The organism is Vibrio aestuarianus (genome assembly GCF_012395185.1).
In the GTDB taxonomy this organism is placed as follows: Bacteria; Pseudomonadota; Gammaproteobacteria; order Enterobacterales; family Vibrionaceae; genus Vibrio; species Vibrio aestuarianus.
The window spans coordinates 1-115343 of sequence record NZ_JAAZTU010000011.1 but is presented as its reverse complement, the minus strand read 5'-3'; the positions used below and the strand labels follow the sequence as shown (position 1 = coordinate 115343).

The 115343-nt window shown below is 42.8% G+C and carries 97 protein-coding genes and 3 tRNA genes (1 of these 100 running past the window's edge); 54 read left to right on the top strand and 46 right to left on the bottom strand.

Annotated elements, in window-relative coordinates:
• The coding region annotated (locus tag HGG78_RS07555; protein WP_172532494.1) for a T1SS-143 repeat domain-containing protein crosses the window boundary (this coding region is incomplete at its 5' end): on the top strand, window positions 1–2517 show 2517 of its 7524 nt. Its footprint begins 5007 nt before the window's first position.
• Between the two features lie 98 nt (window positions 2518–2615).
• Here HGG78_RS07555 and HGG78_RS07550 read toward each other — a convergent pair.
• Both HGG78_RS07550 and HGG78_RS07545 read right to left on the bottom strand, forming a co-directional pair.
• Window positions 2616–3944 carry an anaerobic C4-dicarboxylate transporter gene (locus tag HGG78_RS07550; RefSeq protein WP_053310466.1) on the bottom strand — a complete coding sequence of 443 codons (1329 nt, stop codon included), beginning with the start codon at window positions 3942–3944 and terminating at the stop codon, window positions 2616–2618.
• A gap of 257 nt (window positions 3945–4201) precedes the next feature.
• Window positions 4202–4648, bottom strand: a complete 447-nt coding sequence (locus HGG78_RS07545) for a GNAT family N-acetyltransferase (RefSeq protein WP_053310686.1) — start codon at window positions 4646–4648, stop codon at window positions 4202–4204.
• Between the two features lie 278 nt (window positions 4649–4926).
• Between HGG78_RS07545 and HGG78_RS07540 the strand changes: the two genes are divergently transcribed.
• The gene (locus tag HGG78_RS07540) at window positions 4927–5760 is read left to right on the top strand and encodes a DUF6279 family lipoprotein (RefSeq protein ID WP_172532493.1); all 834 of its coding nucleotides are present in this window, start codon (window positions 4927–4929) and stop codon (window positions 5758–5760) included.
• 8 nt (window positions 5761–5768) lie between these two features.
• Here the strand turns inward: HGG78_RS07540 and yjeH are convergent, their stop codons facing one another.
• On the bottom strand, window positions 5769–7031 hold the full coding sequence (gene yjeH / locus HGG78_RS07535) for an L-methionine/branched-chain amino acid transporter (protein WP_172532492.1): 1263 nt from the start codon (window positions 7029–7031) through the stop codon (window positions 5769–5771).
• A 394-nt stretch (window positions 7032–7425) separates the two neighbouring features.
• Between yjeH and HGG78_RS07530 the strand changes: the two genes are divergently transcribed.
• Window positions 7426–8040 (top strand): LysE family translocator, encoded by a 615-nt coding sequence (locus tag HGG78_RS07530; RefSeq protein WP_172532491.1) that lies wholly within the window; start codon window positions 7426–7428, stop codon window positions 8038–8040.
• 70 nt (window positions 8041–8110) lie between these two features.
• Here the strand turns inward: HGG78_RS07530 and HGG78_RS07525 are convergent, their stop codons facing one another.
• Window positions 8111–8329 (bottom strand): hypothetical protein, encoded by a 219-nt coding sequence (locus HGG78_RS07525; protein ID WP_053310470.1) that lies wholly within the window; start codon window positions 8327–8329, stop codon window positions 8111–8113.
• A gap of 158 nt (window positions 8330–8487) precedes the next feature.
• Window positions 8488–9930: a glyceraldehyde-3-phosphate dehydrogenase gene (locus HGG78_RS07520; RefSeq protein ID WP_053310471.1), complete on the bottom strand. Its 1443-nt coding sequence runs from the start codon at window positions 9928–9930 to the stop codon at window positions 8488–8490.
• A gap of 554 nt (window positions 9931–10484) precedes the next feature.
• On the opposite strand from HGG78_RS07520, the gene HGG78_RS07515 reads away from it, so the two are divergent.
• A complete protein-coding gene (locus HGG78_RS07515) occupies window positions 10485–13142 on the top strand; it encodes a hybrid sensor histidine kinase/response regulator (RefSeq protein ID WP_254068151.1) in 2658 nt (885 codons plus the stop codon).
• Here HGG78_RS07515 and HGG78_RS07510 read toward each other — a convergent pair.
• On the bottom strand, window positions 13085–14899 hold the full coding sequence (locus tag HGG78_RS07510) for a putative bifunctional diguanylate cyclase/phosphodiesterase (RefSeq protein WP_172532500.1): 1815 nt from the start codon (window positions 14897–14899) through the stop codon (window positions 13085–13087). The genes HGG78_RS07515 and HGG78_RS07510 overlap by 58 nt on opposite strands.
• Before the next feature lie 277 nt (window positions 14900–15176).
• Here HGG78_RS07510 and HGG78_RS07505 point away from each other — a divergent pair, with 277 nt between their 5' ends.
• From HGG78_RS07505 to copI, 5 genes are all read left to right on the top strand, one after another.
• Entirely contained in the window at window positions 15177–15596 is a 420-nt protein-coding gene (locus HGG78_RS07505) for a hypothetical protein (RefSeq protein ID WP_172532489.1), read from the top strand.
• A gap of 84 nt (window positions 15597–15680) precedes the next feature.
• The gene (locus HGG78_RS07500) at window positions 15681–17069 is read left to right on the top strand and encodes a TolC family protein (protein ID WP_172532488.1); all 1389 of its coding nucleotides are present in this window, start codon (window positions 15681–15683) and stop codon (window positions 17067–17069) included.
• A 9-nt stretch (window positions 17070–17078) separates the two neighbouring features.
• The gene (locus HGG78_RS07495; RefSeq protein ID WP_172532487.1) at window positions 17079–18566 is read left to right on the top strand and encodes an efflux RND transporter periplasmic adaptor subunit; all 1488 of its coding nucleotides are present in this window, start codon (window positions 17079–17081) and stop codon (window positions 18564–18566) included.
• Window positions 18563–21688, top strand: a complete 3126-nt coding sequence (locus tag HGG78_RS07490) for an efflux RND transporter permease subunit (protein ID WP_172532486.1) — start codon at window positions 18563–18565, stop codon at window positions 21686–21688. Before HGG78_RS07495 ends, HGG78_RS07490 begins: the two co-directional genes overlap by 4 nt.
• 51 nt (window positions 21689–21739) lie before the next feature.
• A complete protein-coding gene (gene copI / locus HGG78_RS07485) occupies window positions 21740–22291 on the top strand; it encodes a copper-resistant cuproprotein CopI (RefSeq protein WP_172532485.1) in 552 nt (183 codons plus the stop codon).
• Between the two features lie 52 nt (window positions 22292–22343).
• Here copI and HGG78_RS07480 read toward each other — a convergent pair whose 3' ends face one another.
• Entirely contained in the window at window positions 22344–22787 is a 444-nt protein-coding gene (locus tag HGG78_RS07480; protein ID WP_053310474.1) for a dCMP deaminase family protein, read from the bottom strand.
• 807 nt (window positions 22788–23594) lie between these two features.
• Here HGG78_RS07480 and HGG78_RS07475 point away from each other — a divergent pair.
• The 4 genes from HGG78_RS07475 to yddG all read left to right on the top strand — a co-directional run bounded on the left by HGG78_RS07475 (window position 23595) and on the right by yddG (window position 26788).
• A complete protein-coding gene (locus HGG78_RS07475) occupies window positions 23595–24575 on the top strand; it encodes a Gfo/Idh/MocA family protein (protein ID WP_053310475.1) in 981 nt (326 codons plus the stop codon).
• Window positions 24576–24767: 192 nt separating this feature from the next.
• Window positions 24768–25166, top strand: coding sequence for an OsmC family protein (locus HGG78_RS07470; RefSeq protein WP_053310476.1), 399 nt, complete (start codon window positions 24768–24770; stop codon window positions 25164–25166).
• 108 nt (window positions 25167–25274) lie between these two features.
• Window positions 25275–25844, top strand: coding sequence for a sugar O-acetyltransferase (locus tag HGG78_RS07465; protein WP_172532484.1), 570 nt, complete (start codon window positions 25275–25277; stop codon window positions 25842–25844).
• Window positions 25845–25867: 23 nt separating this feature from the next.
• Complete coding sequence (yddG, locus tag HGG78_RS07460; protein ID WP_172532483.1) at window positions 25868–26788, top strand: aromatic amino acid DMT transporter YddG; 921 nt, start codon at window positions 25868–25870, stop codon at window positions 26786–26788.
• A 69-nt stretch (window positions 26789–26857) separates the two neighbouring features.
• Here the strand turns inward: yddG and HGG78_RS07455 are convergent, their stop codons facing one another.
• Window positions 26858–27754 (bottom strand): cation diffusion facilitator family transporter, encoded by an 897-nt coding sequence (locus tag HGG78_RS07455; protein WP_053310479.1) that lies wholly within the window; start codon window positions 27752–27754, stop codon window positions 26858–26860.
• Between the two features lie 180 nt (window positions 27755–27934).
• The gene (locus tag HGG78_RS07450) at window positions 27935–28813 is read right to left on the bottom strand and encodes a LysR family transcriptional regulator (protein WP_172532482.1); all 879 of its coding nucleotides are present in this window, start codon (window positions 28811–28813) and stop codon (window positions 27935–27937) included.
• Window positions 28814–29023: 210 nt separating this feature from the next.
• On the opposite strand from HGG78_RS07450, the gene HGG78_RS07445 reads away from it, so the two are divergent.
• The 8 genes from HGG78_RS07445 (at window position 29024) to HGG78_RS07410 (ending at window position 36125) form a co-directional block, all read left to right on the top strand.
• Window positions 29024–29605 (top strand): class I SAM-dependent DNA methyltransferase, encoded by a 582-nt coding sequence (locus HGG78_RS07445; protein ID WP_053310481.1) that lies wholly within the window; start codon window positions 29024–29026, stop codon window positions 29603–29605.
• A gap of 162 nt (window positions 29606–29767) precedes the next feature.
• Window positions 29768–30382: a thermostable hemolysin gene (locus HGG78_RS07440; protein WP_172532481.1), complete on the top strand. Its 615-nt coding sequence runs from the start codon at window positions 29768–29770 to the stop codon at window positions 30380–30382.
• A 2-nt stretch (window positions 30383–30384) separates the two neighbouring features.
• A complete protein-coding gene (locus HGG78_RS07435; protein ID WP_172532480.1) occupies window positions 30385–31890 on the top strand; it encodes an AMP-binding protein in 1506 nt (501 codons plus the stop codon).
• Window positions 31891–31900: 10 nt separating this feature from the next.
• Window positions 31901–32584: an iron-containing redox enzyme family protein gene (locus tag HGG78_RS07430; RefSeq protein WP_171981046.1), complete on the top strand. Its 684-nt coding sequence runs from the start codon at window positions 31901–31903 to the stop codon at window positions 32582–32584.
• Between the two features lie 10 nt (window positions 32585–32594).
• Complete coding sequence (locus HGG78_RS07425) at window positions 32595–33401, top strand: SDR family oxidoreductase (RefSeq protein WP_172532479.1); 807 nt, start codon at window positions 32595–32597, stop codon at window positions 33399–33401.
• A 15-nt stretch (window positions 33402–33416) separates the two neighbouring features.
• Window positions 33417–34052, top strand: a complete 636-nt coding sequence (locus HGG78_RS07420) for a tetratricopeptide repeat protein (protein ID WP_171981044.1) — start codon at window positions 33417–33419, stop codon at window positions 34050–34052.
• 2 nt (window positions 34053–34054) lie between these two features.
• A complete protein-coding gene (locus HGG78_RS07415) occupies window positions 34055–34711 on the top strand; it encodes a response regulator (RefSeq protein ID WP_172532478.1) in 657 nt (218 codons plus the stop codon).
• Window positions 34701–36125 (top strand): ATP-binding protein, encoded by a 1425-nt coding sequence (locus HGG78_RS07410; protein ID WP_172532477.1) that lies wholly within the window; start codon window positions 34701–34703, stop codon window positions 36123–36125. The genes HGG78_RS07415 and HGG78_RS07410 overlap by 11 nt, the downstream gene beginning before the upstream one ends.
• Window positions 36126–36479: 354 nt before the next feature.
• Here the strand turns inward: HGG78_RS07410 and HGG78_RS07405 are convergent, their stop codons facing one another.
• Both HGG78_RS07405 and HGG78_RS07400 read right to left on the bottom strand, forming a co-directional pair.
• Complete coding sequence (locus HGG78_RS07405) at window positions 36480–37394, bottom strand: LysR substrate-binding domain-containing protein (RefSeq protein ID WP_172532476.1); 915 nt, start codon at window positions 37392–37394, stop codon at window positions 36480–36482.
• 192 nt (window positions 37395–37586) lie between these two features.
• Window positions 37587–39581, bottom strand: a complete 1995-nt coding sequence (locus HGG78_RS07400) for an acetoacetate--CoA ligase (RefSeq protein ID WP_172532475.1) — start codon at window positions 39579–39581, stop codon at window positions 37587–37589.
• A 237-nt stretch (window positions 39582–39818) separates the two neighbouring features.
• Between HGG78_RS07400 and phhA the strand changes: the two genes are divergently transcribed.
• Both phhA and HGG78_RS07390 read left to right on the top strand, forming a co-directional pair.
• Entirely contained in the window at window positions 39819–40610 is a 792-nt protein-coding gene (gene phhA, locus HGG78_RS07395) for a phenylalanine 4-monooxygenase (protein WP_172532474.1), read from the top strand.
• Entirely contained in the window at window positions 40603–40935 is a 333-nt protein-coding gene (locus HGG78_RS07390; RefSeq protein ID WP_172532473.1) for a 4a-hydroxytetrahydrobiopterin dehydratase, read from the top strand. Before phhA ends, HGG78_RS07390 begins: the two co-directional genes overlap by 8 nt.
• 127 nt (window positions 40936–41062) lie before the next feature.
• On the opposite strand, the gene HGG78_RS07385 is transcribed toward HGG78_RS07390, so the two are convergent.
• Window positions 41063–42490, bottom strand: coding sequence for a methyl-accepting chemotaxis protein (locus tag HGG78_RS07385; protein WP_172532472.1), 1428 nt, complete (start codon window positions 42488–42490; stop codon window positions 41063–41065).
• A gap of 176 nt (window positions 42491–42666) precedes the next feature.
• Window positions 42667–43884, bottom strand: a complete 1218-nt coding sequence (locus HGG78_RS07380; protein WP_172532471.1) for an aromatic amino acid transport family protein — start codon at window positions 43882–43884, stop codon at window positions 42667–42669.
• 335 nt (window positions 43885–44219) lie between these two features.
• Here HGG78_RS07380 and HGG78_RS19125 point away from each other — a divergent pair, with 335 nt between their 5' ends.
• Both HGG78_RS19125 and HGG78_RS07375 read left to right on the top strand, forming a co-directional pair.
• Entirely contained in the window at window positions 44220–44342 is a 123-nt protein-coding gene (locus HGG78_RS19125) for a hypothetical protein (protein ID WP_255091333.1), read from the top strand.
• A 126-nt stretch (window positions 44343–44468) separates the two neighbouring features.
• Window positions 44469–45734, top strand: coding sequence for a DEAD/DEAH box helicase (locus HGG78_RS07375; RefSeq protein ID WP_172532470.1), 1266 nt, complete (start codon window positions 44469–44471; stop codon window positions 45732–45734).
• 11 nt (window positions 45735–45745) lie between these two features.
• Here HGG78_RS07375 and HGG78_RS07370 read toward each other — a convergent pair whose 3' ends face one another.
• The 3 genes from HGG78_RS07370 to HGG78_RS07360 form a co-directional block, all read right to left on the bottom strand.
• Window positions 45746–46456 (bottom strand): TetR/AcrR family transcriptional regulator, encoded by a 711-nt coding sequence (locus HGG78_RS07370; protein WP_172532469.1) that lies wholly within the window; start codon window positions 46454–46456, stop codon window positions 45746–45748.
• 269 nt (window positions 46457–46725) lie between these two features.
• Complete coding sequence (gene ltaE / locus HGG78_RS07365; RefSeq protein ID WP_172532468.1) at window positions 46726–47730, bottom strand: low-specificity L-threonine aldolase; 1005 nt, start codon at window positions 47728–47730, stop codon at window positions 46726–46728.
• A gap of 8 nt (window positions 47731–47738) precedes the next feature.
• A complete protein-coding gene (locus HGG78_RS07360) occupies window positions 47739–48254 on the bottom strand; it encodes an NUDIX hydrolase (protein WP_171981467.1) in 516 nt (171 codons plus the stop codon).
• Window positions 48255–48539: 285 nt separating this feature from the next.
• Between HGG78_RS07360 and HGG78_RS07355 the strand changes: the two genes are divergently transcribed.
• From HGG78_RS07355 to HGG78_RS07335, 5 genes are all read left to right on the top strand, one after another.
• Window positions 48540–50198: an ATPase RavA domain-containing protein gene (locus HGG78_RS07355; RefSeq protein WP_172532467.1), complete on the top strand. Its 1659-nt coding sequence runs from the start codon at window positions 48540–48542 to the stop codon at window positions 50196–50198.
• Between the two features lie 9 nt (window positions 50199–50207).
• Window positions 50208–51653 (top strand): ATPase RavA stimulator ViaA, encoded by a 1446-nt coding sequence (gene viaA / locus HGG78_RS07350; RefSeq protein WP_172532466.1) that lies wholly within the window; start codon window positions 50208–50210, stop codon window positions 51651–51653.
• A 177-nt stretch (window positions 51654–51830) separates the two neighbouring features.
• Window positions 51831–51906 (top strand) — tRNA-Gly (locus HGG78_RS07345).
• Window positions 51907–51962: 56 nt separating this feature from the next.
• Window positions 51963–52049: transfer RNA gene (locus HGG78_RS07340), tRNA-Leu, on the top strand.
• Between the two features lie 36 nt (window positions 52050–52085).
• Window positions 52086–52159, top strand: a tRNA-Cys gene (locus tag HGG78_RS07335).
• A gap of 109 nt (window positions 52160–52268) precedes the next feature.
• Here HGG78_RS07335 and gbpA read toward each other — a convergent pair.
• Entirely contained in the window at window positions 52269–53741 is a 1473-nt protein-coding gene (gene gbpA / locus HGG78_RS07330) for an N-acetylglucosamine-binding protein GbpA (RefSeq protein ID WP_172532465.1), read from the bottom strand.
• A gap of 454 nt (window positions 53742–54195) precedes the next feature.
• Between gbpA and HGG78_RS07325 the strand changes: the two genes are divergently transcribed.
• Window positions 54196–54774, top strand: a complete 579-nt coding sequence (locus HGG78_RS07325; RefSeq protein WP_172532499.1) for a cytochrome b — start codon at window positions 54196–54198, stop codon at window positions 54772–54774.
• A 357-nt stretch (window positions 54775–55131) separates the two neighbouring features.
• Here HGG78_RS07325 and choV read toward each other — a convergent pair whose 3' ends face one another.
• The 7 genes from choV to HGG78_RS07290 form a co-directional block, all read right to left on the bottom strand.
• Window positions 55132–56319, bottom strand: a complete 1188-nt coding sequence (choV, locus tag HGG78_RS07320; protein ID WP_172532464.1) for a choline ABC transporter ATP-binding protein — start codon at window positions 56317–56319, stop codon at window positions 55132–55134.
• Window positions 56320–56321: 2 nt separating this feature from the next.
• Window positions 56322–57170: a choline ABC transporter permease subunit gene (choW, locus tag HGG78_RS07315; RefSeq protein WP_172532463.1), complete on the bottom strand. Its 849-nt coding sequence runs from the start codon at window positions 57168–57170 to the stop codon at window positions 56322–56324.
• Between the two features lie 49 nt (window positions 57171–57219).
• A complete protein-coding gene (locus HGG78_RS07310; RefSeq protein WP_172532462.1) occupies window positions 57220–58164 on the bottom strand; it encodes a choline ABC transporter substrate-binding protein in 945 nt (314 codons plus the stop codon).
• A 36-nt stretch (window positions 58165–58200) separates the two neighbouring features.
• Window positions 58201–59901 carry a choline dehydrogenase gene (gene betA, locus HGG78_RS07305; RefSeq protein WP_172532461.1) on the bottom strand — a complete coding sequence of 567 codons (1701 nt, stop codon included), beginning with the start codon at window positions 59899–59901 and terminating at the stop codon, window positions 58201–58203.
• Between the two features lie 18 nt (window positions 59902–59919).
• Window positions 59920–61380, bottom strand: coding sequence for a betaine-aldehyde dehydrogenase (gene betB, locus HGG78_RS07300; protein ID WP_172532460.1), 1461 nt, complete (start codon window positions 61378–61380; stop codon window positions 59920–59922).
• Between the two features lie 21 nt (window positions 61381–61401).
• Entirely contained in the window at window positions 61402–61995 is a 594-nt protein-coding gene (betI, locus tag HGG78_RS07295) for a transcriptional regulator BetI (RefSeq protein ID WP_013867931.1), read from the bottom strand.
• Window positions 61996–62212: 217 nt separating this feature from the next.
• Window positions 62213–63001: a lipase family protein gene (locus HGG78_RS07290; protein ID WP_172532459.1), complete on the bottom strand. Its 789-nt coding sequence runs from the start codon at window positions 62999–63001 to the stop codon at window positions 62213–62215.
• A 327-nt stretch (window positions 63002–63328) separates the two neighbouring features.
• Between HGG78_RS07290 and nirB the strand changes: the two genes are divergently transcribed.
• The 5 genes from nirB to HGG78_RS07265 all read left to right on the top strand — a co-directional run bounded on the left by nirB (window position 63329) and on the right by HGG78_RS07265 (window position 68571).
• Complete coding sequence (nirB, locus tag HGG78_RS07285) at window positions 63329–65914, top strand: nitrite reductase large subunit NirB (protein WP_172532458.1); 2586 nt, start codon at window positions 63329–63331, stop codon at window positions 65912–65914.
• 2 nt (window positions 65915–65916) lie between these two features.
• Window positions 65917–66252, top strand: a complete 336-nt coding sequence (gene nirD / locus HGG78_RS07280) for a nitrite reductase small subunit NirD (RefSeq protein WP_172532457.1) — start codon at window positions 65917–65919, stop codon at window positions 66250–66252.
• A gap of 135 nt (window positions 66253–66387) precedes the next feature.
• Window positions 66388–67200 (top strand): formate/nitrite transporter family protein, encoded by an 813-nt coding sequence (locus HGG78_RS07275; RefSeq protein WP_053310513.1) that lies wholly within the window; start codon window positions 66388–66390, stop codon window positions 67198–67200.
• Between the two features lie 77 nt (window positions 67201–67277).
• On the top strand, window positions 67278–68030 hold the full coding sequence (gene cobA / locus HGG78_RS07270) for a uroporphyrinogen-III C-methyltransferase (protein WP_172532456.1): 753 nt from the start codon (window positions 67278–67280) through the stop codon (window positions 68028–68030).
• 67 nt (window positions 68031–68097) lie between these two features.
• Window positions 68098–68571: a LabA-like NYN domain-containing protein gene (locus HGG78_RS07265; protein ID WP_172532455.1), complete on the top strand. Its 474-nt coding sequence runs from the start codon at window positions 68098–68100 to the stop codon at window positions 68569–68571.
• On the opposite strand, the gene HGG78_RS07260 is transcribed toward HGG78_RS07265, so the two are convergent.
• Entirely contained in the window at window positions 68560–68763 is a 204-nt protein-coding gene (locus HGG78_RS07260) for a DUF2986 domain-containing protein (protein WP_172532454.1), read from the bottom strand. The genes HGG78_RS07265 and HGG78_RS07260 overlap by 12 nt on opposite strands.
• Window positions 68764–68870: 107 nt before the next feature.
• On the opposite strand from HGG78_RS07260, the gene HGG78_RS07255 reads away from it, so the two are divergent.
• Window positions 68871–69260: a nitrous oxide-stimulated promoter family protein gene (locus HGG78_RS07255; RefSeq protein WP_172532498.1), complete on the top strand. Its 390-nt coding sequence runs from the start codon at window positions 68871–68873 to the stop codon at window positions 69258–69260.
• A gap of 31 nt (window positions 69261–69291) precedes the next feature.
• Here HGG78_RS07255 and HGG78_RS07250 read toward each other — a convergent pair whose 3' ends face one another.
• Together HGG78_RS07250 and trxC are read right to left on the bottom strand one after the other, a co-directional pair.
• Window positions 69292–70503, bottom strand: coding sequence for an MFS transporter (locus HGG78_RS07250; RefSeq protein WP_422108880.1), 1212 nt, complete (start codon window positions 70501–70503; stop codon window positions 69292–69294).
• A gap of 145 nt (window positions 70504–70648) precedes the next feature.
• Window positions 70649–71083, bottom strand: coding sequence for a thioredoxin TrxC (gene trxC, locus HGG78_RS07245; protein WP_172532453.1), 435 nt, complete (start codon window positions 71081–71083; stop codon window positions 70649–70651).
• Between the two features lie 186 nt (window positions 71084–71269).
• On the opposite strand from trxC, the gene HGG78_RS07240 reads away from it, so the two are divergent.
• The gene (locus tag HGG78_RS07240) at window positions 71270–72364 is read left to right on the top strand and encodes a ketoacyl-ACP synthase III (RefSeq protein WP_172532452.1); all 1095 of its coding nucleotides are present in this window, start codon (window positions 71270–71272) and stop codon (window positions 72362–72364) included.
• Between the two features lie 60 nt (window positions 72365–72424).
• Here HGG78_RS07240 and glpC read toward each other — a convergent pair whose 3' ends face one another.
• From glpC to glpA, 3 genes are read right to left on the bottom strand one after another with little or no spacing between them, the layout of a single operon-like run.
• Complete coding sequence (gene glpC, locus HGG78_RS07235; protein WP_053310540.1) at window positions 72425–73651, bottom strand: anaerobic glycerol-3-phosphate dehydrogenase subunit GlpC; 1227 nt, start codon at window positions 73649–73651, stop codon at window positions 72425–72427.
• On the bottom strand, window positions 73648–74961 hold the full coding sequence (gene glpB / locus HGG78_RS07230) for a glycerol-3-phosphate dehydrogenase subunit GlpB (RefSeq protein ID WP_172532451.1): 1314 nt from the start codon (window positions 74959–74961) through the stop codon (window positions 73648–73650). The genes glpC and glpB overlap by 4 nt, the downstream gene beginning before the upstream one ends.
• Entirely contained in the window at window positions 74958–76607 is a 1650-nt protein-coding gene (gene glpA / locus HGG78_RS07225) for an anaerobic glycerol-3-phosphate dehydrogenase subunit A (RefSeq protein WP_172532450.1), read from the bottom strand. The genes glpB and glpA overlap by 4 nt, the downstream gene beginning before the upstream one ends.
• 528 nt (window positions 76608–77135) lie before the next feature.
• On the opposite strand from glpA, the gene HGG78_RS07220 reads away from it, so the two are divergent.
• Window positions 77136–77990 carry an MIP/aquaporin family protein gene (locus HGG78_RS07220; protein ID WP_053310543.1) on the top strand — a complete coding sequence of 285 codons (855 nt, stop codon included), beginning with the start codon at window positions 77136–77138 and terminating at the stop codon, window positions 77988–77990.
• A gap of 60 nt (window positions 77991–78050) precedes the next feature.
• Window positions 78051–79568 (top strand): glycerol kinase GlpK, encoded by a 1518-nt coding sequence (glpK, locus tag HGG78_RS07215; protein ID WP_053310544.1) that lies wholly within the window; start codon window positions 78051–78053, stop codon window positions 79566–79568.
• Window positions 79569–79689: 121 nt separating this feature from the next.
• On the opposite strand, the gene HGG78_RS07210 is transcribed toward glpK, so the two are convergent.
• Together HGG78_RS07210 and HGG78_RS07205 are read right to left on the bottom strand one after the other, a co-directional pair.
• Window positions 79690–79944, bottom strand: a complete 255-nt coding sequence (locus HGG78_RS07210) for a YgjV family protein (protein ID WP_172532449.1) — start codon at window positions 79942–79944, stop codon at window positions 79690–79692.
• 313 nt (window positions 79945–80257) lie between these two features.
• Window positions 80258–80575: a DUF496 family protein gene (locus HGG78_RS07205; RefSeq protein WP_053310546.1), complete on the bottom strand. Its 318-nt coding sequence runs from the start codon at window positions 80573–80575 to the stop codon at window positions 80258–80260.
• Between the two features lie 188 nt (window positions 80576–80763).
• Here HGG78_RS07205 and HGG78_RS07200 point away from each other — a divergent pair, with 188 nt between their 5' ends.
• From HGG78_RS07200 to luxQ, 6 genes are all read left to right on the top strand, one after another.
• Complete coding sequence (locus HGG78_RS07200) at window positions 80764–80961, top strand: hypothetical protein (protein ID WP_053310547.1); 198 nt, start codon at window positions 80764–80766, stop codon at window positions 80959–80961.
• 45 nt (window positions 80962–81006) lie between these two features.
• Window positions 81007–81660 carry a YceH family protein gene (locus HGG78_RS07195; protein WP_172532448.1) on the top strand — a complete coding sequence of 218 codons (654 nt, stop codon included), beginning with the start codon at window positions 81007–81009 and terminating at the stop codon, window positions 81658–81660.
• 3 nt (window positions 81661–81663) lie between these two features.
• Complete coding sequence (locus HGG78_RS07190) at window positions 81664–81969, top strand: GIY-YIG nuclease family protein (RefSeq protein ID WP_168524527.1); 306 nt, start codon at window positions 81664–81666, stop codon at window positions 81967–81969.
• A 93-nt stretch (window positions 81970–82062) separates the two neighbouring features.
• Window positions 82063–83214: a conjugal transfer protein TraF gene (locus tag HGG78_RS07185; RefSeq protein ID WP_172532496.1), complete on the top strand. Its 1152-nt coding sequence runs from the start codon at window positions 82063–82065 to the stop codon at window positions 83212–83214.
• Window positions 83215–83430: 216 nt separating this feature from the next.
• Complete coding sequence (locus HGG78_RS07180) at window positions 83431–84531, top strand: autoinducer 2-binding periplasmic protein LuxP (RefSeq protein WP_172532447.1); 1101 nt, start codon at window positions 83431–83433, stop codon at window positions 84529–84531.
• A gap of 14 nt (window positions 84532–84545) precedes the next feature.
• Window positions 84546–87110: a quorum-sensing autoinducer 2 sensor kinase/phosphatase LuxQ gene (luxQ, locus tag HGG78_RS07175; protein WP_172532446.1), complete on the top strand. Its 2565-nt coding sequence runs from the start codon at window positions 84546–84548 to the stop codon at window positions 87108–87110.
• Here luxQ and HGG78_RS07170 read toward each other — a convergent pair.
• The 5 genes from HGG78_RS07170 to yccS all read right to left on the bottom strand — a co-directional run bounded on the left by HGG78_RS07170 (window position 87087) and on the right by yccS (window position 93896).
• Window positions 87087–87767, bottom strand: a complete 681-nt coding sequence (locus tag HGG78_RS07170) for a PilZ domain-containing protein (RefSeq protein WP_172532445.1) — start codon at window positions 87765–87767, stop codon at window positions 87087–87089. The genes luxQ and HGG78_RS07170 overlap by 24 nt on opposite strands.
• Before the next feature lie 142 nt (window positions 87768–87909).
• A complete protein-coding gene (gene glpD / locus HGG78_RS07165; protein ID WP_422108879.1) occupies window positions 87910–89445 on the bottom strand; it encodes a glycerol-3-phosphate dehydrogenase in 1536 nt (511 codons plus the stop codon).
• Window positions 89446–89647: 202 nt separating this feature from the next.
• A complete protein-coding gene (locus tag HGG78_RS07160; protein WP_053310556.1) occupies window positions 89648–90907 on the bottom strand; it encodes a hydroxymethylglutaryl-CoA reductase in 1260 nt (419 codons plus the stop codon).
• A 119-nt stretch (window positions 90908–91026) separates the two neighbouring features.
• A complete protein-coding gene (locus HGG78_RS07155) occupies window positions 91027–91314 on the bottom strand; it encodes a hypothetical protein (RefSeq protein WP_053310557.1) in 288 nt (95 codons plus the stop codon).
• Between the two features lie 428 nt (window positions 91315–91742).
• On the bottom strand, window positions 91743–93896 hold the full coding sequence (yccS, locus tag HGG78_RS07150; RefSeq protein ID WP_172532443.1) for a YccS family putative transporter: 2154 nt from the start codon (window positions 93894–93896) through the stop codon (window positions 91743–91745).
• Between the two features lie 182 nt (window positions 93897–94078).
• Between yccS and helD the strand changes: the two genes are divergently transcribed.
• Entirely contained in the window at window positions 94079–96142 is a 2064-nt protein-coding gene (gene helD, locus HGG78_RS07145; RefSeq protein WP_172532442.1) for a DNA helicase IV, read from the top strand.
• Between the two features lie 65 nt (window positions 96143–96207).
• Here helD and HGG78_RS07140 read toward each other — a convergent pair whose 3' ends face one another.
• Together HGG78_RS07140 and torT are read right to left on the bottom strand one after the other, a co-directional pair.
• Complete coding sequence (locus HGG78_RS07140) at window positions 96208–96663, bottom strand: methylglyoxal synthase (RefSeq protein ID WP_053310561.1); 456 nt, start codon at window positions 96661–96663, stop codon at window positions 96208–96210.
• A 53-nt stretch (window positions 96664–96716) separates the two neighbouring features.
• The gene (gene torT / locus HGG78_RS07135) at window positions 96717–97709 is read right to left on the bottom strand and encodes a TMAO reductase system periplasmic protein TorT (protein WP_422108878.1); all 993 of its coding nucleotides are present in this window, start codon (window positions 97707–97709) and stop codon (window positions 96717–96719) included.
• Between the two features lie 97 nt (window positions 97710–97806).
• Between torT and torS the strand changes: the two genes are divergently transcribed.
• On the top strand, window positions 97807–100686 hold the full coding sequence (gene torS / locus HGG78_RS07130; RefSeq protein WP_172532440.1) for a TMAO reductase system sensor histidine kinase/response regulator TorS: 2880 nt from the start codon (window positions 97807–97809) through the stop codon (window positions 100684–100686).
• 7 nt (window positions 100687–100693) lie between these two features.
• Here torS and HGG78_RS07125 read toward each other — a convergent pair whose 3' ends face one another.
• Together HGG78_RS07125 and HGG78_RS07120 are read right to left on the bottom strand one after the other, a co-directional pair.
• Complete coding sequence (locus HGG78_RS07125; protein ID WP_172532439.1) at window positions 100694–101344, bottom strand: lysoplasmalogenase; 651 nt, start codon at window positions 101342–101344, stop codon at window positions 100694–100696.
• A 112-nt stretch (window positions 101345–101456) separates the two neighbouring features.
• Window positions 101457–102605 (bottom strand): iron-containing alcohol dehydrogenase, encoded by a 1149-nt coding sequence (locus tag HGG78_RS07120; protein ID WP_172532438.1) that lies wholly within the window; start codon window positions 102603–102605, stop codon window positions 101457–101459.
• 169 nt (window positions 102606–102774) lie between these two features.
• On the opposite strand from HGG78_RS07120, the gene HGG78_RS07115 reads away from it, so the two are divergent.
• Window positions 102775–103659, top strand: a complete 885-nt coding sequence (locus HGG78_RS07115) for an AraC family transcriptional regulator (RefSeq protein ID WP_172532437.1) — start codon at window positions 102775–102777, stop codon at window positions 103657–103659.
• 270 nt (window positions 103660–103929) lie between these two features.
• On the top strand, window positions 103930–105477 hold the full coding sequence (locus tag HGG78_RS07110; RefSeq protein ID WP_172532436.1) for a DUF3369 domain-containing protein: 1548 nt from the start codon (window positions 103930–103932) through the stop codon (window positions 105475–105477).
• 65 nt (window positions 105478–105542) lie between these two features.
• On the opposite strand, the gene HGG78_RS07105 is transcribed toward HGG78_RS07110, so the two are convergent.
• Complete coding sequence (locus tag HGG78_RS07105; protein ID WP_172532435.1) at window positions 105543–107498, bottom strand: PAS domain-containing sensor histidine kinase; 1956 nt, start codon at window positions 107496–107498, stop codon at window positions 105543–105545.
• A 114-nt stretch (window positions 107499–107612) separates the two neighbouring features.
• Here HGG78_RS07105 and HGG78_RS07100 point away from each other — a divergent pair, with 114 nt between their 5' ends.
• Both HGG78_RS07100 and HGG78_RS07095 read left to right on the top strand, forming a co-directional pair.
• Complete coding sequence (locus HGG78_RS07100; protein WP_172532434.1) at window positions 107613–108581, top strand: ABC transporter substrate-binding protein; 969 nt, start codon at window positions 107613–107615, stop codon at window positions 108579–108581.
• Between the two features lie 63 nt (window positions 108582–108644).
• On the top strand, window positions 108645–108989 hold the full coding sequence (locus HGG78_RS07095) for a HopJ type III effector protein (protein WP_172532433.1): 345 nt from the start codon (window positions 108645–108647) through the stop codon (window positions 108987–108989).
• A gap of 37 nt (window positions 108990–109026) precedes the next feature.
• On the opposite strand, the gene emrD is transcribed toward HGG78_RS07095, so the two are convergent.
• On the bottom strand, window positions 109027–110232 hold the full coding sequence (emrD, locus tag HGG78_RS07090) for a multidrug efflux MFS transporter EmrD (RefSeq protein ID WP_053310572.1): 1206 nt from the start codon (window positions 110230–110232) through the stop codon (window positions 109027–109029).
• 191 nt (window positions 110233–110423) lie between these two features.
• The gene (locus HGG78_RS07085; protein WP_172532432.1) at window positions 110424–110732 is read right to left on the bottom strand and encodes a cysteine-rich CWC family protein; all 309 of its coding nucleotides are present in this window, start codon (window positions 110730–110732) and stop codon (window positions 110424–110426) included.
• Between the two features lie 144 nt (window positions 110733–110876).
• Between HGG78_RS07085 and yegD the strand changes: the two genes are divergently transcribed.
• Window positions 110877–112229 (top strand): molecular chaperone, encoded by a 1353-nt coding sequence (yegD, locus tag HGG78_RS07080; RefSeq protein WP_172532431.1) that lies wholly within the window; start codon window positions 110877–110879, stop codon window positions 112227–112229.
• Here the strand turns inward: yegD and HGG78_RS07075 are convergent.
• Window positions 112220–113170: a DMT family transporter gene (locus HGG78_RS07075; RefSeq protein ID WP_172532430.1), complete on the bottom strand. Its 951-nt coding sequence runs from the start codon at window positions 113168–113170 to the stop codon at window positions 112220–112222. The genes yegD and HGG78_RS07075 overlap by 10 nt on opposite strands.
• 149 nt (window positions 113171–113319) lie before the next feature.
• Here HGG78_RS07075 and HGG78_RS07070 point away from each other — a divergent pair, with 149 nt between their 5' ends.
• On the top strand, window positions 113320–113778 hold the full coding sequence (locus tag HGG78_RS07070; RefSeq protein WP_338326114.1) for an Lrp/AsnC family transcriptional regulator: 459 nt from the start codon (window positions 113320–113322) through the stop codon (window positions 113776–113778).
• 48 nt (window positions 113779–113826) lie between these two features.
• On the opposite strand, the gene HGG78_RS07065 is transcribed toward HGG78_RS07070, so the two are convergent.
• Complete coding sequence (locus HGG78_RS07065) at window positions 113827–115074, bottom strand: SGNH/GDSL hydrolase family protein (RefSeq protein WP_172532495.1); 1248 nt, start codon at window positions 115072–115074, stop codon at window positions 113827–113829.
• Window positions 115075–115343: the final 269 nt, after the last annotated feature.

Genomic DNA, 115343 nt, shown 5'->3' with positions numbered 1-115343 from the left:
CATACTGGCAGTTTTAAATTTGATGTTGTTCCTGTCGGAGATGCCATTGACGTTGAACCTGTTGAGGACGTTGCTGGAAACGAAGGTGAAGATATTGCGATCGACATTAAAGCACAAATCATCGACAACATAGATTCTATTTCGACCGGAGCTAATTATACCGAAAACTCGCCAGAGACCTTGCGAGTGGAAATTTCGGGCGTGCCAGATGGAGCAAGCATTGCTTTAGCTGATGGTACATTAGGGACGAATTTAGGCGCTGGGGTGTGGTTGCTGAATGTTGATGCCCAAAGTTTGGATAAGCTTATTTTCAATTCTGGTGATTGGAATAACAGCGCGTGGACTGATGCACTGCATTTTAAAGTGCAATCGGTAGATACAGGGTTAGATGGTATTGAACATTTAGGACCAGTACAAGAATTTGACGTGGCGGTTGATATCACTGCAGTCAATGATCGTCCAGAGTTTTCCGGAATTACCAATACAGAAACAGCTGAAGATACACCGATAACCTTAAATGGATTTATGGTTTCTGACGCTGATAGTACGATAGATAATCCAAATGCCGAATATGCCTTGATAATTGACGTTGAGCATGGTGTGTTACAGATTGATCCAGCATTGTTGGGAAATTTAATAGTGACGGGTGATGGAACGATAAGTGTTGAGCTTAAAGGAACTATTACCGATATTAATAGCGCACTAGCGGCAGGGGTTGCGAAATTTGTTCCAGAAACGGACTTCAATGGCGCAGTGAACGTAAATGTCTCTATTGATGACCAAGGTAATAATGGCTTGGTCATTGCGACGGATGATGGCACTTTAAATAGCAATTCAGACCAGTTCACAATCAATGTGACAGAAGTGAATGACGCACCAATGACAGCATCAGTTACTCTGCCGGATATTAACGAAGATGCCGGTTCAATAACGATTGTCGCGTCTCAGTTGCTCGCTAATGCTTCCGATACTGAATCTGATACATTGACAGTGTCTAACCTGGCGTTAGTTGATCCTGCGATGGGCACATTAATTCAAACCAGTGTAGGTGAATGGACCTTTGAACCAGCATTGGATTTTTATGGACAGGTGAATTTTACCTATGACATTACTGATGATGGCACAACAAACGGTGTTAGTGATCCTCAATCTGTTTCCGGTCAAGCAGTCTTAGATGTGCTGGCGGTTAATGATGCTCCTGTTATCGATGGAGCATCGATAACCACAACCATTGATGAAAGTGCTGCTCAAAAAGTCACAGGCATTACAGTCAGTGATGTAGATTACAGCGGATCTCAAGCGAACCAAACCATGAGTGTCACCTTAAGCGTGACCGAAGGGATACTGAGTGTCGTTATTCCTGCTGGAAGTAGTGTTACTCAAACGCCAGCATTAAACGGAGACATTGTCTTACAAGGTACATTGACTGATATTAATGCACTATTGAATACTACCGATCCTATCAATGGGGTGTTCATCGATGCAACGGCCATCGCTGGTGATACTGTCGCTCTTACAGTTAAAGCGAATGATGTTGGTGTATACGCTGATAATGCTTCGGGTATGGCATTAGAAGATACTGAAACCTTTACCATTACGGTTACGCCAAAAGCAAATGCACCGACATTGACGGTCGATCCAAGTTTCAACTACATCAAACAGAGTTATGTCAATCAAAGTGTCAGCAACCAGGGTATTGCGCTAGTCGGTTTAGTTGCAACTCTGACCGATAGCCACGAAGTACTGTCACTGGAAATTCATAATCTTCCATCGGGAGCTACACTTTCAAGTGCAACGGGCAGTGTTGTCGAACAAAGCGGAGTATGGGTAGTTTCTGCTGATGCTATTAACAGTTTAGAGGTCACGGGGTTAAGCCTTGGTGCCCATACCTTATCAGTGACGGCTATTTCCACTGAAACCGACGGTAGCTTTGCATCATCTACACCACTCGATATTCAGATTGATGTGTTAGCTGATGGTACGGTTATCGATCAATCTTCTAATTCTGACGATTCACAACTACTTGCAGACGATAGCGGTTTAAGTCTGACTGGTGGTAGCGGTGATGATTATATTGAAGGTGGTGCAGGTGATGATATTTTGCACGGAGGTGCAGGTAACGACATCTTGGTCGGTGGATTAGGTGCTGATATTTTAACTGGTGATGGTGGGGCTGACATATTTAAGTGGACCTTGGACAGTGTCGATGACAAAACGGACACCATCACGGATTTTAGTACAGCAGAAGGGGATGTCATCGATTTAACCGACGTTGTTTCTGATCTGGGTAGTCAATTGCCGATGGATCAGCTACTCGCATCATTGGCTGCATCTAATCAAATTGAAGCCAAAGTGATTGCCAATACTGATGATGTTGAACTCGATATCACCACAGATAATAACGTACACCAAACCATTGTGGTTGAAGATTTAGCTAATCAATTCAGCTTTGATGGTATGACGTCTATTGATATCGTTGGAACATTGCTCGATAACAACATTATTAAGCATGATTAGAAAGAAAAAGCGCAAACAACATCTTCAGGCTTAGTTGTTTGCGCTTTGATTTTACTTTGAATAAACCCCAGAACTTCATCAGTCTGGGGTTTATTTTTTTAGCCGATAATCATTTGGCCTAAAACGTAGCCTAAGCAACAAGCACTAACAACACCAATGAGACCTACTGCCATAAACGAGTGGTTGAAGTAGTACTTCCCAATTTTAGTGGTGCCAGTATTATCAAAGTTTACCGTAGCGATATCTGAAGGGTAGTTAGGGATAAAGAAGTAGCCGTAGAGCGCAGGCATCAAACCTACCAATAACGCTGGCTCTAGACCCAAACCTAAACCGACAGGTAGCATCATAACCGCAACCGCAGCTTGTGAGTTCACCACAACAGAAACGATGAACAGAGCAAGAGCAAACGTCCAGTGATAATCGGTGACCATCTCAACAATGCCTGATTTAAATTGTGGCATGGCATATTGGAAGTATGTGTCTGACATCCATGCGATACCAAAAATAGCAATCGCAGCAACCATCCCAGATTTAAACACAACACCATTTGGTACATTGCGTGGGTCAGTTTTAGTCGCCAAAAGAATGATACCGCCAAAACAGAGCATCATCATTTGGATAACCACAGCCATACTGATGGGTTTGCTGCCTTCAACGACAGTGCGGATCTCAGGCACCATAGCGAGAACAACAATTGATAAAATAGCACCGATAAAAATCAGCACGGAATTACGCGCCGCAGACGGTAGAGATTCATTCAGCGTAGTGGCTGTCGTATTTTGAATTTTCTCTTTCCACACAGGATCTTGCAAGCGTTGTTGATACTCAGGATCATCATCCAACTCTTTGCCACGACGTAGGCTGTAGAGTGACATCAGTAAAGTACCAAATAAAGTTGCAGGTACAGTGACTAACAGAATAGAGAACAGGGTAATGTCGTGCTGAATGTCAGATAGTTGAGCTAGGTAAAACACAACAGCGGCTGATATAGGAGAAGCCGTGATCGCAATTTGCGAAGCAACCGAGGCCGCCGCCATTGGGCGTTCAGGACGAATACCGTTTTTCAGTGCTACATCACCAATGATTGGCATGATGGAATAAACGGCATGGCCAGTTCCCAACATAAAGGTCATTGCATAGGTGACAAACGGTGCAATTAACGTGACGTTTTTAGGGTTTTTACGTAGCAAGCGTTCAGCAACTTGCAGCATGTATTTTAATCCTCCCGCGGCTTCTAAAATTGAAGCACAAGTCACCACCGCAAGAATAATCAGCATGACGGTGATAGGTGGGGAAGTGGGCGGCATTTTGAATATGAAAACTTCAATAACCAAACCGATACCAGAAATAACACCAAGTCCGATGCCGCCGTAGCGCGAACCAATATAAAGCATTAACAGGAGGAACAGGAATTCCACATACAACATATAAATATTCCCTATAACAAACATTGAATAAAACGATTGTCTAATGATCACTAGGAAAAAGATCAAACCTTGTTCACACAACCTTTAGCCGCAAAAATGAAAAGATATTAATCAGAGCATGCTCACGCATTTTATGCATTAAGTAATCAATATGTGTGAATAAATGTAGTGATATTGTTGTGTCAGATTGTATTTGGTGTGAATGGTAGGCCTAGCTTTAGGTGATTACAGCCCATTAATTTGCTTTGTGCATCTATTTAATTGGTGAATGATGGCACAAATTGCATATGTACGAACACATCATCGGTTTCATAATCTATAAATCCAAACCGTTTATACAGTTCTCCAACACGGTTTCCTTGTCGGTAGCAGAGCTTACAAGGGGAGTGAGTTTGCTGAGAAACCTTGATGATGGTTTGCAGAATTTGACTACCAATTCCCATACCTTGAAATGCAGGAAGAATAAAAAAGCGTGAAAAAAATAAAGTGTCGTGTTTGCTTTCGAGTAAATAAGTCCCGATAGGTTTACCATCTAGGCAGATGATGGTTGGAAGCCCAGAGTTCCACTCTTGGCGGTGTAGCTCTTGTTGTAGCTCTTCATCCCAGCCAAAAACAGCGGTAATGGCATCCATTTCAGCCACTTTTTTCAGCTCAAAAGTAAATTGATAATCTTCGCTTGTTGCCGAGCGGTAGGTAATATTCATGATTTTCACTTTTTGCGGTATCTCTTGTCTAATTGAAGCAGCTGCGGTGTTGACTACACCCATTCACTTCAATCACATCGTTTATCTATGCTCATGGGGATGAATACACTCGCTGGTCACCTGCACTTCAAGTTATTTGGGTATGCATTTTATTTAGTTATCTAACCTTAAAAATAGCAGTCCTTAGCTGATAGTGGCATTCATTTTCGTTGGATATTGAACCTCATGCTATATTTTTACGTACAGGCTATTAGGGCGAGTGATTAAAGGGCGATTAAATGCGCACATGGATAGTAATGGGCTTAAGTTTAGCTTTGCTCGTTGGATGTGGAACTAAATTTGTCTACCATAACCTTGACTGGTTTGTGATTGATTATATTGAAGATTATGTTGATTTGACCAAGAAGCAAAAAACAATATTGAGTGAGCGTATTGTTAATATTAGTCAATGGCATAAGCAGCAAGAGATCCCCCTTTATGTCCAGCAGCTTGATAAATTATCACAAATAACCCCACGCACGATGACTGTAGAACTCTTTCATGAACAAGAGGTAGAGATGAGAGCACATTATCATCGTTTGCTGCAAAAAATTGAGCCTGATATCTATTCACTTGCACAGCAGCTTAGCGATCAGCAAGTGAAAACATTAATACTAGGTTTGGAAAAAAAACATAATAAGTATGCAGATCGTTACCAAGGATTAACGGATACTGAAATCCATGGGAAATACAAAAGTCGTATTGAAGAAAGAGTTGAAGACTGGTTAGGTGACTTGCAACCAGCCCAACAGCAATTAGTGCAGCAATGGGCGGATAGCATGCAGATTACCGCTTATGATTGGATCAACTATCAAGCTCAAATTCGAACCGAGGTAGAAGTTTTGCTCAATCAGCGTGATGAACTCAGCCTCTTTCTTCCGCGTTTAAATCGACTACTGTTTGAGCCTGAAAGTTACTACTCGCCAGTGCTTGCCAGTAAAATAGAATACAATCATGCCTTGTCAGAGCGATATTTAGTGCAAATTATTCAGCTAAGTAATGATCGCCAGATAAAACATTTTAAAAATGAGGTGGCCAATTGGAAAAATATCCTGATCGATCTTCAATCTTAATCGAATGACTAAAGCTCTGTTTTAGGCTGTTGTCGTTTCACCAACTTGCTCCAAGGCAATGACAGCAGAATAAAAATTGTCAGTGCGTAAAGCATTGACCAACCAAGGCAAATGAAAACCGCACTGCATAGAACAAGCGAGATTGTGGCTAATACTTTATGGATGCCCGTTAACAATTTATACGCGGCAAACATCGCCAACAAATATACCAGTACAAAAATGCCATTTGCGAGTTTTAGAAAGAATTCTAAGTCTAGTCCTGACAGTTCTCCGAGTAGGCATGAAGCCAATAATACCCCGCCAACGGCAAGCGTTGCGTTTGCTGGTACCCCTCGAATCGATATTCTTGCAATGGCACTTTTAGGTCGGTATTCCCTTGCTTGAGCCCAAACCATCCGCGACAAACTTTGTGTGTATAAATTGATACTGGCGAAGCAAGCAAAAAAACCAACAATACTGATAAGGGTAGCGAGACCAGAACCAAAGATGTGGTCACTTAACCAAGGGATAGAGGTACTATCAAATTCAGGGCTGCCAAATGCTCCGAACTTCAAGATCACCACTGAGCAAGCCCAATAAGTGGCTCCGGCAACAAAACAACCAACAATAATTGCTATCGGGAAATCGCGTTGTGGATTTTTGAACTCCTCGCCCATGTGGGCAAAAGCTTCAATACCAACAAAGCACCAAAACATTACACCAAGGGCGGCACCTATTGGCCAAATACTTTCTGCATCAAGAGGCGGCATGGTTAAATCCGTATAGCCCACATTTCCAACCCAGAGAAAAGCACCGACTAAGGTAAAAATACTCAGCGCAATAATGGTTTGCAGGCTGCCCGAGGACTTTGTACCAGCAAGATTCACCACCACCAGAAGCAATACGGTCAGTGTTTGTGCAATCATTGAAGAGTTGAGTGGTTCAGGGAGTAATTGTTGCGCAAAACCTGCCGCTAACGCTACTGCTGCAGGAACGCCAACCGGAATCACGCTGACAAAGAGCCAAGCGACTGAGCGTTCAAGCTTTGCATTAAAGGCTTTGCGCACAAAGTAGGCCGTACCACCGGCATTCGGGTAGCGTTTACCGAGTGCTGCGAAAGTTAATGCAATAGGGCAGATAGCAACAAAAAGCAGCAGCCATGCCCAGAGCGATAAGTGACCGGCAATACCAGCAGCAATCGCGGGGATCATAAACAACCCCGTGCCCATTAATGTGGTGGAGAGTTGCCCTATTCCGGACAATAAAGTGATGTCCTGTTTTAACTCGCTCACGGCTTCCGTTCCTGAATAAAGTTATGTACTGCAGAATACTCTGAAGCGAAGTTGGATGCATTAAACAAAATTGAGAAATATTGCCGCTCAGAGTGCTTAAGGCCGTCATTTGACCACAACACCACTTTTTCCCCCGGAGTTAAGGTTAAGCGGTGGTTAATTTCAATCAGTTGTGTCAAATTACTATGCGATCAATGAGATAGTGACTGAGAGGTTACTCATTCTCTATCGATATTCCTCTCCTGCTTGAAGCTAGAACGGCATTGGCTACGCTTGCTCACCCCCACTCACATAGTTTCTATGCGGATGGGAATGCACTCACTGGCCGCCTACCTGCAACTTCAAGTTGTCTGGGGAAAATGAATTTTTAATAGGATCAAATAGCGAGACAAGCATGACAATTACTGTGTGGTTATCACTTTTTACGATTTGTATTTTAGGGGCCATGTCACCAGGTCCAAGTTTAGCGATGGTAGCTAAACACAGTCTCGCTGGTGGGCGAAAAAATGGTTTCGCTACCGCTTGGGCTCATGCGTTTGGTATTGGGGTTTATGCATTTATTACCCTGATTGGCCTTGCGGTTGTGCTGCATCAATCCCCCTTAGTGTTTAAAACCATCAGTTATGCGGGTGCTTTTTATTTGGCATATTTAGGTTTTAACGCACTGCAATCAAAAGGTGGTGTGGCGGCTAAGTTGGAGTCAGGCGAAACAGTGAGCGTGTGGCAGTCAGCGAAAGAAGGGTTACTTATTTCACTTTTGAGCCCTAAAATTGCCTTATTCTTTATTGCCTTGTTTAGTCAGTTTGTTGCGGTAGGAGACGGGATAACCAGCAAAGTGATTATCGTGTTAACGCCTTTTGTGGTGGATGGACTTTGGTACACATTTATTACCTTTATTCTTTCCAGCCCAAGGCTTCTAGATAAGCTTCGTGCACGTGCGGTGTTGATTGATAGATTGTCAGGGATTGTACTTATTCTGTTAGCGATACGTGTCATTATGACGGTGTAAAGTATCGACATGCAAAAGGGAGCAATCAATTGCTCCCTTTTTAATATGGTCTATGGAACTACTTTACGTGTTAATGGCTTTGATGAGAATGCTTTGTTGTGACGTCTTCATATTCACCGTCTATGACGTTACTGCGTCTTTGATAGAACGAGTGACCTTTCAATTGTTTCTCTAAACGTTTACCCGTGATGATGGCTGCAATAGTCAGAGGGATCGCCAATATTAGGCTGAAAATCAAAGCAAAAAAGCCAGTAATTAGCGTCAATGCTGTGATGAGAAATCTGTTCATAATGTATACCTCTTTCTTAGTTGTGATCAGGTTAACTTAGTCAAGATGAATCAAACATGAACAAAAAAAGCCACCCGGTTACGGGTGGTAATTAGAGATCTTATCCAGTGCTTATTATGCTGTGGAGTTGTTATGACGTTAAAGTGTTTGAGCTGATCTTAAGCAAAAGTGGCGGGATAAGTGTTATAACGCACGCCCATCATTTGTTCCATGCAATGGACAACTTGACCGCTATAGCCGAATTCATTGTCGTACCAAATGTAGAGCACACAGCGATTATCTTGTGCGATGGTTGCCGCACCATCAACCACTCCTGCATGACGAGAACCCACCAAATCACTTGAAACAATTTCGGTGGAATCGGTGTAATCGATTTGCGCGGAAAGTGGAGAATTAAGAGCCATTTCTCTGAGATAAGTATTGAGTTCTTCTTTATCAGTACCTTTCTCTAAGTTTAGGTTCGCAACTGCCATTGAAACATTCGGAGTCGGAACCCGAATCGCGTTCCCTGTCAGTTTTCCTGCTAATTCTGGTAAGGCTTTCGCTACCGCTTTAGCCGCACCTGTTGATGTTAATACCATATTCAGTGACGCGCTGCGTCCACGGCGTTCACCAGAATGGAAATTATCAATCAAGTTTTGATCATTGGTAAATGAGTGAACGGTTTCAATGTGTCCGGAAATAACTCCAAATTTATCATTAATGGCTTTGAGCACCGGTGTAATGGCATTCGTGGTACAGCTTGCAGCCGAGATAATGGTATCTTCTGGCTGAATAATCGCCTGATTAACGCCAAACACGATATTTTTAATGTCCCCTTTGCCGGGCGCTGTGAGTAGTACTTTACTTGCGCCATTGCACGCGACATGCTGACTAAGTCCTTCGCTGTCGCGCCAGACTCCCGTATTATCGACGATCAGCGCCTCATGAATGCCATAATCGGTGTAGTCTATTTCTTCTGGTTTGTTGGCGTAGATAATTTGAATATAGTTCCCATTAGCAATAATGGCTTTACGCTCTTCATCAACCACAATACTGCCATTGAATTGTCCATGAACGGAGTCACGTCGTAACAAGCTTGCTCGCTTCTCTAAGTCCCCTTTTTTACCACCGCGAACCACAATCGCTCTAAGTCGTAATGGGTAACCTGGGCCACTTTTTTCGATCAGCAAACGTGTCAATAAGCGCCCAATGCGACCAAAACCATACAGTACAACGTCTTTAGGTACTGCCAACTTCTCACCCGTTAACGCACTATGAAGTGCCGTGAGTAGGTAATCATTCAGTCCATGCTCATCGTCATGGTGTTGCCAAAATTGATGAGCTAGTTGGCCAATATCAATACGACATGGTGATAAAGTCATTTGCGTTAATTGCTGTAGAATCGGCATGGTTTGAACTGGAGATAGGGATTCACCGGTGTAGCGACGCGCGATTCGATGAGCCTTGATGATATCGATGGTGGTGGCGTTGATGAGCGTTTTACCAAACAGGATAATTTCAACTCCCTGTTGGCGGTAGAGTTGGCCGATAAGAGGTGACATTGATTCTGCAATGGTTTGACTTACTTGCCAGTCGAGGAGGTGTTTCTCTGGACTCATGTTTGTTGGGACCTTTCACGTTATATTGAGCTTGAATGTTCACGGTGTAGGGCCGTGAACGTGTATCACACACCATTTAAACGGAGTTTGGATACGAGGAAAACTATTGTTGTTTTTATGTGGCGGAATTGTAAATGCACATTGGTTATTCTGCTAGGAAAAATAATGGCGATATTTACTACTAAAAAACATCGAGACAGCAGGGTATCTAACCCTATTTGGGCTGTGTTTATGTCTCTTGACAATTTTCAAGTTGCCTCCTTATTTTGTGACGATAACGTATTAAGTCGCATATTTTTGCCTGCCCAATTTAATCTCTTTCAATAAAATGAGTTCAAGGTCAATTTATCACCGCAAAAAGTAAACGTTATTTTCAAATAACGTTTACTTTTTTCTTATCACATACATGCAGTGGAAATTAAAAATTCTGAATTTAAGAATAATGTCGCTATCAAAGACATTTTACTTTTTAAGGATAAATAAGCAGGAAATTGCATAGAATGGCGTCTATGATTTAATCATCCATCAAGCCATCGCTTTCAAGGATGATAATAATGGCATTGTTATCTCAACTTTCGATTAAGGCTCGACTAATGATGCTGTGCTTGATTCCGGCACTGGTCATTGCGGTCATTGCTTTAGGCCTCTGCATTCAGTTTGATGCACGTCTGCATACGTATGAGATACTTAATCAAAAAGTTGAGTCATTAAATCAAACGACCAAAAGTGCTAACTTACTTTATCAGGCGTTGAGCGCAGAACTGCGCTCGGAAAGCAATGATCAAGACTTAGATGAGTTCAAGCGAGCCTTAGCGGAGGTGCGCAAAAATATTAGTGCTGATCAGCATCAGACTCATGGTACAAGTGATCGCGTCAAGATAGAAAATATCATCAATCAGTTGAGTCAAGCTGTAGACACCATTCCGAATGCCACAAAAAATGAAGTGTTCGAGATAGGCAATAGTGGGTTTGCTTTGATAGGCCAATTGATGGCTGAATTACAAAAAACTAACAGTTTGACCGCACCTTTTGATATTCACTCGTTAGACCTAATTTATAGTGATTTACATTGGTTTTCGTTTTGGATGCAAAAGGAAGCTTGGCTAATTCAGCAATCTGCTGTGGTTGGTTCCCTTGCTAGAAATTTACAAATTGAATATTTGCAAGTTGCTGAGCGTCAGCAGCAATATTTAGAGAATCTGTTGGATTCAGGTGAAAGTAGCTATCAACTTGAACCATTCGCGATTCTGTTTACTCAAGCGAAATTTCGGCAAGGCGCTTTAATTCGAGACAACATTATTCGTAATGAAATTAACCCACAGCAATGGCCGTTGTATGTGGTAAATGCTGAAGGTCGGTATATTGCTATAAGGACACATTTGCAAGGGGTGACTGCGAATTTCTCCATGCTACTTGCGCAACAAGTTAAGCAAGAAAAAATTCGAATGCTTGTGATGTCTGCTGTGGCTATTCTTGTGCTGATTTTTCTCTATATTTTAGGTGCTAGCACTTATTATCGCGTGACATCGAAATTAAGCCACATTCTGAATACGATGAGGCGATTATCTCAGCAGCAAGATAAAATAGAGCAAATCTCCGTTGAAGGTAATGATGAGTTCGCTCACTTTACAAGAAATCTCAATCAGATTATCCAACAACAACAACAGTACGAAATTGCGTTGCTTGAAACCAAAGAAGCGGCAATTGCGGCTAACCGTGCAAAAAGTGCATTTCTTGCCAATATGTCTCACGAGATACGAACGCCACTCAATGGCATTATCGGTATGACAGAGATGCTTTCACGTAGTGACCTCAAAGTGAAAGAGCGTGAAATTTTGTCGGATATAGACACTTCTTCACAAATTTTACTGATACTGATAAATGATATTTTAGACTTATCTAAAATTGAGTCAGGCAATTTGGAACTTGCTCCACACCGTTTTGAGCTGGCTGAGATGGTTTATGACACCGTTCATTTAGTCAACGCGAAAGCGCTCAGTCAGCATGTTGAATTGAATATAAATTTAGATCCAGCATTGCCACGTATTGTCGTTGCCGATGAATATCGTCTAAAGCAGATATTGATGAATTTACTATCTAATGCGGTTAAATTCACTAACGATGGTTATGTGAATACTGAGCTGACTTTCCAGGCTGGAGAACAGCCATCAATACGTTTTGTTGTATCGGATACTGGTAAAGGCATTGATAAAGAGATGCTAGAAACCATTTTTGAACCATTTACTCAAGAAGACCATACAATTACGCGCCGTTTTGGCGGGACAGGTCTTGGTTTGGCTATTTGCCGTCAATTACTCGATTTAATGAATGGCCGTATTAGCGTTCAGTCAACCCAAAGTCTAGGGAGCTGTTTTGAGTTTGTCGTGCCAGTCGAAGTGCCGTTAGAGCAACCACAGACAGAATTGTTGGCAACCCATGTTTTACTTGTAACCAATGCATCCAACTATTCGGCGGCAATAAAACGTGATTGTGTGCGAATCGGTGTCGAATTCAGTGAGGTCAAAAATGCAGAAGAAGCGTTGTACGTTAAGTTACCGGTTTCGTGTATTTTATACTGTCAAACGCTTACCGCTAGTCTCCAGTCAGATTTTATTGATCTGCATGATCAATTTCCTAGAGTCAAAATTCTTGTGCTACAGCATCATCTATTCATCAATCAAGATTTTGTAAGATTCGCACAGCCAGTGCTGACTTTACCATTTTTAGGCTCGCGGTTTGAAAGGGCAATGCGTGAGCTATTAGTGGCTTCGGTATGGGAGAGTGAGAAAGATTTGTTATCGGCAAGGGCTGATTCAATCATTGAAAACGGGAAGCGAATCTTGATCGTGGAAGATAATTTAATGAATCAAAAAATAGCCAGTTTCTTTCTTGAAAAAGCCGGACTGGATTATATGGTGGCGAATAATGGACAAGAAGCACTGGATGCGATCACACAAGGCGGTCAATTCTGTGCAGTGCTTATGGACTGCATGATGCCAGTGATGGATGGTCTAACAGCGACCAAAAAAATTCGCCAATGGGAACAAGAACAAGGTAAGAATAAGCTGCCCATCATTGCTTTAACCGCCAGTGTACTTGAAGAAGATATTAAGAATTGTTTTGACGCAGGGATGGATGCCTATCTACCTAAACCTTATAAATCTAAGCAACTATTTGATATCTTTAGTGAGTTGAATGTTGCCGAATACTGAAGAAGTAGTTTGGAAAATTGTTTCGCAGGAATCGGTTTGGAAAACAAATATCCTTGGTAGTTGTCACAACCTTCAGTATTTAATAGTGAGAGCTGTTGTTCCGTTTCGACGCCTTCTGCGGTGACTTGCTTACCAATATTATGACCAAGCTGAATAATGGTTTTTACAATCATGTGATCATTGTGGTTATCTACACAGTCGTCAACAAACGACTTATCAATTTTCAATACGTCTACGGGAAGTTGCTTCAGATAGTTGAGTGAAGAATAAGCAACACCAAAATCGTCGATGGCAACGGAAACTCCCAATTTACGCAGCGCATTACAAGTTTGCGCAACTTTATCTGGATGCTCCATTAAAGTCGTTTCTGTTATTTCTAATTGAAGTAAATTCGGATCTAATTCATTGACCTTTAATGCTTCTGTGACGATATGAAAAATATCATCAAATACAAACTGAACCGCAGAAACATTGACTGATACACAAATTGGGTATCCTTGATCACTCCATTGCTTGGCTTGTTGACAGGCGGTTTGAATAATCCACTGTCCAATAGCGATGATTTGCTGGCTTTTTTCGGCGGTACCAATAAATTCAACTGGGGAAATCATTCCCAATTCAGGGTGTTGCCAACGGATTAGTGCCTCCGCACCTTGTATACGATTGCTCTTGATGTTGATTTTGGGTTGGTAGTACAACAGCAATTGGTTTCTTTCTATGGCGGAAATAAGCTCTCGTTCTATTTGATAATTGCGAATCGTCTCGTCAATTAACGCCTCGTCATACCACTGAATGGTATTTTTCCCCCGCGATTTAGCGCGGTATACGGCAATATCTGCATTTCTACACCAAATATCGACGGCATGAAGTGCATCTTCTAATAATGCAATGCCAATACTAAATGTCATCGAATATGATCGATTTTCCAATGAAAATTGTTGATTTGATATATCTTTCAATTGGTTAGAAGCATACTCGGCGGTGTGACGAATATTGGTTCTATCTTTGATAATCATGGCAAATTCATCACCGCTAAGGCGATATATATTTATCCGCTCAAAAGGAAGATCTTTTAAACGGTTAGAAAACTCTATGAGCACGAGGTCGCCAAAGTGGTGACCTAGGTTATCATTAATTTTCTTAAAATCGTCAAGGTCAAGCTGAATGAGTGCATAGCCGTCGCTGTATGGTGTTTCCTTAGCAATCTGTTGAAGATCTAAGGTAAATGCCTTTCTATTGGCTAATCCGGTTAAGAAATCGGTCAGACTATCCTGTTCATACTGAGTAATTTGACGTTGCCACTTTTGTTGGTAGTAAACCATGACGGTAGCGAAAATCGCAATGGTCATTAGTTCAATGGCATCTTCCCTAAATTCAATAAATTGCTCTGCCGGTAAGTTGTGCAGATAGCTGAATATCAGTAATACCGCAGAAAGTATTGGTAATAGTGAGCCTGGGAAAATGACGATGTAGCATAGCGGGATGAGAATAAATGTTTCTTCTATAGCATCGATATCAAGCGGTTCAATATAACTTCCGATCAAAATGGTGCTGATTGCAATTAGGCTGGTCAAACGTTTGACCAATGTTGAGGGGTGTAATCGAGCGATGACCATGGCGATAGGAAACAAAGGGTAAATGTTTATGGCTGCACGATGTTCGGTGAGTAAAGTGAAGCTGATTGCGCTAACAGAAGCAAAATAGAACGCAGTGATAAGCAACGAGAAGGCTATTTTTTTATCAATTTTATTAAGCATTATCATATAAACTTCCGCGTTATCTAGCCAAACTAACGATTAATTTTAAGGTGAACGGGTTAGAACGATGGTGCTAGTGCAAACTTAGAGCTCACTTCAAAGCATTATGTTTAGAGTGTAGTTGCTGTATCTGTAACGCTTTGGAGATGCAGTCATTTAATTAAAATTATCTTGCCTATTCTCATTTTTGAATCATATATAACCGATAAGCTATTGACCTTGCCCCTAGGGGATACTTTAGTCTATTCAAGCTATTTAATACTAGAGTGATGTTGTTATGCAACAAGTAACGCATACAATTTGGTTTTCAGTGCTGATGGTCGTGGTTTTGATCACATCATCAATGGTGTCGAGTGCACCATTGATGGCGATCACTATGGCAAAGATGCAATCTACCGAACAAGTATCGTCCTCTGGAATGCATAAAATGTCTCCCTGTCAGGAAGGCAACCTAGCAACGCTTCACCATGCTGACTCCTCTGAGATAGTAGAAGCGTCATCCGTGGTTAACTGTATCGATATGGCAATGGATGGCGTTCATTCTTGCTGTTCGGCCATGTGTGCAGCTGCGTTTGCTTTGTTCTCATTAGGTGGTACTCCTTTTGTCCCCCATGTTGATTTGCTTTTGATTCATTCAGAACCGTTTACCAGCAGCATTACCGTTTCCCGTTCACTTTATCGCCCTCCCATCGCGTAATTTCATCTTATTGACGCTTTTTCCCTGCAGAAAACGTGTATTCATGCTGCCTGAATTTTAGGCTAGCAATTTTTTTGCATCTCAATGTTTTCCATTGAGTGCACATGTGGATGGAATTTGATCGTGAAATTCAAACTCTCTGTGATCGCATTGTCGATCAGTACGTTGTTAATACCGATAGCGGTAAACGCGACAGAGCCAGTCGCTACCAGTAAAGCCAATGTATTAACTCAATTGATAGAGACGGCACTATCAATTGATGCCAGTCGTCAGCAGTATTTGGCTCAATCTCAAGCGATTCGTGAGACTGGCGTAGCCAGTTCAACCTTGATGGATCCAAAGCTAAAAGTGGGATTTGGGGGCCTTCCTGTCGATAGCTTTAAATTTGACCAAGACCCAATGACCAATATTTCGGTAGGTTTAATGCAGCAATTTGAGCGTGGTTCAACATTGACGCTTCAAGCAAAGAAAGCTGAACAACAAGCCGATGGTATGGCTTTGCAAGTGCGCCAGCGCGAGTTGGAGGTTGCCAATAGCATGACTCAACTTTGGTTAGAGTTGGGATATCAACAATATGCTCAACGCATTTTGCGTGAAAATCAGAGCTTGATGAGTGAATTAGAGCGTTTTATTGAAACCAATTACTCGTTGGGTAAAAGCGAAGCGCAAGATTTGTTGCAAGCTCAATTACAAGTATCAAAATTGGATGAAAAACTACAGGCTAATCGCCAAATACAAAGTCGAATTTTGTCACAACTTTCAGAATGGTTAGGTTCGGCATGGTTAGCGAACCAACCAACACTAAGTGCCGATAACCAGCTGCCGTGGGCACAACTTACCGAACAATTAACTTCAATGACAGAGCAGAATCAGCATTTCACCCAACTGATGAAACACCCGATGATTGGGATGGCGGAAGCGGCGATCAACACCAGTAAAACACAAGTGGAAATCGCACAAACGGCTTACCAGCCTCAGTTCGGAGTGGAAGTGATGTACGCCTATCGCCAAGCCAATGATATGAAAGGTCAGCCTGCTTCTGATTTGGTCAGTGCGTACCTCACTATGGATATCCCGTTATTTACAGGAAATCGTCAAGATAGAAATCATGCTGCAGCGCAATATCAAGTCGGCGCTGCTAAGTCTCAGCGTGATGTTTTGCTTGCTCAAATGAATGCCAAAGTGAATGCATTATTGGTCGACAAAACTAATTTGGAACAGCGCTTAGAGCGCTACCACTCTACGTTGCTTACCCAAGCAAAAGCACGAACTCAAGCTATTGAGCGAGGTTATGAAAACAGCACCGCGCAATTTAATGATGTAGTCAGCGCGGCCAGTGATGAATTGGCATTGCAATTAGAACAAGCCCGTTTAACAACAGACTTGAATCTGACCAACAGTAACCTTGCTTATCTATTAAGCGGGTTTGATTTTCAGGTGGCGGCACCAGCGCTTGAGCAAGTGAAAAAGTAGGAGATATCAATGAAATTATTCAACGTAGCAGTCCTTTCGCTTGCTATCGGTGGCGCACTTGGGTTTGTCGCTAGCCAATATTTTCCCCATCAAGATGGTGAGAACCATGATATGCAAGCGATGAGTGATTCAAGTTCACCCTCTGAGCCTTTGTATTGGGTTGCACCAATGGATCCAAATTATAAGCGTGATAAGCCGGGTAAATCGCCGATGGGGATGGATCTTATTCCCGTCTATTCTGAAGATGAAAGCGGTACTGATGAGCAAGTTGGTACGGTGACAATCAATCCGGCAGTTGAAAATAACCTTGGCGTTAAAACCGAGCGTGCGGTTCTGACTCAATTATCACCGCGCATTGAAACGGTAGGTTACATCGCTTTTGATGAAAGTTTACTGTGGCAAACCAACGTCCGTGTTAGTGGCTGGGTCGAAAAACTCCATATCAATGCGGTTGGCGAGCAGGTGAATAAAGGTGATGTACTATTTACCCTTTATTCTCCGGATTTGGTCAAAGCGCAGGAAGAATTGCTCAACGCTTATCGCACCGATCGTCGTGGACTAGTGAAAGGCGCTACTGAGCGTTTGCTTTCTTTGGGGGTTGATCGTGAGCAAATCCAACGGATCGTCAAGCAAGGAAAAGCGACTCAATTTATTGAAATTAAAGCAGTCGCTGATGGTGTGATTGCCAGTTTAAATATTCGAGAAGGTGGCTATTTATCACCAGCACAAGCGGTAATTAGTGCTGGACCATTGAATGAAGTTTGGGTTGATGCCGAAGTTTTTGAGCGTCAAGCGCATTGGATCAATGCAGGCAGTTTTGCCACGATGACCTTAGATTCGATTCCGGGTAAAGAGTGGCAAGGTCTGGTCGATTATGTTTATCCCATTTTGGATCCGAATACACGCACTTTACGTATGCGCTTAAAATTCGCTAACCCCAATGGCGATCTTAAACCAAACATGTTTGCTAATATCGCCTTACAACCTGTTTCTCAGCAAGCTGTCTTGACTATTCCTAAAGCTGCAGTGATTCGCTCTGGTGGCATGACACGCGTGGTATTAGCGCAAGGAGAGGGTAAGTATCGTTCGGCTCGTATCAGTATTGGTCGTGAAGCAGGTGATCGAATCGAAGTTCTGCAAGGGTTGACAGAGCAAGATAGCGTTGTGACTTCTGCTCATTTTATGTTGGATTCTGAATCTAGCCAAACAGCGGATCTTTCTCGCATAAATGGGGTAGAAGTGGCAAATGAAGTTTGGGTTGATGGTTCAATTAATACTCTGTTGGCAGACTTTGGCATGATCACACTCGAACATTCAGCAGTTAAAGAGTGGGCTTGGCAAGCGGGAGAAATGAATTTTACGGTAGACGAAGGGATTGATCTTAGTGTTTTTGCGGAAGGGCAAAACGTTCGCTTTCTTATATTGAAACAAAATGGAGACTACCTGCTTAAAGCGCTTCAACTTAACTCGCAAGCGGTGCAGGGGGGTAAACAATGATTGGTGCGATTATTCGTTGGTCGATCAATAACCGCTTTTTGGTGTTAGTCGCCACATTGTTCCTTACTTTAGGTGGACTTTACAGTGTAAAGAACACTCCCGTTGATGCCTTGCCAGATCTTTCTGATGTGCAAGTCATAATTAAAACCAGTTATCCAGGCCAAGCACCACAAGTGGTGGAGGACCAAGTTACTTATCCATTAACCACGGCTATGCTTGCGGTTCCTGGTGCTGAAACGGTACGTGGATATTCATTTTTTGGTGATTCTTATGTTTATATCATCTTTAATGATCAAACCGATATGTATTGGGCTCGCTCAAGGGTATTGGAATACTTAAGTCAAGTGGCACCTAAACTACCGCCCAATGCCAAACCTACCTTAGGGCCCGATGCGACGGGTGTCGGTTGGATATACAGCTATATATTGCAAGATAAAACCGGTAAGCATGATCTTTCGCAACTACGTAGTTTGCAAGATTGGTTTTTGAAATACGAATTGCAAACCGTTAATGGTGTGTCAGAAGTCGCCACGGTTGGCGGTATGGTTAAGCAGTACCAAGTGCAAATTGATCCTGCAAAATTGCGTGCATACAACCTAACCTTGCAACAAATAAATATGGCGATTCAAAACGGTAACCAAGAAACCGGAGCGTCGGTAATTGAGGTGGCGGAAGCGGAACATATGGTTCGCACTACCGGCTATTTAACAAGTATCGAAGACATTAAAGCGTTGCCATTAAAAGTAACGGATAAAGGTACACCACTACTTTTAGGTGATGTGGCTGACATTAACCTTGGCCCGCAAATGCGCAGGGGGATATCTGAATTCAACGGTGAAGGTGAAGCTGTTGGCGGTGTGATCGTAATGCGATTTGGTGAGAATGCTAGTCAAGTTATTGATAATGTAAAAATAAAATTGGCAGAACTGCAACGTGGTTTGCCAGAAGGTGTCGAGATTGTCGCCACTTATGATCGCTCCACTTTAATTGATCATGCGGTTGAAAACCTTTGGCATAAATTAGCTGAAGAATTCATCGTTGTTGCAATTGTGTGCGCGTTGTTTTTGTTCCACATGCGTTCGTCATTGGTTATTGCACTTAGTCTACCTGTGGGAATTTTGTCGGCATTCATTGTAATGCACTGGCAAGGCATTAACGCCAACATCATGTCACTGGGTGGGATTGCTATTGCCATTGGGGCGATGGTCGATGGCGCGATCGTTATGATCGAAAATGTTCATAAGCATATTGAACGGACCCCGTTGACCGATAAAAACCGCTGGCAGGTCATTGCGAAGGCTGCGGAAGAAGTGGGCGCACCGTTATTTTTCTCCTTGCTCATTATTACATTAAGCTTTGTGCCGGTTTTCGCGTTAGAAGGGCAAGAAGGCAAAATGTTCTCGCCGTTAGCGTTTACTAAAACTTACGCCATGGCAGCGGCGGCGGGTTTAGCTATCACCCTTGTGCCGGTATTAATGGGTTATTTTATTCGCGGAAACATTCTTCCAGAACATAAAAATCCAGTCAACAGGGGGCTTGTTGCGTTATATCGACCACTGCTTAATCTGAGCTTACGTTATCCAAAAAGTATGATCATATTAGCGTTAGGTTTGATGGCGTCAGCTTATTATCCACTGAGCAAACTAGGCAGCGAGTTCATTCCTCCTTTAGATGAAGGGGATTTAATGTACATGCCGACCACTTATCCGGGCATTTCTATCGGTAAGGCTCGTGAGTTATTACAGCAAACCAACAAACTCATCAAAACGGTTCCTGAGGTAGAAACCGTGTGGGGGAAAATTGGTCGAGCAGAAACCGCGACCGATCCGGCTCCGCTGACGATGATAGAAACGGTTATTCAACTGAAACCTCAAGATCAATGGCGTGAAGGGGTAACGACGGAATCTTTGCGCAAAGAATTTGATAATTTAGTGCAATTTCCGGGGTTGACTAACGCATGGGTAATGCCAATCAAAACGCGCATCGATATGTTGGCGACGGGCATTAAAACTCCAATAGGGATCAAAATCGCCGGCCCAGATCTAAAAGAGATAGAACAAATCGGCGCGCAGTTAGAACCGATTCTTAACCGTGTCCAAGGAACGGCCTCGGTCTATGCTGAGCGTGTGGCGGGTGGTCGTTACGTGACCATTGATATCAACCGCCTACAAGCGGCGCGTTATGGTCTCAGTATCAAAGATGTGCAGCAAGTGGTCTCAACAGCGGTTGGTGGTATGAATGTGGGTGAAACCATTGAAGGACTCGAGCGCTACCCTATCAACGTGCGTTATCCGCAGGACTATCGCGATTCGGTTATGAAATTGCAAAACCTTCCGCTGGTGACGCCTAACGGGGCACGTATTGCCTTAGCCGATGTGGCCGATATTCGCTATGAAGATGGCCCCCCAATGATCAAAACCGAGAACGCTCGCCCAAATGGCTGGGTATTTGTTGATATTGAGGGACGAGATCTGGGTTCATACGTATTGGATGCGCAAAAAGCGGTCACCGAACAATTGATGCTGCCTGCTGGCTATTCACTAGCATGGTCTGGTCAATATGAATACATGGAGCGAGCGAAAGCACGTTTAAGCGTGGTCACACCGATCACTTTGGCGATCATCATGCTGCTGCTTTATTTCAGTTTTCGCCGTGTCGGAGAAGTGTTGATCATTATGGCGACCTTGCCATTAGCATTGGTCGGTGGCCTGTGGTTAATGCACTATCTTGGTTACAACTTCTCGATTGCAGTGGGCGTTGGCTTTATTGCGTTGGCTGGTGTTGCGGTAGAAATAGGTGTGATTATGCTCGTCTATCTTAACCAGGCATGGCATTACAAAAAGATTGATGCGCAGCAAAGCCATACAGCTATCGGTAGCAGTGACTTAATTGAAGCCATTCGAGAAGGGGCTGGTCAGCGTGTGCGTCCAGTGATGATGACGGTGCTCACCGTGATCATTGGTCTTATCCCAATTATGTATGGTTCAGGCACGGGCTCGGAAGTGATGCAGCGTATTGCAGCACCGATGATCGGTGGTATGGCATCTGCGCTATTGCTGACGTTACTGGTACTGCCTGCGGTATTCAAATTATGGAAGAGTCGTGAAATCGCTAAAGATTAATGACTTTAATATTGAACAAACAGAACACTCGAATTCAAGAAGGAATATAAAATGAAAAGAACACTGATTGCACTCACATTAACTGTGTTGACTACCTCTGCTATTGCAGAAATGGATCACAGTAAGATGGACCATAGCAAAATGGATCACGCTGGTATGATGATGGACCAAGATCAAATGTCAACCAGCAAGATGGATCATTCAAGTATGGATATGATGATGGACGGCATGTCTGAGGTAGGCATGCCCGCTAAAGGTGCTAAACCAGATAAAGTTGTGCATGTTCTACTATCTGATGATATGACAATTACGTTTAAGAAAGCCGTCAAAATTGAGCCCAACGATGTAGTGCAATTTGTGGTGATGAATACGGGTAAAATTGAACACGAGTTCTCAATTGGTTCAGCCGCTGAACAATTGAAACACCGAGAAATGATGCGCCAAATGGACGGGAAAACACATCATAGTGAGAATGTTGTGTTGGTCGAACCGGGTAAAGCGAAGCAGTTGCTATGGCACTTTCATGGCGACAAAAACATAGAGTTCGCTTGTAACATTCCAGGCCACGCTGAAGCTGGAATGGTCAAAAAGATTCAACTGTAATGTAAAGCGCCCTCCAATATCGGAGGGCGTTTAGTATTGAATATGTTGTTACTTACTTTAAGCTATCTAGTGGTAGCCAGTTTACTTTTACTCCGGCTTGTAAAAACATATCTTGGCTGACTTTGATTTTATCACCCCAGCGAGACAAAAAGTCTTCCGTTTGTTCAGGGCAGTGAACCGCAGAAATACCGGTTTGAATAATTTTTGCCGCACAGTTTGGGCAAGGGAAATGAGTCACGTAAATCTCACAGCCATCTAAATCACGCTTAGCAAAAAGAATCGCGTTTTCCTCAGCATGCAAGGTTTTGAGATATTTCATATCTCGATCATCGGTTCCTGCGCTGTCTGAAATGCCGTGTGGATAGCCATTGAAGCCAACGGAAACGATGCGATTTTGTTTGGTAATGACTGCACCCACTTGGGTTGACGGGTCTTTACTCCAAGAGCCAACAAGTTCTGCCATTTGGTAAAAGCGTTGTGCCCATTTCGAAATCATGCTTTGTTCCTCTAATGATTTTTCTTTGCTCCCCAGACTAAATAGGGATTTGTGATAAAGATCAGCATTAATATCCTAGTTTTCGAGCACTGAGTCTAGAGTAAATCTATTTTAGCGAAGATATTTCTTAAATTAGAGTGAGAGCTCTATCCCGTTTTTTTCTTCACAAAAATTTCTTCAATGGACATATTTAGGATTTTCTTTGTGCGAGATCTCTTACACGGACTGTAAGATTTTAGCGTTTATTGATGCCGTAGAATGAGATGTTGTATTTTTAACTCATTGAAAATAAATCATTATAATTGCAATCAATTTATAGTGTAGAAAAGTTTTTTCAGAACGGTAATTGTTCGTTAACGTAAAAAAAGTAATCTTAAGTTGTCAGCAGGAAGCGGACACGGAACAGGAAAGGCCCAAGGATAGGTCATCTTCAGGACGAAGATTCGATGATTCGGGAAGAATTATCGGCAAGGAAAGCGAAGGACATTAGCTGGATGCTGAATAACTAGGATGGTTATCAAGGATGGTTAATGTACGGTGCAAAGGATAATTGCACGAATCTGTCAGGAAGACAGATTAAGGACACCGCTAGGAAGGCGATGAAAAGGATTGCGCTGAAGGAGTCAGCCAACTATCAAGGAATAGATGCAGGGAGCACCTATTAGTAGCTGGATTGCTGCGAGTAAGAACTGGAACCCCACTAGGCGAAAGCTTAGTGGGGTTTTCTTTATTTTATTCTTGTAAAGTAAGATTGCTTCCTACTCCGTAACTCCAGATAATGAGTGAAATTTGTAAAAGGAGCTCATTATGATTCGCTTAGCGGTTATTGGAACCAACTGGATTACCGATCAATTTATTGAAGGCGCATTAAAAACAGGCGCTTTTAAGCTGACGGCGGTCTACTCGCGCAGTTTCGATAAAGCAAAAGAATTTGCAGCGAAATACGATTCTCCGGTTTTATTTACCGATTTAGTCCAGTTAGGGGAGTGCGATGAGGTTGACGCGGTCTATATTGCAAGTCCTAATGCACTGCATGGTCCGCAGTCGATTCAAATGATGGAGGCAGGTAAGCATGTCATATGTGAAAAGCCTTTGGCATCAAATTACCCACTAGCGCAGCAGATGTATAAAGTGGCAGAGCAGCAAAATGTCATTTTATTTGAAGCATTTATGACGCCGCATTTACCAAATTTTGCTGTTATTAAACAGCAGTTATCGCAAATTGGTGCTATTCGCAAAGCGATGATTAGCTACTGCCAATACTCATCTCGTTACCCTAAATATTTAAATGGCCAAAGACCAAACACTTTCTTAGCTGAATTTTCTAATGGTTCCATCATGGATATTGGTTACTACTGTCTAGGTTCTGCGGTTGAATTGTTTGGTGAGCCAGACTCAGTTCAAGCCCAAGCTCATTTGTTGGATACGGGGGTGGATGGCAATGGCAGTGTCATTTTAGGATACAAAGGTTTTGATGTAGTGTTAATGCACTCCAAAACTAGCGATTCTTACTTGCCAAGTGAGATCCAAGGTGAAGAGGCTGCGTTGCAAGTTGAGATGATTTCTATCTGCAATCGTGTCACAAAAATTAGTCGCAGTGGCTGTCGTGAAGATTTAAGTGTTGATCAACAAACGAATCGCATGTTTTATGAAGCTCAGAAATTTGCCGCGCAAATCCAGCGAAACAGTATTGATGAGCAATGCAAACAACGTTCACTACTGGTGTCCAAATTATTAACGGAAATACGCCGTCAAACCGGAGTGGTTTTCCCTTCCGATAAACAGTAATACCAATCGTAGTAAATAACTGGTCATCCTAGCTTGTTAAAATACTCGATAACAGCGTTAGAATTTTTGATTGTAGAATAGTTACTTATCGAAAAATTCCGCCTTGCTATCAAGCATTTTTTCTACGCTATTTCGGAACACTGACTTACGGTGATTGGTATAATTCACAGCCAATGAATAAGAGATCAAGTGATGCAAGCAGAAGTTAAGTGGGTTGAAGATTTTAAATTTTTAGGGCAATCACAATCGGGTCACTCTATTGTGATGGATGGTAGTGGCGGTGCGAGTGCACCCAGCCCAATGGAAATGGTTCTGATGGCTGCTGGTGGTTGTAGCTCTGTCGATGTAGTTGATGGTTTGAAATCGGCCAAGCAAAATGTGACATCGTGTGTTGCTAAATTAACCACAGAGCGCCGCGACACAGCACCGCGTATTTTTACCGCGGTAAACATTCATTTTGAAGTTTCTGGAGAAAATCTTGACCCCACCGTGGTGGCAAAGGTAGCTCAAGATTCATTAGAGAAATACTGCTCAGTCTGTTTGATGTTAGGTAAAGGTGTGGTGATGACCCATAGTTGGGAAATCATTTAATTCGCCATGAGCGATGTAAAAAGGGGGAAAATGTACGAGCGACATTTTCTCTTTTTTCTTTTTTATTTCAGCGTACTCTGGCTTTTTATTGCGATGAGGAGTGAAAAGATGACTGAAATGGAAAAAATGATGGATGGACAAATCTTTGATGGTGCCGATCCTGAAATAGATAGAATTCGTTGCAAAGCGGCTCAATTGCAAATTCAAATTAACCAATGTTGTGATGCGTCGCAGCGTTATTCATTACAGCAGCAACTGTTCGGTGCCATTGGTCACAGCGTTGTTCAACCTCCTTTTCACTGTGAGTTTGGTGAAACGATTCACATTGGTGACGAAACCTTCATCAATATGAATGTCACTATGTTAGACGGTGCTTGTATTACCATCGGCAATCATGTTCTTATTGGCCCTAATACTCAATTTTATACACCTTCTCACTCTTTAGATTATCGCAGTCGCCGTTTATGGGAGACGTTTTGTAAACCCATCGTAGTGGAAGATGATGTTTGGATTGGCGGTAACGTTATTATTAACCAAGGTGTCACCATTGGTGCGCGTTCGGTGGTGGCGGCCAATTCTGTGGTTAATCAAGATGTGCCACCCGATACACTGGTTGGTGGTACACCAGCCCGAGTGATTCGCTCATTAAAAGAAGTCAGCAGTCTCTCAACCAGTTAAATGACAGCGAAGGAAGGTCATCATTGAAACAACATAAGCACACCTTGTTTGGTGTGGCTGCCATTTTGCTATGGAGCTGTCTTATGGGGCTCACCCGAACAGTGGCTGAGCAATTTAGCCCAATTGGGGGGGCGGCTTTGATCTACACAGTGAGTTCGATATTTCTCGTGCTAGTGATGGGTTTTCCTAAGCTAAAGCAATTTTCTTTACGTTACTTGCTGATTGGTGGCGCGCTTTTTGTCAGCTATGAAATTTGCTTAGCGCTAGCACTTGGCATGGCAAATGACCGTCATCAGGCGTTAGAAATGGCAGTTATCAATTATTTATGGCCAGCACTGACGGTGTTGTTGGCTGTTATTGTTACTCGTAAACCAATTAATTTACTCGTTTACCCGAGCGTTGCATTAGCTTTTGTGGGGGTGGCTTGGACGATCGCTGGTGACGATGGCTTTTCTATCGAACAGTTTTCTCGCAACATCGCCACTAACCCAGCGACTTATAGTATGGCGTTTGCGGGAGCGATTATCTGGGCTGTATATTGCAATATAACCAAACAGTTAGCGAATGGACAAAATGCAATTATCGTCTTTTTTATCGCCACAGCCAGCGCACTTTGGATTCAATATTTCTTCAGTGATGAACGAGCGTTAGTATTTACACTCCCTGCTACTTTAAATTTAGTGATCACTGGTGTGGTTATGGGCAGTGGCTATGCGTTGTGGAATGTCGCGATTATTCGAGGAAATATGCTGTTACTGGCTACGCTTTCCTATTTCACTCCTGTCATTTCGACGCTATTTTCTTCGGTTATATTGGGAGTGGTGCTCGGTGTCAGTTTTTGGCAAGGTGTCGTGATGGTCACCATTGGCTCATTAATGTGTTGGTGGGCGACAAAAGATAGATCGTCATCTGTTAAAGAGAGCGAGGCAACACAAGCAAGCTAGGCGAATTGGCTATTAGAAACAAAAAGACCTCACCATAATGGTTGAGGTCTTTTTTATGAAGGTTTGTGACTATCGTGCAATGTTCATGTTTAATTGCAATTCAAAAGGCAGTTTCGATAAACGCTTATGTAACGAACGACGTGTACTTTCAATATCTTCGATAGCAATCATTTCATTCTCTTCTGGGCGAATATCTACGTTTACCCATAACTCGTGGCCTACTTTAGTCACGGAAGTCAATTCAATCTCTTGGTCTGATTCTTCACCTGCGGCTATTACGCCTTGGTCAACTGTGTTACAAATTTCTTTGCTCGCCGACATCATCAGTAATTCACGCATCGCGGATTTGAGCATGTCGTAAGGCACTTTAATAAAATAAAACGACATTAGTAGCATCATCATTGGATCTACATATACGGCATACTCCGCATAAGGTGACATTGTCACTAAAAAAGCCACTAAGAAACCTACGGTTACCACGACACTTAATAGCGTGTCCATTTGCCACTGTTTCGTTTCTGCTTCGATTAAGCCAGAAGAGTAACGCTTACTTTTTTGAGCAATAAACCACCAGGCAAAGCCACAGCCAATAACGTTGATTGCGCCAAAGAGTGTTGCGATAGAAGCATCCACTTCACGCCCACCAGTAAATAATGCAACGACAGCTGAGTAGAGCGAATAACTCACTACTAATAAAATCACGCTGGCTTTAATTGCAATTACCGCTGGTTCAAAAACGGCCCTACCCAATGGAAATTGAGAATCTGAAGGTTTACGGATATAACGTGAAGCCACCAGCGACAATAATGTTAACAGCAAGCTGACCAGTGAATAGACACCATCAAACACGATAACTAATGAGCCGACAAGCATACCTACCACTAAACCACCGCCAGCAAAGCCAGAAGCCAAAAGGGCAGAAATCGTTAATACACGATTTTCGTTATTTCTTGTTCGAGCGCACATAAAATAATACCTGTTGAAAACATGGTGTTATTTTGGCTGAAAACCCATTTTTGACAATCGTTAAGTGAGCGTAATTGATAGTGGAATCAATTTAACATTATTATTTTATTTAAAAACAAAGAGTTACGAATTGCCTGCCTGTCAGTTTTTTTGACACTGACTGCTTGAGTCTGGATTGGATTAAAAATCAAACAAGTAATCGCTGAGTTTATCCGCCAACCAATTCATTCCAGGATGTTCCGCCATGCCTGTTGCGGTGAACATGCAATAATCTTCTTGGGTTAAACCATAAGTATGCTTGATTACCGTTAGTTTTTGTTCACGCAAATAACGGCGAATAAGTGGCTCGGGCAAAACTCCCCATGCATTTTCTGTCAAAATGGTGTTGAGCATGTAATCAAAACTAGAGAAACCGATATATCGACGTGAAAAAGGTTGTAGCTCTGGATTATCCTTCTCATTCAGGTAAACCATCACCGCTTGCATTGCTTTGCGGAGTTCTTCATCGGTTACACGTTTGATTTTGGTCAGTGGGTGGTCACTTTTACACACCGACATCATGCGGATTTTGCCCAAAGGCTGGTAGGTAATTCTGGGGTCATTGATACGCTCGTAATCAACGCCAAACGCGAAGTCAACTTGGTGAGTGGCAATTAAGTTGGCTAAGTCACCGCTCGATGCGAGTACTAAGTTGAATGACGTGGCTGGAAAACGATTATTGAGCTGATGCGCAAAGTCTTGCCATAGTGCATCGGGTAGTGAGTCATCACGGGCTATCCACATTTCAGCGTTAAACCCGCGTGAGACTTGAGTGCAGGTATGCTTTATCCGCGCAATTGTCACCAACACGCTTTCACAATCTTTGTAAATCGCTTTACCTGCTTCCGAAAGCGTGAGGTTATTACCGGTTCGCACAAACAGGGCTGTATCGAGCTCTTTCTCTAATGCTTTTATCGCCATACTCAGTTTAGTGCGGTTACATGCTAGCTGCCGTGCCGCTTCAGAAACAGAACCAGTTTCTGCGACGGAACAAAATGCTTCAATTTGCGAGAGATTCATAAAGACTCGAAGATATAGTAATCACAAGTGATGATAGTCAGCGGATCATAAACAATTTTCAGTTGGATGCCTATCTGTCTGTTTTCTCGCCAAATGAAATAAGCGCCCCATTTCTTGAATAAGATTGCGTTGTAACGCTATGAACGTCACATAGTTTTGGTTTACTCTTGGCAATATTACCCCAATACAAGAAGTAATACGGAGGCCATGATGGCGAACGAATGGGATGAGTACGCAGCTGAGTGGGAACAGGATGAGTCCACGACTATTTTTGCACAGAACGTTTTTCAGCAGCTTCAGAAGTTAGCGTCACTCAATGGCAAACATGTTTTTGATTTTGGCTGTGGTACGGGTTTATTGAGCCAATTGATGTCACCACAGGTAAAGGATATTGTCGCATTAGACAGCTCGGAAGCGATGATTGAAGAGTTAGACAAAAAAGAACTGTCTAATGTTGAACCTGTGGTTGACTTCTTGACCCGTGGTTTAGTCGCGCAGCACCCTGCCTTTCGTAAGCAATTTGACCTTGTCGTTGCTTCTTCTGTTTGTGGTTTTGTGCCTAATTTGAGTGAAGTGCTCACAATTATCCATTCTTTACTGGATGACAATGGCTTATTTGTGCACTGGGACTGGTTAGTTGCAGAGGATGATCCTGAATACGGTCTTAGCCAACGTCAGATCGAAACACTACTTAAAGATGCAGGTTTTAGTCAGGTTGAAACCTCAGTGGCTTTTGAGATGCAAACAAAAAATGGCCTAGCGCCAGTTGTGATGGGCGTGGGTCGTAAGTAATCCTTTCATCCTAGTTCACGATTTTATCTCGGTATTTCCCCTTAGAAACCGTGCTGTAAAGCGCGGTTTTTTTATGCGTGTAGCAAAAAATTTACTTTCTTAAGTTTCCCTTAAGTTTCATTTCTTATTCTCACTATGAAATCAAAGTTAGAGGGTGAACAAATGAAAGATCTCTTACGAGCAAACACACTAGTGTTAGAGATGGTTGAAAAAGACCACCCAAAACGTAAAGAAGTCGAAGCGTATATTGGTGAACGGTACGCCCTAGCGTTTGACGCGAAACTCAATAGTTTCATGCCAACGTTTCTTGCTCTGCTCGATCACGACCATATCCAGTCTTTATGCGGTTTTCGCATTGCCAGCAATGAAGCCTTGTTTCTTGAACAATATTTAGATGAGCCAGCGGAAGCCATTCTATCTAACGTTTTTAGCCAAGACATTGGCCGTGAAAACTTAATTGAATTTGGTCAACTGGCATCATTTTCTAGAGGAATGTCACCGGTCCATTTCCTACTCATGACTGAGAAATTGGTGGCATCGGGTTTTGAGTGGTGCATTTTTACAGCGACCGATCCCCTTTATGCCATGATGTGCCGTTTAGGCTTAACCCCTACGATATTAGCAGAAGCGGATCCAAATCGAATTGCTGATGCTACCCAAATATGGGGAAATTACTATCAGCATCAACCGCGTATTGTTGCCGGTAACTTAAAGCAAGGGTTGGCGCATTTGCAGAGCTTATTTGTAAACCACAGCCGTACGGTTATAGGAGAGTAGTGATGTCTGCCATTATTGAAACCTTAATGCAGCGTGCGGAACTAACGCCTGACCGTATTGCTTTTATCGGCTGTTCGCATAGCTCTGACCAAGTGATGAGACTGAGTTATGCTCAACTGCTAGAAAAAGTGAAAGACTACGCGTCAATACTTGAATCTTTACAGCCTCACTGTATTGCTCTGCGCGCTGAAAACAGTTTGGATTGGGTGATAGCAGACCTTGCGGCTATGTATATTAAGTTGCCGATTGTACCGATCCCGATGTTTTTTACAGCGGAGCAAATCCGCCACACTTTAGACTCTGCGGGTGTCGATTTACTGTTGGGAGATTGGCCTGATACCTTATCAGCATCATTAGTACAGCCGCTAGCCGTGACGATTGGGTCGCTGAATGTATGGAAAATCTGTGATGTTAAACCCGTACGGTTACTTAATCACAGTGCCAAAGTCACATTCACTTCAGGCTCAACAGGAACACCTAAAGGGGTGTGCTTAAGCAGTCAACACCTAGCTACTGTGAGCATGACGTTAAAGGATGCGATTGCGACGCAAGCGAAATGCGATACCCACTTGGTTTTACTGCCTCTGTCTACTTTGCTAGAAAATATTACCGGTATCTATGTACCAATCATGCTTGGTGCTAGCTCTGTGGTACTGCGAGGTGAAGACGTGGGCTTAGTGGGGTCGAGCCAGTTTGATGCACAGCGTTTCGCACATGCACTGGCTAGTTATCAACCCAATAGCTTAGTGCTTACCCCTGCGTTGTTAATGGCGTTGATTCACGTTGCTAAACAGGATGCTGCTCTTGTCGCCTCGCTGGTTTTTGTCGCGGTGGGTGGCGCGCGTGTTACCCCGCAGTTGATGCAGTATGCTCACGCGATGCACATTCCGGCTTTTGAGGGTTACGGCCTGTCGGAATGCGGCTCTGTGGTGAGTTTAAATACACCATCACAACTGAAAATGGGCACATGTGGACGAGTATTACCGCATTCAAAAGTGATGATTGCGCCGGATGGAGAAGTGCTTGTTAAAGATAATGTTGCGCTGGGTTATATCAACCAACCTTTTAATGAGCAATGGCTAGCCACGGGCGATTTGGGTTCGCTGGATGAGCAAGGTTACCTTTCTATTACTGGTCGTAAGAAAAACCAGATTATCACCAGTTTTGGCCGGAATGTATCGCCGGAATGGGTTGAATCTGAAGCGCAAATTTTTGCGCCTTTACGCACCATGGTGGTGGTTGGTGAAGGTCAGCAGCACCTAACCGCCGTTGTTGATGGCGGCGATCAATCTCTGGTGTTATCAGCCATTGAGCAACTTAACCAAAAATTGCCAGATTACGCCAACATTGGTGATGTGATTACGGTGAGCGATCTACGTTCATACCATCACTTATTTACAAGTAATGGGCGGCCGATTCGCCAAGCTTTTGAGTCTTGGTTAAGCGACACCAACGTCCCCAGCTCTGTGCTGCGAATTTCTATTGCCCCTATGTCAATTTATTCTTGAGGAACCGATGATGAGTCAATTTTTTCAAACATTAAAACAGCAAACTTTACCTGCGCAAATGTCGATGCTCCAAGCCCCTATTTTTGCTGCCTGTCAGCGTGGGGATATAGATAAAGAGACTTATGTGAATTTTCTCACTCAAGCTTTTCATCATGTAAAGCATACCGTCCCTTTATTGATGGCATGTGGAGGACGATTGCCTGAAAAATACGAATGGTTACGCCAAGCGATTGGAGAGTATATCGAAGAAGAAAAAGGTCATCACGAGTGGATTTTGAATGATATTCAAGCATGTGGTGCCGATGCGGAACTTGTTAGATCAAACCAAGAAACTGGCCGTGTGGGTATGCCTATCGAGCTGATGGTGTCGTATTTGTATCATCAAATTGACCGCGCTAATCCTATCGCTTTTTTCGGTATGGTTTGGGTATTAGAAGGTACGAGTGTTGGTGTGGGGGGACAAGTGGCGCAGTTGGTGAAGCATACTTTGCAACTACCGGATAGCGCGATGACGTATCTCACCTCTCACAGTGTGCTCGATCAAGACCATATCAAATTGTTTGAAGATTTGATGAATAAGATCACCGACCCTGAAGATCAGCAAGCGATCATTGACTCTGCCAATATGGTTTTTCATCTCTACGGAAAAATGTTGCATGACTTAATGCCCAGTAGTTTGCAAAACGTTGCTTAAGGAGCGTCAAATGGATCTGCAAGGAAAACACGTTCTATTAACCGGAGCCTCTGGTGGCATAGGTCATGAGTTAGCGCTGGCATTGGAAGAAAAGGGGGCAACGTTGTTGCTGGTTGCTCGCAATATCGAAAAATTACAAGCGCTTCGCCAATCACTGAGTAACCCAGATGCCCATCACTGTTTAAGTGTGGATCTATCAACCGCCGATGGGTTAGACAAACTGAAACAGACGTGTCGCCAGCTAGATAACCTCAAACGCATTGATGTGGTGATTAATAATGCAGGGATTAACCAGTTCAGCTTTTTAGCTCAGCGGAGCAGTGCGTCGATAGAACAAGAGATTCACCTAAACCTTACGATGCCAATTCTGCTTAGCCAAGCTGCACTAAGTTGGTTAAATCGCCCCGGAATTATTTTAAATATTGGGTCGACTTTTGGGTCGATTGGCTTTCCAGGTTACAGCAGTTATTGTGCCGCAAAATCAGGAGTACAGCGCTTTAGCGAAGCGTTAGATCGTGAACTTGATGGTTCCGGTCTTCGTGTGCTTTATCTTGCGCCGCGCGCAACTAACACCAGCCTTAATGATCCGTTAGTCGAGCAAATGAACAAACAATTGGGTAACGCCAGTGACTCACCCCAAGTCGTTGCGCAGCATGCTATTAAAATATTGGAAAAAGAGCAGGCATCACATTGGATAGGGTGGCCTGAAAAACTGTTTGCCAAGCTAAATCAATTGTTTCCATCATTGGTTTCTCAATCTATCCGCAAGCAACAAGACACTATTCATCATTACATCAATCGAGTTCATGGAAAGTAGTAAGAGGAATTTAAGATGAAAACATATTGTATAGGACTTCTTTCACTATTAACGATGGGCAGTATCCAGCCTGCGGTTGCATCGAGTGCAGATCCGTTGAACACTATTCAAAAAAAATGGGCGGTGTGCCAATATCAATCGCAAGATAAAGAACATCAGGTTTATTGTTTAGAAAAGCTTATTGAACGTAATCAAAAAGCACTCGATGATCAACCTGAACGCCCAGAGTTAAAAGTTTGGCTTGCTATCAATAAAGGCTCTTTAGCTGGCGTTAATGGTGGACTGGGCGCGCTTTCTTTAGTGAAAGAAGCAAAAGTATTGCTTGAGCAAGTGATTGAACAAGCACCAGAAACGTTAGATGGATCCGCTTATACCAGTTTAGGTTCGTTATACTATCAAGTACCGGGGTGGCCTATTGGCTTCGGTGACGATGAAATGGCGGAAAAAATGCTCAAAAAAGCGCTAGAAATTAACCCCGATGGTATCGACTCTAATTATTTTTATGGTGATTTTTTAGCTGAAGATGGCCGAAAAGTGGATGCTCTGACTTATTTGAAACGAGCTCAACAGGCCAAAGCAAGACCCGATAGACCTTTGGCTGATATGGGGCGTCAAAAGGAAATAGAAAAGCGAATAGGAGAGCTTAATTAATCATGCGCTTGTTGTTGGTTGAAGATGATGTATTACTCGGCCAGTCTATGGTGGCTTCATTAAGCCGCCAAGGCTATACCGTTGATTGGGTAGAAAGAGGTGGTGGGGTTGATTTGGCTTTAAAAACCGAACAGTTTATTGCCATCATCTTAGATTTAACCCTTCCTGATATTGACGGTTTAGTTGTGCTTAAAAATGTGCGTCGGGCGGGTTATACATTACCTGTTTTGATCTTAACCGCGCGTTATGATGTTGAAGACAGAGTCAAAGGCTTAGATGGCGGAGCTGATGACTATCTGGTCAAGCCTTTTGCATTGGAAGAATTGATGGCAAGGTTACGGGTGTTGATCAGACGTCAATCCGGTTTCTGTGATACACGTATGGAAATTGGTGATTTAGCCCTGTCGTTAGCTGAACAAGCGGTTGAATATCAAGGAGTACGACTTAAACTTACGAATAACGAGTTTAAATTACTAGCCGTATTGATGACGCAAGCTGGCCGAGTCGTAAGCAAAGAACAACTGCTACAATCTCTACATGGGTGGGATGAAGGCACGAGCGATAATGCGATAGAAGTGCACATTCATAACCTACGAAAGAAAGTTCCAAATAACATGATAAAAAACATCCGTGGCGTGGGGTATATCATTGAAAAATAAAAATGGCTATTCGATTAAAAAGAGGTTGACTGTTTCGGTAGTAATGCTCTCCTCGTTACTAATCCTCATTTCCCTGTATTTCAGCTACAGCGCCGCACAATATGAAATCAATGAGGTTTATGATGCACGTCTTGGGCAATCAGCCAAACTGCTTTTATTAGGTATGCCAGTTGATGATGGTGAGCGCTCTATGGCAGAGTCTCAGCAAGTTTTTGACACTTGGATGCAACGAATTTCTCAGCAATCTCAAGCCAAAGGGCACGATGACCCAACCACTTTTGGTCACCCATACGAAAAAAAAATCCTTTTTCAGTTTTACCGTAATGGACTACTGATATGGGGATCTAACCCTGAGGTTGGCAAAATACCTCATAACCCCGCATATGTTGGTTTTGGCGATGTCACGCTCAATGGTGAATCGTGGCGCTTTTTTCAATTATTATTGCCTGAGAATTATCATACTACTCCTGAATATGTGATTGTCGCGGAAAAACAAGTCATCAGACAGGAAATGAGTCATGAATTGGCGTTGTCGACGGCGTTGTCGACGGCGTTGCCGCAATTGATCTTAATTCCTTGCCTAGCCGGCATTATGGTGATCTTAATTGGTATACACTTTGAGCCTATTTCAGAGTTAAAACGAGCAATTACTCAGCGTAGTGTTAATAAACTCGATAGTATTTATGTGGCCAACCCAACGGTTGAATTGTCGCCGTTAGTGACGGCATTGAATGAACTATTAAGTCAGCTTGATCAAGCGTGGCAGCGAGAAAAACGCTTTACCCGTATGGCTGCTCATGAACTAAAAACACCATTAACCGTATTGAGGCTTAATGCGGAAAATGCACTTAACAGCCAAAATGAAGAACAATTAAAGAACGATCTTAATAATATTTTGCGAGGGATAGAAAGGACTGACAGACTGATCCAACAACTTTTGATGTTAGCTAAAGTCGAAAGTCAGCATCCACAATTCTCATCGCTAGATCTCCGCAAACTGTTACAAAATGTGATTGCTCAACTTGTGCCTATTACGCTAAAGCAAAAGCAAGAGATTTCGCTACAAGCTATTGATGTTCAAATCCGTGGAGATGAAACCTTATTGACGGTGCTGTTTAGTAACTTAATCGACAATGCGATTCGTTACTCCGGTGAAGGCAGCGAAATTCATGTGGTAATCAGCGATAGTGGTGATTATATCGAAGTGCGAATCGCTGATAACGGCCCCGAAATTGATACAGAAACACGAGAGAAATTGTTTGATAATTTTTACCGTGCGAACACCGAAAAAGGTGATGGTGCGGGGCTTGGTATGTCTATCACACAAGATATTGCCAAGTCACATCAAGGTCGAGTTGAGTTACTCCCTAGAGAACACAAACAAAATGTATTTTTAGTTCGGTTGTTAAGGTAACTGGTATGGAATGTTATTTTAATAGATGAAAATGGTAGCTGCCATAGCTTTTATTTTTCGTAATTCGGATTAACGTCCTAAGTCTTTTATGGTTTTCCATATTGAGAATTGCTTATTTACATTATTTCACTGTTCGGTCATTCTCAAATTGCGTATTCTTCACCTAGTGATAGAGATCGTAATAGCTGGTTAAAAGCTACGTGATGTTTGTCAAAGGATTCTATTTGTTGACTAATAACTCATGGCTAGGGTTGCTCAAAAATAAAAGCAAATTAGAACAAACAATAAGGGTCAGCGTATTGCTGACCCTTATTGTTTTCAATGCTTATCTCATTCTAGTCATCAATTACTCAACTAACTAGGTTGCCTGAGTTGTTCACACAACCACCTAATGGCTTGGTCGTTCATGCTGGGCTTATTCCAAACTAAACTGTAAGCGACAGTACCGTAATTAAACGGAAGTGGTTTGGTGACTAACTGCTGTGCTTGCAAAGCCTGTTCTGCCCATTTCTTAGAACATGTAAAGAGATAGTCAGTATGTTGGCAAAGTACCGCCGCCGAACCGAAATCGGCAACGATAATAGGAACTCGACGCGCATGATGGTACTGCGCTAGGTTCTTTTCAAAGAAAGGCTCAGAGAGCTCTTTATCTAAAATACCAATATGTGAATAATCTAAATACTGCTCGGTGGTTAATGTTTCATTAGCCAGAGGGTGGTTCTTTCCCATTAAGCAGACCATTTCATCATATTCAAGTACTTCCCATACCAATTCTTTATCGCGAGTGGGGGGTTGGCTAATATCGTGTGGTAGTAAAATAAAGTCGACTAAACCGCTTTGTAGAGCATCAAATCCATAGTGTTCTTTTGAGTAAATCGTAAAGGAAGCGTTGGGTGCCTGGTTGGATACAACATTGGCAAGTTTCGAAGCAAACACTTCGAAAGTGCTTTCTCTCATTGCAAGGTGATACTGACCTTGGTGGGCAATGGGCTCAAAATCAGCATGGTGTAGTAAGCCATTCATACTCGACAAAATGGAGTGAACGGTCGGCCCCATTTGCAGTGCAAACTGGGTCGGAATCAAGTGGGTGCCGTCTCGGTAAAATAGTTCATCTTCCATGAGAATGCGCAATTGTGACAAACACTTACTGATACTTGATGGGCTGACACAAAGCTGAGTTGCTGTCTGTGTAACGCTACGCGTGCTTAACATGATGTGCAGCGCTGTCAGGTGCTTTAAACTGATTCTCGAAAGATGAATGTAATCCATAAATAAAGACGAAATCTCCCTCTATTTTGGTGAAGCATATCACTGAGTAGTATGTTAATGGCATTTTAATATACTGGCCATGATGCATGGTGTCACAACTTTCCTCTTGTTATTTCTATTACTGGTTGTTTATTCTGCTTTATGTGATGCTTATGATAGTAGGAAGAAGAGTTTTTGTTGCTATTTCACTAGTTATTTGTTGAAAAAGAGCTGGTGAATTTCACTTAGCACTCGACTATTCGCGATAGAACCAAGGTTGTTAACGGTTTCATTGTGGATGGTTTGTTTAACAGCCAGTTCAACCAGTTTCCCCGATTTTGTTCTGGGAATATCACTAATAGCATAAATTTGAGCGGGTACATGGCGTGGAGAGCAGTGGGTTCGAAGTCGTTGTTTGATTTCATTGATTAAGTTGTCATCCAGTTCTGAACCAGCGACAAGCTGCACAAAAAGAATGATGTGTTCATCGTTGTCTACTTTTTGACCGACAGCGATAGAGTCAATAACTGACGTAAGTGCGTTGACTTGTTGATAAATCTCCGCAGTACCGATGCGTACCCCTCCTGGGTTTAACGTCGTATCACTGCGCCCATAAAAACGCATGCCTTTATTTTCAGTCCATGCTACTTCATCGCCGTGGTGCCAAATACCGGCATATTTATTCCAATAGGCGTGATGGTAGCGTTCACCATCATCGTGCCAAAAACCTATCGGTTGGTTAGGAAAACTGTTGCGACAGACCAACTCTCCACGCTGTTCAGTCGTTGGTTCACCATCTTGATTGAACACTGCTACATCTAATCCGAGCGCTGCGCCTTGGCACTCTCCTCGATAAACGGGGGATATGGGGTTGCCTAATACAAAGCAGCCGCAAATATCAGTGCCGCCGGAGATAGAAGCGAGATGTAAGTCAGCTTTGATATTAGAATAGACATAATCAAATTGCTCTGGATACAACACCGAACCAGTAGAGCAAAGTGTCTTTAGATGAGAAAGCGAGTAGTAATCGCTTGGTGAAAAGGCTGTCTTTTGCAGTGCTTCTAAGTATTTCGCTGACGTTCCAAACAAGGTGACCTCGGCCTCCTCGGCCAGTTCCCACAGCACACTAGGTTGTGGATACATGGGGTGGCCATCGTAGATCACTAATGTCGCACCACTGGCGAGCGCAGAAACATGCCAGTTCCACATCATCCAACCGCAGGTGGTGTAATAAAAGACGCGGTCTTTAGGTTGAATGTCACAATGTAGTTGATGCTCTTTGAGGTGGTTCAGCACTGTCCCGCCAACCGAATGAGCGATACATTTTGGCTTGCCTGTTGTGCCAGAAGAATAAAGGATAAACAGTGGGTCGTTAAATCCAACTCGGCTGTAGTGCAAACCTCGTGGTAAGTAACTAGCGAAAATGGAATGCCAGTCAGAAAATCCGTCATTAATCGTTATGTTTACCGAGCGTTGCTGTAAGTATTCGATTTGGCAGGTATTTTGGATGCTAGAAATTGCATCGACAATGTGTGTATTTTTCTCCTCCATTGAATGGGTTTTGCCGTTAAAAGTATAGCCGTTACAGCAAAAAAGAATTTTGGGATTAACTTGCCCAAAGCGCTCGACCACGCTGTCTACACCAAAATCTGGTGAGGTGGCTGTCCAAATAGCACCTAAGCTGGTGGCTGCAAGCATAGCAACTAAGGTTTCTGGAATATGAGGTAAGTAACCAGCGACTACGTCGCCTTTTTCTACGCCATTTTGCGTTAGCCATTGCTGAAGGATTGAGACCTGATCATTGAGTTGCTGCCACGTGATTTTCTGACTTTTTCCATTCTCATTTTTAAACCACACCGCAATGCCATCTGGTTGCTGGAAAGCGTAAGAGAGCAAATTTTCCGCGTAGTTGAGTTGTGCCTGTGGAAACCAGATCGTATCACGTGCTGGGGTAAATTGTTCCCATCGTGATATACCTTCACCATAAATACAGTTACCGCGAAAGCCAATGACATCGCAAAACTGCCACACCTCAAGCCAGAATTGTTTCTTATCTGCAATTGACCACTGATGAAGCTGTGAGTAATGCTCTATCGCTTCTCCTTGCATATTAATGTGTTGAATAAATTGCATTAAGTTAGATGAGGAAACGCGCTCTTCACTAGGGATCCAAAGTGGATTGCAAGCGGGTGGATTTTCCTTATGCATGATAGCTATCCTTTGCAAAGGCTGTGACTGACGGAGTGGTAATTCATTCAAGTGTTGTTGCTCAACCTGGCAAAGTCAAATATCTCCTTCATATTCATACTTATGATATTTAAGTAAAAAAAAGAAAATGTAAAAAATATGTTACATTGCCTGTGGGGTTAATATGCTGTGCAGGAATTGGCAGAGTTGAAGGGAGGCGATAGGCTTAATGTAACTAACTTGTTATGAGGTTCAGTGATGACTCAGTATCATTCTAAGCCATTAAATAGTAGAGGCTTGATCGATTGGAGCGGCGCTGAAGATGCTATTTGGCATGATTTGGTTTCTCGTCAAAAAGCGGTAATTCAACAGCGAGCTTGCCAAGCTTACTTGGATGGATTAGAGCTGCTACAGCTTCCGAATGATTATGTCCCGCAATTGACCGACATTAACCGCATCTTGCAGCGTGAGACGGGATGGCAAGTTGAACCGGTCCCCGCTCTGATCAACTTTGACCGTTTCTTTGCATTATTGGCCGACAAAAAATTCCCAGTGGCAACATTTCTTCGTACACGAGAAGAGTTTGACTACTTACAAGAACCCGATTTTTTCCATGAAATCTTTGGTCATTGTGCCATGTTAACCCACCCTGATTTTGCAGCATTTACCCATAAATACGGTCAGTTAGGGGCGAGGGCAGATCACAAACAGCGCGTCTATCTGGCTCGTCTATATTGGTTTAGCGTTGAATTTGGTCTAGTGCAAGAGCGTGGCGAGACGAAGATTTATGGCGGCGGGATCCTCTCTTCTCCAGGGGAGACGGTTTATAGCCTAGACAGCAATGTACCAAAAAGAGAGATATTTGATATTCAACAGGTGCTAAGAACACCTTATCGCATCGATATTATGCAGCCGATGTACTACGTGCTCAATGACCTCAGTGAGTTATATCATCTAAGCCAACAAAATTTAATGTACCAAGTTGAGAAGGCCATGAAAAGAGAGCTGCTTACACCATTATTTCACCCCAAGGAAGAGACAAATGCTTGAAGAATTACGTTGTGAAGCGTGCAGTATTGATGCGGTTGCTTTGACTACAGAAGAGCAACAAAAGCTACTCAAAGAGCTAGACGGATGGACTTTAGTGAATCGCGGAGAAATCCCCAAGCTTGAAAAAGTGTACCTGTTTAAAAACTTTAAACAGGCTTGGGCTTTTACCAACCAAATTGCACAACTAGCGGAAGATGAATTTCATCACCCTAGTATTTTATTGGAGTGGGGCAAAGTGACGGTGACATGGTGGAGCCATTCCATTGAAGGATTACATCAAAACGACTTCATCTGCGCCGCTAAATGTGATGCGTTAGTCGACTAGCTAACAACCGATACAGTTCAACACCTGACCCGACATAAATATTCCCTTCATTTATGCCGGGTCCTTTTTATAAATATGAAATACTTGTCTAACTTGAAGTCGCAGCGGTATGGGCTGCAATTTCAAGTTAGTTAGTACGGTATCGGCTCAAAATTTCCCCTAAGTTGCGAGAGGCTTTAGCTAAGCTCGCAACACCTTGAGATGATTGTTGTGCAACACTGCGGATGGCATTTGATTGTGTTCGAATGTCGCTAAGTTCAGCGGCAATATCATTGGCGACAGAGCTTTGTTCCTCAGCCGAGGTCGAGATTTGCACGCTCATGTCATTGATCATTTTTGCCGACTCTGCAATTAGGTTAACGTTATTACCGATATCAGACACTAAATCACTACTCGTTTGAGCTTGGCTGACGGTTTGTTCTGTAATACGTGCAATGCCTTTACTTTCGGTTTGTAGTTTCTCGATCATCGCTTGAATTTCAACGGTTGCTGCCTGAGTGCGGCTGGCAAGTGTACGAACCTCATCAGCAACCACCGCAAAGCCTCGACCCTGTTCACCAGCACGCGCCGCTTCAATGGCTGCATTTAATGCTAATAAATTGGTTTGCTCTGAAATAGCGTTGATGGTGGTGATCACTTCGTTGATCTGAATCGTGTTTTCATTCAAGGTCGAAACCGAGTTTGACGCTTGAGCAATGAATTGTGAAAGTTGTGAAATTTCACTGATCGCTTGTTGAACCAATTGATAGCTTTGTTCAACTTGCTTGGTATCGTGCTCAGATTGTTGGTTCGCTTGCTGAGAGATAGTTGAGACTTCATGCGCTGAGGCGGTCATCTCTTCCATCGCTGTTGCGACAGAATCAAGCGACGCATATTGGTTATTAATCTGTTTTTCACTCTCTTTCATTTCACGAGCGAAAGAGTCTGAAGTTTGCCCTAGCGTGCTCGCATTTTCTTTTACCGACACAACCAACTCGGTCAAGGTATCCATCGCCTTATCTAGAGCGCAGCCAATGGTACCGAATTCATCACGACCTGGGTGAAAACCTAAACGAGAAGTTAAATCACCCTCGGCAATTTTCTGCGTAGTAGTGTAAAGCACCCACAGAGCACCGCCAATAAACGTTGCAACCCAATAAACAAAGATCGCAAATGGTACGGCCCATAAATAAGAGAGTAAGAAACTGTTGAGGGCTTGCTGGCGAGTTTCATTTTCAACGCGAGACATATTTTCTGTTAGTGCATAAAATTTGCCGTCACTGTGCCTGGCCGTTGCGGTCACAACCCCGTTTTTATAACTGGTTATGGCCGCTGAAGTTCGTGATTCGATACCCGGTATCGATTTCGCATCTGTTGCGCCCGTTAATAAGCCTTGCAGTTTGTATTCGATAGCCAGCTTAGATTGTGCTTCGATATGTGTCAGCGTATCAAAATAACGGTTACCCGCCATAAAGCTTAAGGCGGTGAGGAATAAAGCGAAGATCACCCACATTTTGTCGTTTATCGACATTTTAATAAATACGCGGTCAATCGTCCTGAATTGAACTTCTTTCATTGTTACTCCAGTATGCAAGAGATGAATAGACAAGATTATAAATATAGTAATCTCTAATGTGTGCTACTAGGCATAACTTTATGAAATTAATGTTGAAGTAAATATCAATAGTGAGATTTTGATCTTGTTTTTAAGTCGGAATGGTGAAGGTGGGAATCTTCCCACCTAAAACCAGCTTAACCAAGTGAGGGTAAAACTCCTAAACTGATGAACACTTGTGACGTGATGATCATCAAACCGATGGCTGCAGTCATTATTAAAGCGACTTTACCGCCTTTCACTTGATATTGGCTGCCACCACTGTATTGGTAGTTCTCTTGGTTACGCACTTTAACTACCATGGCTACAGGCAAAAAGATCGCAAGAATCGTCAATGCAATTGCTGCGTAACCAAGTGCCATAATAAAGCCTTGAGGGTAAAAAAGAGCGAATACCAAAGGTGGAACAAATGTAGTAATAGCAGCAACAGCTCGGTGGACTCCGATTTTCTTTTTCTTGATAGTGTCACCCATGAATTCAAATAAGCCAAGGCTTACCCCCAAAAAGGATGTGAGTAAGGCAAGGTCTGCGAAAACACCAATAGTGCTACTCAAGTTTGACTGGTGCACCGTTTGACCAAGAGTCACAATTAAGGCGCTTAGACCAGAGTTTTCCACCAGTTCTGGCTGACTAACAACGCCCAACGTCACCAATTGCCAAAAGATATAAATAACCAGTGGTATAGCAGAACCACATAAGATCGCTTTGCGTAGTGACGGTGTATCACCATCTAAGTATTTGACGATGGCAGGAATGCTTCCATGAAAGCCAAAAGAAGTGAAAATTACAGGGATAGCGGCAATCACTAAGCCTTGCCCAAGTGGCATGCTGAGTAGGTATGACTGAGATACATTAGGTGCAAGAAAGGTGAGCACTGCGATCATTGCGATCATCTTTCCGGCAAACAGTAAGCGATTGACTTTATCCACGGTACTTGTACCCACAGTAACAATCACAGCAACCACTAAGGTGAAGATGAGTGTGCCTAATGAATTACTGATGTCTAAGCCTGCAAGATCGGTAAGTCTATGGGTGAACTGAGCACCTCCGCCAGCGATATATGCTGCACACAGCGAGTAAAATAGAAATAACATCGCAAAGCTCGCCACCCATTTCCCTTTCTCGCCAAGAATTTGTTTAGCAAGAGAGTGTAGCGTTGCATCTTTATCGGCATATTGATGGATCTCGATCATAAGTAGGGCAGTAAATGCCATTAATCCCCACAAGGAAATCATAATGAAAAGTGAAGTCGTAAAGCCGATACCCGCCGAAGCTAGAGGCAGAGCAAGCATGCCTGCGCCAATAGTGGTTCCTGCGATGATCAAAGTACTGCCGAAAATCTTTGATTGAGTCATGGTGTAAATATCTTTATACAGTTCGTGGTGTGCTAGGTAGTGTTAAATCGCTATAAAAGCATCAGTAACCTGTGAACCTATCGATTTATGGCTATATTGTAGAACTTTCAATTTGTTTTCAATCTATTTGTAAAAATTAAAATCCATAAGTGTATTTTAATTTTTACGATCCAAGTTTGGTGCAAATAAAGCTAGTCGTAATCGTTTACCTATGATAAACCTCATACAAATGACCTTTTTGACTGTCCGCTTTCAAAAATTTGTCATATAAAACATCTAAAAAGGACCTTGTGGCGTAATAATTTTGCCCAAGTCAAATTAAAAGGAGGTCGACAATGAGTGACCAATATAAAAATGATGAATGTTTAGAATGGCTAGATGCCATGGAAATCGGCTTCGATTTATCCGATTATGATACCGCTACCGACGAATGTGCACAGCACGTCAACAATGAATAACCTAGGCCAGCGGTTTTGCTGGCTCTGCTGCTCGCTAAGTGTTTAATTCGAGCATTGATTTTGAATAGGCTAAATACCATCCTCTCTGTTACAATCCGCGCCCTTATTTCCAATAGGTAAGCGCTCATGTCTGATAACTTAAACCCATTCCAACGCTTGGGGCTCTCTCTACCTTTAGTCGAAGCTCTAAACCATTTAGGCTTTGATGCCCCGACAGAGATCCAATCTCAAGCTATTCCTCATGTTTTGGCGAAAAAGGATGTGATGGCGGGAGCTCAAACGGGAACCGGTAAAACAGCCGCATTTGGCTTGCCTATTTTGCAACGCTTTTTAGATGATCCCAGCTCGCGAGAAGCGAATAGTAAAGTCATCCGTGCGTTGGTATTGGTTCCGACTCGAGAATTGGCGCAGCAAGTGTTTGATAACTTAAGCGCGTATGCAGCTGGTACGGCTTTGAAAGTCGTCACGGCTTATGGTGGCACTAGCATGCACGTACAAACGCGTAATCTCAGAGGTGGTGCGGATATTTTGATCGCTACGCCGGGGCGATTGATCGATCACCTATTTGTCAAAAATATCATTCTGACGCAAACCGAAGTGTTGGTACTAGATGAAGCTGACCGTATGTTAGATATGGGATTCATGCCTGACATTCAGCGCATTTTGAAGCGTATGAATGAAGATCGTCAGACTCTATTCTTCTCTGCAACATTTGATAATAAAATCAAGGCACTTGCACATAAAATGATGCGTGACCCGGTTGCGCTACAGATAACGCCTGCTAACGCGACTGCTGATACGGTTAAGCAAATGATCTACCCAGTTGATAAGAAACGTAAGAGTGAGCTTTTAGCTTATCTGATCGGATCGCGTAACTGGCAGCAAGTGTTGGTGTTCACTAAAACTAAACAAGGTAGTGATGCGTTAGCGAAAGAACTCAAGTTAGATGGCATTAAAGCTGCTTCTATTAATGGTGATAAAAGCCAAGGTGCGCGCCAAAAAGCGTTAGATGATTTTAAATCTGGTAAGGTACGTGCGTTAATTGCGACTGATGTGGCAGCGCGAGGCATTGATATCCATCAACTCGAGCAAGTGGTCAACTATGATATGCCATATAAAGCGGAAGATTATGTGCATCGAATTGGTCGAACGGGTCGAGCGGGGCAGCAGGGCTTAGCGGTTTCATTAATGAGCCGCGATGAAGAATATCTGCTTCAAGCGATAGAAACATTATTAGATCAGCGTTTGCCCCAAGAATGGCTACAAGGTTTTGAACCTAGTTTATTGGAAGAAGTGACTTCAGAGCGCCATTCTCCCAAAAAGAGTCGTTCATCGGAAAAGCGAAAAATGAAAGCAAAGTTAAAAATTCACGCAGGTCGTGGTAAACGATAAGGTGTTATCCCTTATTTGGTCCAATCATAACCAATATTGTAAACCAGTTCGTTGACGTTTTTGGGTGACAGTTTCTGTGTTTCATCGATATGGAATTTTGTCACCATCAAGTCATTAAACAGTTGCCAATGTCTAAGTAAGCATTGAGTGATATCTTGAGTTTCATCTGACCAAGTTTCTTTCAAAAATGGCGTTAAGCTTGCCGCACCATGCGCGTACATGATGATTTGCCACTTTATTTCCCAGACCTTGATCGGTGTTGTTGGAAATTCATGGTTATATTGTTCGGCGAGTTGTTCAATGATGCGTTGAATTTCACCTGCACTATCAATGAAATAATCAAATAGAGCGTCTTCCTGTCTTACTGCATCAGCAATAAATTGGATCGGTTGCTTGACGATAAGCATGTGTGCAAGCAAGCGGGTGGTAAACAGATACAACTGTTGATTGACGGGTGTATTTTCTGGGATTTCCGCTATGACCCTGCGCAAGTAGTGCTCGGTATATTGATGTAGACCATCACTAATACTTCGCCATATTTGCTCTTTACTGCCGAAGTGATGACGAAGAAGACTATGTGATACTCCGGCTTTATCACTGATATTTCGTAGCGAAACACGAGCGTAGCCAAATTGACAAAACAGATCGGCTGCGACCATTAAGATATCTCTTTTGGTCTGTTTGGCATCTTGGGCACTTCTTCGGCCTTGTTTTTTCGTCATCTCGCTTGCTCTTTACTATTTTTACGAGGGAGTTGTACCAGATTTACACATCGGATTCACGGAAAAGCACATAACGAGTCGCATAAATGCGCAATAATGGCACGAAATGAGGCATTTTTCGGTAGATAGCGTGTGTTTTAATAATAGATGATCTCGTTCGGGGAGGGCCAGTTGTTAAGATTAATCTCTGTGTTTATGAGAGTATGAGCTCCTCGAAAGAAGCCCATTGCTTATTGAATATTTTTATCACATTAACAACCGTGAGTTGTTCAGAGATAAGCTGCAAGTTTTTCTAGTAGCAAATCGATATCGCTGCGTGATACATCTTTATGAGTGACAAAACGGATAGGATTACTTGGTGAGATAGTAATGCCATCTTGCGCAAGTTTTAATGCAATGGCGTCGATATCTATCGATGGATCTAATTTAGCGAATACAATGTTCGTTTGAACAAAGTCTGGGTTAACGGAGAAGCCTGTTAGTTTAGCAAGCCCACACGCCAGATACTGAGCATTGTCGTGATCCGTTTTGAGTTGGGCGACTTGTTCGGTCAACGCAAGTTTACCCGCTGCAGCCAAAATTCCTGCCTGACGCATACCGCCACCGAGCATTTTTCTCAAGCGTCGAGCTTTAGCTATGTATTGTTTAGACCCCAATAACAACGAGCCGATTGGTGCGGCTAATCCTTTGGATAAACAAACCGTCATCGAGTCAAAGTATTGAGCAATCTCTTTAACATCTACCTCTAAGGCGACCGCAGCATTATAGACACGTGCACCATCCAAATGCATGGCAAGGTTGTGTATATTTACAAACTCTCTAGCCTGCGCTAAATAAGATAACGGAAGTACTTTGCCATTGATGGTATTTTCTAAGCTGAGTAAACGCGTACGCGCAAAGTGGATATCATCAGGCTTAATCGCCGCTTTTAGTTTGTTGAAGTCCAATGTGCCATCTGGATTGTTTTCGATAGGCTGGGGTTGGATCGAGCCTAAAACGGCGGCTCCGCCAGCTTCATATTTATAATTGTGCGCTTGTTGCCCACACAAATATTCATCACCACGTTCACAGTGTGACATTAAGCCAAGCAAGTTTGCCTGAGTACCTGATGTAGTGAATAAGGCCGCTTCGAAACCGTGTCGCTCTGCTGCCCATTGCTCTAATGCATTAACGGTTGGGTCATCGCCATACACATCATCCCCAACATCTGCTTTTGCCATCGCTTCACGCATTGCTTGAGTGGGTTGAGTTACTGTATCGGATCGAAAATCCATGATATCTCCTATAAATAGCCGCAAAGCTTTGCTTTGCTTAAGCAGGTAATTGTTTTGGAATCAGTGATTTGGTCATTGATGATACGCTGTTCTAATTCCTCAATAGAAAGAAAAACAACCTCAATGACTTCATCATCATCACATCCCAAACGAGCAGTATTTGTTAGTTGTTTTGCCACGAATAGATATTGAATCTCATCGCAGAATCCGGCAAGCGGTGTTGCTTGGCCTAAATTAATCAGTTGGTTGGCTGAGTAACCAGTTTCTTCTTCTAATTCTCTGTGAGCACACTCATGAGGTTGTTCACCTTGTTCGATGGTGCCTGCAGGGAGTTCCAAAAGCCATTTCTTAAGAGATGGACGGTATTGATTGATTAAAATCACTTCACCTTGCTCGGTAATAGGCAGAATAACGGCGGCGCCTGGGTGAACAATGGTGGTGTGTTGAATGGTTTTGCCTGTCGGAAGACAAACGCTTTCTTCGACCAGTGAAATGTTTTTCCATGTATGTATGGTTTTGCTCATGCAACTCTTCTATTTATGTAGCCAACGCCGGGAATTTTATTCGACTTCCCACCTTACTGATTTCTTCTGCCAAGACAAATGAAAAATAGTCTGATGATGAGCATTTTATTGCTGCAATTAGTGATATATCTCTCATATTTGCAAACAATGATTCCATGAAATTTCATGTAAAAGAGATCTGCTATAAGGATGGCTTAAAATAAAAAATCGCATTTGCAACAAAATGATAACAAATGTATAAAATTATTTATAAAGATACTATTCTGAGCCCTTTGGAGCATTGACGTGATAAACCCTAATCCTGCATCTCATGCACAAAAAGCACTGCTTTCTGAGCGCATTAATAAGCTTGCGAAAGCTTTATCTGATGGTATTTATGAGCGTGAAGATACCATTAAGCTTTGTTTGCTTGCGGCATTAGCGGGTGAAAGCGTTTTTTTACTTGGTCCACCCGGTATTGCAAAGAGTTTGATCGCTAAACGCTTGATCCAAGCATTCGATAATAGTAGCTATTTTGAATATTTAATGACCCGTTTCTCAACACCAGAGGAAGTTTTTGGCCCTCTCAGTATCCAAGAATTGAAAGACAATGGCCGCTATGTTCGTTTAACGCAAGGCTATCTTCCTACTGCTCAAGTGGTTTTTCTTGATGAAATTTGGAAAGCAGGCCCGGCTATTTTGAATACATTACTGACCGTGGTAAATGAAAAAACATTCAAGAATGGCAGTGATATTGAACGTGTACCAATGCGCCTCTTAGTCTCCGCTTCCAATGAACTACCTGATGAAGAGAGTGGGTTAGACGCACTGTATGATCGAATGTTGGTACGAGTATTTGTTAACCGTATTCAAAATAAGCAGAACTTCAAATCAATGCTGACCGTTGGTACTCCACAAGAAGCACGAATTCCAGACGGGTTAGCCATTACTGATGAAGAATACCATTCATGGCAACAGCAGCTTGATAGCTTACTATTGACTGATGACGTATTTGAGAAACTGTTTGAACTCAAAAACATGTTGGAACAATCGATAGCCAGCCTCCCCTCGGCATCAAGCAGCGATATGTATGTGTCAGATCGGCGCTGGAAAAAAGCGGTGAAGCTACTTAAAGCAAGTGCCTTTTTTAATGGACGAGATTCGATCAATCCATTGGACTTACTTTTGCTGCAAGATTGTCTGTGGAACAGCCCTGAATCTCGCGATATTGTGCGTGATGTGATCCGTGAGTTTGCGCTAAAACATGCTTTTGACCAACAAGACGTTGAACAGCAAATTGAATTGTGCCGCGAAGAACTTGCCGACATTCAACAAGAGCTAGAGTCTCAATTTGCTATGCCTGTTTCGCTTGAAACCTCAACGGGCTTGATTAAAAAGCAAGTATACCAATGTGACACCACAGCGGCGAAAACCTACAAAGTTGGTTCAGCATTTGATTTAGTCAAACTAGTATTGCTGCAAAGTAACATGTCGGTATCGGAATCAGAAAAAGGTGATAGTCGTTGGGTGTATGTACCTAAAAATGAGCTTGAGCGAGTGATCAAAGACGGCAATGGTGATGTTTACGGCTACGTAAACCAAAACACCAATTTGTGTCGTTTGAAGTTTGAGCTGAGTGCCGACAACCACATAGTGATCAAAGACATTGCAAACCGTTCGGTGTTGGTCAGTTTAGTGACAGAACAAGGTTTAAACGATGAACTCTATCAGCAATGGATCTCGAAAGCCGATCAAGCCGTAATGCAATTACAGCATGCAGAGCATCATTTGCGTAAAGTGCGTTCCACGTTCCATGGAGCATTGCCGCATAATTTCATTGATCCTGAATTACCAACTGCGATGGAAGCAACGTTGCAGCATCTACAGCAGTTACTCGAATCGACTCAAAGGGAATGTGAGAAAACGGTTCAGCGCTTTAAAAACCTCAATCAGTTTTTTGAATAGGGGGCTGAGATGCTTGGTGCAGATGGCTTAAATTTGGCGTTAATGATTGCTGATTCTGGCATTATTGATACCGCGGTGAATGACTTGCTGGCTCGCTCTCAGGTGATGATGATGGCTGAGAATCGTGGTGTTTCAAGCACGGTTAAAAACCATCTCTCTAAGTGGCGGGGTAGTGTTAAAAAACGTATTACACGCGTGTGTGAAACGGAACGCTTTCAGCAAGAGCTTGCGCTATACCAAGAAGTTATCCATTGGGATGAAGCGACTTTCTTTAATCAGATCAATGATGTTATCAAGAAATTAGAATGGCACTCAGCATTTTATCTTCAAGCTCGTCGTTTAATGGAAAACAATAAGGGGTTAACTAACCCCATGTTTCCGCATTTTTTTTGCGACCAATGGTATCAAAGCCTTTCTGATGCGATTAAGCAGGCGCAAGTCAATGAGCTAGAAAGTAACAAAGAAAAGGTATTAGCCGATTTATACCAGCGCATGGAAACCATGAAAAACATGGATAAAGTGACAGAATCTGGCGATGAGTCGAGCGTTGGCCGTTTGTGGGATATGGCTTCAGCCAAACTGAGTAAGACGGATATTTCTGTCATGAAACGCCATGCTGAGTTCTTAATAAAGAATAAAGGCCTACAAGATATTGCGGAGCAATTAGGGCGAATGGCTGGAGAAGTGGATGATCCAGACCTAAACCGAGCCCCGGTTGAAGAGCTACAAATGGTGGAAGAAAAGTCTGATGAAGCAACGGATGACATTGTGGGGATTCATGAAAGCGATGATCTCAACAAACTTCTGCCAAATGAAACTATGTTTTTGGCTTATCCTGAACTTGAGGTTGTCTTTTACAAACACTTAGTCGATAAGCGGTTGATGAATTACCGTATGCAAGGAAAGTCACGTACGCTCAGAAAAGTAAAAGCCCATCGCCCTGAAAATAAACAGCATGATGTTGATAAGGGACCATTTATTGTTTGTGTTGATGCATCGGGCTCAATGAACGGTTTTCCTGAGCAATGCGCTAAAGCGATGGCTTATGCTTTGATGCAGATAGCACTAGCGGAAGACCGTGAGTGCTATGTAATGCTATTTTCAACCCAGCAGATCACCTATGAATTAACCAAACAAGATGGTTTGCGAGAAGCGAGTGATTTTTTGAGCTATTCATTCCATGGCGGCACAGATCTAGAGCCAGTATTAATTCAGTCGATAGAATTGATGCAAGGGGATAAATATAAAAATGCTGACTTAGTGGTATTGTCAGATTTTATTGCTCCTAAGCAACCCAAAGAATTGCTCGAAAAAGTGGCGCAGTTGAAAGTACAAAAAAATCGCTTTCATGCAGTGAGTTTATCGAAATATGGTAACCCCGAATTGATGGCAATGTTTGATCATTGCTGGTCATATCACCCCAACTTAGTGGGACGGTTAATGAAAAAATGGTGATCTTCAGTATTTTAGTTACTGAGGCTGTATTATTCTTGATCAAAAACTGGTTGCCAAATAATCGTAAGTTTGCTTTTTAACCACTTGATTCAAAGAAATAAAATTTATTGTTGACTCATTTTCTCAATCCGTTAAAGTACACCTCGTTCTCTCGGGGAAGCCCACAAGAACCACAGTGCGACACTAGCTCAGTTGGTAGAGCGCAACCTTGCCAAGGTTGAGGTCACGAGTTCGAACCTCGTGTGTCGCTCCAGATTTTACGATGGTGTGTAACGTTTCCGTTTACGGCATTGCAATTCAGAATTGCGTGCCCTGGTGGTGAAATTGGTAGACACAAGGGATTTAAAATCCCTCGACTTTCGAGTCGTGCCGGTTCAAGTCCGGCCCGGGGCACCATCTCTTCTTTGTTCATAAGAACAAAACACAAATAATGGCGCGATGGCAGAGTGGCTATGCAGCGGATTGCAAATCCGTGTACCTCGGTTCGACTCCGGGTCGCGCCTCCAAAAAATAAAAAGACGCTTTTTAGCGTCTTTTTTTATGCGTTAATTAAGGTTAAGTCAAACTCAAAAGCGCTTTACGAACATAAAGCGCTTTGCTGTTAGTGGTTACTAATTAGTGATCTAATTTATCCCACGCTGATTGCCAGTCAGAGCCCGTACCTGGTTCGAATTGAGTGGCAGTTGGAGACCACTGTGAACAGTATCCACTATAAGGGAAAGCCTTACATTGGTATATAGCGCCATCTTTTGCCAGGACTTTGGTACCCGCTTTATAGTTAGTAAACTCTTCAGGGAAGACAAACTCATAATCGCCTGCTGGAGGTGGAGTAGTTTGTTCATCGACTAGGAAAAAGTTTTGTGTGTGTTGACTGATGAAGTTACCATCCATATCGAGAATTTTAGTCACCAACGTATGGTGCCCTGTCTCAGATTTTGATAACGATAATGTGGTATTTTTCACCCGACCATCTTTAATCTTTGTACGGAAAGAGGCTAATTTTTCACGGTCATGATTGAATACGTTTAACCTTACTTTAAGATCTCCCTTTGCTTCTAGAGATAAATCTATCTCTGTTGGTTGGTTACCTATCACATATTCTTCTTTTAGCCCGGTTACCTGAAGGTCATATTCCGGACCTTCAGCGATATCATAGCCAATTTCAACACGCTCAATATTACTATTTTTGCTTCGATAAATAGGGTTTATGCCATAGGTCGGAGAGAAGTCACCAGTGTTTTCATTTAACTGGCCCGCTTTCATATTGCTTTGCGTTCTGTTGATTTTTCTTGCTAATGCATAGGACCAATCATTTGCTTGCGTATGCTGTTCATCAATTTTAAATACTGTTGATAGTGTGGCGTTTTCACCAGAATGGTCAAATACACGAGTGAAAACACGATCGCCTACTCTGAGATTTTGCGCGGGAGTAATGTGTCCTGCATTTATCCAGTCAGGATCTGGGGTGCCAGGATTATCACCATTAAACTGAACATCTATAACATTGTAGAAAGAAGCGGCAGTATCACCAACATCCCATACCGCTAAAATCACGTGATACCCTTCACGAGTTGGAACATCGCATTGATGTTGAACACCGGAAGGTGGTCGCTGCATATGGCCATCAATGACACAAAATGGATTAAGGTCAAAAGAACTACGGCTTAAAGTTTGATTAGGGTTCCAATTAGGCTTAGTAATGTAGTATTTCCAATCTTTGGTGACGTGAGCTGCAGTAAAAGTCCACGCAAATGTTTGAAGACCAGATTGAATTGGACGTTTAACCCAACGATCACTCGTTTGTTCATCAAGCGCAGCTGCCATGGATCTTCCAGCACTGGCTATATGCCCATCCGCAGGACCTGAGTTAGGAAAACCATCTGGTCCTTCAACACTTTGAGGCTCGTATTGAATAGATCCACATTGGATGTTTTTCTCATTAGTATCTGGTGCTGGGTTTTTACATAATGCGACACGGCTACTTGCTACACCTGAACCTGACTCTGAAACATAACCATGGCTCATGGCTATTGAACTGATACTGGCTAGCGTTAAAGCAAGTAATGTTTTTTGGGGAAATGTATTCATAAATATTCCAAATGGAGGTTGACAAAAATTATTATGCAACTGGGGTGTTATTTATAATGCTGTTATTCGTGTTGAGCAATTATTCAACATTACAAAACCCAAGATGTGCATATGTTAAGGTTCATATGATATTTAACACACAGATGCTTCCACTTCGAATGTGGGATAATTTTATTGGAACTAATGCTATATTGGTTGTTTTTATCATTTTATTTCATTTGCTAATTATTGATTTTTAAATCTGCTCTTGTGTTGTAATCGAATAGTTATAAGTGCAGTGATCTTGATTTCTTTTTGATATTTCATGTTTTAATATGAAAATTAAATTCAAATTTATAGAATGTGGCTTATGTTTGGTGGGCTTAATCTCTGGGGTGAAATATTCCTGAAGTTTCATGTGTGATTAATGGTACTTAATGTGATAATTATTCTATTAATTCAAAAATTTTTCATCATGATGCTTCGTATAAAAAATTTAGTTTCAAAATTAGTAAAAGCTAATTCTGGTCAGTATGACGTACTCAGTAAATTACTCCATTGGTGTATGGCTATCATTATCATTTACGCATTAATAGCGGGATATGCCATGCATCTCGTTATGGACAAACCCAAGCTATTTCATATTCTATCGGTTCTTAATATGTCGTGGGCGACGATAGGAGCATTTCTCTTGGTTTTACGTTGGATATGGCGATTTTTTCGTGTCGAACCAGAATTGCCATCTTCAATTCCAAAATTGCAAAGACACATCGCTAAATTAGCGCATAGCGTGATTTATCTTTTAATGCTAATCGTGTTTGTCAGCGGGTTCTTAATGTTGAAAGAGAACTACTCGTTTTTTTGGCTTTTTGAAATACCGAATCCAGTAAAAAATTCTGAGGTTAACGCATTCTTCTTTTCAGTTCATCGAGTATCATGTGTTTTACTTTTGCTTATGGTAGTAATACACATTATTGCAGTTGTTAAACATCGTTACATTAATAGAAATGGTGTGCTGAATAGTATGCTCATAACACGGCACTTATCAGATTAATAATCCATTCTATAATGTGATATATAAGGTTTACGTTATGGGAGTTTTCTGATCGACCATTAATAATGGTGTGATGATGAAATTATCAGTTTTTTTAGTAACCATGTTTTCCTGCTCAGTATTTGCCACGGGAAAAAATGTTGAATATGCGAATGTAGGAGTTGATTATCAGTCAATAATTGTGAAATTTAATTCGGACTAGAACCCATCGATGTATCTGATTCATCATTTGCCCCTGGTGTAGCTGTGGACCCTAACTGGGTAAATCAGCAATGGCAATTTGTTCGCCAATAAATAACACCATCAAAATGATGGCGTTAACATGAAGTTTATTTCAGTGTAGTGAAGAGGTCGCCGTCAAGCTGCCTCTTCAGTTTGATAATTTCCCAGTAGGGCACTATAAATTTCTTGATCGCTTAAAACACCGACGAGCTGATTATTTTCCATCAGAAGAATTGGGTTTTGAGTTCGGTGTTTCAATTCAATCGCGCTGCGCATATCAATGTCAGGGGTAGTGACAATCATCGTTGATGAGTCGATGTTCGACATATCGCTAACTTGGGTATCCCAATGGAGTAGTGTGGTTGATGTGGCTCCATATAATGTCAATGCTGTACCGTTTTTGGCTACCCAAACATCTTGTTTGTTGCAGATCTGCCAACGATCATCTTGTTGTTTTAACTGTTCGATAGGCTGCATTAACGAACGTCCTTTTAATACGTTAAGGGGGTTAGTGTGTGCCACGAACTCTTTAACGTAGTCAGTTTTTGGAGTAAGGACTATTTCTTCAGGCTTACCGTGTTGAATCAGCTTACCTGACTCCATAATAGCGATGTTATTACCTATTTTTAGTGCTTCATCTAAATCGTGGCTAACAAATAAGATCGTCTTGTTTAATTTGCTTTGTAGCTCTAATAACTCATCTTGCAGTTGCGCGCGAATGAGTGGATCAAGTGCCGAGAATGGTTCGTCCATTAACAGGATGTCACTGTCCATTGCAAAAGCACGCGCTAAACCGACACGTTGCTGCATGCCGCCAGAAAGTTCGTGGGGGAATTTATCTTCCCACTCAGCAAGGCCAACCATTGTTAGCTGTTCACGAGCACGTTGGTGGCGTTTTTTCTTACTCATTCCTTGCATGTCTAAGCCAAACGCCACGTTATCTAAAACCGATAACCAAGGCATAAGGGCAAACTTTTGAAACACCATCGAGACACGATTTGTTCTTAAATGCTGAAGCGTTGCTTTATCACAGCTGGCAAGGTCAACAAAGCGTTCGCCATCTTTTAATTCTAATGATCCCCGGCTGATGGTATTCAAGCCATTCACCGCGCGTAGCAAGCTAGACTTCCCTGAACCAGACAGCCCCATCAAGACGCAAATTTCCCCTTCTTTAACAGTAAGGCTAACATTGTCTACCCCTACGACTTGACCGCAGGCATCGATAATCTCTTGGCGAGATTCACCTGCATCAAGGCGTTGCAGCGCTTCATTTGGATTGTGGCTAAACACAACATCGAGATTTTTAATGGTAATAGCGTCCATGATTATGCTTCCTTATTATTTTGATTTGGGGTTTTGCATAAGCGATCGAGAATGATGGCGACTAAAACGATGGCTAAACCAGCTTCAAAACCTTGAGAAATATTGACGGTATTGAGTGCACGAATCACGGGTTTGCCAAGGCCGTCAGCCCCAACTAAGGCTGCAATCACAACCATGGAAAGTGATAACATAATGCATTGTGTTATCCCCGCCATGATACTAGGCAGAGAAGCTGGTAACTCTACTTTAAGCAGCAAATTCATACGACTAGAGCCGAACGCTTTACCCGCTTCAACTAACTCTTCTGGTACTTTAGTAATCCCAAGATAGGTGAGGCGAATGGGGGCGGCGATAGCAAAGATAATGGTCGAGATCAGACCAGGGACAATACCTAAACCGAAAAGTACCAATGTTGGAATGAGATAAACAAAGGTAGGCACGGTTTGCATTAAGTCAAGAATTGGGCGCATTATCGTATAAAGCCATGGTCGATGCGCCGCTACAATACCTAATGGCACGCCAATTAATACGGAAATCGTTGTCGCGGCAAACACCAGGACAAAGGTTTCCAGCATTTCTTGCCAGTAGCCAAGGTTTAGAATAAGCAGTAGAGCCGCAATGACAAATACCACCAATGAAATCTGACGATGCAGATACCATGCAATGGCCGCAGTGACTAAAATCGGCACGGCAGGGGGCATCCATTTAAACACATCAACTAAAGATAAAATGATGGTCTCAAGTAAGTAGGAAACAGTATCAAAAAATGTGGCTGCATGGATGGTTAGCCAATCAACACCACTTTCCATCCAACTGCCGAGGGGGATTTTGTTATCTGTAATAAAATTCACGATATAGCCTTTCGGAAGGTGAAATGCTCACCTCCTCCTCTAAATTAATTTATGCTTTAAATGGCGCTAAATAGTTGCTAATAGCTTGTTGTGCAGGTGCTCCAGCTTTGGTTTTTACATTCTTTAGCCATGGAACAATACTTTCTGGATGTTTGATTAACCATTGGCGAGCGGCTTGTTCTGGTAAGACGCCTTGGTTGAGAATGGATTCCATCAATTGGTTTTCCATTTCAAGCGAGAAGGATAGGTTTTTTAATAAATTACCGACATTTGGGCATTGTGCTAGGTAATTCTGACGAACATTGGTGTAGACATTTGCACCACCGTAGTTTGGGCCAAAGTAATCGTCACCGCCATCAAGGTATTCCATTTCAACATTGCTGTTCATCGGGTGCGGAGCCCAACCTAGAAACACAATCCACTGATTACGACGTACCGAGCGTGCTACTTGTGACACCATGCCCGCCTCACTTGACTCAACAACGCTAAAATCGTTCAGTCCAAAAGCGTTTTCATCGATCATCGTTTGGATTAAGCGATTACCGTCATTGCCCGGTTCAATACCATAGATTTTGTCGCGGAATTTATCTGAAAATTTAGCGATATCAGCAAACGAATGGACACCGGCATCATAAACGTACTTAGGCACAGCGAGTGTGTATTTTGCTCCTTCCAAGTTAGCGCGTAGAGTTTCAACCGTTCCAGCTTCACGGTATTTGGCGATATCGCCTTCCATGGTTGGCATCCAGTTACCGAGGAATACATCAATGTCACCGTTTGCCATAGATGAGTAGGTCACTGGTACTGAGAGCAAATCGATTTTTGTCTGATAGCCTAGCCCTTTAAGCAGCTCTGTGGTCACGGCTGTTGTGGCGGTAATGTCTGTCCAACCTACATCAGCAAAGCGCACGGTATCGCACTGATTAGCATAAGCATTGGCACTGAGCAGAGTCGTCATTGCAAGTGTGAGCACGGTTTTTTTAGTAATAGACATGTTATTTCCTTGTATTTTTGACTGACTTTATAAATTTTATGAGTAAGCGTCCTGCTTTCTCATTGGTGGTTTTATTCTTTGTTTGGTTTGCCAGTCTGGTGCTATCCATACTGGAGCTTCAGTACTGGCTAATAGCGGTTTGCCTAAAATAAGATCGGCGGCGCGCTCTGCGACCATGATGGTTGGCGCATTCAGGTTCCCGTTGGGAATGCTTGGGAATATCGAGGAATCCACCACGCGTAAAGCTTGAATTCCGCGCACTTGGCACTGTTCATTCACCACGGCCATTGGGTCGTCATCTGCGCCCATTTTGCAGCTGCAAGAGGGGTGATAAGCGCTTTCTACATTCTGTTTGACCCATGAATCAATATCGTTATCGCTTTGGAGCTCATCACCCGGTTGAATTTCTTCGCCCCGATAAGTATCCAATGCTGGTTGCGCTAGAATTTCACGGGTGAGACGAATGCAATCGCGCCAATCTTGGCGATCTTGTTCGGTTGATAGGTAATTAAATGCGATAGAGGGTGAAACCGTTGGATCGCGAGAGACAATTTGTACTTGTCCTCGGCTTTCTGGCTTATTGGGCCCCACGTGAACTTGGAAGCCGTGACCATCAAAGGCCGCTTGGCCGTCGTACCGCATCGCAGCAGGTAAAAAGTGGTATTGAATATTTGGCCATTTGAGCCCTGCGCGAGAGCGAATAAACGCGCACGATTCGAAGTGGTTGGTTGCCCCTAATCCTTTACGAGTTAAGATCCATTCAGTGCCGATAAGCCCCTTGCTGATTAAACCGAGTTTACTGTTTAGTGTGATCGGCTGTTTGCAATGGTATTGAAAATAGATCTCTAAATGATCTTGTAAGTTTTCACCCACGCCAGGCAGGTCTTGCTTCAGTTTCACACCAACTTGTTCAAGCAGCGCTTTAGGGCCAATACCTGAAAGTTGCAAAAGTTGAGGAGAGCCAATAGAACCAGCACTTGAGATCACTTCTCGCAAGCAAAACGCTTGTTGGATCTTACCTGATTTTTCAAACTCAACGCCGATGGCCTTTTGCTCTTCAATCAAGATCTTATGTGCCACAATTCCTGTTTTTACGGTGAGGTTCGGGCGCTTCATCGCGCGGCGTAAATAGGCATTGGACGTTGAGGCGCGAACTCCAGAATCTACCGTCATATGCATTGGTCCGAAACCTTCCTGCTGATAAGCATTGTAATCGTCAGTTTCTGGATAACCGGCTTCTTTGCCCGCATCGATGAAGGCTTGATAAAGTGGGTTCAATTGCATGTCGTTACCATTACAAGTACCGACGGGTCCGTTGCCGCCACGATAAGCGTTATCGCCACCTATCCAAGATTCAGCGCGGCGAAAATAGGGTAAACAATTTTGATAATTCCAACCTTTAGCGCCCAGTGATTCCCATTCATCAAAATCGCAAGCGTGGCCGCGTACGTATACCATGCCATTGATCGAAGAACTGCCTCCGAGTACTTTGCCTCGTGGACAATGTAATTTACGCCCGTCGAGATCGGGCTCTGACTCGGTTTCAAATTGCCATGCGTATTTTTCGCTGTTCATCGGGTAAGAAAGGGCGGTGGGCATTTGAATAAAAATGCTTTTATCGCTACCACCCGCTTCGAGCAGTAAAACCTGATGTTCGCCAGACTCGGTTAAGCGATCGGCAAGAACACAACCTGCTGAGCCCGCACCGACGATAATGTAATCAAAGTGATTTAACATAGAAGGCTCCTTTGACTATTAAGCATATGGGCTAGCAAAATCATCTAGCTCCACTAAAATGCTTTTGGTTTGGGTATAGTGCTTAAGGGTTTCTATGCCATTTTCACGGCCAATCCCAGAATGCTTATAACCACCAACAGGCATTTCTGCCGGAGAATCTCCCCAAGTATTTATCCAGCAGATCCCGGCTTGAAGTTGGTGAATTACTCGGTGTGCACGTGAAAGGTTCTGTGTGAACACTCCTGCCGCTAAGCCATATTGCGTGCCATTCGCGCGCGCGATCACTTCGTCTTCATCGCTAAACTTAAGCACTGACATTACAGGGCCAAAGATTTCTTGTTCAACATGCGGCATGTCATCAGTGCAATCAATGAAAACAGTTGGTGCAACAAAATTGCCCTTATCTAGGCCGTTATCGGTAACTTGATAACCACCAGTGAGCAAAGTTGCTTGGCTAGCTTTGGCTTGTTCAATGGCTGTGAGCACTTTGTTTAAATGAGGTTTGGAAATTAACGCGCCAATCTGGGTGTTGATATCCATAGGATCACCAACCACTAATTGTTCAGTACGCAGCTTAAGCTGAGCGACAAACGCATCGTAGAGGCTGTCGTGCACGAAAACGCGCGTCCCATGGGTACACACTTCGCCTTGGGTATAAAAGTTTGCCACCATGGCAGCGGAAACGGCTTGATCAAGCTTGGCATCATCAAAAATAATGAGCGGTGACTTGCCGCCCAATTCCATAGTGACAGACTTCAAGCTGCGAGCGCTGTCTGCCATTACGGCTTTCCCGGTACCCGATTCACCGGTAAAAGAGACTTTGGCAATATCAGGGTGGGCCGTCAGCATTTGACCTACGCGGTAATCACCTTGAACCACGTTAAAGACGCCGTCTGGCACTCCCGCTTCACTGAAGATCTCTGCCAGTTTTAACGCGCTTAATGGCGTTTCCTCTGAGGGCTTGAAAATCATCACATTGCCGGCAGCCAGTGCTGGCGCTGATTTCCACATCGCGATTTGAATCGGATAATTCCATGCGCCAATGCCTGCGCAGATGCCTAATGGCTCGCGGCGAGTATAAAAAAACTGATGGTCATTGAGCGGCTGTTGCTCGCCTTGAAGCGATGGGGCTAAATTCGCAAAGTACTCAATGACGTCAGCGCCAGTAGCAATATCAACGCAATTGGCTTCTTGAATCGGCTTACCGGTATCGAGAACTTCAAGTACAGCAAGTTCATCGTTTCGTTCTCTAAGTATTTTTACTGCTTTTAGCAAAATACGGCTGCGTTCTGTTGCGGTCATTCTTGACCATATCGCAAATCCTTGCTTGGCTGAGGTGATAGCTTGTGCAATGTCATTGGCACTGGCGTGCTGCAATCTTGCTATCACTTCACCTGTTGCTGGGTTGTAGGTATCGAAACGTTCTCCTGAAGTGGCGGAGCTGAGTGTTCCGTTGATATAAAGCGATTTTATTTCCATTTGAAGGCCTGAAGTGAGTTGTTATTGTGCGTAAAACGCTAATTGTTTATTGAGGTAATCGTTAATGATGGAATGTGCTTGAGCTGGGTCGATCCCTTTGGGGTTTAATGCTCCGCGTAGCCAAATGCCATCAATCAGTGACGCAATACCATGAGCCACGAGATTGACCTGTTCTGATGGGAGCAGTGGCTTGAGTTCAATCTTAAGATGAGAAAGTAACCGCTGTTCATTGACGTATTGCAGGCGATTTAATTGTGCGTCGTGCATAGAGTAAGCCCAAAACGCTAACCATGTTTTAACAACTTGGTTTTCCGCTTGGAACCCTTTGAAATTACCGGTTACGATGGCATTAATGCGTTCGTAATGAGCCTCTTTTGGGAGTTGGTTTAAATGCTGAGTAATGGTCGTTGAAAGCTCACGTAAAACAACACGCATTGTCTCTTCCAATAATCCATGCTTGCCGCCAAAGTAGTGATTGATAATCCCTGTCGAGACACCCGCTTCTTTGCTGATTAAAGCGATACTTGCGCCATGTAATCCAACGCGTTCAATGACCGCCATTGTTGCGGCAACAAGCTGAGGTTTTCGTATGTCTGGCATCCCTACCTTTGGCATAATTGATCCTGATTATTTTATATTGAACGATTAGTTAAATATAAAATGCCATGATAATAATTAGAGTTCAAATTTATTTTTGAGCGATAAATAACCTAATATATTTGTGGTTAATGCTATTTTTTGTTTTTATTCAGTTTGTTATGGTTTATTTTTGTCATTTGTTTAGTGTAAAAAACATTTGAAGTCGCTTTTGTTTTTGGTTTGAATGCTGGTTTTATCGTTCATCGAAAAAATCCTTATTGCGGATGTATTTACTCATGAGGTGATAGGAAAATGGGCGGACAAGCCAACTGAATAACGAACGTGCCATTCGTATCCATGTTGGTGTGTTTTCGTAAATTTTACCGTTATACAGCCATAGTAATTTCCCTACATGCCAATAGAGCAATGGAATTGGTGGCATAAATGTCACAATGTCGAGATCACAGCAAATGCGGTAAGTTTTGTGACCTAAAGCATAGTGTTTGTGAAAGTTCCAATCCCCGATGGCTGGTTGACCAAAAGTCACAATTCGTTTGATAGATTTTGGGTGTTTTTTTTCTAAATAATCAGCAAATACACAACCAATCGCTCCGCCTGAAGAGTGGCCGGTAATGGTAATGCGCTTGCCATTTTGGATAAGTGGTGTAACAAAGTTTTCTAAACGCTCAATAACAGACAAACCCAACTTATCTTCATTGCGTGTAGGCTGGCTTTCTTGGTGAAGCAGATGATAAAAACCTGCATGAATGCGATAAGGTAAGCCAAGGTGCTGACAGCTTCGGGTCCACATTGCAAAGTTCAAAAGCCAATCACTTACGCTATGCGATCCTTTTATCACGACAATCACTTCTTCGTGATTTTGGCTCCACAGGACTCGTACCATGATTTTGCCAAATTGATTACGAATGATGCGTTGCCCATTAGGATCAAAACCATAACGTGTCTGTTTAAAAGTACGTTGGTACGTAAGATTACACAGTACGGCGTAACGTTCGTACTGATAGCGTTTGAGTGGTTTCACATTCGACCTCGTTGTTGTCACGCTAACTTAACCAATGAATGTGAAGGCTTAATGAAAGGCTTGGTTAAGTGAAACACAAAAATGCTTGAAGTGAATGTTGGTTACATTTTGGTAATGTTATGAAATGTTTACAGTGATACTCAGATATCTAAAAAGTCATTAATCCATACAATAAATATGGTTACTTACTGTTTTTACTGAAGAATGGCTGATTTTGCCTACCTCTTTAGGGTAGTTTGAATTTGTAATTGATTTACATCATTAATTCATTTTTCTTCATAACTGAGAATCTCGCTCAATAAATGGTTATATAAATTAGGAACCCATATGAGCAAGATGAAGCTAGTCATCATCGGTAATGGCATGGTTGGTCATCGCTATATCGAAGATTTGGTGGAAAAAATGGACGCATCAATGCTTGATGTGACGGTCTTTTGTGAAGAACCTCGTGTCGCTTACGACCGAGTACATCTTTCCTCCTATTTCTCACACCATACCGCTGAAGAGCTTTCTCTTGTTAAACAAGGTTTCTACCAAAAGCATGCCATCAATGTGTTGATTGGCGAACGTGCGATTAACATTAACCGCGATAAACGCGTGGTTTACTCGAGCACTGGGCGCGAAGTGTCTTATGACAAACTCGTTCTTGCTACGGGCTCTTTCCCATTTGTCCCGCCGATTAAAGGTAATGAAAGTAAAGATTGCTTTGTATACCGCACGATTGAAGATCTTAAAGCGATAGAAGCGTGTTCGAAGAAAAGTAAAAGCGGTGCTGTGATAGGTGGTGGTTTGCTTGGCCTTGAAGCCGCTGGCGCGTTAAAAGCGCTAGGTGTGCAAACACACGTTGTCGAATTTGCTCCGGTGCTAATGGCAGAGCAACTTGATCTACAAGGTGGTTTGCAACTGCGTAATAAAATTGAGCGTATGGGAGTGCAAGTTCACACCAGTAAAAATACGTTAGAGATTGTGGCGCAAGGTGAAAACGCTCGTAATACCATGAAGTTTGCAGATGGCTCAGATTTAGAAGTCGACTTCATCGTATTTTCAGCAGGGATACGTCCTCAAGACAAATTGGCTCGTCAAATGGGCCTAGACATTGCTCCGCGTGGTGGTGTTGCTATCAACGATCACTGTCAAACTTCTGATCCTGATATTTACGCGATTGGCGAATGTGCTTCTTGGAATCAAACCTTTTTTGGTCTTGTTGCTCCTGGTTACAAAATGGCCACCGTTGCGGTTGATCATCTTGTTGGTAACGACAGCCAATTCGAAGGTGCAGACATGAGCGCCAAACTCAAATTATTGGGAGTGAAAGTTGGCTCAATTGGTGATGCGAATGGCCGAACTCCGGGTTGTAAGAGCTACGTTTATCAAAATGAAGAAGACGAAGTTTATAAACGCATTACTGTCTCGGAGGACGGCAGAAAACTGCTCGGTGCAGTTTTAGTTGGCGATACGTCAGACTACGGTGATTTACTGCAACTCAAACTCAATGAAATTGAGCTACCAAAACACCCCGATACGCTTATTTTACCGGCTCATGTAGGGGCTGAAAAACCAGCATTAGGTGCGGATGCGTTACCTGATTCCGCGGTGATCTGCTCTTGTTTTGATGTTACTAAAGCGAAAATAGCCCAAGCGGTAGCGGATGGTCACCATACTTTGAGTGCCATTAAAGCGGTCACCGGGGCAGGAACGGGTTGCGGTGGTTGTGTGCCATTGGTGACTTCGGTTCTGAATGCCGAGCTTGCTAAATCTGGCGTGGAAGTAAAAAACGACATTTGTGAGCATTTTGCGTATTCACGCCAAGAGTTATTCCATTTGATTCGTATCGAAGGCATCAAGAGCTTTGATGACATGCTGTACAAGCACGGTAAAGGTTATGGTTGTGAAGTGTGTAAGCCAACCATTGGCTCGATCTTAGCTTCTTGCTGGGGTGATCACGTTCTTGAGCCTTCACTCGTCAGTTTGCAAGATACGAACGACAACTTTCTTGGCAACATGCAAAAAGACGGCACTTATTCGGTGATCCCACGTATGGCTGGTGGTGAAGTCACACCGCAAGCACTTGCGGTGTTGGCGAATGTCGCTCAAGAATACAGCCTTTACACTAAGGTTACTGGCGCGCAGCGCATCGGTTTATTTGGTGCTCAGAAAGACGATTTACCAGAGATTTGGCGCAAGCTGATTGATGCAGGATACGAGACAGGTCAAGCGTATGCGAAAGCACTGCGTATGGCGAAAACGTGTGTGGGTAGCACATGGTGTCGTTTTGGCGTGCAAGACAGTGTTGGTTTAGGTGTTCTGATTGAAAATCGCTACAAAGGTATTCGCACCCCACACAAAATGAAATTTGGTGTTTCAGGTTGTACCCGTGAGTGTGCAGAAGCGCAAGGTAAAGATTTGGGTATCATTGCCACCGATGCTGGTTGGAATATGTATGTATGTGGTAACGGTGGTATGAAGCCTCGTCATGCTGATCTTCTGGCTTCTGATTTAGATGAAGCCACTTTGCTGAAATACATTGACCGCTTCATGATGTTCTACATTCGCACCGCCGATAAATTACAACGCACCTCGGTTTGGTTAGACAACTTAGACGGTGGTGTCGATTATCTTCGTGAAGTGATCGTTGAAGACAAACTTGGCATTAACGACCAATTAGAAGCGGACGTTGCAGCACTTATTGCCAACTACCGCTGCGAGTGGACTGATACCATCAACAGCCCACACCAGTTGAAGCGTTTTTCGCACTTTATTAACTCTGATTTGCGTGATGACAATGTGGTTTTTGTTGCCGCACGTGAACAACATCGTCCGGCCAGTCATAGCGAAAAATACCCACAAGCGAAAGGCGATATCCTGCATGTTGCTATTGGCAATCAAGCGACATCAACCGTTGGGGAGAAATAAACATGGTGAGCAATAAAGTATTCCAAGCAGTGTGTGACATTACTGATATCACCCCTGGTACTGGTGTGTGTGCATTAGTTAATGGTGAACAAGTCGCTATCTTTCGTCCGGCACAAACTGAAGAAGTACTGGCTATCAGCAACATGGATCCATTTGCACACTCTAATGTGCTGTCACGCGGGTTCATTTGCCAACATCAAGATCAGTTATGGGTCGCAAGCCCGCTTAAAAAGCAGCGTTTTAATCTGCTGACGGGGCTGTGTATGGAAGATGAACGCTTTAGCGTAAAAACGTACACCGTACGCGTCATGAAAGGTGTTGTTGAAGTTGCAGCGTAACCTGAAAGCCAACGAGATTTAATAGCGAAAAGGCTTCTTGTTCACCATCTATTTTCGGTGGTGTTCAAAAGCAGGAAGCCTTTGTCTATTCAATTTCTTTTTTTAATTTTAACTTTTGTGACAATAAGGACCATTATGTCTTACGTAAAACCTGCTGACTTTGTACAAACCATGATTAATGCTGGCGAAAGCAAAGTATTTATGTCGACGCGCGACACCATTATCCGTGGCATCATGGCGGGGGCTATTTTGGCTATCGCTGTTGCGGTTGCGATTACCGCTGCTGTACAAACCGGAGTGCCAATTGTTGGTGCTTTGGTCTTTCCTGTTGGTTTTTGTATCTTAAACTTAATGGGCTTTGATCTTTTAACTGGCGTGTTTGCTTTAGCTCCTTTGGCTCTATTTGAGAAACGTCCTGGCGTAACCAAAGCGGGCATTTTACGTAACTGGGGGCTAGTAGGTCTTGGTAACTTAATTGGCGCAGTATCGGTTGCTTTTCTTGTCGCGCTGACCTTTACGATGAATTTTAGTATGGAACCTGGTGCGGTTGGCCAAGCGTTTATTAAAGCATCTACCTCGCGTACTTTGGGTTTTGCTGAGCACGGGCTTAATGGTTGGATTACTGTGTTTGTGAAAGGTATTTTGTGTAACTGGATGGTTTGTTTAGGTGTTGTTGGCGCCATGACATCAACCACAGTGAGCGGTAAAGTGGTTGCAATGTGGTTACCTATTTTTATCTTCTTCGGTTTGGTTTTTGAGCACGCAGTCGTGAACATGTATCTGTTCCCACTTGGTATGATGCTGGGTGCTGAATTTACCATTGGCGATTGGTTGGTGTGGAACCAAATTCCAGCTACATTAGGCAACTTAGTGGGTGGTTTACTATTTACAGGTTTAAGCCTTTATATTACCCACGGTAAGACGCTTCCTCAGCGTAACGCGGCGTAACGACTACGGCTAGAGAGGTACCGTCCTCTCTTTTGCATCGCATTCATTCTTTTTACCGCTACGCAAAGGTATCATTCATGACAAACATCGCGACCACTTGTGGTTTTGTTTCTTTAGTTGGCGCTGGTCCAGGCGATCCTGATTTATTGACAGTAAAAGGTCTGCGAGTGATCAGCCAAGCACAAGTCGTGGTATATGATCGATTAGTCTCACAACGGATTTTAGCGCTTGCTCCTAAAAATGCAGAGATGATTTATGTCGGGAAACAGCTTGATTTCCATTGTGTACCGCAAGATCAAATCAACCAAGTTCTGGTCGATAAAGCCAAAGAAGGTAAAAAGGTCGTTCGACTAAAAGGCGGTGATTCGTTTATTTTTGGTCGAGGTGGTGAAGAACTTGAAACGCTAGCTGAAAATGATATCGCTTACGAAGTGGTGCCTGGAATTACCGCCGCTATGGGGTGCACTTCTTACGCTGGGATTCCGCTGACGCACCGTGACCATGCTCAGAGTGTTCAGTTCATTACGGGTCATTTACAAAAAGATGGTCAAGAGATTAATTGGCGATGTTTAGCACAAGATAATCAAACCTTGGTTTTTTATATGGGGTTAAAACAGTGTCCGAACATTACACGCAACTTATTGGATGCGGGCCTTAGTGCGGAAACCTCTTGCGCCATTATTGAACGAGGCACAACCCCCCAGCAGCGCGTGTTCAGCGGGTCTCTCAGCCAATTACCAGAATTAGCACAACAAGCCGAAAGCCCGGCATTAATCGTGGTCGGGAGTGTGACCAGTTTGCACGACAAATTGAAGTGGTTTGGCGTATAATGCACTCAATTTGCAAAGCAGCGGCGATGATAGGCCGCTGTTTTCGTTTCTGCTTGAGAGAAAACAGATGGAAAAAGTTGCTATTTTGGTCGACGTACAAAACGTCTACTACACCTGCAAAGAAAAGTATCGCCAGAACTTTGATTACAACCAGTTTTGGTACGTGGCTACCCATGGCCGTGAAGTGGTTAAGGCTAATGCTTATGCCATTGCTAGCCAAGATCCAAAGCAACGTCAGTTTCACCATATTTTGCGTGGAATTGGCTTTGATGTGCAGCTTAAACCATTTATTCAGCGTCGTGATGGCAGTGCAAAAGGGGATTGGGATGTTGGCATTACACTTGATGCGGTTGAATTAGCAGAACAAGCTGACGTGATTGTCTTAGTGTCGGGTGATGGAGACTTTGAGTTATTGGTTGAACGCATTAAACAACGCTTTAACAAGCGAGTGGAAGTATATGGCGTGCCAAGGCTGACGGCTCAAAGTTTGATTGATGTCGCCAGCCGATTTGTTCCAATAGAGCAAGACTTACTGTTGTGATTCGCTTTGCGCGGCGACTGCGTTAGCGTTTTGTTCGGTGTGCGTCGCTTCTGCTGTTGTAGCTTGTTCTGCTTCTAATTTTGCTCGTTCAGCTTTAGAAATGTAACGTGGCTTGTTGCTTGGGTGCAGTTTAGCATTTTTCTTTTTTAGGTGTTTCTTCAGCGCTTGATTGATTTTCTTTTTACGGTTCATAATGTGTGCTCTTTAACGGTGAATCATTGGTTCACAGGGAACAAGGTGGCGCAGGATACTTGTTTTTGGGTGTGAACTCAATGGAGATATAGGGAATGAAAAAGCCAATCAGTGATCTTTTAACGGGTAAACTACTTACAGAGTTTCGCACAGTGAAATCCATGTTGGAGATATACTGCCAACGCCATCACGACATGCCGCAAGGTTTGTGTGATGCTTGCCAAGCATTACTTGAATACGCTGAAATTCGATTGGATCGCTGTCCATACGGTCAACACAAACCTACTTGTAACCAATGCCCAATTCATTGCTATAAACCTGAGCCAAAAGAACAAATGAGATTGGTGATGCGCTACGCAGGACCAAGAATGCTATTACCACATCCTATTTTAGCTATTCGGCATCTGCTACACGAAAAAAGGACTATCCCCGAAAAACCAAAAGCGCACCTTTCAAATCGTCATCAACGATTGAAAAATGCGCCGTCCAGTAAATGAAATGGCTTAAGCTTGGTTATTCACTGCGATGCTATTCGCCGGCGACCCACTGGCGCTTGGTTTTCATACTCGCCATTAACATATAAAGGCAGGTTGTCAGCAACGCAACCAGTAAATAGCCCATCAGACCTTGTGAACGCTGCATAAACCAATCGGCAATCAGTGGCCCAGAAACAGAGCCAATGCTGTAGCTGAAAAGCATCACTTGCGTGGCTGATACAATGTAATTTCCATCCAATTTGTCACAGCCTAAATTAATCGCGATAGGGTAGAGTGCAAAAGTCGCCATTCCTAACACAAACAGACTGGCTGCCAACATCATGATGCCTGACTGCAATAAAGTCATCGCAATAGCTGCCGATCCAAGCAAGCAAAACATCGCCATCAGCAGTGTACGGCCCATAAATTTAGATAGCCAAGGAACCATTGGTTGAACGGCCATGCCACCTAATACCACCAACGCCATCAGGCTGCCTAAGTCAGTATGACTGATGCCACGTAGCTCAAGTTCGATTGGCATTAAGCCGTATATTGCACCAAGCGTTAAGCCAGAAACCGCACAGCCAAGCAACGCAGCATGGTTAAGTTTGAAAACCTGTTTTAGTGACAAGCTTGAGGAATTCTGAGTCGAAGGTTGATCTGAATCGCCGTAGATTAATACTGTACTCGCAATAAGTAATAAAGTAATGATGGCAATGAACGGCACGCCGCCGGATACGCCAAGGTAACCAATACCTAATTGACCAAGTGCTGTGCCACCATAAAGTGCCGCCATATAAATACCTAAGCGTTTAGCTCGGCCTTTTTCATCACCGTGCATTAGCCAAGATTCAACCACAACAAAAACGCCAGCAACTGCAGCGCCAGCAATAAAGCGTGCTACTAACCACACTTCTGCGATGTGCATAGCAGGTAAAGCGATGATGGTGAGCATCAGGGCAACAAGACACCAAACAAATGCGATGCGATGTCCAACGCGGTTAACGAAAGGTTCCACCACTAATGCGCCAAGCAATAGCCCAGCATAAAAGGCGCTCGCTAACCAGCTGGCAAGCGAGCTTTCTAGCCCGTAATGAGGCAACATCAACGGGATCATACTCATTAAATAACCTGATGCTATCGCATAGAGCGACAGCGCAATAACAGGTACAGAGATACGTGGAGAAGACACGTTAACAGTGATGTTGTCCAATGACTTTGCCTCAAAATCAAAAAATAAAAGGAGGTGATTTCGGGCGAATATGGAGTTGATAGTGGAAAAGGTAAAACGAAAAATTGTGTTCTTTACGATTAATTTTATTAATCGTTGTTGCAATGGAAGAAAACGAGCGTAAAGTTGGCATAAATAGTCAAATAATGCCAACTTTATTTGGATTTTCAGATGCTTTTTATTTGGTTAAAGCTTGGTTTAACCATTGATTAAATTGGCTTTTTGGTAGGGCACCATTAATAACCTCTACTTTTTGACCGTTTTTAAAGAGCATAACAGTTGGAATGCTGCGGATTTGATATTTTGCCGCGAGATTTTGTTGACTTTCTGTGTCAACTTTTACAAAACGCACATTACCTTTATGCTCTGTAGCAACATCGGAAAATACAGGAGCAAATCCAACGCATGGATTACACCACGGAGCCCAAAAATCGACTACCACAGGTTGGTTGCTTTTCAATAGGGCCGCAAAATTTGCTTCAGTGCCTTCGATGGGCGCACCGCCAAGCAATGACGCTTGGCATTTGCCGCAGTTAGGGCTGTCAGATACACGTTCTAACGGGACGCGATTAACACCGTGACACGCAGGGCAACGAGTATTAAATGTAGACATGATGACCTCTCTTTCCTTTTTCTAATTGTATATTGCTGACCATAAATTTAACGCTTGAGCAAAAGCACGTATACTAATTAATATTGCAAAGGCCTTTTTTCGCTCCGCTACCTTTCATAGGGCGAGTGCTTATTTAATTGAAAGTCTTTTGATCGCCTTAGAAAATACAACAAAAACAGGTTAATAATGACAAAATTTTATGCCGAAATTACAGGTTGGGGAAAATGTCTTCCGCCTGCAGAGCTCTCCAACCAAGATCTTAGTACGTTTCTAGAAACTTCAGATGAGTGGATCCGAACGCGTACTGGTATTGAAAATCGCCGCATTAGTCATGTCAATACTTCTGATATGGCCACCGTTGCCGCTCAACACGCTATTGCCTGTGCGGGCATTGATGCTTCGGAGATTGATCTTATCATCATCGCGACGTGTTCACCTGATTCGCTCATTCCCAATATCGCCTCGAAAGTGCAGCAAAATCTTGGTATTAAAAGCGCGGCTGCTTTTGATTTGAACGCCGCGTGCACTGGGTTTGTGTATGGTTTAGAAACCGCCACCCGCTTAATTCAATCGAGTCACTACCGCCATGCTTTAGTAGTGGGTGCAGAGCGTTTGTCTTTTTATATCGATTGGACCAAGCGTGATACCGCTGTGTTGTTTGGTGATGGTGCTGGGGCGGTTGTGCTGAGCAAAACAGAGCAAGAACTAGGTTTGCAAGAGGCTCAAATTGGTTGTGATGCGGAAGGGCGAGACATTCTCGCTGTGCCTAAATTTGGTTCATCAATGGACCGTTTTGCTGCTGACAACGGTTACTGGGATTTTGACTTTGTAGGTAAAGAAATCTTCAAACGAGCGGTGAGAGGGATGGGGGCGGCAGCGCAAACGGTATTGTCACGTTCTGATCTTTCAACCGATGATATTGATGTTGTGATCCCTCATCAAGCCAATGTGCGTATTATTCAAACGCTTTGTGATTTGTCGGGCATCAGCCAAGATAAAGCTTTCGTTAATATTCAACACTATGGTAACACCTCTGCCGCGACGGTGCCGATTGCACTGTGCGAAGCGGTTGAGCAAGGCAAGATCAAAGCGAATGATAACTTGCTTGTTGCTGCCTTTGGCGCAGGGTTGACGTGGGGGGCTGGGTATATCAAATGGGGGCAACGCGTGACACCAATTGCTCAAAGTAATGCTGTTTTAACTGAGTGTGAGTCAACGGCGTTAGAGCTGTTAGCCAATGCCATAGAGCATTGCCAATTACGCCCTTTAGCAAGTAAATAAAACTAAAAAGTCATTGAAAAGGCCAGACGCGATTGCAGTCTGGCTTTTTTGTTACTGCGTTTAAGCAATCGCCATCGCTAATAAGCTGATGGGGTGGATAGTCTCTAGAGCGGTATTCTCCTCGATTTGCCATTTGCACGTTTCGCAATCAGTAATGGCATAGTCTGCTTGAGAGGCTTTGATCGAATCAAATAAATGCGATCCAATTTTCATTGATACATCATAGTTTTCTTCTTTAAAACCGTAGGTTCCGGCTAAGCCACAGCACTCACTGTCAAGCACGATCAGTTCTAACCCAGGGATCATCTTTAACAGTTCAATGGTAAACATAACATTGCCGCTACGCTCTAGGTGGCAAGGGGTGTGATAGACCACTTTTAAGTTTACCGGTTTCATTCTGGGCGCATTGCCACTCATGAATTCTTTGAGTAAAAAGCGGGTGACATATTCAATTTTATTGACCACCTTACTATTATCAACGCCTAAAACATGTGGGTATTCTTGTTGTAAAGTGAATGAGCAAGTCGAAGAAGTCGACAGTACCGAGGTTTGACGATCTAACACCGCGGTTTCAATATTCTTCACATTCAATAATGCGTTTTTGCGAGCCTTATCGTGAAAACCGTTGGCAATTAGTGGCACGCCGCAACACTTCTCATTATCCAACAAACGTACACCAATATTCATCGCATTCATCACGGCAACGAAATCTTTGCCTAGTTGAGGATGGTTGTAATTCACATAGCAGCCGTGGAAATAACTAACTTGGCGTGTATAAAGAGGCTGACGAGTGCAGTTTTGTTTGAACCAACGACGAAATGTACCATGCGAATATTTAGGTAGTGATTTATGGTCGTGAACGCCAATGGTTTTATGCATCACTTTTTTAACCAGTGGCATAGAGGTAGCGACGTTAACAATTGGCGCAAATGGTGTAGCCAATGTCCCGAATAAATCGGTGTGGCTGAGCACGTAATCGCGCACCAATTTCGGACTGAATGATTTCTTGCCGTGCTTACCGCGAGCAACGGCAATGATATCGCCGATCTTAACACCTGATGGACAAGCGGTTTCGCAACGTTTGCAGTTAGTACACAGCTTCAGTAAGTCATCGTAATATTCTGCACTTTTTATCCGTAGGCGTTCACCGTCCGGTCCGCACTGTTTTGGCCCTGGATAAAGAGGGTTCGCTTTCGCTACGGGGCAATACACAGTGCATACGGTGCATTTGATGCACTGATCAAATGAGGTGTTTTTAGGTGCAGCTTCGATAAAAGAGGTTGTCATACTAAAGCCTCCTCAATGGAATTTTTTGTCTGTGATTGGGCGATAATCTGCGATGTGGCGTGATAAGCACTCGCAATGGCAACACCACCACCACTGCCTTCAAAAACAGGGTCATAGCCACCAAGCATTGAGCCACAGCAGTATAAGTTTTTGATCACAGTCCCTTGATGTATCGGATTTAAATGGTGGTTAGTTTCTACACCAAAGGTCATAAATGGATGTGATTGCTGGGCAAAGAATGCGTTATTTCGCCACTGAGTACGATCACTGACGCTGTTTACTTGCAACTGGAAGATCGGTTCAGAAACGCCATTATGCGAAGCGGATAAACCTTGACTGAAATAACTGCCTGTCGCCATTACAAAGTGATCCGCTTGAATAGGCATATCGGTGAGGTTTTGTGTATGAATCGCGGTGAGCTTGTCACCTTCAAACTCCCCATTCACGACTTTGTCACCTTTAAGATGAATACCGCCCATTGTTAAAAAGGCCCGACTTAGCGATTCTTCAATGCGAATCCCCATTAATGATGGTGGCATAGTGGGTACTTCATGCAGTTGTAGATTGGTTGCTAATTTGAGTTTGTTTAATAAGGTTAGCCCGTCACCGTTACCCATAATGGCGGGTAAAATGACAAGATCTTGCGTGTTGGCGTAGCGCATTAACTGGTCACAGAAACTGGTCCATGCTTGAGGCTGTTTTAATAGACGCGCAATATCGATTGAACGTAATTCGTTCGGGTTATGGCGAAGAGTTTCAAAACCAGGAATGGTCACTTGAATGATTTCGCTTGGTATCTCTTTAAATTCAGGTAAATGACTTAAGTTACCTTGCAACATATGTGGTTGAAAGTCCCGGTAACCTTCAATCGCAAGCAAAATAATACGCTTAAACGGTGCTATGGTTTTGTGTTGATATACATAAGGTTGCGATAGCCAAGTGGCTTTCAGCGTGCCCATTGGCGTGATACGGTAATGGTTACTGCTGTCGGCCTGATGAGTTAATGGCATTCCTCGTTGTTGCAGCGTTTTTTGGAACCACAATAAGCTATTTTGTGTTATCTCAGCGCCAATTTTACTGTAAGGATGACTAGGTGCTTGTTTTGCTAGCTCTTTCATGGCTAAAAAAGGTGCGTCTACTGGCTGGCCTGAAGGTAATTTACCCAGAACATCAATCGAGCCTGAAGAAAAATGCAACGCACTCTGGCCTTGGCTAATTAACGCTGTCTTAAGGCCTGCTTGAAGGCAACGAATTCCAGCACTATAGCCTGCGATGCCTCCACCAATAACTGTGACGTCGTACTTAATCATAACGTCTCCTCATTTTCATTCTTGTATTGCTGCTCTGGGATATCATTAGCCCCGAACAAACCTTCGTAAATCCAATAACTGAATTCTGCCTCACGCAGAGCATCTCCCCAAAAAATGGGTTTAATACCTTTCCAACGTTCTTCTAAAAATTCAACCAACAACTGACTGGATTGCTGACCAGATACATTGCCATATTCATTAAATAAGCTGGCCGCTCGATAGCTGCATAATTCACCTTGGCAAGGGCCCATTCCTAAACGTGTACGACGACGCAAGTCGACCAAATTGTTCACGTCGAGCTGCTTAATGGCGTATTCAATTTCACCAGCGGTCACCATTTCACATTCACAAATGATGGCTTGGCTTTTTACATCATCTGTCAGGAAGTTTTTAGCACGCTCACCGTGTCGGTAGATGGCTGACTCATAGATAGGTTTGGCAATGCTGGCGGTTTTTTTCACTTGCTTTGGCGTTTCATTTGAACCAGGCAGTGGGCGAGTGTGGGTTTCACAAGCCGTCGTATTGCCCAGTTTTTTGGCAACTAAATCGGTTGCCCATTCAGCCATTAAACGGTAAGTCATTAATTTACCGCCAGTAATTGTAGTCAGCCCTTTCAAACCATCACGTTGTTGGTGATCAAGTAGCACGATGCCACGGCTGATATTACGACCGCTGCCATCATCATCTACTGATACGAGTGGACGTACGCCAGCATAAGCACGCAATACCCGGGTGTTCGCCATGATTGGTGCAAGTTTAGCGCCTTCAGCAAGGAGGACATCAACCTCTTTTTCTGTGACATGCAAATTGTCGATTTGGTCGTAATCAATATGTTCAGACGTGGTGCCGATAAGTGAAATGGTATCACCAGGAACAAGAATGTCGGCATCTGACGGCTTGCGGCAACGGTTAATCACTAAGTTATTGATGCGGTAATCTAAAATGAGTAACGAACCTTTGGCGGGAAACATTTTAATGTTGAGATCGGCATATTCGCAGATGTTTTGACCCCATATTCCCGCGGCGTTAATGACTTCTTTAGCGAAGATCTCGTATTGTTGGTGAGTGTTAAGCTGTAAGCAACGCACACCCAAAATTGTATCACCTTGGCGAATGAGCGAAGTGACAATTGTTTTGTTGAAAATTCGGGCGCCATGTTCTTTGGCGTCTAAAACGTTGGAAGCACACAAACGGAAAGGGTCAAGCGTACCATCGGGCACTTTTACCGCACTAATCAGGTTGGGGTTTACGTGCGGCTCGAGTCTCAGCGCCTCTTTGGCTGAAAGTTGCTCCGTGGCGATACCCGCCTCACTGCATTTTTGAATAAAAGTACTTTGAAAATTCAGGTCGTCTTCAGGCAACGTAATGAACAAGCCATCGGTATTTTCAACACAATGTCTGGCGATATTTTTTAAAATTTGATTTTCTTGGATACATTCTTTGGCTGACTCTGGGTCTGTTACTGCGTAGCGTGCTCCAGAATGCAGCAAACCATGATTGCGTCCAGTCGTGCCCGATGCAATATCATCTTTTTCTAGCAAAATACAATTAATACCACGCAGCGCACAGTCGCGCATAATTCCAGTACCGGTTGCTCCGCCACCAATGATGACGACATCGGTTTCAAATCGGGTTGCTGTGGTCATGGTGAAACCTTATTCGATGAAAAACTTACATTCAGTGTGGCATTTTTTGTCATAAATGTTCGATATATTGCTCACAAAAGTTCGAACGAACTATAAACTGTATGTTTAATCGATGTGATTAATGAAATTTTAGTGATAGATGTCAAAATAGAAAATTAATTAACATTTTTACTGTTAATGATTTAACAACTTGGTCTGTTTTGAGCATGATATGCGCTTATGAGCAGCTCGGATTACTGACGGTTAACTTGCTATTGAAAATGATGAATTATCTACTTCATGCTTTATTCTACGTATTATTCGTGATGTTAATTAGTATTTGCTTAAGTTTATGGAGGTTTGTACTGTTCATCCGTATGGGTGATAAGATCAAAATAATGAGTTAATTAACAAAATTGGATATTTGAAGTAACAAAATTGTGCTCGAACGCTCATAAATGTTGATTTTTTATTTTCGCGATACGAAAAGTGTGCAAAATGTGTCTCACACAGAAATCGTGTACATAAAAATAAACAAGGACACTTACTATGACTCGAACAAAACAACATACTCTTCTAGGAGAGTGTATCGCGGAGTTTATCGGCACCGGATTGCTGATTTTTTTCGGTGTTGGCTGTGTTGCGGCGCTGGTACTAACTGGTGCGCAATTTGGTCAATGGGAAATCAGTATCATGTGGGGCTTAGGCGTCGCCATTGCTATCTACTGTACTGCAGGGGTTTCTGGCGCACACATTAACCCGGCTGTTACTATCGCATTAGCTGCATTTCATGGCTTTGATAAAGCGAAAGTTATTCCTTACATTATCGCGCAAATGCTTGGTGCATTTTGTTCTGCCGCACTGATTTATAGCTTGTACAGTAACCTTTTTACCGATTACGAAATCGCACACAATTTTGTACGTAGCAGCCAAGAAGCGCTAGCCACTGCGGGTATTTTCTCTACTTATCCAAATGCATCTCTTTCCTTTACTGGTGCGCTCGCTGTTGAATTTGTCATAACCGCTGTATTAATGTTTGCAATTTTGGCGTTGGGTGATGAAAACAACGGTGCGCATCGTAATGCGATGAACCCACTACTTATTGGCATTTTGATTGCGGTTATTGGCGGTTCATTAGGCCCACTAACTGGTTTCGCGATGAACCCTGCTCGTGACTTTGGCCCTAAATTATTTGCTTACTTAGCCGGTTGGGATTACGCCCTGACAGGTGCTAAAGATATCCCATACTTTATTGTTCCTATTGTAGCGCCAATCGCTGGTGCCTGTTTTGGCGCTTGGGCATATCCTAAATTCATTGGTGCTTATCTACCCGTTGTTGGTGTAGGTTGTACCATTCCAAATCAATGTGATGATGTAGAAGAAAGCGAACAAGCACACATCTAACATTAAAATAACTATAACAATCGATATAACGATTAACGTGAAATAAATAAGGAAACGACCATGACTGAGCAGAAATACATTGTTGCCCTAGACCAAGGTACAACCAGCTCACGCGCTGTTGTGTTGGACCACGATGCCAACATTGTGAGTGTTTCTCAGCGTGAATTCACTCAGATCTACCCTCAAGCTGGGTGGGTTGAGCACGATCCTCTAGAAATTTATGCAACTCAAAGTTCTACGCTTGTTGAAGCTCTCGGTAAGGCTGGTATTCGCAGCGATGAAATCGCAGGTATTGGCATCACCAACCAACGTGAAACTACCGTAGTATGGAACAAAGAAACGGGTAAACCCGTTTATAACGCGATTGTTTGGCAATGCCGTCGCACGGCTTCGATCTGTGAAGAATTGAAAAAACGTGATGGTTTGGAAGCGTACATTCGTGACAATACAGGCCTTGTGTTAGACCCATATTTCTCAGGCACGAAAGTGAAGTGGATTTTGGATAACGTCGAAGGAGCAAGAGAAGACGCAGAAGCTGGCAAATTATTGTTCGGCACGATTGATACCTGGCTAGTATGGAAAATGACTCAAGGGCGTGTCCATGTCACAGACTACACCAACGCATCACGTACCATGCTTTTCAATATCAATAACTTGCATTGGGATGAGAAAATTTTAAAAGAGTTTAATATCCCACTCGCAATGATGCCTGAAGTGAAAAAATCTTCTGAAGTTTATGGTCAAACGAACATTGGTGGTATTGGCGGTACGCGTATTCCAATTGCAGGTATTGCTGGTGACCAACAAGCAGCGCTTTATGGCCAAATGTGTGTTGAAGCAGGTCAGGCGAAGAATACCTATGGAACGGGCTGTTTCTTATTGATGAACACAGGTAAAGAGAAGGTGACTTCTCATAATGGTTTGTTAACCACGTTAGCTTGTGGGCCATCCGGTGAGCCTGCATATGCGCTTGAAGGCGCGGTGTTCATGGGTGGTGCTTCGATTCAATGGCTACGTGATGAACTGAAGCTGATTTCTGATGCCCATGACTCTGAATACTTCGCAACCAAAGTTGACACTTCTAATGGTGTATACGTGGTACCAGCCTTTACTGGTCTTGGCGCACCATATTGGGATGCTTATGCCCGCGGTACGATTGTTGGTTTAACGCGTGGTGTTAACTCGAATCATATCATCCGAGCCACACTAGAGAGTGTTGCTTATCAAACTCGTGATGTACTTGATGCAATGCAAGCTGACTCGGGAATTAAACTTTCGGCTCTGCGTGTTGATGGTGGTGCTGTAGCTAATAACTTCTTGATGCAGTTCCAAGCGGATGTGCTTGATACAGAGGTTCATCGTCCTAAAGTGACCGAAGTTACAGCGTTGGGCGCTGCATATCTTGCCGGTTTGGCGGTTGGCTTCTGGGGAAGTCTCGATGAGTTAGCTAATAAAGCGGTGATTGATCAGACATTCATACCTCATCAAGATGAAGAGAAAAGAGCACGTCGTTATAGAGGTTGGAAGCGTGCTGTGAACTGTGCACAAGCCTGGGCAACTGAACACGACGAAGAATAACCCCCTAATTGCCTCTATGTGTCCCCCGCTAGAGGCTTTTTTAAATGGTACTAAAATAAAAATGCTCTGCCTTAACTGGCAGAGCATTTTTCACACGTCGATTTTAAATGCGTTCTATTGCTTATTTACGCGGCATTTTTCGCTTCAGCTGTTTTTTTTCCTGTTGCATTTTGACTAGGAAGTAGACATTAACACAAGCGATAAAGCTATTAGTTAAGACGACTGGCCATGCATCAATCATCAAGCCGTAAGCGGTAAACAGCGCACAACCCACAAAGTTAAGAATACGTAGCTTAACGATATCTTTCATAGTGAGAGATATGGCTACCATGATCGAAGCAGCATAACCTAAAATTTCAATCACGTTCATTTCCATAATTTGACCCTTTTTAATATGCCGAACAGTGTCAGTGTCGGTACCAATCTTCTCGTCGTGAGATAATTGAGGAAGCTCCCTGCCTCGAATGGTCATAATTGTTTAACTGTGTATAAATATAGCAATAGCTAATCTGTGATGAAAGGCTCAAAATCAGGTTCGGTGAAGGTTAGCGATTACGCAAACGTTTAATGCCTCTCACATAAAAATAATCACAGCTTTTGTTGATATAATTATTGATTGATTTTGTGAATTATTCAAAAAAGAAAAACCCGCATTAAAGCGGGTTTTAAAAGATAGAAAAGCGTTCGCTTTATTTCTTACCTTGTGTCATCTGTTTATCTTGATTAGTCAGTTCGCTAATACGACGACTGATGTCACGGCGTTCTTTTGAAATCTCGGCACTTTTAATGATGTGATCATCAACGCGATCTTCATAATCGGCTTTCATGTTAGTGACGATTTCCATGATTTCCTGATAAGTCATGTTAGGTTTGATGTAATCAAGCAGGTTCTCTAAAAGTTCTACTCTTTTACGGTTGTCGCGAACTTTTTTTTCGTTGTCTAGCAGTTCACGCTTTAGCTTGTTTTTACGGCGAGCTTGGCTAACGATTTCAAATACAATACTCATAAGTTCTCTTCCTAGCTTAAATGTAGACTGCCAATGATTAAATCATATTGGGCGGCCTCGTAACAGTCTTTAGATCAATCCTAGCGTTAACTTGACCAATAAATAGCCACACTAACGACTAGTGATTGTACTGATAAGGTTTTGCGCTATATGATGTGCGCTTCAGATGACAATGTAATTATATAAAGATGCAACTTTCAGAAATTGTAGTACCACAAATTGAGTACGCACCAGAAGAGTCACATCATAATGTCAAATTGCGCGAAGCTTATGTTAGTGAGCGTGAAAAACTAGAAATGACTGAATTAGAGCTAAGCCGCGCTAAAATAGTGATGATTGATGAAAATGGGAATGTGACCCGTATTTCACTGTTGCTAGAGCATTGAGCGTGGTGATAATAAGGGAATCACCCTTAGAAGAAGGAAATGATAATGAATATTGAGCTTTCTCCCCTTGAAGTAAGGATCATTGGTTGTTTGATCGAAAAAGAAGTCACAACTCCGGATTATTACCCATTAACCCTCAATAGTTTAACCACTGCTTGTAACCAAAAAAGTAACCGTGAACCAGTATTATCTTTAAGCGATGCAGAGGTACAAGATGCCGTTGAAGGCTTGGTTGCTCGTCGTTTAGTTAGCGATGAAAGTGCATTCAATAGCCGGGTAAGTAAATTTCAGCACCGTTTTTGTAACACCGAATTTGGTGACCTAAAACTGACGGAGCAAGAACTTGGATTAGTCTGTTGTATGTTGTTGCGTGGGGCACAAACACCAGGGGAATTACGCACTCGTACTGCTCGTTTATGTCATTTTACGGATGTAAAAGAAGTCGAAGCGGTATTGGATAGCCTAGCCAGTCGTGAGTCTGGAGCTTTGGTCGTAAAATTACCTCGTGAAGCTGGTAAGCGTGAGTCACGCTACCAACATTTGTTTTCGGGTGAAGTTGACTTAGACGCTTTTTCACAAGCCCATAGCGTTGTATCGACTGACGCTGATACGTCTCGCATTGATGAATTAGAGCAAGAAGTTAATGCATTAAAAACTGAATTGGAAGATTTAAGAACGCTAGTTGAAAGTTTAATCTAAGCAATGCCTGAATCGTACGATATGAGTTCTAATTGGTGGGTGTATTTGATTAGGACTCGTCATCAGTCGTTGTACTGCGGTATTACGACTGATATTAAAAGACGTTTCGCCCAGCACCAAGCGGGTAAAGGTGCTAAGGCATTACGTGGCAAGGGGCCGTTGCAATTGGTGTGGTCACAGAGTTTAGGAGGTAGTAAAAGCCACGCTCTCAAAATTGAGCTAGCGATAAAAAAGCTCAACAAACGACAAAAAGAACAGTTGGTTATAACCCAAGAACCGTTTTATTTTCCGACAGATCTCCCTTCCTAAGTAAAAATGAGAGCTGCATCCTCTAATTTTGTGTCTGAATTGTAAAACTGTATTAACCTTGTTCATAGGACGACTAAAACAAGGTTGATAATGATGGATACATACAAAAAATGGTCTGTGGTAGCATTGCTTATATTGTCTTCGGCATCTGTACAATCTGCGAATACAGTAGCCGATGCGCGCGGTAATGGCATGGGGAATACTGGTGTCACAACTGCGGACTACTTAATTGCCCCGTTTTATAACCCAGCACTGGTTGCGGTCTACCGTGACCGCGATACTTTTGGTGTGCTTTTTCCTGCAATTGGTGCAACTGCAAGAGATCCTGACAAAAGCCTCGAGACAATTGACGACTTACAAGACAGCATCAAGACTTTCGAAAACACCAGTAACCCTAATCAGAGTAATGTCACACAATTGAACAATTACCTAGATCAATTAGCTGATGATAAACCTTTGGCGGTTTCTGCCGGTGCTGGCATGGCGGTCGCTGTTCCACTCGATGTTTTGTCGCTGAATATTTTTGCACGTGGCTACGCTGAAGTTATTTCTCGGTCAGACATTGCTGCCAATGGTGGCGACAGTATCGCTGCTGTTGAAAACCGCTACCAAAACTCAACGGTTGACTTAATTGCGTTTGGTTATTCTGAATTTGGTGTGGCCATGGCTAAAATGTATAGCCTGGCTGGTCAGCAATTATCATTTGGTATCACCCCTAAAATTCAACAGCTTAGAACCTACAAGCAAACGGTTTCGGTCAAAGATTTTGACTTGTCAGATTATGATAAGAGTGAAACCAACGATAACGCTTTTAATCTCGATTTTGGTGCTATTTGGCTCATAGATAACTTTCGTATTGGTGTCGCCGTTAAGGACCTTTTTGCTCAGGAGTTGAAAACTATTGATGGCATCAGCGCCTATCAACTTGATACGCAGGTTACCTTCTCTGGTGGATACGTCACAGAATTATTTTCGGCTGCTATCGACATTGATGCGACTAAACAAGAGCGATTCAAAAATCTAAAAGATGACACACAATATTTACGTTTTGGGGTAGAAGGGAATGCTTGGGGGTGGGTGCAATTACGAGCCGGTTATGAAATGGATCTTGAAGATACATTAGATGATGCGTTTACTTTTGGTATTGGCATCAGTCCGGGGGATTTAGTGAGCTTTGATCTTGCAGGTAACTACGCGGGAGACAACCAATTTGGTGTTTCAGGTAATTTAGCTTTTACCTTTTAAATCGATCGGATAAATGGTGCTTGGTAATTGAGCAGTTATCAGTGCAAGCCAGTTTTTTTGAAGGCTTGCACTATCATTTGTATAACACATGTTTGATAATCAATACGATATGCTGCATTTTGTTTTGTGAAATATAAAACAGCAGCGTTTGTATATTTTATCAGGGTTAAGTCGATCATTATTTGTTTAAATTCTGAATCTGGTATAGAGAATTCCATGAAAAAAATTTTGCTCAATTTTTTAGTCTTAAGTTTTGCATTACTGATGACGGCTCAGGCTTCTGCTCAACTCTTAAATGGTTACTGGCAGTATCAAGAGTTTTTGGATCTGAATCCAGAGCAAAAAATTTTAACTAACAAGATGACTGAAACGGTCAGTCATGCTCCGATCCCACTTTCTAAAAAGCAAACCAAGCCAGTTAATATTTCGGTCGTGTACCCTGGACAGCAAGTTTCTGATTATTGGATCCGTAATATCAAAGCATTTGAAATGCGATTAGATGAATTAGGCATCAACTATCAAATTAATCAGGTATTTACTCGCCCTAATGTTGATATTCGCCAACAAAGCCTTTCTTTGATTGAGGCGATTAAAAATAAGTCCGATTATTTGATTTTCACCCTCGACACCACTCGCCACCGTAAGTTTATTGAGCAAATTCAAAGTGCTAAAAAAACTAAAATCATATTGCAAAATATCACCACACCGTTGAAAAGCTGGGCTGATAGACAACCTTTTATGTATGTGGGTTTTGATCATAAAACGGGTGCAATGCAGCTAGCGGATTACTATAAGCAAGCAATACCGGCTAAAGGTTCTTATGCTGTGCTTTATTTTTCTGAAGGGTATGTAAGTGATGCTCGCGGAGATACTTTTATTCAAGAAATGACCCACGATGATAACTATCAGTTAGTCTCTTCCTTTTATACCAAGGCAACTCGCGAGAGTGCGTTTGATGCCACCATGGCTCTTCTTGAAAAAACACCAAACATAGACTTTATATACGCTTGTGCTACTGATGTAGCATTAGGTGCTATGGATGCTTTGAAACTTCATCATAGAGAAGATATTAAATTAAACGGTTGGGGTGGGGGATCGGCTGAACTAGAAGCGATACAAAATGGAACGCTTGATGTCACTGTGATGCGTATCAATGATGATACAGGTGTTGCGATGGCTGAAGCCATCAAGTGGGATCTAGAAGGTAAGTCCGTTCCGACAGTGTATTCGGGAGGTTTTGAAGTGGTCACCCAAGATGTTCCACCTCAGCACATTGAAATGCTCAAACAACGTGCATTTCGTTACTCAGACCGTTAACGGTTGATCTGACGATGAGTTTAAGATCTAGCAGCGTTAAAAAAAAGCAGAAAATAGCCACTCTGATTACCAAGTCGGTTATTGCTGTGATCGGTATATTGACGTTGAGTGTGTTATTTCAAAGCTATCAGATCAGCAGCAATATCATTGCTCAAGAAGTGCAGCGAACAGCGGTACAAACTTCTCGTTTGATTCAAAATCTGTTTAATTTTCGACTGTCATTGTTACAAATTAATCAAGATAGCAGTGCAAAGAATGCTAATTTAGTGAAAGCCATCCGCCAAGACAGTAATCAATTATTGGATCTCTACTTTCTAGGAGTAGATCAGCTTGAACCTATCAATACTCCAGATATTCGCTTTATTTCGAATGTTGATGAGTTGATATGGGAAGATGGTAACGCTCAATTTTATGGTATAGCACGACTAGATTTAGCGAAAATGGCCCGTAAGATTGCGCTCAGTAGCAACTGGCATATGATTAAGTCTGGGTCGATTTATTTGATGGCTAGGCGTTCACCAATTATTGATTTGGTGTCTGGTGAAGTGGTTGGTTTACTGCATATTGCTACTGTGTTGAATAATAATTTCATACTAGCTGAAACATTACGAGATGGCAGTAACTCAGAAAACTTACTCATTACGGCTGGTGAAAATGTCTTAGCTTCAACACTCAACGGCAATGAAATCTACTCTGAAAATGATGTGTTCGCTGATAGCATCAACCAAGATGATTTTGAAGAGCTTATCGTTAGTCGCACTAATTTGACGATTGAAGGTGTGCCTATTTATATTGATGTGCTCAGTGTTCAAAGTAATGAGAGTGTACTCAAATTACGCGATAATTTCTATTTTTGGATGGTTTTCGCCTTAATTGCAATGGCGTGTATATCGGTGTTAACTCGCTGGTGGCTACACCGACGAGTTAAGAACGAAATCAGTAGTTTGATGATTTACACCCACAAGGCGGCAGAAATTGGTAGTTATGAACTATTTTCAGGTTCCAAAATTTATGAATTTGATCATTTTGGACGAACACTAGAGCACACTTTTAAGCTTCTGTCTGAGCAAGAAAAGCAGTTTGAAGATCTGTTCAATTTCTCACTTTCCCCCATTATTGTATGGGACATCGATGGTCAACCGATCAAAATGAATCCGTCTGCGCAAAAGCATTTTATGCACCTGAATGAGAGTCAGGAGTGTCTATTTGACGCTTTACAATTGGAGCTACAACCAAAAATACGCCAAGCGGCGAAAGAAGAAACTTTCCGTGAAGTGAATGTAGAGGTGGGGAATAAAGTTTTCCGCTGGAATTTGTCGCCAATAGTGTTTGAACAAAAAATTGAATCGATCATTACCCAAGGACAGGATATTACGACCATTGCTGAAGCAGCCAAACAGAGTCGCCTTGCAAGGCAAGAGGCGGAAGAAACGGCCAGAATTCGTGCCGAATTCTTAGCAAAAATGAGTCATGAACTGCGAACGCCATTAAATGGTATTTTAGGGGTATCACAATTACTCAAACGAACCGTTCATAGCCAAGAGCAGTGTGAGCAAGTGGATGTGCTATGCAATAGTGGCGAGCATTTACTGGCGGTGCTCAATGATATCCTCGATTTTTCTAAAATTGAACAAGGTCAATTTAGGATTCAAGAAGCTGATTTTAAATTGGTTGAAGTGATTTCTGCGGTTGAGAGTATCTATCGCCCACTTTGTGCAGCGAAAAAGATCGACTTCAAGATCGAAGGAAATATTGCATCAGATATGGTTATCCATAGTGACCAGGTGCGTTTAAACCAAATTCTTTTTAACTTGTTAAATAATGCAACCAAGTTCACCCATCAAGGTTCTATTTGCGTCGAATTTCTTCACAAGCAAGTCAACGATTTAGATTATCTGCACATTGCTTTGTCTGATACTGGCATTGGCATTAAAGAACAAGATCTTGAATCAATTTTTGAGCCCTTTATGCAAGCAGAATCGAATACAACTCGTGAATATGGAGGAAGTGGTTTAGGGCTTGCGATAGTGAAGAGTTTGGTTGAGATGTTAGGTGGTTGCATTAGCGTTGAAAGTCAATTTGGTGTGGGGACGCGGTTTTATATTGAGTTGCCACTTACCTTAGGTCATGCCTCCCATGATGCGTTTACTGCTGAAGGCGTACTGCCAAGCAACATGTTTGAAAGTACGATCAAAGTTTTACTTGTTGAAGATAACCATACCAACGCTTTTATTGCCCAAGCTTTTTGCAAGAAATATAAAATGGAAGTGATTTGGGTTGAAGATGGTCTACAAGCAATTGATTATTTGAAGGAGCATAGGGTAGACCTTATTCTCATGGATAACCAACTTCCATACTTAGGCGGTGTGGAGACTACACAATTGATTAAGTATGAATTGGGGTTAGATACGCCAGTTTATGCTTGTACTGCCGATGGCATGCCGTCAACCAGTGAAGCGTTTATTAAGGCTGGCGCTGAGTATGTGATCGTCAAACCGATCAAAGAAAAAGCACTGCATGCTGCATTTAGTCACTTTCAGCAACAACGGGTTAATTTAAATCGTAACCTGAGAAGTTAAGCCTGCCATAAAAGAGTGTTCGAGCACTTCTTGTTTTAGTTCAGGTGTCATCTCGATTGGTTGTGCAAACTTAACACCAACCAAATATCCATTCTCGTGAGAACGAATGCTAATAATTTGGCTGGTTAAATCACTAGGTAGTAGCGGTGTTAAAGCTGACTTCACATTAATTATCGTTTCTTTTTCTAAGTCGTTAGTTGTTGTGATAAACAGAGCACACCCCGAAATGGAAAAGTCGACCAATTTTGCCTTTATTTTTCGTTCATTGTCAGTAATCGTAGCAGGAAGCGACAATTTATAACGTTCATGCTCTCGAATTGCTTTGGTCACAAAATGGTTGGGGAAGCGAATAAAAAGTAACCCTATAGGTTTGGACATCGAGCGAATGATTGTCGATTTAAACGCAAGAATATGGCCAAACTCAGTGTCACAAATGCCACGAAGGGTGACTTGGACATTGACTATTTTGCGCATTACTAAGTCTTCTTGCACTTTGGTTGGCATATCGAGCAACGCGTAGCGATCTCGCTTATATCCAACAACCGAGGTCGAAAAGCTATAAGAATCTTCAGGTCCGAATTCTATATTAGCCATCATTTTCATACCGGGTTTGAGAAGCCGGAGTAACTCAATTAGGTTTGTATTTGGTATCGGCATTGACGTCACGCTGCTACATTGACATATATTAACTATAACTCGTGATGTATTTCCGGACTACTAAGATCAAGGAAAAAGCTCTTAGAATGTGAGGTTTCTAAGAGCTTGCGTCAAATCATCTACCACCTATCCACATTAACTTTCAGGCACTGATGCGTTTATCATTATCTTGCTGCAAATAAACAAGATAATCTTCGAGCTGTTCAAGTTGTGGTTTGGTTAACGTTAATCCTAACTTACTGCGACGCCAGACGATATCTTCGGCGGTAGCCGCAAATTCGTAGTGGACCAAATAATCAACCTCTTGTTGATAGAGACCTTCACCGAAATCTATGCCGAGTTCTGTCGCACTATTAACGCCATCAAGCATCACTCTAACATGGCTACCATAATTGGTGACCCAGCGTTTGATTGTGCTGCTTTCTAGTTGTGGAAACTGTTGTTCAAGATGTTGTCTCAGTTGGACTGGATAAAAATCTTCCCCGCCGGGGAGTGCTTTGTCAGCGGTCCAACTACCGGACATTTGATTGAAAAATGGTTTTAAATGACCCATTGCCGATTCGGCTAGCTTACGATAAGTGGTTAGTTTACCACCAAAAATGGACAGAAGAGGCGCGTTATCAGCAGATTGATCAAGAGACAAAGTATAGTCACGAGTGATCGCTTGTGGTGAGTCAGATTCATCATCACAAAGTGGTCGAACGCCACTAAAGTCAGCAACTATATCTTCTAACCCAATTTGGTGCACAAAGTGCTTGTTGACGACTTCCAGTAAGTAGCGCTTTTCTTCGCCACTGATAGCCACCTGACGGGGGTCGCCTTGGTATTCTACATCTGTTGTACCAATCATTGAGTATTGATCAAGGTATGGAACGACAAAGACGATCCGCTTGTCTTCATTTTGCAAAATGTAAGCTTGTTCTTCATCGTGTATTTTCGGCACGATGATATGTGAACCTTTGATCAATCGAATGCCATAAGGTGATTTAATATCAATTTTATCATCAATAAACTGCTTTACCCATGGCCCAGTCGCATTGACTAAAGCGTGACTTTGACGCACAAAATGGGTTTGCGTTCTTTCATCAAACAAGCTGACCTGCCACAAGTCACCGACACGTTTGGCTGATTCAACTCGGCAGTAATTTCTTACCTCAGAACCGAGTTCACGAGCTTGCATCGCATTTAGCACAACTAAACGTGCATCATCTACCCAGCAGTCTGAGTACTCAAAACCCACTTTCATGTCAGGTTTTGTCACACTGCCAGCTTCCAAGGTTATTTTTTTACTCGCAGGAAGTGATGTTCGTTTACCCAAATGATCATAGAGAAACAAGCCAGCGCGAATCATCCATGCAGGCCTTAAAAAAGGACGGTGTGGCAGACGAAAACGCATTGGCCTGGCAATATGCGGTGCTTTACGAAGTAGAACCTCTCGTTCTGCTAAGGCTTCTCCTACAAGGCGAAATTCATAGTGCTCAAGGTATCTCAAGCCACCATGAATGAGTTTTGAACTGGCTGACGATGTTGCGCTGGCAAAGTCTTGTGCTTCATATAAGCCAACTTTCAGTCCACGACCGGCAGCATCAGTCGCAATACCAGCACCGTTGATACCACCACCCACAACAATAAGATCAAGCACATCATGTTCATTATCATTAGGGTTTGAAACAGAAATATTGTTCATTGAGCATGCCTTTGTTTTCGTTTTTATTCTTTAATGTTCGTATGAAAACATAAAGTGAGTGTTTTGGTTAGTTTTTTGTGTTTTTATTTTGATCTTGATCATTGTTTGAATTGAATCCGAAATACAAAAAAGGCCCTGCGTAATGGCAGGGCCTGATAAAAATAAGTACTGAAAGCGTGAGAGCGCTAGTTTGTTAGCGGGCGAGTTTGTGGTGCGCGCGTGAGAAATGCCCGGCGCAAAATGCGCCTACAATAGAAAGTTCACCAGCTAAGCAAAGTGCTGCTGCAACTTCTGCTAGCGCTTGTGATTGCCCTGTGCCGTGCAGACCGAGAATGTCTAAACACGCTTTTTGGCTTGGTAGGCCAGTTCCGCCCCCAACTGTTCCTATCATCAAATTTGGCAGCGTTACGCTAGCGTATAAATCGCCATTTTTATCGACTTCCATACGAGTCATGCCCACCGCTGATTCAGCAACACACGCGGCATCTTGCCCACATGCAATATAAAGAGCGGCAAGGGCGTTGGCATAATGAGCGTTAATACCAATGGTTCCGCTGAGTGCACCACCAACGGTTGTCATTTGACCAAACTGCATCATGGCTTGTGGGGTAGTATGTAGGTACTTGTTGATTAAAGATGCTGATAGGTGAATTTCAGCCGTTACTTTTTTACCTCGTACACTGCGCAAAGTTTGGCTATTTGCTTTTTTGTCACCCGATAAATTGCCATCAAGAAACGCATATTCTGGCGCGATAGGTGTTGTGGCTAAAATGGTTTGAAATACGGCATTGGTAGCAATGGTTACCATATTCTGGCCAGACGCATCGCCCGTTAAAAATTCAAACACAAGGTAGACATGATTGCCTTCAATATTGACGTTGATATCAGTGAGTTTGCCGTGTGAAGTGGTCGATTCTGCTATTTGCTTAAAATAATCATATTGTGTCACTAGCCATGCGACAAATTGACCAGCTTCAACCAGATTATAGAAAGCGAATCCGGGAGTTCGAGTTACTCCTTCATTGAGTAACATAGCACTAGCGCCACCAGCTGCGGTGATGAGGTTGGCTCCACGGTTGTAGGAAGCAACCAAAGCGGCTTCTGTTGTGGCGAGTGGGACTAAATAATCATCTGTGGCAAACAAGCCATTTACTCGTAATGGGCCTGCAATACCCACCGGAACTTTGACTGTACCAATAAAATGTTCGATATTTTTGCTATAGCACAGCATATCTTGTGCTGTTGAAGGGTCAAATAACGCTGATTTGTTCGTTCGCTCATCAAGTACTTGCCAACGGCGATGTACATTTTTCTCGGTAAGATAAGGACTTGGGGTTAATTTCAGTGTCGGACGGGCTATATTTGGCTGAAGTTTTTGCTCTAATTGTTGAGCAGAGACGTCATTACCCAAAACAGATACATAGTCTCGTCGATGCAGATTTAACTTAGGCATTGCGGATCGTCATAAAGAATTTTCAGGCATTGTACTAATCAAGCGCGTAAACACAACGCTTGCTCAATTTCTCTTACAGTTTATTGCTCGGCATGTTAATTTTTTGAGAGAGGTGAAAGCTATACTTGGATATCTAGCAGAGAACCAATCATATCTTGATCTCGCTGAATGACATTAGTACCAATGCGGCTGTATTGGGTTGCTTGATTTAATTTGACTAAGCTATCTACTTGCGGAGGTTTTTCTGGTGGTCTTGTATATTCGATTTTGTTAAAAGAAAGGGCTTGATCGGCTTTACCAACGGGAGAGATCTCTTTCTCTATATTAATTTCACGCGCCGCTTCATCAGCCATTTTTCCTGACTGATTGAGTATTTGATAACCCGAATGAACTGCTGATATTGCCATAGACTCACCCTCGTTGCTCTTACAAGCATAAGTCTGGTTTGCTATTTTAGCAAGCTGTGCTATTGGTTGCGAAATAAGCTCGAAATGACACTTATCTCTTCATCAGTTAGTAAGATGTCACAACTCTTCTCAAGTGAATTTTGGATTTCATTTTGTAATGATCTCAGTTGCTGAGGGGTCAAGTGATGCAACTGTGATTTTAAAGATTCAAACTGTACATGTGTCATAGGGGCTTTTCCCAGAAAAAAATGATTGTCCTTATGATTGCTATAAGCTTGATTTCCTTTCATTGCTCTGCGTCTGTAAGAAATTTCTTAATCTAGGTTATTGGCGGATAGGTGTCTTTTTGTCCGAACAATGTCAGTTTACAACAAGGAAAAAGTAAGAGCGCACTTAACTAGAGGCGCTCTTATTTTTGTGACAGAGTGTTAGTTGACTCTTACGGCGAATTTACTGGCTAACGAGTGAAGCTCCGGAAGCATACGGTAAATAAGGTGCAATTGTTGGAGTACCATTCTGGCTGAATTTTCGTCTTCTTCGCGCCATTCAGATAATCTTTTTTCTAATCCTGAATCTTCAATGTCACTGGTATCACATGCATCACAATGCTCGTACAGTTGCTTATGCAATATGTCTAGATGACGATGAATAACGCGGTGCGTTTCTAAAACCAATTGATGGGTTGTTTCATCTTCAATGCGCGTTCGGTGAGCACCGAGTGCTGAAATGTAACTCAACAGTGCATGGTTTAAGGTAAGAAAACGGAAACTTTCATCGACAGCGGCTCTATATTTTCCTGGTTCTACCAGCATATTACTAATAGCTGCTGTTAAGTTTGCATCTTGGTTATGAGCATTTCGGCGGGAAATTCGGTAGCTCAAGCTATCTTTTTTACCGATGCGGTACTGCCCAATGATTTGCCCTAAATACGTTTTGTTGGCATCTATCGCTTCAGCCATCACTTTGTGTAACCGTTTGGATTGCCAGTCTGGCAAAATCATGACGACTGCGGCAACGGCTAATGCACAGCCGATCAACGTATCAGCTAGCCTTGGCAGTACTACCGCGTACCCTTCACCCAATTGATTAAAACAAAATAAAACCAATAGGGTAATAAAACCGGTAGCGTATCCGTAATTATTAAGTCGGAAAGCAAAGAACATCACGCCAGATAAAACGATAAAGACCAATTGGCTTTCTTGTGAGGGAAACAAGGTGAGCAGTAACACACCGATAAACAGGCCAGCCAGCGTCCCGATAATACGAGCAGCGAGTTTTTGACGTGTTGCCGAATAGTTTGGTTGGCAGACAAATAGAGTGGTCAGTAAGATCCAATAGCCTCGCTCAATATTAAAACCTTGGATAATGGCATAGCCAATAGTCAGTGCGATAGACATACGCAAGGCATGGCGAAATAACATCGAATCTTTATTGAAGTTAGCTTTTACCCGCAACCACATCGCTTTCAATGTATGCGCTTCGGTATCATCCAGCACGCCCTCTTCTGGCTTGTTTATATCTGGATTACTGACGTTGCTCAGCTGTTTTTCTACGGTCGCTAAGTTATTGAACAGGTAGCCCAGTTGAGCAAGCAGCATGCGCCAGTCGGAGCATTTTTGCTCTTGCAGATGAGTGAGAGAACTTTGTAATTCGTCTAACGCGATGACGGATTCCGAACGGTGCTGATAGCTACGGCCCAGTTGGATAGACTGGGCAATGTCGCGGCAGGCGGTTGCTTGTGTTTCCAATAAATATTTAAAACGAAACAGAACGTCTGTTCGCCCGAAATGCTCGGCTAATTCTTGATAACGATAGTGGGTTGAGCTGACTCGTTCATGGATATCTTGCGCTAAGAAATAGATATTTAGAAAGCGGTCACTAGCGCCATCAATATGCCCACGTTTTGAACGACTTAGTAGCGTTGCTTTACATTGGTTTAAAGCGGTGACAGTCGCAGCATTTAGATTCGCTTCGGCAATACGATGCGGCTGTGGAACTAAGTCTGATACTGGATGAAATAGATGACTTTTTGACTCAAGGTAGTTCGCTAGTTGCAAAAATACGTTGGCTAAGCTTTGTTGTACCGGTTGCATTGGCCAAATGATGTGCCAAATCATCGACATAAAATAGTACCAAGCTGATCCAGTTAATAGCAGCACGGGTTGGAACCAGAGGTTAACGCTTTGATGTGCGCCCAGCATGGTGTAAATGGCAATGAGTAGCGAACCAAATGCAATACTGGCATAACGAGGACCAATAGCTCCGAGAATGATAAAGCCAAAGGTTGAGATAAAAAGCCCAATAGCGAACAAGATTGGTGTATGAAACAAAAATTCGATCGAAAACGCCGCAATCGCAAAACAGATAAAAGTTAGTGTTAGTGACTTTATCCTACCAGTGAAACTGTCGTCACTTTCCGCCAATGCCGCTGCAATAACGCCCAGAATAAGCGGTGTTATCCAAGTATTTAAGTCGAAATGCCAAGCTGGTATCACCACTCCTAATAGGGTGAGGAGTATAAGAATGCTGTAATTGACTGTTTTGTTCGCCCAATGTAGACGCAATTTGCTTGAGAGCTGCACGGTTATTCAACATATAAAAAATAAAAAACTAGTGTAGCAGAAGCTTAAACTAAGACCCTGATCAAAATAAAGAAAAGTGACTACTTGCTGAGAAAAGAAGCATTGCAGTATTGACATTAATTTTTCAATGGCCACAGTGATTGGTATATCATACTTACACCGTCATTAAAGAGCATAAAACAATGCAGCTAAGCGCAAATAAGACTGCACAATACCTAATTCAAAATGAATACCACCAAGTTGAACTAGAGCATGAACTTTTGATCATTGCTTCCACAGTTAGTGAAGAGCGTATTCCATTTAATGTTTGGAACGGTAAGGTTCGAATTAAACGTGGCTTAGTGTGGGGAACATTACAGTTTTTTGCTCATGAAGAAGAAGATATTCAGCAGTCTTGGTTAGTACAAGGGTTACCCTGGCCGCAATGTCGTCAGTTTGCTCATACTGCTGTGGCCGCTTATCAAGAGTGGCATCATCATCAGTGTTTACAGTTGAGCCAGTATTTGCCTCGTTGGGAGCTCGAACTTGAACGCCTTAAGCGTTTACCTTCATTTTTGCCCCACTCTTTATTAAATGCATGGATTGCTCAAGTTGAAGATGATTTCCAGACGATGGGGATGAATCTCACAGAAGCTCACCAGCGCTTACCCGATGCAATTGAAAAGTTATTGCCGTGGTTAACGGAACCGTCAACGTGTATCGCCGAGCGTAACCAAAGTTGGTTAGAAACAGAGCGCAAAAATTGGGAAGTGTTATTTTCTCAAGTAGAGCGTTCACCGCTCAATCTTTCCCAACAATATGCAGTGCTGCTTAATGATGATCACAACCTTATTTTAGCAGGCGCAGGTTCAGGTAAAACCAGTGTATTGACGGCACGTGTTGCGTATTTGCTGCAAAGTCACCTTGCTCAAGCTGAAGAGCTACTTTTAGTGGCATTTGGTCGTGATGCTGCAAAGGAAATGGAGCAGCGGATTGATGCTCGTATTGGTATGGCGGCTGAACAGGTGCGTGTTAACACCTTCCATCAACTGGGTTTGAAAATTCTAAATGACGTTGAAGATGGTGATGTTGTTATTTCACCGATTGCTTTAGATAGTAACTTAAAACAAGCGTGGTGCGTCGACTGGTTGAAAAAACATTGGATGACGCCAACCAATTTCAAGCGTTGGCAAAAGCATTTATCGAATTGGCCGATTGCTTATTTGGCCGGTGATGATGAGCTAGGCAGTCATGTTGAAAATCCAAAGCTGATTGCGTGGCTTGAAAAGCAACTTGATCAACTTGCGATGCTTGGCCTTGGGAAAAAAGAGCTACAACAACGTTTGATTGATCACCATGACTATACGCGCCTTAACAGCGAGCTTTCATTGTGCTGGCCTTGCTACCAAGCATGGCAACAAATGTTGAAAGAACAGAAGCAGATTGATTTCAATATTATGATCAGCCGTGCGACTGAATATGTTGTAAAAGGCAAATTTAAGTCGGCGTGGAAATTTATCATGATTGATGAATATCAAGATATTTCGCCGCAACGTATGGCGTTGATCCAAGCTTTGTGTGACCAAAACCCTCAAACATGCAATTTGTTCGCAGTTGGCGATGATTGGCAATCCATCTATCAATTTGCAGGATCTGATGTCGACTTAACCATGGGCTTTACCGAACGGTTCCCACACTCGACTGTTCATAATCTCGATACGACGTATCGCTTTAATGATCAGTTGGGAGCGGTGGCGAATCAATTTATCCAAGTGAATCCGAACCAAATTCGCAAAACGCTCAATAGTTTTAAGCAGCAAAAACAAAAGTCGGTATTTATTGCGCCAAGCAGTAATCTTGAGAAAATCTTGGATCAATTAAATCGTCAGGCCAGCCAGACGAAATCGGTGTTGCTGTTAGGACGTAACCACTACCACAAACCTGAATTGCTCAAGGATTGGCAAAACCATTATCGCTCGCTTGATATTGAGTTTATGACTTGTCATGCAAGTAAAGGGAAAGAAGCTGACTTTGTTATTATTGTTGGGGTCGATGAAGGCCAGTTCCCAGCTCGCGTCAAAGCGTTGCACATTGATGGTGCTTTAGCTCAGTCATCGGATGATTTCCCATATGCAGAGGAACGACGTTTATTTTATGTGGCGTTAACGCGTGCTAAAGAGAAAGTATGGATTACACACAGCGGCAGTGGTTCGATGTTCGTGCGAGAATTGTTATCGGGTGACTATCCTGTTGTGAAGCAGAAATGATCTGCCCCCTATATTTAGGGGGCAGTGTTTATCATTCAACTCAACGTTGCTAACTTAATATTCAGTTACATACGCTCAGCGAGATAGGCCTGATAGTCAGGAATTTCAATATCGACTTCTTGTTCAATTAGCTGTGATGAAAAGAGAAATTTTGCGCTAGCGCGGTTCGTAGCGACAGGAATATTCCACACGCTAGCAATTCGTAATAGCGCTTTGACATCAGGGTCATGCGGAACGGCGTTGAGTGGATCCCAGAAAAAGATCAATATATCAATTTTACCTTCCGAGATAAGCGCACCGATCTGTTGATCGCCGCCCATAGGGCCGCTGATCATGCTTTTGATAGCCAAGCCAGTTTCTTTACTGAGCATACTGCCGGTTGTGCCCGTAGCGTATAAAAAATGACGTTGCAATTTTTCTTTATTTTCTTTAACCCAGCGAAGTAATTCTGGCTTGCAGTTATCATGAGCAACGAGAGCGACATGTTTATGCGCAGGCATAGTACGAGTCGTGTTTTGCATTGGAGTGTTCCTAATATTTCAAATAAGCACTTTAAATAACGAAATCGCTGCTTTTATTCAATCTCTTTTACGCTAAAAGTTGGCCTGTATTCGGATGGGGATAACGAATCTGCAATTATCTGCTTATTAAGTGAATGTGGTGTTAGCGGCTCAATGATGGGGGCTGCGTTTTTTTGATAAGTTTCTTTATTCAAAAAAGCAGCCGCTTGCTGAATCGATAAACGCCCTTGTTGAACCATTTTATCTGTAGGGGAAAATTGTACTCGCCCACGCAATAACCCACGATAAACGCCGTGACTCAAGTAGGTGGAAACTAAGCCAATATTCTCTGTTTTTCCGGTTGTTCTTAATTCGCTAATAGCTGCTTCAATAGCCACTGCACTGCCTACGATGTAATTGATGTCGGGAATATCAATCGCTTGCTGGACTAAGTTGCGTTGTAGCTCTTTATCGTTGTCTGCCCATAAACTTTCGATTACCTCAATATCACTGTTTTTAATGGCACTATAAAATCCTCGCGTTACTGGCTTTGTGCCACCGCTGACTTTAGGGCCAAGCAGAAGCGCTATTTTTGTTGTTCCACTGCCCTTCGGGTGCTTATCTGCAAGGTATTTTCCTGCGTAGTAGCCCATCCAGTACCAATCGACACCGACTTGACCCTGCAGTAATTGAGATTGTGTTTTATCCAAAAAAAGGTGATTGACTACAGAAAAGACAGGCGTTGAACCTACATATTGGTTTAGTTCAGAAAAGTATAGATCGGGTGACACGGTACCTAAAATAATCGCATCGGCTCCCCAGCGGACACATAATGACAGTTGTTCTTTTTGGCGTTCATGGTTTGGATAACCGCCAGATTCTAAGACGCGTAAATTCAGTTTCTGCTTTTGAGCTTCATCAACCATGCCATAGTTGACTGACAACCAGTAAGAATCTTTAAGATGCGGGTACAAGGCGCATACTTTGTTTGGTGTATCGGCAATAGCAGAACCGGTAAATAGGGTAAGAAGCACGGCTGCTAGCGAACGTAAAAGGCATTTGGATATCAATCGCATTAGGGATTCATTGGCATAACAAGAATAAACACTGCAAAATATAGCCTATTCCGTCTTGCTTAAGAAGTTATGTTTAAGGTTGAGTGTCATGCGATTAGCTAAGGCCAGTATTGGTAGAAAATTAATGTTGTCCTTTTCAGCGATGGCATTACTGGTTTTGATGTCAGCGTTGATTGGCGTATTTGGTTTTTCTTTGGTCGCAAAGACAGAGCGTGATGTAGTAAATAGCGCCATTCCATCAATGTTAGAAGCTCGTCAAGTTTCAGAACTAAGCAGTCGAATTATCGCATCTGTACAGACATTGACCAATGCAAAAACGGAACAAGAACGCAAGCAATCAGGTAAGGAGTTATTCGACCAGTTAGACTCTTTACTCGGTCATATCAAACAATTAGGAGCGGATTCTTTTGATTCAGAACTCCTGACGCGTTTAGAAAGCCATGTACAAAATGTTATTGATGCGCTGGCACAACTCGGCATTACCGTTGAGCGCAAATTGTATATTGCGGATGACTTAGATATTCGAGTTGAAGAGATGCGTCAGTTAACGCAGCAACTCGAAGAACTAACGCGCACACAAGTGTTGAACACGAGTACCATTGCGGTAGCCAATATCACGCATATTTATGACTTATTGCAGGCAAATAAAACACAACAAGTTTATCAAGCGCTTGATGCATTGGTTGAGGTTGATTTAGATCTTTCTGAACGGTTGCACGAGTTGCATCTACTTGCCTTTAAGATGTTGAATCATATCGAAGAAATACGTACCGCCACTAACGTGGAACGTATTGAGCAAATCCAGAGCGAGTTCTTACACAACCTTTCTATTATGCAAAGGCGTGTTCAGGTAGTGGAAGATCCAACCCGCTCAAAACAAATGCTCGCACTGGTTAACGATCTACAAAAGCGCACTGTAGTCTTTGATGTTTTACAGCAGCGTTACCAGAATGAGCAAGCGGCTTTAACTCTGATGCAAAACACTTTGCGGCAGTTATCTGAATTAAATACTACCGTTAACCGCTTAGTGGATGACTCCAACCAAACGACCACCAATGCTGTTGAGGCACTGTCGAGTACCTTAAATTTGGCTCAATTAAGCTTAACTATTTTGACGTTGATCGGTTTTTTAGTGGCGGTCTTGATCATGTGGAAAGTCGTTTATCTTTCGGTGGTTAAGCGCTTAGCGCAATACTCTTCAGCGTTGCTTTCTATTGCTCAAGGTCAGTTACAAGTTGAGTTGACTGTGAAAGGGAGTGATGAGCTTGCGCGAATGGGTAAGGCTATTATCACCGCAAGAAACACAGCCAATGCGCTAAAAGAAGTTGCACAAGCGGAAGTGAAAGCCAAACGAGAGTTACAAGAGCACAAAGAACACTTGGAAGAGGTGGTGACTGAGCGCACCCAACAATTACAACAGGCGAATGTTAAGCTAAATGCAGAGGTGTTGAATCACACCAAGGCCCGTAACCAAGCAGAACAGGCCAACCGTGCGAAATCGGCTTTTCTTGCGACGATGAGTCATGAAATCCGCACGCCGATGAACGGTGTATTAGGGACAGCTCGTTTACTCCAAGATACTCCATTGACTAGCCAACAAAGTCATTATGTAGATGTCATCAACCGTAGTGGTAGCACATTACTGGCTATTTTGAACGATGTATTAGACTACTCAAAAATTGAGGCAGGGTACTTGGAAATTCGCCCCACTAATTTTAATTTGCATCGTATGGTCGAAGATATTTATCAACTGATGGAAGGGCGCGCGCAACAAAAAACACTTGAATTTACCAAGCAGATTGAAAGCGAGGTTACGTCTTTCTGGTTTGGTGACGTGACTCGTTTAAGTCAGGTTTTGACCAATTTAGTCGGTAATGCCATCAAATTCACCGACCAAGGTTATGTCGATATCTACGTTAGTATTGATGCTGATAACTCTGAAAAGGTGATATTCGAAGTGGCTGATTCAGGGATAGGGATTCGTGAAGATGAACAAGAAAACCTGTTCGAAGCGTTTACTCAAGCTACGGGGGGGGTTGGCCATAAAGGGGGAACAGGGTTGGGCCTAGCGATCAGCAAACGGATCGTAGAAGCGATGGGCGGCGAGCTACATATGGAATCCGAATCGGGTAAAGGCAGCCGATTTTGGTTTTCTGTACCACTAAAACATGGAGAAGCGATAACTGTTCAGCCAACTCAGTCAACCTTATCTGTGCACGCTAAAGTGTTATTAGTAGAAGATAATCCGGTAAACAGCATGGTTGCTGAAGGTTTCTTGGTACATATGGGGCACGAGGTGCTAACCGCCAAAGATGGCGCTGAAGCTCAAGTATTGTTTGCACAGCAACAGTTTGATATCGCATTACTTGATATCAATTTACCCGATTGCAATGGGGTTGATCTTTTGGCGCAATTGAAATGTTTAGAAGTCAATCGAGCAGAGCACAAATCAACCCCGATGATCGCCGTATCTGCTCATGTTTTTAACGAAGAGGTCGAGCAATATTTGACAGCAGGTTTTGATGGCTATCTTCCTAAGCCGATTGTAAAAGAAGATCTTGAGCAGATAATCCAACGTAGTCTTGAAGGCAAACCGTTACCACTCACTCAAGATTCAAATCCATCAAACCATGTTGAAGCTAAATGCACTGTGATTGATAACCGTATTGTGCTGGCCGACATTGATGTTCTCGGCCATGATAAGATGCAACAGATCGTGGAGTTGTTCGCCAGCAGCGCCAGTGAGGCGCTGCTAGAGTTACAGCATCACGCTGACAATGGCGAGCAAATTAAGTTGATCGTACACAAACTTAAGGGCTCCGCTGGTAGCTTGGGTTTAGATGCTTTGTTTGATGCGTGCCTTGAGATAGAAAAAAATAGTGCCCCAGAGAAAGTTTACCAAATGCAACGAGTAAAGTTAGAAAAGGCAGTGGCGTTGTCAGTGCAAGCGCTTAGGGCTTTTTTTTAATTAAACGCTAGGCGGTTAAACTAGCGAGTACGGATAGCGTAATTAACCCTTGTGCGGTGTAATACGTTACCATGACTACATGTCGAGAGAAATGAGAAGCAGAGCGAAACCTATCAATGGCAAGTACTAAGTCAGACATCATAAACATTAATGCTCCAACCAAAGCCAATAGCCCCGCCGATGAGCGATAAGCCACCCAAAACTCGGCCGCTGATGCAGTCATAGCCACAATTACAACAATGTAGAGAGCGACTGGAATGATCATCGCACCTAAACTGGGTAGTAGCAGTAAAAATACCAATACGCCAACCGCTAGAAATCCTGCGGGTATCCACCAAGTGATGGATTCTATCGTTTGAAAAAAGCCGATGCTATAGGCAATGTGTGCAAACAAAAAACAGCTTAATCCTGCAACAAACTTATCTTTTGGGTGCATCAGAAAAGCGTCGCCCATCGCTGAAAGCAGTAGCCCTACAATCACCCATAAACCGAACGAATTATTGACAACATGAGAGGAAGCGTCATTGGTCCCAGCAAGATAAAGTAACGTGGCCATTAACAGTATTGGTAGAGGCTTACTGATATAAAACAACCACCTGGGCCCACGGCTGATCGAAACTAAATGAGTAATACAAATCATGATAATGCTTGGCCACATAGGTTTTCCATATCGGTTTTCTACAAACAAAAAAAGCAGCGCCTATCAGCGCTGCTCGGATTGTAACAGAATATTTTTTATGGAATCTTATTTATGAGCCAAACGTCTCGAATTAGACGATAGCCTGCTCTAATATTTCACGAGATCTTTCAATAGTAATTGATTGCTGCTCACCTAACACGACCATACCATGAGCTTCTAGTTGTGCAATTACTGCGTTGACCGCCTCTTGTTGGCTGCTGTTGTGGTCAGCAAATTGAGTGGCAACATTTAAGCTATGGTAAAAGGCTTCGATGGCGTCAATTGTGCGTAGTGCTAGGTCTTTGCCTGCGGGTAGATCAAATACATTTTTGCCCATCTGCTCTAACTTAGCCTGTTTGTTTTCAAGCTGATTACGTAGCAAAGAGGGTTGCACAATAGCTAAAGAGCGCGCGTGGTCTACGTGCCACAAGGCTGTGAATTCATGACCAATCATATGCGTTGCCCAGTCTTGAGGAACACCGCTACCAATCAACCCGTTCAGAGCTTGGTTTGCTGTCCACATTAGGTTGGCACGCCACTGATCATTGTCTCTTTCTGCGTATTGCTGGCCAAGTACCAACAGGTTTTTAAGGAGCGTTTCAGCATAGCCGTCTTGAACCATCGCATTAGTCGGTAGCGTTAGGTATTGCTCACAAACGTGTACCCAAGCATCTACCAAGCCATTGATCAACTGGCGTTCAGGTAATGACTTCATCACATCTGGATCTAGTACAGCAAATTTTGGTTGAACCGCTGGTGCCATGAATGCCAGTTTGTCTTGTGTCTCAGCTTTGGTGATCACCGCACCCATATTGGATTCAGAGCCTGTTGCAGGCAAGGTCAAAATAGCACCAATAGGTGTTGCTTCAACAACTTGGTGTTTGCCGAGCATAATATCCCAACCATCGCCATCGTATTTGGCGGCAGCGGCAACGTATTTTGAGCCATCAATCACGGAACCACCACCAACGGCAAGAATGAAATCGATGTCTTGCTGCTTGACTATCGCTACGGCTTTGTCGAGTGTTTCCTTGGTTGGGTTTGGCTCTACACCGGCAAACTCAACCCAGTTATGATTCGCTAGTGCACTGACGACTTGATCATACACACCATTGTTCTTGATTGAACCTCCGCCATAAATAACCAAGGTTTTTTTGTCTGTAGGGATTGCACTGCTGATCGCTGCAATTTGTCCTTGGCCGAAATGAATTTGGGTAGGGTTAACATAAGTAAATTTCATTATTCTCACCTTTTTGCTTCTAAAAATGGAGGAAAACCTCCAAGGCAGTGTTTTACAATGTGCATATTAGTACTTGATTGACATTGAATATAGGCCAATTCCTCGAAATAAATTGCCTAATTCTATTTGGTTGGTATCCTTTAGCCATATTGTCTCTTTAGGAGGTGCCATGAGCGAACTTGCGCAACTGATGCAACGATACGTAGAAAAACAGTCTTTAGATCAACTGGAGGGAATTCATCAGACGGTCATCGCTGACGTATGGTTTTATCGCAGCAGCCAGGGTAACCAACGGCAGCCGTTTGTTTATCAGTCCGGCATTATTCTTCTAGGCCAAGGGCATAAACAGATCCATATTGGAGGTAACCCCGTCCACTATGGGCCGAATGACTATTTGGTTGTAGGCGTTCCATTGCCACTAGAATGTGAAGCTTTTGCCACAGAAAACGAACCGTTACTGGGTTTAACCATCAATATTGACCATTCAATGTTACTCAAGCAAGTAAGTAAGCTTGAAGAGTCGGGTTTTGATCGAAACAGCAGTGATAAAACATCGAAATGTGGTCTTAAGTCGGTAGAAATGAACAAAGAAATGCTGGCGAGCACTATTCGCTTAATGTCCGCATTGGTGAATGATCTGGAAGCGAAAGTATTGGGAGAGGCGATACTTGAAGAGATCGTATTTCGTGCCCTAACCAGCAGTGAAGGGCATGTGTTGTTTGATCTCGCTCATCAAGAAGGTCATTACGCACGTGTAGCGAAAGCACTGAGCAAAGTCCATCAAGAGTATGATCAATCAATTACCGTGCAGCGATTGGCTGAAGAGGCCAATATGAGCGTTTCTGCATTCCATCAAGCTTTTAGATCCGTCACTTTAGAGTCTCCCTTACAATATTTGAAGAAAGTACGACTCAATAAAGCCAAAGAGCTTATTCATGTGGAAGGCAAAAGGGTCAATGACGCCGCACGTATGGTCGGTTACACCAGTGCATCACAATTTAGTCGAGAATATAAAAGACACTTCAACGAAACACCAAGAGGAGTTCAGCGATAAAAGAGGAAAGATAAAACATAAGGTTTACTCTTTTATTGTTACGAGCACTGCGACATTATTCCCCAAGTAGTGACGATAGCAACGAATCGTCATTGTTCCTCCTAAAGAATGCTAGTCACGTTCTGCCTACAAGCCCTTATTTGAATCAATCTATGCTGAATTCAATAGGGGCTTTATTTTTCATCACATTAATCAGAATTCATCCACTAAAAAAGCCGTTATGTGCTAAACCTAAAGAGTAGACAAATCGTCATTCAAGGGAATTAGGCAATGGATCTTTTTGCAGATTATCAGCAAGAAAACAGGCATGAGCATAAAGGTTCACATCAACCAACAGTTGACATCAGGCCATGGTATGTACTGCTGGTGGATGATGATGAGCAGATGCACCAAATAACTCGTTTGGCACTCAATGGTTTTACGTTCCAAGGTCGGCCTCTTGATCTTATATCGGCAATGTCAGGTGTTGAGGCTCAACAGAAGCTGAGAGAAAACGACGATATAGCCTTAGCATTAATTGATGTTGTGATGGAAACGGAACACGCAGGTCTGGAATTGGTGAAATATATTCGCGAAGAGTGTAACAACAAGATGATTCGCTTAGTGCTTCGCACAGGGCAGGCGGGTCAAGCACCTGAAGATACCGTTATTCAAGAATATGAAATTGATGATTATAAAGAGAAGACGGAACTCACGACGCAGAAGCTGAGAACGTTACTCTATTCTATGCTTCGTGCTTATCGTGATTTATGTTTGATTAAAGAGCAAAAAGAAGGTTTAAGCCGAGTTATTCAAGCTTCTGCCAATGTGCAAAATACTACAACATTGAAAACTTATGCTGAGTCAGTGCTAGGGCAACTAACTTCATTGCTTAAACTTCATTCGTCTGCTTTTTACTGTATTGTCCAGCCTAGGCCGGAGGGTGAGGTGTGCCGAGCGCTGACATTAGCAGCGACTGGTGACTATGTTGATTTTTATTCTGAATGTAATCTTGACCGTTTACCTGACCAAGTTGCGTCGCGTTGTCGACATGTTTTGAACTGCCAGCAGTCACAAGATTTTGGTGACGCTTCCGTTTTGTTTATAACCGATGATCGTGGCGTAGATAACTTACTGTACATTAATATTGAAGATGATTTGTGTGAGCTTGATAAACAGTTACTGGAGATCTACATGCACAACATTGGACTGACCTTTGAAAAATTAAACTTGTTAGTCGACCTGCGGGAAACCTCAAAAGAGCTAGTGTATAACTTAGCCAATGCGGTTGAAGCGCGGAGTAGAGAAACCGGTGCGCATGTACAGCGAGTTTCTCTGATCAGTGAAAAACTAGCGGTATTGTATGGTTTACCGGAACAAGAGGTAGATATGCTCAAGAGTGGCTCACCGCTACACGATATCGGTAAAGTCGCCATTCCAGACAGTATTTTGCATAAACCAGGTAAGTTGGACGCGCAAGAATGGGAGATTATGCAAAAGCACGTTGAATATGGAGTGGAAATTTTAAGTCGCTCCAAGCGTCGCCTGATTGCCGTTGCAAAAGAAATTGCGGCTACTCACCATGAAAAGTGGGATGGAACGGGTTATCCCCACCAATTGATCGGTAATCAGATACCGATCAGCGGTCGTATTACTGCATTAGCCGATGTATTTGATGCATTGGGTTCTAAGCGAAGTTACAAAGAACCGTGGACAGATGATGCAATTATGCAAGAAATTGTTGCCCAAAAAGGGAAACATTTTGATCCAGACTTAGTTGATCTAATGATAGAGCATTGGGATGACTTTATCGCCATTCGTAATCAACTACCCGATTAGTCATTTGTTTCGAGTTAAACTTTGTTTATCAATGTTGCATCACCGCTAATGGCGGTGATGCATGTTTAAGGCTTTATATTCCGTTCTAGTGTCTTAGGTAGGGTGAAAGTGTAATGTACGCCTTCATCGACATCGGATTCAAATAGCAACTGGCCACTCAGCTTTTGCTTCATCAAATTAAAAACGAGATTTAAACCTAGCCCCGAGCCCCCTTTGCCTCGCTTAGTAGTATAAAAGGGCTCAAAAATTTTGTGGTGCAAAGCAGGTTCAACACCGCAGCCGTTATCTTGATACTCTAAAATAATATTATCTTGTTGCTGATAGAAACGAATTGTTATTTCCGGATTTGGCTGCTGTGCAAAAGCATGGTTAATGCTATTCATCACTAAATTGGAAACAATTTGAGTCAATACACCCGGTAAACTATTCATAGTGATTGTTTCATCGCCTTCTATCTTAGGCACAACGGGCACCTTGCGTGTTTCTGGATGAAGACTTGCGATTAAAGCATGCAGAACTTGATGAATAGAGAACTGGCTTCGGCTCTCAGAGACTTGATCAACCGCTGTTTGTTTGAAGTCTCGTACCAGTTTTGCTGCCCGGTTTAGGTTGCTTTCCAACATTTGAGTCGTGTCATTCATGCGCAGCATCAACGATGAAAACTGACTGCTGGTCAGTGTTTGGTCGGCAAAGGCTTTATTCAGTTCGTTTTTGATGTCGTTAATCACCGATGTTGCGGTTACTGCAATACCTAGTGGTGTATTGACTTCATGAGCGACCCCGGCCACTAGCCCACCTAATGCGGCCAGTTTTTCTGATTCAATCAACTGACTTTGTGTTTCCTGTAGCTGTTGCATGCTCTGTTTTAGGTCTGAAGTTCGCTGTTGAAGATCAAGCGTTCGTCGCGCAACTTGCCGCTCTAAGTTTTGGTTGAGCTCTTCAAGTTCGGTTTGCGCTAGTTTTAATTCAGTGATGTTAATTGCTGTACCTCTAAAACCGATGAATTGCTCATTACGATAGCGTGCAATCGCCTGAAACATGAGATATTGCGTGACACCGGAAATAACGATATTTTCTTTACACTTGGAAAAGTCTTCTTTTTTTTCAAGAAGATATAAAAGGTGCTCCAAATCTTTAAATTGCGTTAGTTCAGAGAGGAATGGCTTCTCATTTGCCGCAATGTTTAATGCATGGCGCATTGGTTCTGAAGCATAAATGAGCTGATTGGATGCGTTTGTCTCCCATAACCAATCTGATGAAACTTCGGTGAAATCTGCAAGTCGCTCTTGTTCAAACTTGATATTGTTGTAAAGCGTTGTCAGGTTGGTTGTGATTTTATTGGTCTCATCGGCTAACCATACCAATTCATCGTGGTGTCCCATGATCCACTTTTTATGTACTAGCTGAAGAGGTTTAGGTGGGTGTCGAGGGTTGTATTTACGTAAGTAGTTAGCAATGGCAAATAACCTCCGATTCACGCTTTCGTGGAAAATCATTAGAATCACATAACATACAAAAACAGTCTTCATCGCGTTCACGACAAGTACAACTAAAAACTGCCGAATAAGATAGGTATAGATTTCTTGAGCATTGGACTCAATGTAGATAGTGCCTACTTGCTCTTTAATGCCAGTATCAGGGTTTAGGTAGAGCATCGGATAGCTGTTTTTTAAAACACGCTCAGTCACTTTGTCACCGGCACTGAATTGATAATTTCCAGAAGAGACGAGCAAATAATCAATTTTTGGTAAATTAACCAGACCATCCAGACGTTGTTGAAGGGTGACGAGATCATAACTCCACAAAGCAGTGGCCAGCAGATCGGCATGAACAAATTCTATTTCGTGATGACGCTGAGCTACGTCATTAAACTCACGATTATAGTCGAAATAGGTTTGTGCTAGGGTGGTCATTAACGTTACTAGCCCACTAAGAATAACTAGAAAAATAATGATTCGCCGGCCAATATGGCTAGAGATCGGGCTGCTATCACTCTCTTCAAATTGACGACTTCTATTCATTTCTCTACTCATGTTTTGGCGTGATGTATTTCAGTATAGATGCTGAATCTAAAGTATGAATGAGGGGGTATTGGCTACACTTAACAAAATAAATCAAATTATTGGAGATAACTCATGCGTTGGATGTTGTTATGGTTGCTGATCAGTCCTTCGGTTTTGGCAGAAAAAATTTTAGTCATTGAAAGTTATCACCAACACAACGAATGGGATCAAAGTTATCTGAAGGCCCTTAAGCATACGTTAACACCTCGCTATGAACTCGAAAACTTTGAGATGAACACCAAGCGAATTCCTGCTAGTCAATATTCGGTAATGGCTGAAAAAGCATTCGCGGCCTATCAACAGGCTAAACCTGATGTAGTGGTGCTGGGTGATGATAACGCTTTAGTTTATATGTTGCCGAAACTGTATAACGAGCCGATTTCAATTGTATTTCTGGGGATCAATGACAACCCGAGAAAACTCATTATGCAATACCAAGGACAAGCCAAAGTCACGGGGATATTAGAACGACCTCTGTTTGTGAAAACCATGGGCGAAATAGGCCGTATGCTGGAAGAGGATAAGCGAAAAGTACTCGTGCTGTTTGACTCTGGTAATACCGCGAAAATCGCTTTGGAATATATGAAAACTCAAATCAGTATGATTGAGAATAATTTAGGCATCACAACGGAGATTTCCTCGATCACTACTGATAGAGAATGGTATGAACAGATTAATACAGCGAATAAAAGAGGCTTTGGTGCGATTGTTGTCGGTTTATTTCAAACACTAATGGATGACGCTGGGAATCATGTTGATGCTGAAAAAATCATGACATGGACCAACCAAAATACCCAAGTACCGCTATTCGGTTTTTGGGACTTTTCGATTGGTAAAGGCAAAGCCGCTGGTGGCGTTGTACTTGCAGGAAGTGATCAAGGGCAGATGGCCGCTGATATAGTGGTCCGCATTTTGGATCACAATGAAGATGCAAGCCAAATACCAATACAAATAGGGCTACAAGGAAAAGCAATTTATCACGCGGACGAAATGGCGCGTTGGGGGTTATCGATACCTAAAGGCTGGACTGCGATAGAGTGATTCTTTTTATTGCACTTGTTTTTACTTAGACTGACGCTTTTACTAGTCAAAAAGAGAGTCGACATGGAATTGAACGAACTGCTCACCTTGTTAACACGGCAGCCTGACAGCATAGTCTTTAGCCAAGTGATTGAAACCATTGATGAGAATTATCACTTTACACCAACGGAGTTTAAAAATGGTGAAATTCTCAATGCGGAGAATCAAAACAATGGCTCATGCAAAATTTTTGCTTTTGCACAATTACAGCAGTTAGATAAGGCGCAAACATTGGCTTGTTTTGGTGACTATTACCGTAAAGATGTTCTGCAAAACCCAGAGAATGATGATCACCAAAACATTCGAAACTTCATTGAATATGGTTGGGATGGTATCCAGTTTTCTAATCAAGCCTTAAGTATCAAGTAAGAATAGAAGAGGGAGGCTATACGCCTCCCTGACCACTTTAAATTGCCAATGGCATTTCATTGGATGGGTCTTGTTTGCTGTAGACTCGAATCAGTCCTAGAGTCGCAAACACCGACATCAATAGCATTAAACCACCTAATGGCATTTGGCTATGAGCTGGAATGGCTGATGCCAACAGTGTTGCTAAACCTGCGCCTAGGTTTTGCATGCCGCCTAAGACTGCGCCGCCTGTTCCTGCGTGATAAGGCAGTGGAGTTAATGCTCCTGTTGTCGCAGCAGGGAATAAAATACCCGCCCCTAGGAAATAGACCGTAGCCCCACCAATTAAAGTGAGTGCCGTTGTTTTCTCAAACAAGCCTGGAATAAACACCACGAGCGAGCCGATGGCTATCGCAACTAGTCCAACGTACAGCGCACTTTTTTCATTAACGCGCTGTGCAATAACACTCGACAATCCGGCACCAATTAAATAGCCAGGAATTGGTAGTACAAACAACAAACTTACGGTTGTCGCTGGTAATTGTAATACACCGCCCAATAGCACACCTGCCGCTGCTTCAAACACCGCAACGCCAGAAAAGGTTGCCACAAGGCAAATTAAGTAACCTTGAAAACGTCTGTCACTTAGTACATAACGATAGCTGCTAGAGACGCGCTCATGTTTTCTCAGGTTTTTCGGTAAGGTTTCCACCATACTGGTCATCATGGTAATGATTACCGCAATGGCAAATAGTGACAGAAAAAGATAACTAGAACGCCAACCAAAGCTTTCAGTTAAATAGCCGCCCAATACAGGAGCAATAAGTGGTGAAAAGATCACACACATGCTGATCAAACTATTTGCTTTATGCAGTTCTGCCCCAGAAAAGCAGTCGCGCGTTAGGGTACGAGACATTGCGCCACCGCAACCAATACCTAGCCCTTGCACAAAACTACCCGCTAAAAACCATTCATATTGATTGGCAAACAAAGCCAATATTGAACCTACGATGTAAATCAACAAACCAGCAATAATAATAGGTTTGCGGCCAAGTCGGTCTGACAATGGGCCGTAGACAAATTGCGATAAACCATACGGAATTAAGTAACACGCCATAACGGCTTGCAATGATGCCGGCGTAACCAAAAACTCACCCGCCATATGACCAATGGATGGGACATACATAGTTTGTGTCATTTGACCAACAGCGGTCAAAATCGCAATTAAAAACGTCAGCTTCACTAATGGAAACGATGCGGACATGATGAATCTCCTGCACAAAAATGCAACAACGGAATGAGAGTTAAATGGATACTGAAACTAATGATAATATGAGAAAGAGTAGCTCTTTCGGTGCGAGATATTAGTAGGGGGTTGGCTGTTTATCAATCGAAAAGTGTGATCTTAAGCAAGATAAAAATCTATAGGAATCATTAGTTAAACTAATCTAAAAATTACGCAATTGGTAGTGATGTAAGGCAGTGTCGACATAAGCATTTTGCATGATTATCAAGCGATGAGGTATCTCTATCTTCTAGCTCAAAACACCAGCAGGTAGTTTTACCTTCACTGATGTCACAATGAGCGCTTTGTTTACAACTTGGGCAGCGGTGGGTTCCTTGGTCACGTTTCAGTTTTGTCATGATCTCATCGCGTTGTTGCACAGAAAAGTTACGCCACTGTACAATTTCTTGCATGGTGCGGTGGCATCCAGAGCATATTCCACCTTCATTTTTACACGCTGCAATGCAAGGAGTTTTCATCAACTTAAGCCTAGTCATTTTGGGGAACTCGGATTGTATCTCATCTTGTATGGATTGTTTAACTATGAAAGGTCAACACGACCTAGTATTCACAATACGTATAAGGTAGGATTGCCGACCTTTTTTTGATGCTAGGAGGCAATAATGTTTATTGGTTTTGATTACGGCACGGCAAACTGTTCTGTGGCGATGATGCAAAATGGGCAACCTACATTGCTGCCGATAGAAGGAGAGAGCTACTACATTCCTTCGACTATTTGCGCTCCGACGCGTGAATCTGTTTCTGAGCATTTATTTCGCCACCATAACATCAAACCGAGCGACAAAATTGGCGAGCAGGTATTAAGAAGAGCGATCAACTTCAACCGTGAAGAGAGCATAGACCTTGCTGTGCAAGATATTGCGTTTGGACAAGCCGCACTGGATCTCTATTTACAAGATCCAAGAGACATCTACTACGTGAAATCTCCGAAATCTTTTTTGGGAGCATCGGGTTTACATGATGTTCAAATCAGCTTTTTTGAAGATTTAGTTTGCGCCATGATGGTTAACATCAAACAGCAAGCAGAGCGGAACGTAAAGCAGAGCATTCAAGACACGGTTATTGGTCGCCCGATTAACTTTCATGGCCGAGGTGGTGAAGATGCCAACCGTCAGGCTGAAGCTATTTTGGCAAGAGCTGCCAAACGTGCCGGTTTTAAGCAAGTCAGTTTTCAGTTTGAACCGGTTGCCGCGGGTTTGGAGTATGAAGCAACCCTTGAACAAGACAAAACTGTGTTAGTGGTCGATATTGGTGGTGGTACCACAGACTGCTCACTGATCGAAATGGGGCCAAGTTGGCGAGGTCGCGATGACCGAAGCGCCAGTTTGTTGGCTCACAGCGGGCAACGAGTGGGCGGGAACGATCTGGATATCTACCTTGCGTTCAAACAGTTGATGACACCGTTTGGCTTGGGTAGTAAAGCAGTATCAGGAATTGATATGCCGCTGACTCAGTTTTGGAACCCGATTGCGATCAACAATGTTGAAGCGCAACGTGATTTTTATTCTCAACAAAACCTAACGGCACTTAAGTTATTGCATAAAGAGGCGCAGCAACCAGACAAATTGGCAAGACTACTTAACGTTTATTTCGAAACGTTGGGCTATCACATTGTGCGCCGAGCTGAAGAAGCGAAGATTGCGCTATCGGACCTTCCTCAATGCCAGGTGATGCTCAACCTTTTGTCTGAACAGGTTGAAGTTGACATTAAACGTGAACAGATGATTGAAGCGATTGAATCACCAAAATCAAAAATGGTCGATCTAGTGAAAGAAGCTGTCGAGCAAGGCGGGGTAAAACCCGATGTCATTTTCATGACGGGCGGCTCGGCGCGTTCCCCTATATTGCGCCAAGCTGTTGAACAGCAACTGCCACATGTGCCAGTGGTAAGCGGCAACTATTTTGGCTCAGTAACTGCGGGCTTAGCTCGCTGGGCTGAAATCTGTTATCGCTGATAGGGTTGTGCCCTTGGTTTTTGATGCGTTGGCGGTTGATAGCTGAGTGACGTATCGTGTTTCATCAGCACATTACTGGCCACTAAGCTACCAATGCAGATAAAGCCGAGAGCTCCCCAAGTGAAAGTGGAGGGTATTTCTCCGAAAATAGGAATTGCTAACAGTGCTGCTATGGCCGGCGTTGCCGACCCAATAGCGGCCGAGCGTTCTGCACCTAATGTGGATACTGCATATAAGTAGGTGAATGCTGCAATTAAACCTGCTCCGACGCCTTGCAACAGCATATGCCCAATCACTGTCTTCCATGGCCAATCAATCAAAGGTGTGACGGCTAAGTAGCTGTCTAGCACCCCAATCGATACTAGCAGTACTAGTGCAATTACTGATAATAATGAAATAACCCCAGCACTGACTAAAGCATGCAAATTTGCCACTCGCGCGCAAATGGTAAAAATAGCCCACATCAAGCTGCCCATTAGAAACAACATATGGCCTGTAAGACGGTTTGATGCAAAATCAGTCACACTTGAATACAGAAAAAGGGCCACACCTATCATGACTAGACCCAGTCCAATGATTCTGTGAGTACTTAACGGCTGATTAAACAGCATAACCGCAATGCCAGAGACAAATAAAGGCAGCACGCCCGGCACGAGTGCACTTCCGTCAGCAACCGGCACGTAGTGCATCGCGTGACTTGCCACTAACAAATACGGTAAGCCACAACCTAAAAACATACCCAGTAAATAACGATTAGAGACAGCTTGCACATTTTTTCTTGCTTTCCATAGCAATGGAAATAGAACAATTGCAGGCAAAAGAAAACGTGTAAGGGCTATATCTGCTGGCGTCAGATTACTGATTGCGCCGCCTTTCAGAGAGAGAAAAAAACCAGACCATAGTAGAAGGGTTGTAATTATTGCCAGATAGCCAGAGATCATAATGGTATTAACATTCAGTTAGGATGTTTAACAATTATCTATCGATCTGCACGCTTTTATCTGGCAAATTAGCGCTTGATTATCATTATTTTTGCCAAAATCAGTTAAAAATTAGAGGTTTTGGGGTGGAATTTATCAAGGATTACAAAGTGGATAAGATAGATCGTCGAATGTTGGACTTATTACAACAAGACGGCCGCCTAACAACGGCCGAATTGGCAGATAGGGTAGGTTTGTCGCCTTCTCCTTGTGCTAGGAGGTTGAAACGTTTAGAAGAAAGTGGGGTGATTGATGGTTATCAAGCGAGCTTAAATCGCCAGGCTATTGGGGTCGGTATGACGGTGTTTGTTGAAGTCAGCCTTAGCAACCACCAAGCTAGCTCGATTGAGGATTTTGAATCTGCTGTGCTTGATATGGAGGAAGTGATTAGCTGTCATGTGGTATCGGGTGCGTACGATTACCTTCTGGAAGTGGTGAGTCGAGATTTAGTAGGCTACGAGAGTTTTACTCGTAAATTACAACGTCTGGAAAACGTCAAAGATATCCACACTCATTTGGCAATTCGACAAGTAAAAGCCGCTAGCGCTATGCCTATATGGATTGTATAAGCTGATACTGCGAGCGGCTGTGGATGTATTTTCAGTCAGTGATTATTGTCAAAAATTAAATTGCTTAAGTGATGTATTGATTATTTGATCAGCAATGAACTTATGCGTAGCTGTGGTAGGGTGAGTGACTCCCCAGAACACATATTTATCCGAACCATGATACGCACAGTCATTGGTCAGGCTATGGCTATAGAGATAATCTTTTGCAGAACTACGATTAATATCTAAACAAGCATCGGATGAATTTTCAAAGCCATAATGTTGAGGATTTGATGCTAGGTTTTCAAACAGAGTATATGCATCAAACAACGCGATATTGATCCCTTGCATTTGATAATAAAGCGCTTGCTCTTTGATGAACATGTTGAAAGATTTAATTCTCGAGCTGACTTTAGTCATTTCTTCCGCAGTAGAGTATTTGAATTGAGGTGCTCTGGTTGCATCGGGTAATGTAAATAAAATGATATTTTTCGCCCCAGAATCGACTAGTCTTATCATCGCGCTACTAAAATCGGCTTTTACTTCAGGGACTTCGCGGTTGTAATTCATAAAGTCATTTAAACCGAACTCTAAGGTAAATAGCGTGTTTTCAGGATGATAATTTTTTGCCATCTTCATATAAGTGAGATATGAAGTGACTTGGTTATACACCCCAGTTAAAGCAATGTATTGATTGCGCCCCGCAGCACCACCGACAGCCCAATTATATAATGGCAAATTTTTCTCTTTTGCCAAATACTCAGTCCACACCAAACCGTTAGAGAAATGCCCTAAAAACCATGAATTAGGATTAGGAAACGTCCATTGTGCAGCGTTAAATATATTACCTGTATCAGAAAGGCTGTCACCGAGAGCGATGACTCTATTAATTGATGGTGATGAATTTTGCTGATCATTAGTCCAAATGGAATGGTTATAAGATAAGCGGTTATCTGCCGCAAAATAAGTTATATCGGCAGTATCATGGGAGACATCTAATGTGTTCTCACAACGCTGTTTAATTTCTTGCTGTGGGGTGTCGGTGTAGAACATATTTTTAAATCTAACCGAAGACCACCAATAGCCATCAATCGTATAATAATCACCGTTGTCATCCAGTGCCCATTCCCAATCGGTTGCTGGGTCATCATTACTTGCAGCAGGTCGATACCAGCAGCGTACATAAGTGTAGGTTTGCTTACTTTGTGTGCTCATTATTTCACCAGCTGAAAGAGATTCTGGTGTAATGGTACTGTCATTAGCGTTAGCTATCGAAAGTGGTAATAAAGAAGTTACTAATAAAGTTAATAGTTTCATCATCAGATTCTTATGTTTGTTCGTATATCGGAAAAAATATAAACGAGGTTAGAAGATTAATAACTGGTCTGATCTATATTCTTCTCACATAGCAATCAGTCAATGAATAACTATCTTAGATAATAAACATTTGTAATGAAGATCAAAGATTCACTAAGAAATGTTAATAATATGATTATTTTAATAGCTGAGCGATAAAATATATTTCAAGTGTTGTTGATAGGGATCTAATTTAGCATCTGAATATTAAGCTATGACTTTATTAAAAC

Excerpts from the sequence above, each read along its gene's own strand:
- HGG78_RS07550 (WP_053310466.1), bottom strand. The coding sequence starts at position 3,944 with ATGTTGTATGTGGAATTCCTGTTCCTCCTGTTAATGCTTTATATTGGT.
- HGG78_RS07545 (WP_053310686.1), bottom strand. The coding sequence starts at position 4,648 with ATGAATATTACCTACCGCTCGGCAACAAGCGAAGATTATCAATTTACT.
- HGG78_RS07540 (WP_172532493.1), top strand. The coding sequence starts at position 4,927 with ATGCGCACATGGATAGTAATGGGCTTAAGTTTAGCTTTGCTCGTTGGA.
- HGG78_RS07530 (WP_172532491.1), top strand. The coding sequence starts at position 7,426 with ATGACAATTACTGTGTGGTTATCACTTTTTACGATTTGTATTTTAGGG.
- HGG78_RS07525 (WP_053310470.1), bottom strand. The coding sequence starts at position 8,329 with ATGAACAGATTTCTCATCACAGCATTGACGCTAATTACTGGCTTTTTT.
- HGG78_RS07520 (WP_053310471.1), bottom strand. The coding sequence starts at position 9,930 with ATGAGTCCAGAGAAACACCTCCTCGACTGGCAAGTAAGTCAAACCATT.
- HGG78_RS07515 (WP_254068151.1), top strand. The coding sequence starts at position 10,485 with ATGGCATTGTTATCTCAACTTTCGATTAAGGCTCGACTAATGATGCTG.
- HGG78_RS07510 (WP_172532500.1), bottom strand. The coding sequence starts at position 14,899 with ATGCTTAATAAAATTGATAAAAAAATAGCCTTCTCGTTGCTTATCACT.
- HGG78_RS07505 (WP_172532489.1), top strand. The coding sequence starts at position 15,177 with ATGCAACAAGTAACGCATACAATTTGGTTTTCAGTGCTGATGGTCGTG.
- HGG78_RS07500 (WP_172532488.1), top strand. The coding sequence starts at position 15,681 with ATGTTTTCCATTGAGTGCACATGTGGATGGAATTTGATCGTGAAATTC.
- HGG78_RS07495 (WP_172532487.1), top strand. The coding sequence starts at position 17,079 with ATGAAATTATTCAACGTAGCAGTCCTTTCGCTTGCTATCGGTGGCGCA.
- HGG78_RS07490 (WP_172532486.1), top strand. The coding sequence starts at position 18,563 with ATGATTGGTGCGATTATTCGTTGGTCGATCAATAACCGCTTTTTGGTG.
- copI (WP_172532485.1), top strand. The coding sequence starts at position 21,740 with ATGAAAAGAACACTGATTGCACTCACATTAACTGTGTTGACTACCTCT.
- HGG78_RS07480 (WP_053310474.1), bottom strand. The coding sequence starts at position 22,787 with ATGATTTCGAAATGGGCACAACGCTTTTACCAAATGGCAGAACTTGTT.
- HGG78_RS07475 (WP_053310475.1), top strand. The coding sequence starts at position 23,595 with ATGATTCGCTTAGCGGTTATTGGAACCAACTGGATTACCGATCAATTT.
- HGG78_RS07470 (WP_053310476.1), top strand. The coding sequence starts at position 24,768 with ATGCAAGCAGAAGTTAAGTGGGTTGAAGATTTTAAATTTTTAGGGCAA.
- HGG78_RS07465 (WP_172532484.1), top strand. The coding sequence starts at position 25,275 with ATGACTGAAATGGAAAAAATGATGGATGGACAAATCTTTGATGGTGCC.
- HGG78_RS07455 (WP_053310479.1), bottom strand. The coding sequence starts at position 27,754 with ATGTGCGCTCGAACAAGAAATAACGAAAATCGTGTATTAACGATTTCT.
- HGG78_RS07450 (WP_172532482.1), bottom strand. The coding sequence starts at position 28,813 with ATGAATCTCTCGCAAATTGAAGCATTTTGTTCCGTCGCAGAAACTGGT.
- HGG78_RS07445 (WP_053310481.1), top strand. The coding sequence starts at position 29,024 with ATGGCGAACGAATGGGATGAGTACGCAGCTGAGTGGGAACAGGATGAG.
- HGG78_RS07440 (WP_172532481.1), top strand. The coding sequence starts at position 29,768 with ATGAAAGATCTCTTACGAGCAAACACACTAGTGTTAGAGATGGTTGAA.
- HGG78_RS07435 (WP_172532480.1), top strand. The coding sequence starts at position 30,385 with ATGTCTGCCATTATTGAAACCTTAATGCAGCGTGCGGAACTAACGCCT.
- HGG78_RS07430 (WP_171981046.1), top strand. The coding sequence starts at position 31,901 with ATGAGTCAATTTTTTCAAACATTAAAACAGCAAACTTTACCTGCGCAA.
- HGG78_RS07425 (WP_172532479.1), top strand. The coding sequence starts at position 32,595 with ATGGATCTGCAAGGAAAACACGTTCTATTAACCGGAGCCTCTGGTGGC.
- HGG78_RS07420 (WP_171981044.1), top strand. The coding sequence starts at position 33,417 with ATGAAAACATATTGTATAGGACTTCTTTCACTATTAACGATGGGCAGT.
- HGG78_RS07415 (WP_172532478.1), top strand. The coding sequence starts at position 34,055 with ATGCGCTTGTTGTTGGTTGAAGATGATGTATTACTCGGCCAGTCTATG.
- HGG78_RS07405 (WP_172532476.1), bottom strand. The coding sequence starts at position 37,394 with ATGGATTACATTCATCTTTCGAGAATCAGTTTAAAGCACCTGACAGCG.
- HGG78_RS07400 (WP_172532475.1), bottom strand. The coding sequence starts at position 39,581 with ATGCATAAGGAAAATCCACCCGCTTGCAATCCACTTTGGATCCCTAGT.
- phhA (WP_172532474.1), top strand. The coding sequence starts at position 39,819 with ATGACTCAGTATCATTCTAAGCCATTAAATAGTAGAGGCTTGATCGAT.
- HGG78_RS07390 (WP_172532473.1), top strand. The coding sequence starts at position 40,603 with ATGCTTGAAGAATTACGTTGTGAAGCGTGCAGTATTGATGCGGTTGCT.
- HGG78_RS07385 (WP_172532472.1), bottom strand. The coding sequence starts at position 42,490 with ATGAAAGAAGTTCAATTCAGGACGATTGACCGCGTATTTATTAAAATG.
- HGG78_RS07380 (WP_172532471.1), bottom strand. The coding sequence starts at position 43,884 with ATGACTCAATCAAAGATTTTCGGCAGTACTTTGATCATCGCAGGAACC.
- HGG78_RS19125 (WP_255091333.1), top strand. The coding sequence starts at position 44,220 with ATGAGTGACCAATATAAAAATGATGAATGTTTAGAATGGCTAGATGCC.
- HGG78_RS07375 (WP_172532470.1), top strand. The coding sequence starts at position 44,469 with ATGTCTGATAACTTAAACCCATTCCAACGCTTGGGGCTCTCTCTACCT.
- HGG78_RS07370 (WP_172532469.1), bottom strand. The coding sequence starts at position 46,456 with ATGACGAAAAAACAAGGCCGAAGAAGTGCCCAAGATGCCAAACAGACC.
- ltaE (WP_172532468.1), bottom strand. The coding sequence starts at position 47,730 with ATGGATTTTCGATCCGATACAGTAACTCAACCCACTCAAGCAATGCGT.
- HGG78_RS07360 (WP_171981467.1), bottom strand. The coding sequence starts at position 48,254 with ATGAGCAAAACCATACATACATGGAAAAACATTTCACTGGTCGAAGAA.
- viaA (WP_172532466.1), top strand. The coding sequence starts at position 50,208 with ATGCTTGGTGCAGATGGCTTAAATTTGGCGTTAATGATTGCTGATTCT.
- gbpA (WP_172532465.1), bottom strand. The coding sequence starts at position 53,741 with ATGAATACATTTCCCCAAAAAACATTACTTGCTTTAACGCTAGCCAGT.
- HGG78_RS07325 (WP_172532499.1), top strand. The coding sequence starts at position 54,196 with ATGATGCTTCGTATAAAAAATTTAGTTTCAAAATTAGTAAAAGCTAAT.
- choV (WP_172532464.1), bottom strand. The coding sequence starts at position 56,319 with ATGGACGCTATTACCATTAAAAATCTCGATGTTGTGTTTAGCCACAAT.
- HGG78_RS07310 (WP_172532462.1), bottom strand. The coding sequence starts at position 58,164 with ATGTCTATTACTAAAAAAACCGTGCTCACACTTGCAATGACGACTCTG.
- betA (WP_172532461.1), bottom strand. The coding sequence starts at position 59,901 with ATGTTAAATCACTTTGATTACATTATCGTCGGTGCGGGCTCAGCAGGT.
- betB (WP_172532460.1), bottom strand. The coding sequence starts at position 61,380 with ATGGAAATAAAATCGCTTTATATCAACGGAACACTCAGCTCCGCCACT.
- betI (WP_013867931.1), bottom strand. The coding sequence starts at position 61,995 with ATGCCAAAGGTAGGGATGCCAGACATACGAAAACCTCAGCTTGTTGCC.
- nirB (WP_172532458.1), top strand. The coding sequence starts at position 63,329 with ATGAGCAAGATGAAGCTAGTCATCATCGGTAATGGCATGGTTGGTCAT.
- nirD (WP_172532457.1), top strand. The coding sequence starts at position 65,917 with ATGGTGAGCAATAAAGTATTCCAAGCAGTGTGTGACATTACTGATATC.
- HGG78_RS07275 (WP_053310513.1), top strand. The coding sequence starts at position 66,388 with ATGTCTTACGTAAAACCTGCTGACTTTGTACAAACCATGATTAATGCT.
- cobA (WP_172532456.1), top strand. The coding sequence starts at position 67,278 with ATGACAAACATCGCGACCACTTGTGGTTTTGTTTCTTTAGTTGGCGCT.
- HGG78_RS07265 (WP_172532455.1), top strand. The coding sequence starts at position 68,098 with ATGGAAAAAGTTGCTATTTTGGTCGACGTACAAAACGTCTACTACACC.
- HGG78_RS07260 (WP_172532454.1), bottom strand. The coding sequence starts at position 68,763 with ATGAACCGTAAAAAGAAAATCAATCAAGCGCTGAAGAAACACCTAAAA.
- trxC (WP_172532453.1), bottom strand. The coding sequence starts at position 71,083 with ATGTCTACATTTAATACTCGTTGCCCTGCGTGTCACGGTGTTAATCGC.
- HGG78_RS07240 (WP_172532452.1), top strand. The coding sequence starts at position 71,270 with ATGACAAAATTTTATGCCGAAATTACAGGTTGGGGAAAATGTCTTCCG.
- glpC (WP_053310540.1), bottom strand. The coding sequence starts at position 73,651 with ATGACAACCTCTTTTATCGAAGCTGCACCTAAAAACACCTCATTTGAT.
- glpB (WP_172532451.1), bottom strand. The coding sequence starts at position 74,961 with ATGATTAAGTACGACGTCACAGTTATTGGTGGAGGCATCGCAGGCTAT.
- glpA (WP_172532450.1), bottom strand. The coding sequence starts at position 76,607 with ATGACCACAGCAACCCGATTTGAAACCGATGTCGTCATCATTGGTGGC.
- HGG78_RS07220 (WP_053310543.1), top strand. The coding sequence starts at position 77,136 with ATGACTCGAACAAAACAACATACTCTTCTAGGAGAGTGTATCGCGGAG.
- glpK (WP_053310544.1), top strand. The coding sequence starts at position 78,051 with ATGACTGAGCAGAAATACATTGTTGCCCTAGACCAAGGTACAACCAGC.
- HGG78_RS07210 (WP_172532449.1), bottom strand. The coding sequence starts at position 79,944 with ATGGAAATGAACGTGATTGAAATTTTAGGTTATGCTGCTTCGATCATG.
- HGG78_RS07205 (WP_053310546.1), bottom strand. The coding sequence starts at position 80,575 with ATGAGTATTGTATTTGAAATCGTTAGCCAAGCTCGCCGTAAAAACAAG.
- HGG78_RS07200 (WP_053310547.1), top strand. The coding sequence starts at position 80,764 with ATGCAACTTTCAGAAATTGTAGTACCACAAATTGAGTACGCACCAGAA.
- HGG78_RS07195 (WP_172532448.1), top strand. The coding sequence starts at position 81,007 with ATGAATATTGAGCTTTCTCCCCTTGAAGTAAGGATCATTGGTTGTTTG.
- HGG78_RS07190 (WP_168524527.1), top strand. The coding sequence starts at position 81,664 with ATGCCTGAATCGTACGATATGAGTTCTAATTGGTGGGTGTATTTGATT.
- HGG78_RS07185 (WP_172532496.1), top strand. The coding sequence starts at position 82,063 with ATGGATACATACAAAAAATGGTCTGTGGTAGCATTGCTTATATTGTCT.
- HGG78_RS07180 (WP_172532447.1), top strand. The coding sequence starts at position 83,431 with ATGAAAAAAATTTTGCTCAATTTTTTAGTCTTAAGTTTTGCATTACTG.
- luxQ (WP_172532446.1), top strand. The coding sequence starts at position 84,546 with ATGAGTTTAAGATCTAGCAGCGTTAAAAAAAAGCAGAAAATAGCCACT.
- HGG78_RS07170 (WP_172532445.1), bottom strand. The coding sequence starts at position 87,767 with ATGCCGATACCAAATACAAACCTAATTGAGTTACTCCGGCTTCTCAAA.
- HGG78_RS07160 (WP_053310556.1), bottom strand. The coding sequence starts at position 90,907 with ATGCCTAAGTTAAATCTGCATCGACGAGACTATGTATCTGTTTTGGGT.
- HGG78_RS07155 (WP_053310557.1), bottom strand. The coding sequence starts at position 91,314 with ATGGCAATATCAGCAGTTCATTCGGGTTATCAAATACTCAATCAGTCA.
- helD (WP_172532442.1), top strand. The coding sequence starts at position 94,079 with ATGCAGCTAAGCGCAAATAAGACTGCACAATACCTAATTCAAAATGAA.
- HGG78_RS07140 (WP_053310561.1), bottom strand. The coding sequence starts at position 96,663 with ATGCAAAACACGACTCGTACTATGCCTGCGCATAAACATGTCGCTCTC.
- torS (WP_172532440.1), top strand. The coding sequence starts at position 97,807 with ATGCGATTAGCTAAGGCCAGTATTGGTAGAAAATTAATGTTGTCCTTT.
- HGG78_RS07125 (WP_172532439.1), bottom strand. The coding sequence starts at position 101,344 with ATGTGGCCAAGCATTATCATGATTTGTATTACTCATTTAGTTTCGATC.
- HGG78_RS07120 (WP_172532438.1), bottom strand. The coding sequence starts at position 102,605 with ATGAAATTTACTTATGTTAACCCTACCCAAATTCATTTCGGCCAAGGA.
- HGG78_RS07115 (WP_172532437.1), top strand. The coding sequence starts at position 102,775 with ATGAGCGAACTTGCGCAACTGATGCAACGATACGTAGAAAAACAGTCT.
- HGG78_RS07110 (WP_172532436.1), top strand. The coding sequence starts at position 103,930 with ATGGATCTTTTTGCAGATTATCAGCAAGAAAACAGGCATGAGCATAAA.
- HGG78_RS07105 (WP_172532435.1), bottom strand. The coding sequence starts at position 107,498 with ATGAATAGAAGTCGTCAATTTGAAGAGAGTGATAGCAGCCCGATCTCT.
- HGG78_RS07100 (WP_172532434.1), top strand. The coding sequence starts at position 107,613 with ATGCGTTGGATGTTGTTATGGTTGCTGATCAGTCCTTCGGTTTTGGCA.
- HGG78_RS07095 (WP_172532433.1), top strand. The coding sequence starts at position 108,645 with ATGGAATTGAACGAACTGCTCACCTTGTTAACACGGCAGCCTGACAGC.
- emrD (WP_053310572.1), bottom strand. The coding sequence starts at position 110,232 with ATGTCCGCATCGTTTCCATTAGTGAAGCTGACGTTTTTAATTGCGATT.
- HGG78_RS07085 (WP_172532432.1), bottom strand. The coding sequence starts at position 110,732 with ATGAAAACTCCTTGCATTGCAGCGTGTAAAAATGAAGGTGGAATATGC.
- yegD (WP_172532431.1), top strand. The coding sequence starts at position 110,877 with ATGTTTATTGGTTTTGATTACGGCACGGCAAACTGTTCTGTGGCGATG.
- HGG78_RS07075 (WP_172532430.1), bottom strand. The coding sequence starts at position 113,170 with ATGATCTCTGGCTATCTGGCAATAATTACAACCCTTCTACTATGGTCT.
- HGG78_RS07065 (WP_172532495.1), bottom strand. The coding sequence starts at position 115,074 with ATGAAACTATTAACTTTATTAGTAACTTCTTTATTACCACTTTCGATA.